This window comes from Nonomuraea sp. NPDC049709, assembly GCF_040674815.1.
Classification (GTDB): domain Bacteria; phylum Actinomycetota; class Actinomycetes; order Streptosporangiales; family Streptosporangiaceae; genus Nonomuraea.
The window spans coordinates 1-111,331 of sequence record NZ_JBFANM010000039.1 but is presented as its reverse complement, the minus strand read 5'-3'; the positions used below and the strand labels follow the sequence as shown (position 1 = coordinate 111,331).

Annotated in this window: 111 protein-coding genes and 1 pseudogene (1 of these 112 cut by a window edge); 57 read left to right on the top strand and 55 right to left on the bottom strand. The window is 69.6% G+C overall.

From position 1 onward, the window contains the following. Together AB0J69_RS34445 and AB0J69_RS34440 are read right to left on the bottom strand one after the other, a co-directional pair. Positions 1 to 714: the 5' portion of an acyl-CoA dehydrogenase family protein gene (locus tag AB0J69_RS34445; RefSeq protein WP_364126024.1), read on the bottom strand. 327 nt of this gene lie to the left of the window's left edge; the window shows 714 of its 1,041 coding nt (coding positions 1-714); its start codon is at positions 712 to 714; its stop codon lies beyond the left edge, outside the window. After that, positions 714 to 2,312 (bottom strand): AMP-binding protein, encoded by a 1,599-nt coding sequence (locus AB0J69_RS34440; RefSeq protein ID WP_364126021.1) that lies wholly within the window; start codon positions 2,310 to 2,312, stop codon positions 714 to 716. Before AB0J69_RS34440 ends, AB0J69_RS34445 begins: the two co-directional genes overlap by 1 nt. 241 nt (positions 2,313 to 2,553) lie before the next feature. On the opposite strand from AB0J69_RS34440, the gene AB0J69_RS34435 reads away from it, so the two are divergent. From AB0J69_RS34435 to AB0J69_RS34405, 7 genes are all read left to right on the top strand, one after another. Next, positions 2,554 to 3,150 carry a TetR family transcriptional regulator gene (locus tag AB0J69_RS34435; RefSeq protein ID WP_364126050.1) on the top strand — a complete coding sequence of 199 codons (597 nt, stop codon included), beginning with the start codon at positions 2,554 to 2,556 and terminating at the stop codon, positions 3,148 to 3,150. A 78-nt stretch (positions 3,151 to 3,228) separates the two neighbouring features. Next, positions 3,229 to 4,170, top strand: a complete 942-nt coding sequence (locus tag AB0J69_RS34430) for an NADP-dependent oxidoreductase (protein ID WP_364126048.1) — start codon at positions 3,229 to 3,231, stop codon at positions 4,168 to 4,170. Between the two features lie 101 nt (positions 4,171 to 4,271). After that, on the top strand, positions 4,272 to 5,261 hold the full coding sequence (locus AB0J69_RS34425; RefSeq protein ID WP_364126019.1) for a sigma-70 family RNA polymerase sigma factor: 990 nt from the start codon (positions 4,272 to 4,274) through the stop codon (positions 5,259 to 5,261). A gap of 42 nt (positions 5,262 to 5,303) precedes the next feature. Then, positions 5,304 to 6,419: a steroid 3-ketoacyl-CoA thiolase gene (locus tag AB0J69_RS34420; protein ID WP_364126017.1), complete on the top strand. Its 1,116-nt coding sequence runs from the start codon at positions 5,304 to 5,306 to the stop codon at positions 6,417 to 6,419. 43 nt (positions 6,420 to 6,462) lie between these two features. Further along, positions 6,463 to 7,485 (top strand): MBL fold metallo-hydrolase, encoded by a 1,023-nt coding sequence (locus AB0J69_RS34415; RefSeq protein ID WP_364126014.1) that lies wholly within the window; start codon positions 6,463 to 6,465, stop codon positions 7,483 to 7,485. A gap of 25 nt (positions 7,486 to 7,510) precedes the next feature. Further along, positions 7,511 to 8,191 (top strand): FadR/GntR family transcriptional regulator, encoded by a 681-nt coding sequence (locus AB0J69_RS34410; protein ID WP_364126012.1) that lies wholly within the window; start codon positions 7,511 to 7,513, stop codon positions 8,189 to 8,191. Positions 8,192 to 8,309: 118 nt separating this feature from the next. Continuing rightward, positions 8,310 to 9,257, top strand: a complete 948-nt coding sequence (locus AB0J69_RS34405) for a DNA polymerase ligase N-terminal domain-containing protein (protein ID WP_364126009.1) — start codon at positions 8,310 to 8,312, stop codon at positions 9,255 to 9,257. A 319-nt stretch (positions 9,258 to 9,576) separates the two neighbouring features. Here AB0J69_RS34405 and AB0J69_RS34400 read toward each other — a convergent pair whose 3' ends face one another. The 8 genes from AB0J69_RS34400 to AB0J69_RS34365 form a co-directional block, all read right to left on the bottom strand. Further along, positions 9,577 to 10,692 (bottom strand): aldo/keto reductase, encoded by a 1,116-nt coding sequence (locus tag AB0J69_RS34400; protein WP_364126007.1) that lies wholly within the window; start codon positions 10,690 to 10,692, stop codon positions 9,577 to 9,579. Beyond that, positions 10,692 to 11,681: an ABC transporter permease gene (locus AB0J69_RS34395; RefSeq protein WP_364126004.1), complete on the bottom strand. Its 990-nt coding sequence runs from the start codon at positions 11,679 to 11,681 to the stop codon at positions 10,692 to 10,694. The genes AB0J69_RS34400 and AB0J69_RS34395 overlap by 1 nt, the downstream gene beginning before the upstream one ends. Continuing rightward, complete coding sequence (locus AB0J69_RS34390) at positions 11,678 to 13,156, bottom strand: sugar ABC transporter ATP-binding protein (RefSeq protein ID WP_364126001.1); 1,479 nt, start codon at positions 13,154 to 13,156, stop codon at positions 11,678 to 11,680. Before AB0J69_RS34390 ends, AB0J69_RS34395 begins: the two co-directional genes overlap by 4 nt. Continuing rightward, entirely contained in the window at positions 13,156 to 14,178 is a 1,023-nt protein-coding gene (locus tag AB0J69_RS34385; protein WP_364125998.1) for a sugar ABC transporter substrate-binding protein, read from the bottom strand. The genes AB0J69_RS34390 and AB0J69_RS34385 overlap by 1 nt, the downstream gene beginning before the upstream one ends. Before the next feature lie 7 nt (positions 14,179 to 14,185). After that, positions 14,186 to 14,929, bottom strand: coding sequence for an SDR family oxidoreductase (locus AB0J69_RS34380; protein WP_364125995.1), 744 nt, complete (start codon positions 14,927 to 14,929; stop codon positions 14,186 to 14,188). Between the two features lie 160 nt (positions 14,930 to 15,089). Then, positions 15,090 to 15,365 carry a hypothetical protein gene (locus AB0J69_RS34375; protein WP_364125992.1) on the bottom strand — a complete coding sequence of 92 codons (276 nt, stop codon included), beginning with the start codon at positions 15,363 to 15,365 and terminating at the stop codon, positions 15,090 to 15,092. 15 nt (positions 15,366 to 15,380) lie between these two features. After that, positions 15,381 to 16,682 (bottom strand): L-fuconate dehydratase, encoded by a 1,302-nt coding sequence (locus tag AB0J69_RS34370; protein ID WP_364125989.1) that lies wholly within the window; start codon positions 16,680 to 16,682, stop codon positions 15,381 to 15,383. Beyond that, a complete protein-coding gene (locus AB0J69_RS34365) occupies positions 16,679 to 17,524 on the bottom strand; it encodes a fumarylacetoacetate hydrolase family protein (protein WP_364125986.1) in 846 nt (281 codons plus the stop codon). Before AB0J69_RS34365 ends, AB0J69_RS34370 begins: the two co-directional genes overlap by 4 nt. 389 nt (positions 17,525 to 17,913) lie before the next feature. On the opposite strand from AB0J69_RS34365, the gene AB0J69_RS34360 reads away from it, so the two are divergent. Further along, positions 17,914 to 19,098 (top strand): cytochrome P450, encoded by a 1,185-nt coding sequence (locus AB0J69_RS34360; RefSeq protein ID WP_364125983.1) that lies wholly within the window; start codon positions 17,914 to 17,916, stop codon positions 19,096 to 19,098. A 274-nt stretch (positions 19,099 to 19,372) separates the two neighbouring features. Next, entirely contained in the window at positions 19,373 to 19,585 is a 213-nt protein-coding gene (locus AB0J69_RS34355; RefSeq protein ID WP_364125981.1) for a hypothetical protein, read from the top strand. On the opposite strand, the gene AB0J69_RS34350 is transcribed toward AB0J69_RS34355, so the two are convergent. The 4 genes from AB0J69_RS34350 to AB0J69_RS34335 all read right to left on the bottom strand — a co-directional run bounded on the left by AB0J69_RS34350 (position 19,510) and on the right by AB0J69_RS34335 (position 22,715). Then, positions 19,510 to 20,358, bottom strand: a complete 849-nt coding sequence (locus AB0J69_RS34350) for a DUF559 domain-containing protein (protein WP_364125979.1) — start codon at positions 20,356 to 20,358, stop codon at positions 19,510 to 19,512. The genes AB0J69_RS34355 and AB0J69_RS34350 overlap by 76 nt on opposite strands. 367 nt (positions 20,359 to 20,725) lie before the next feature. Next, positions 20,726 to 21,136, bottom strand: a complete 411-nt coding sequence (locus AB0J69_RS34345) for a DUF2000 domain-containing protein (protein WP_364125977.1) — start codon at positions 21,134 to 21,136, stop codon at positions 20,726 to 20,728. Positions 21,137 to 21,313: 177 nt separating this feature from the next. Continuing rightward, positions 21,314 to 22,150 (bottom strand): SRPBCC family protein, encoded by an 837-nt coding sequence (locus AB0J69_RS34340; RefSeq protein WP_364125975.1) that lies wholly within the window; start codon positions 22,148 to 22,150, stop codon positions 21,314 to 21,316. Continuing rightward, positions 22,143 to 22,715, bottom strand: coding sequence for a helix-turn-helix domain-containing protein (locus AB0J69_RS34335; protein ID WP_364125972.1), 573 nt, complete (start codon positions 22,713 to 22,715; stop codon positions 22,143 to 22,145). The genes AB0J69_RS34340 and AB0J69_RS34335 overlap by 8 nt, the downstream gene beginning before the upstream one ends. Before the next feature lie 59 nt (positions 22,716 to 22,774). Here AB0J69_RS34335 and AB0J69_RS34330 point away from each other — a divergent pair, with 59 nt between their 5' ends. Next, positions 22,775 to 23,590 (top strand): AraC family transcriptional regulator, encoded by an 816-nt coding sequence (locus AB0J69_RS34330; protein WP_364125969.1) that lies wholly within the window; start codon positions 22,775 to 22,777, stop codon positions 23,588 to 23,590. A 24-nt stretch (positions 23,591 to 23,614) separates the two neighbouring features. On the opposite strand, the gene AB0J69_RS34325 is transcribed toward AB0J69_RS34330, so the two are convergent. After that, complete coding sequence (locus tag AB0J69_RS34325) at positions 23,615 to 24,640, bottom strand: GDP-mannose 4,6-dehydratase (protein WP_364125965.1); 1,026 nt, start codon at positions 24,638 to 24,640, stop codon at positions 23,615 to 23,617. A 268-nt stretch (positions 24,641 to 24,908) separates the two neighbouring features. Between AB0J69_RS34325 and AB0J69_RS34320 the strand changes: the two genes are divergently transcribed. The 4 genes from AB0J69_RS34320 to AB0J69_RS34305 all read left to right on the top strand — a co-directional run bounded on the left by AB0J69_RS34320 (position 24,909) and on the right by AB0J69_RS34305 (position 29,069). Further along, positions 24,909 to 26,153: a glycosyltransferase family 4 protein gene (locus AB0J69_RS34320; protein ID WP_364125962.1), complete on the top strand. Its 1,245-nt coding sequence runs from the start codon at positions 24,909 to 24,911 to the stop codon at positions 26,151 to 26,153. Positions 26,154 to 26,172: 19 nt separating this feature from the next. Continuing rightward, the gene (locus AB0J69_RS34315; RefSeq protein WP_364125960.1) at positions 26,173 to 26,883 is read left to right on the top strand and encodes a class I SAM-dependent methyltransferase; all 711 of its coding nucleotides are present in this window, start codon (positions 26,173 to 26,175) and stop codon (positions 26,881 to 26,883) included. Next, positions 26,880 to 27,941: a prenyltransferase gene (locus AB0J69_RS34310; RefSeq protein WP_364125958.1), complete on the top strand. Its 1,062-nt coding sequence runs from the start codon at positions 26,880 to 26,882 to the stop codon at positions 27,939 to 27,941. The genes AB0J69_RS34315 and AB0J69_RS34310 overlap by 4 nt, the downstream gene beginning before the upstream one ends. A gap of 147 nt (positions 27,942 to 28,088) precedes the next feature. Then, on the top strand, positions 28,089 to 29,069 hold the full coding sequence (locus tag AB0J69_RS34305) for a DUF1702 family protein (protein ID WP_364125955.1): 981 nt from the start codon (positions 28,089 to 28,091) through the stop codon (positions 29,067 to 29,069). Positions 29,070 to 29,091: 22 nt separating this feature from the next. On the opposite strand, the gene AB0J69_RS34300 is transcribed toward AB0J69_RS34305, so the two are convergent. After that, positions 29,092 to 29,721, bottom strand: coding sequence for a class I SAM-dependent methyltransferase (locus tag AB0J69_RS34300; protein ID WP_364126046.1), 630 nt, complete (start codon positions 29,719 to 29,721; stop codon positions 29,092 to 29,094). An 86-nt stretch (positions 29,722 to 29,807) separates the two neighbouring features. On the opposite strand from AB0J69_RS34300, the gene AB0J69_RS34295 reads away from it, so the two are divergent. From AB0J69_RS34295 to AB0J69_RS34285, 3 genes are read left to right on the top strand one after another with little or no spacing between them, the layout of a single operon-like run. Then, positions 29,808 to 30,260: a pyridoxamine 5'-phosphate oxidase family protein gene (locus AB0J69_RS34295; protein ID WP_364125952.1), complete on the top strand. Its 453-nt coding sequence runs from the start codon at positions 29,808 to 29,810 to the stop codon at positions 30,258 to 30,260. Next, positions 30,257 to 30,448 (top strand): ferredoxin, encoded by a 192-nt coding sequence (locus AB0J69_RS34290; protein WP_364125950.1) that lies wholly within the window; start codon positions 30,257 to 30,259, stop codon positions 30,446 to 30,448. The genes AB0J69_RS34295 and AB0J69_RS34290 overlap by 4 nt, the downstream gene beginning before the upstream one ends. A gap of 24 nt (positions 30,449 to 30,472) precedes the next feature. Beyond that, the gene (locus AB0J69_RS34285) at positions 30,473 to 31,561 is read left to right on the top strand and encodes a Zn-dependent alcohol dehydrogenase (protein ID WP_364125947.1); all 1,089 of its coding nucleotides are present in this window, start codon (positions 30,473 to 30,475) and stop codon (positions 31,559 to 31,561) included. A 46-nt stretch (positions 31,562 to 31,607) separates the two neighbouring features. Here the strand turns inward: AB0J69_RS34285 and AB0J69_RS34280 are convergent, their stop codons facing one another. From AB0J69_RS34280 to AB0J69_RS34240, 9 genes are all read right to left on the bottom strand, one after another. Further along, positions 31,608 to 31,826, bottom strand: a complete 219-nt coding sequence (locus tag AB0J69_RS34280; RefSeq protein WP_364125944.1) for a hypothetical protein — start codon at positions 31,824 to 31,826, stop codon at positions 31,608 to 31,610. A gap of 301 nt (positions 31,827 to 32,127) precedes the next feature. Continuing rightward, positions 32,128 to 33,135, bottom strand: a complete 1,008-nt coding sequence (locus AB0J69_RS34275; protein ID WP_364126044.1) for a sugar phosphate isomerase/epimerase family protein — start codon at positions 33,133 to 33,135, stop codon at positions 32,128 to 32,130. Then, the gene (locus AB0J69_RS34270) at positions 33,132 to 34,283 is read right to left on the bottom strand and encodes a Gfo/Idh/MocA family oxidoreductase (RefSeq protein WP_364125941.1); all 1,152 of its coding nucleotides are present in this window, start codon (positions 34,281 to 34,283) and stop codon (positions 33,132 to 33,134) included. The genes AB0J69_RS34275 and AB0J69_RS34270 overlap by 4 nt, the downstream gene beginning before the upstream one ends. A 17-nt stretch (positions 34,284 to 34,300) precedes the next feature. Beyond that, entirely contained in the window at positions 34,301 to 35,347 is a 1,047-nt protein-coding gene (locus AB0J69_RS34265; protein ID WP_364125938.1) for an ABC transporter substrate-binding protein, read from the bottom strand. Beyond that, a complete protein-coding gene (locus AB0J69_RS34260) occupies positions 35,344 to 36,351 on the bottom strand; it encodes an ABC transporter permease (protein WP_364125935.1) in 1,008 nt (335 codons plus the stop codon). The genes AB0J69_RS34265 and AB0J69_RS34260 overlap by 4 nt, the downstream gene beginning before the upstream one ends. Further along, on the bottom strand, positions 36,351 to 37,835 hold the full coding sequence (locus AB0J69_RS34255; protein WP_364125933.1) for a sugar ABC transporter ATP-binding protein: 1,485 nt from the start codon (positions 37,833 to 37,835) through the stop codon (positions 36,351 to 36,353). Before AB0J69_RS34255 ends, AB0J69_RS34260 begins: the two co-directional genes overlap by 1 nt. A gap of 24 nt (positions 37,836 to 37,859) precedes the next feature. Then, positions 37,860 to 39,017: an ROK family transcriptional regulator gene (locus AB0J69_RS34250; RefSeq protein ID WP_364125930.1), complete on the bottom strand. Its 1,158-nt coding sequence runs from the start codon at positions 39,015 to 39,017 to the stop codon at positions 37,860 to 37,862. A gap of 187 nt (positions 39,018 to 39,204) precedes the next feature. After that, the gene (locus AB0J69_RS34245; RefSeq protein WP_364125928.1) at positions 39,205 to 40,077 is read right to left on the bottom strand and encodes an SDR family oxidoreductase; all 873 of its coding nucleotides are present in this window, start codon (positions 40,075 to 40,077) and stop codon (positions 39,205 to 39,207) included. Between the two features lie 51 nt (positions 40,078 to 40,128). Continuing rightward, a complete protein-coding gene (locus tag AB0J69_RS34240) occupies positions 40,129 to 41,187 on the bottom strand; it encodes an MBL fold metallo-hydrolase (RefSeq protein WP_364125925.1) in 1,059 nt (352 codons plus the stop codon). Between the two features lie 46 nt (positions 41,188 to 41,233). On the opposite strand from AB0J69_RS34240, the gene AB0J69_RS34235 reads away from it, so the two are divergent. Continuing rightward, positions 41,234 to 42,079 (top strand): glutathione S-transferase C-terminal domain-containing protein, encoded by an 846-nt coding sequence (locus tag AB0J69_RS34235; RefSeq protein WP_364125922.1) that lies wholly within the window; start codon positions 41,234 to 41,236, stop codon positions 42,077 to 42,079. Here the strand turns inward: AB0J69_RS34235 and AB0J69_RS34230 are convergent. Together AB0J69_RS34230 and AB0J69_RS34225 are read right to left on the bottom strand one after the other, a co-directional pair. Further along, positions 42,027 to 43,310: an MFS transporter gene (locus AB0J69_RS34230; RefSeq protein ID WP_364125919.1), complete on the bottom strand. Its 1,284-nt coding sequence runs from the start codon at positions 43,308 to 43,310 to the stop codon at positions 42,027 to 42,029. The two genes, AB0J69_RS34235 and AB0J69_RS34230, sit on opposite strands and share 53 nt — an antisense overlap. After that, the gene (locus AB0J69_RS34225; RefSeq protein WP_364125916.1) at positions 43,307 to 43,873 is read right to left on the bottom strand and encodes a winged helix-turn-helix domain-containing protein; all 567 of its coding nucleotides are present in this window, start codon (positions 43,871 to 43,873) and stop codon (positions 43,307 to 43,309) included. Before AB0J69_RS34225 ends, AB0J69_RS34230 begins: the two co-directional genes overlap by 4 nt. Before the next feature lie 74 nt (positions 43,874 to 43,947). On the opposite strand from AB0J69_RS34225, the gene AB0J69_RS34220 reads away from it, so the two are divergent. The 5 genes from AB0J69_RS34220 (at position 43,948) to AB0J69_RS34200 (ending at position 50,483) form a co-directional block, all read left to right on the top strand. Further along, positions 43,948 to 44,592 (top strand): phenylalanine--tRNA ligase beta subunit-related protein, encoded by a 645-nt coding sequence (locus tag AB0J69_RS34220; RefSeq protein WP_364125913.1) that lies wholly within the window; start codon positions 43,948 to 43,950, stop codon positions 44,590 to 44,592. Positions 44,593 to 44,796: 204 nt separating this feature from the next. Continuing rightward, positions 44,797 to 48,444, top strand: coding sequence for a multifunctional oxoglutarate decarboxylase/oxoglutarate dehydrogenase thiamine pyrophosphate-binding subunit/dihydrolipoyllysine-residue succinyltransferase subunit (locus AB0J69_RS34215; RefSeq protein WP_364125910.1), 3,648 nt, complete (start codon positions 44,797 to 44,799; stop codon positions 48,442 to 48,444). A gap of 105 nt (positions 48,445 to 48,549) precedes the next feature. Further along, positions 48,550 to 48,726: a DUF6104 family protein gene (locus AB0J69_RS34210; RefSeq protein ID WP_181308704.1), complete on the top strand. Its 177-nt coding sequence runs from the start codon at positions 48,550 to 48,552 to the stop codon at positions 48,724 to 48,726. Between the two features lie 204 nt (positions 48,727 to 48,930). Then, positions 48,931 to 49,734, top strand: coding sequence for a DUF4097 family beta strand repeat-containing protein (locus AB0J69_RS34205; protein ID WP_364125908.1), 804 nt, complete (start codon positions 48,931 to 48,933; stop codon positions 49,732 to 49,734). Continuing rightward, positions 49,731 to 50,483, top strand: coding sequence for a PadR family transcriptional regulator (locus AB0J69_RS34200; protein ID WP_364125905.1), 753 nt, complete (start codon positions 49,731 to 49,733; stop codon positions 50,481 to 50,483). Before AB0J69_RS34205 ends, AB0J69_RS34200 begins: the two co-directional genes overlap by 4 nt. Positions 50,484 to 50,982: 499 nt before the next feature. On the opposite strand, the gene AB0J69_RS34195 is transcribed toward AB0J69_RS34200, so the two are convergent. The 5 genes from AB0J69_RS34195 to AB0J69_RS34175 form a co-directional block, all read right to left on the bottom strand. Beyond that, positions 50,983 to 51,849 (bottom strand): oxygenase MpaB family protein, encoded by an 867-nt coding sequence (locus AB0J69_RS34195; protein ID WP_364125903.1) that lies wholly within the window; start codon positions 51,847 to 51,849, stop codon positions 50,983 to 50,985. A gap of 76 nt (positions 51,850 to 51,925) precedes the next feature. After that, positions 51,926 to 52,882 (bottom strand): zinc-binding dehydrogenase, encoded by a 957-nt coding sequence (locus AB0J69_RS34190; protein ID WP_364125901.1) that lies wholly within the window; start codon positions 52,880 to 52,882, stop codon positions 51,926 to 51,928. A 229-nt stretch (positions 52,883 to 53,111) separates the two neighbouring features. Further along, positions 53,112 to 53,993: a hypothetical protein gene (locus tag AB0J69_RS34185; protein ID WP_364125899.1), complete on the bottom strand. Its 882-nt coding sequence runs from the start codon at positions 53,991 to 53,993 to the stop codon at positions 53,112 to 53,114. A gap of 45 nt (positions 53,994 to 54,038) precedes the next feature. Beyond that, on the bottom strand, positions 54,039 to 54,152 hold the full coding sequence (locus AB0J69_RS34180) for a PIN domain-containing protein (protein ID WP_364126041.1): 114 nt from the start codon (positions 54,150 to 54,152) through the stop codon (positions 54,039 to 54,041). Beyond that, on the bottom strand, positions 54,098 to 54,382 hold the full coding sequence (locus tag AB0J69_RS34175) for a hypothetical protein (RefSeq protein WP_364125897.1): 285 nt from the start codon (positions 54,380 to 54,382) through the stop codon (positions 54,098 to 54,100). The genes AB0J69_RS34180 and AB0J69_RS34175 overlap by 55 nt, the downstream gene beginning before the upstream one ends. 413 nt (positions 54,383 to 54,795) lie before the next feature. Between AB0J69_RS34175 and AB0J69_RS34170 the strand changes: the two genes are divergently transcribed. The 7 genes from AB0J69_RS34170 (at position 54,796) to AB0J69_RS34140 (ending at position 64,942) form a co-directional block, all read left to right on the top strand. After that, positions 54,796 to 55,914, top strand: coding sequence for a serine protease (locus tag AB0J69_RS34170; RefSeq protein WP_364125894.1), 1,119 nt, complete (start codon positions 54,796 to 54,798; stop codon positions 55,912 to 55,914). 333 nt (positions 55,915 to 56,247) lie between these two features. Next, a complete protein-coding gene (locus AB0J69_RS34165) occupies positions 56,248 to 57,342 on the top strand; it encodes a trypsin-like serine protease (RefSeq protein WP_364125891.1) in 1,095 nt (364 codons plus the stop codon). Positions 57,343 to 57,539: 197 nt separating this feature from the next. Continuing rightward, positions 57,540 to 58,703: a hypothetical protein gene (locus AB0J69_RS34160; protein ID WP_364125888.1), complete on the top strand. Its 1,164-nt coding sequence runs from the start codon at positions 57,540 to 57,542 to the stop codon at positions 58,701 to 58,703. 143 nt (positions 58,704 to 58,846) lie between these two features. Further along, a complete protein-coding gene (locus tag AB0J69_RS34155; protein WP_364125885.1) occupies positions 58,847 to 59,275 on the top strand; it encodes a transposase in 429 nt (142 codons plus the stop codon). Positions 59,276 to 59,779: 504 nt separating this feature from the next. Then, positions 59,780 to 61,309 (top strand): hypothetical protein, encoded by a 1,530-nt coding sequence (locus AB0J69_RS34150; RefSeq protein ID WP_364125883.1) that lies wholly within the window; start codon positions 59,780 to 59,782, stop codon positions 61,307 to 61,309. Between the two features lie 434 nt (positions 61,310 to 61,743). Continuing rightward, positions 61,744 to 63,276 (top strand): hypothetical protein, encoded by a 1,533-nt coding sequence (locus AB0J69_RS34145; protein WP_364125881.1) that lies wholly within the window; start codon positions 61,744 to 61,746, stop codon positions 63,274 to 63,276. Between the two features lie 172 nt (positions 63,277 to 63,448). After that, positions 63,449 to 64,942 carry a hypothetical protein gene (locus tag AB0J69_RS34140; RefSeq protein WP_364125878.1) on the top strand — a complete coding sequence of 498 codons (1,494 nt, stop codon included), beginning with the start codon at positions 63,449 to 63,451 and terminating at the stop codon, positions 64,940 to 64,942. Positions 64,943 to 64,988: 46 nt separating this feature from the next. Here the strand turns inward: AB0J69_RS34140 and AB0J69_RS34135 are convergent, their stop codons facing one another. Both AB0J69_RS34135 and AB0J69_RS34130 read right to left on the bottom strand, forming a co-directional pair. Continuing rightward, positions 64,989 to 66,173, bottom strand: coding sequence for a hypothetical protein (locus AB0J69_RS34135; RefSeq protein ID WP_364125876.1), 1,185 nt, complete (start codon positions 66,171 to 66,173; stop codon positions 64,989 to 64,991). Between the two features lie 459 nt (positions 66,174 to 66,632). Further along, positions 66,633 to 67,841, bottom strand: coding sequence for an NADP-dependent malic enzyme (locus AB0J69_RS34130; RefSeq protein ID WP_364125873.1), 1,209 nt, complete (start codon positions 67,839 to 67,841; stop codon positions 66,633 to 66,635). Between the two features lie 263 nt (positions 67,842 to 68,104). Between AB0J69_RS34130 and AB0J69_RS34125 the strand changes: the two genes are divergently transcribed. The 4 genes from AB0J69_RS34125 to AB0J69_RS34110 are packed head-to-tail and all read left to right on the top strand — an operon-like array spanning position 68,105 to position 71,017. Further along, a complete protein-coding gene (locus AB0J69_RS34125; protein WP_364125871.1) occupies positions 68,105 to 68,962 on the top strand; it encodes an ABC transporter substrate-binding protein in 858 nt (285 codons plus the stop codon). Positions 68,963 to 68,965: 3 nt separating this feature from the next. After that, positions 68,966 to 69,793 (top strand): amino acid ABC transporter permease, encoded by an 828-nt coding sequence (locus AB0J69_RS34120; RefSeq protein ID WP_364125869.1) that lies wholly within the window; start codon positions 68,966 to 68,968, stop codon positions 69,791 to 69,793. After that, complete coding sequence (locus tag AB0J69_RS34115; protein WP_364125866.1) at positions 69,790 to 70,533, top strand: amino acid ABC transporter ATP-binding protein; 744 nt, start codon at positions 69,790 to 69,792, stop codon at positions 70,531 to 70,533. The genes AB0J69_RS34120 and AB0J69_RS34115 overlap by 4 nt, the downstream gene beginning before the upstream one ends. A 58-nt stretch (positions 70,534 to 70,591) precedes the next feature. Further along, positions 70,592 to 71,017: a CGNR zinc finger domain-containing protein gene (locus AB0J69_RS34110; protein ID WP_364125864.1), complete on the top strand. Its 426-nt coding sequence runs from the start codon at positions 70,592 to 70,594 to the stop codon at positions 71,015 to 71,017. Positions 71,018 to 71,118: 101 nt separating this feature from the next. Here AB0J69_RS34110 and AB0J69_RS34105 read toward each other — a convergent pair whose 3' ends face one another. Then, complete coding sequence (locus AB0J69_RS34105) at positions 71,119 to 71,487, bottom strand: S24 family peptidase (protein WP_364125862.1); 369 nt, start codon at positions 71,485 to 71,487, stop codon at positions 71,119 to 71,121. A gap of 17 nt (positions 71,488 to 71,504) precedes the next feature. On the opposite strand from AB0J69_RS34105, the gene sodN reads away from it, so the two are divergent. The 3 genes from sodN to AB0J69_RS34090 all read left to right on the top strand — a co-directional run bounded on the left by sodN (position 71,505) and on the right by AB0J69_RS34090 (position 73,269). After that, on the top strand, positions 71,505 to 71,906 hold the full coding sequence (gene sodN / locus AB0J69_RS34100) for a superoxide dismutase, Ni (protein WP_148442130.1): 402 nt from the start codon (positions 71,505 to 71,507) through the stop codon (positions 71,904 to 71,906). 128 nt (positions 71,907 to 72,034) lie between these two features. After that, positions 72,035 to 72,472, top strand: a complete 438-nt coding sequence (locus AB0J69_RS34095) for an anti-sigma factor (RefSeq protein WP_364125859.1) — start codon at positions 72,035 to 72,037, stop codon at positions 72,470 to 72,472. A 17-nt stretch (positions 72,473 to 72,489) separates the two neighbouring features. Then, the gene (locus AB0J69_RS34090) at positions 72,490 to 73,269 is read left to right on the top strand and encodes an RNA polymerase sigma factor SigF (protein WP_171074665.1); all 780 of its coding nucleotides are present in this window, start codon (positions 72,490 to 72,492) and stop codon (positions 73,267 to 73,269) included. Positions 73,270 to 73,302: 33 nt separating this feature from the next. On the opposite strand, the gene AB0J69_RS34085 is transcribed toward AB0J69_RS34090, so the two are convergent. Then, positions 73,303 to 73,686, bottom strand: coding sequence for a hypothetical protein (locus tag AB0J69_RS34085; protein ID WP_364125855.1), 384 nt, complete (start codon positions 73,684 to 73,686; stop codon positions 73,303 to 73,305). Positions 73,687 to 73,776: 90 nt separating this feature from the next. Between AB0J69_RS34085 and AB0J69_RS34080 the strand changes: the two genes are divergently transcribed. After that, complete coding sequence (locus AB0J69_RS34080) at positions 73,777 to 74,742, top strand: diacylglycerol kinase family protein (protein ID WP_364125853.1); 966 nt, start codon at positions 73,777 to 73,779, stop codon at positions 74,740 to 74,742. Positions 74,743 to 75,008: 266 nt separating this feature from the next. Then, positions 75,009 to 75,263 carry a WhiB family transcriptional regulator gene (locus tag AB0J69_RS34075; RefSeq protein ID WP_364125850.1) on the top strand — a complete coding sequence of 85 codons (255 nt, stop codon included), beginning with the start codon at positions 75,009 to 75,011 and terminating at the stop codon, positions 75,261 to 75,263. 55 nt (positions 75,264 to 75,318) lie between these two features. Here the strand turns inward: AB0J69_RS34075 and AB0J69_RS34070 are convergent, their stop codons facing one another. Further along, positions 75,319 to 76,788, bottom strand: coding sequence for a histidine kinase N-terminal domain-containing protein (locus tag AB0J69_RS34070; RefSeq protein ID WP_364125847.1), 1,470 nt, complete (start codon positions 76,786 to 76,788; stop codon positions 75,319 to 75,321). 506 nt (positions 76,789 to 77,294) lie between these two features. Between AB0J69_RS34070 and AB0J69_RS34065 the strand changes: the two genes are divergently transcribed. The 6 genes from AB0J69_RS34065 (at position 77,295) to AB0J69_RS34040 (ending at position 83,136) form a co-directional block, all read left to right on the top strand. Further along, a complete protein-coding gene (locus tag AB0J69_RS34065) occupies positions 77,295 to 78,014 on the top strand; it encodes a GntR family transcriptional regulator (RefSeq protein ID WP_080045341.1) in 720 nt (239 codons plus the stop codon). 30 nt (positions 78,015 to 78,044) lie between these two features. After that, entirely contained in the window at positions 78,045 to 78,758 is a 714-nt protein-coding gene (gene bioD, locus AB0J69_RS34060; protein ID WP_364125844.1) for a dethiobiotin synthase, read from the top strand. Between the two features lie 80 nt (positions 78,759 to 78,838). Continuing rightward, positions 78,839 to 79,999, top strand: coding sequence for a sensor histidine kinase (locus AB0J69_RS34055; RefSeq protein ID WP_364125842.1), 1,161 nt, complete (start codon positions 78,839 to 78,841; stop codon positions 79,997 to 79,999). Continuing rightward, positions 79,990 to 80,646 (top strand): response regulator transcription factor, encoded by a 657-nt coding sequence (locus AB0J69_RS34050; protein ID WP_364125839.1) that lies wholly within the window; start codon positions 79,990 to 79,992, stop codon positions 80,644 to 80,646. Before AB0J69_RS34055 ends, AB0J69_RS34050 begins: the two co-directional genes overlap by 10 nt. Continuing rightward, positions 80,643 to 81,431, top strand: a complete 789-nt coding sequence (locus tag AB0J69_RS34045; protein ID WP_364125837.1) for a DUF4097 family beta strand repeat-containing protein — start codon at positions 80,643 to 80,645, stop codon at positions 81,429 to 81,431. Before AB0J69_RS34050 ends, AB0J69_RS34045 begins: the two co-directional genes overlap by 4 nt. Positions 81,432 to 81,489: 58 nt before the next feature. Further along, complete coding sequence (locus AB0J69_RS34040) at positions 81,490 to 83,136, top strand: acetolactate synthase (RefSeq protein ID WP_364125834.1); 1,647 nt, start codon at positions 81,490 to 81,492, stop codon at positions 83,134 to 83,136. Between the two features lie 6 nt (positions 83,137 to 83,142). Here AB0J69_RS34040 and AB0J69_RS34035 read toward each other — a convergent pair whose 3' ends face one another. Beyond that, on the bottom strand, positions 83,143 to 84,783 hold the full coding sequence (locus AB0J69_RS34035) for a protein kinase (protein ID WP_364125831.1): 1,641 nt from the start codon (positions 84,781 to 84,783) through the stop codon (positions 83,143 to 83,145). 256 nt (positions 84,784 to 85,039) lie between these two features. Here AB0J69_RS34035 and AB0J69_RS34030 point away from each other — a divergent pair, with 256 nt between their 5' ends. Further along, a complete protein-coding gene (locus AB0J69_RS34030) occupies positions 85,040 to 85,420 on the top strand; it encodes a hotdog domain-containing protein (protein ID WP_364125828.1) in 381 nt (126 codons plus the stop codon). On the opposite strand, the gene AB0J69_RS34025 is transcribed toward AB0J69_RS34030, so the two are convergent. The 7 genes from AB0J69_RS34025 to AB0J69_RS33995 form a co-directional block, all read right to left on the bottom strand. Beyond that, complete coding sequence (locus AB0J69_RS34025) at positions 85,410 to 85,622, bottom strand: biotin/lipoyl-binding carrier protein (protein ID WP_364125825.1); 213 nt, start codon at positions 85,620 to 85,622, stop codon at positions 85,410 to 85,412. The genes AB0J69_RS34030 and AB0J69_RS34025 overlap by 11 nt on opposite strands. 41 nt (positions 85,623 to 85,663) lie before the next feature. After that, the gene (locus tag AB0J69_RS34020; RefSeq protein ID WP_364125822.1) at positions 85,664 to 87,019 is read right to left on the bottom strand and encodes a biotin carboxylase N-terminal domain-containing protein; all 1,356 of its coding nucleotides are present in this window, start codon (positions 87,017 to 87,019) and stop codon (positions 85,664 to 85,666) included. A 121-nt stretch (positions 87,020 to 87,140) separates the two neighbouring features. Further along, the gene (locus AB0J69_RS34015) at positions 87,141 to 88,433 is read right to left on the bottom strand and encodes an HD domain-containing phosphohydrolase (protein WP_364125820.1); all 1,293 of its coding nucleotides are present in this window, start codon (positions 88,431 to 88,433) and stop codon (positions 87,141 to 87,143) included. Next, positions 88,430 to 89,785 carry an HD-GYP domain-containing protein gene (locus AB0J69_RS34010; RefSeq protein WP_364125818.1) on the bottom strand — a complete coding sequence of 452 codons (1,356 nt, stop codon included), beginning with the start codon at positions 89,783 to 89,785 and terminating at the stop codon, positions 88,430 to 88,432. The genes AB0J69_RS34015 and AB0J69_RS34010 overlap by 4 nt, the downstream gene beginning before the upstream one ends. 222 nt (positions 89,786 to 90,007) lie before the next feature. Further along, positions 90,008 to 90,949, bottom strand: a complete 942-nt coding sequence (locus AB0J69_RS34005) for an NAD-dependent epimerase/dehydratase family protein (protein ID WP_364125815.1) — start codon at positions 90,947 to 90,949, stop codon at positions 90,008 to 90,010. 10 nt (positions 90,950 to 90,959) lie between these two features. Beyond that, the gene (gene rsrA / locus AB0J69_RS34000; RefSeq protein ID WP_364125813.1) at positions 90,960 to 91,226 is read right to left on the bottom strand and encodes a mycothiol system anti-sigma-R factor; all 267 of its coding nucleotides are present in this window, start codon (positions 91,224 to 91,226) and stop codon (positions 90,960 to 90,962) included. Continuing rightward, positions 91,223 to 91,828 carry a sigma-70 family RNA polymerase sigma factor gene (locus AB0J69_RS33995; RefSeq protein WP_043624264.1) on the bottom strand — a complete coding sequence of 202 codons (606 nt, stop codon included), beginning with the start codon at positions 91,826 to 91,828 and terminating at the stop codon, positions 91,223 to 91,225. The genes rsrA and AB0J69_RS33995 overlap by 4 nt, the downstream gene beginning before the upstream one ends. Before the next feature lie 233 nt (positions 91,829 to 92,061). On the opposite strand from AB0J69_RS33995, the gene AB0J69_RS33990 reads away from it, so the two are divergent. After that, on the top strand, positions 92,062 to 92,802 hold the full coding sequence (locus AB0J69_RS33990; protein WP_364125810.1) for a methyltransferase domain-containing protein: 741 nt from the start codon (positions 92,062 to 92,064) through the stop codon (positions 92,800 to 92,802). Between the two features lie 54 nt (positions 92,803 to 92,856). Here AB0J69_RS33990 and AB0J69_RS33985 read toward each other — a convergent pair whose 3' ends face one another. Next, the gene (locus AB0J69_RS33985) at positions 92,857 to 93,189 is read right to left on the bottom strand and encodes a TraR/DksA family transcriptional regulator (RefSeq protein WP_364125807.1); all 333 of its coding nucleotides are present in this window, start codon (positions 93,187 to 93,189) and stop codon (positions 92,857 to 92,859) included. 154 nt (positions 93,190 to 93,343) lie between these two features. Then, entirely contained in the window at positions 93,344 to 94,090 is a 747-nt protein-coding gene (locus AB0J69_RS33980; protein ID WP_364125805.1) for an SOS response-associated peptidase, read from the bottom strand. A 454-nt stretch (positions 94,091 to 94,544) separates the two neighbouring features. Here AB0J69_RS33980 and aroA point away from each other — a divergent pair, with 454 nt between their 5' ends. Beyond that, a complete protein-coding gene (gene aroA / locus AB0J69_RS33975) occupies positions 94,545 to 95,915 on the top strand; it encodes a 3-phosphoshikimate 1-carboxyvinyltransferase (RefSeq protein ID WP_364125803.1) in 1,371 nt (456 codons plus the stop codon). A gap of 684 nt (positions 95,916 to 96,599) precedes the next feature. Beyond that, positions 96,600 to 97,643, top strand: a pseudogene (gene rsgA / locus AB0J69_RS33970) (ribosome small subunit-dependent GTPase A); the annotation flags it as partial. A gap of 575 nt (positions 97,644 to 98,218) precedes the next feature. Here rsgA and AB0J69_RS33965 read toward each other — a convergent pair. After that, positions 98,219 to 99,094: a hypothetical protein gene (locus AB0J69_RS33965; protein ID WP_364125801.1), complete on the bottom strand. Its 876-nt coding sequence runs from the start codon at positions 99,092 to 99,094 to the stop codon at positions 98,219 to 98,221. 32 nt (positions 99,095 to 99,126) lie between these two features. Then, positions 99,127 to 99,582 carry a DUF4442 domain-containing protein gene (locus AB0J69_RS33960; protein ID WP_364125798.1) on the bottom strand — a complete coding sequence of 152 codons (456 nt, stop codon included), beginning with the start codon at positions 99,580 to 99,582 and terminating at the stop codon, positions 99,127 to 99,129. A 90-nt stretch (positions 99,583 to 99,672) separates the two neighbouring features. Here AB0J69_RS33960 and hisN point away from each other — a divergent pair, with 90 nt between their 5' ends. Continuing rightward, complete coding sequence (gene hisN / locus AB0J69_RS33955; RefSeq protein WP_364125795.1) at positions 99,673 to 100,470, top strand: histidinol-phosphatase; 798 nt, start codon at positions 99,673 to 99,675, stop codon at positions 100,468 to 100,470. Here the strand turns inward: hisN and AB0J69_RS33950 are convergent. Beyond that, complete coding sequence (locus AB0J69_RS33950) at positions 100,467 to 101,012, bottom strand: right-handed parallel beta-helix repeat-containing protein (RefSeq protein WP_364125793.1); 546 nt, start codon at positions 101,010 to 101,012, stop codon at positions 100,467 to 100,469. The genes hisN and AB0J69_RS33950 overlap by 4 nt on opposite strands. Continuing rightward, positions 100,924 to 101,982, bottom strand: a complete 1,059-nt coding sequence (locus AB0J69_RS33945; RefSeq protein WP_364125791.1) for a hypothetical protein — start codon at positions 101,980 to 101,982, stop codon at positions 100,924 to 100,926. The genes AB0J69_RS33950 and AB0J69_RS33945 overlap by 89 nt, the downstream gene beginning before the upstream one ends. A 57-nt stretch (positions 101,983 to 102,039) precedes the next feature. Here AB0J69_RS33945 and AB0J69_RS33940 point away from each other — a divergent pair, with 57 nt between their 5' ends. Next, positions 102,040 to 102,903, top strand: a complete 864-nt coding sequence (locus AB0J69_RS33940) for a TetR/AcrR family transcriptional regulator (RefSeq protein ID WP_364125789.1) — start codon at positions 102,040 to 102,042, stop codon at positions 102,901 to 102,903. A gap of 15 nt (positions 102,904 to 102,918) precedes the next feature. Here the strand turns inward: AB0J69_RS33940 and AB0J69_RS33935 are convergent, their stop codons facing one another. Continuing rightward, positions 102,919 to 103,704: a fructosamine kinase family protein gene (locus AB0J69_RS33935; protein ID WP_364125786.1), complete on the bottom strand. Its 786-nt coding sequence runs from the start codon at positions 103,702 to 103,704 to the stop codon at positions 102,919 to 102,921. Continuing rightward, positions 103,701 to 104,177: a low molecular weight protein-tyrosine-phosphatase gene (locus AB0J69_RS33930; protein WP_364125783.1), complete on the bottom strand. Its 477-nt coding sequence runs from the start codon at positions 104,175 to 104,177 to the stop codon at positions 103,701 to 103,703. The genes AB0J69_RS33935 and AB0J69_RS33930 overlap by 4 nt, the downstream gene beginning before the upstream one ends. A 121-nt stretch (positions 104,178 to 104,298) precedes the next feature. Here AB0J69_RS33930 and pstS point away from each other — a divergent pair, with 121 nt between their 5' ends. Genes pstS through AB0J69_RS33905 form a run of 5 tightly spaced genes read left to right on the top strand, consistent with a single transcriptional unit; the run spans position 104,299 to position 108,784 of the window. Continuing rightward, entirely contained in the window at positions 104,299 to 105,408 is a 1,110-nt protein-coding gene (pstS, locus tag AB0J69_RS33925; RefSeq protein WP_364125781.1) for a phosphate ABC transporter substrate-binding protein PstS, read from the top strand. 6 nt (positions 105,409 to 105,414) lie between these two features. Beyond that, a complete protein-coding gene (gene pstC / locus AB0J69_RS33920; RefSeq protein WP_364125778.1) occupies positions 105,415 to 106,395 on the top strand; it encodes a phosphate ABC transporter permease subunit PstC in 981 nt (326 codons plus the stop codon). Beyond that, positions 106,392 to 107,267: a phosphate ABC transporter permease PstA gene (pstA, locus tag AB0J69_RS33915; RefSeq protein WP_364125775.1), complete on the top strand. Its 876-nt coding sequence runs from the start codon at positions 106,392 to 106,394 to the stop codon at positions 107,265 to 107,267. The genes pstC and pstA overlap by 4 nt, the downstream gene beginning before the upstream one ends. Before the next feature lie 15 nt (positions 107,268 to 107,282). After that, entirely contained in the window at positions 107,283 to 108,059 is a 777-nt protein-coding gene (pstB, locus tag AB0J69_RS33910; RefSeq protein WP_364125773.1) for a phosphate ABC transporter ATP-binding protein PstB, read from the top strand. Further along, positions 108,059 to 108,784, top strand: coding sequence for a response regulator transcription factor (locus AB0J69_RS33905; protein ID WP_364125770.1), 726 nt, complete (start codon positions 108,059 to 108,061; stop codon positions 108,782 to 108,784). The genes pstB and AB0J69_RS33905 overlap by 1 nt, the downstream gene beginning before the upstream one ends. On the opposite strand, the gene AB0J69_RS33900 is transcribed toward AB0J69_RS33905, so the two are convergent. Both AB0J69_RS33900 and AB0J69_RS33895 read right to left on the bottom strand, forming a co-directional pair. Further along, complete coding sequence (locus AB0J69_RS33900; protein WP_364125768.1) at positions 108,753 to 109,709, bottom strand: serine hydrolase; 957 nt, start codon at positions 109,707 to 109,709, stop codon at positions 108,753 to 108,755. The two genes, AB0J69_RS33905 and AB0J69_RS33900, sit on opposite strands and share 32 nt — an antisense overlap. Positions 109,710 to 109,742: 33 nt before the next feature. Beyond that, the gene (locus AB0J69_RS33895; RefSeq protein WP_364125766.1) at positions 109,743 to 110,630 is read right to left on the bottom strand and encodes a phenylalanine 4-monooxygenase; all 888 of its coding nucleotides are present in this window, start codon (positions 110,628 to 110,630) and stop codon (positions 109,743 to 109,745) included. A 126-nt stretch (positions 110,631 to 110,756) separates the two neighbouring features. On the opposite strand from AB0J69_RS33895, the gene AB0J69_RS33890 reads away from it, so the two are divergent. Then, entirely contained in the window at positions 110,757 to 111,224 is a 468-nt protein-coding gene (locus tag AB0J69_RS33890) for an Lrp/AsnC family transcriptional regulator (RefSeq protein ID WP_364125764.1), read from the top strand. The last annotated feature ends 107 nt before the right edge of the window (positions 111,225 to 111,331 follow it).

The window sequence follows — 111,331 nt, the reverse complement described above, 5'->3', positions numbered from 1 at the left end:
GCGCTGCCTTATGTAGCCGGTGGTCAGCTCCAGCGCCCCCGCCAGGACGCCGCTGGCCTGGGCGGCGACGGCGGCGGTGAAGATCCGCCGCGCGTCCTCGACCGCCTCGGGCCCCGCCACGTGCTCGGCCGGGGTGTCGTCGAGCACGATCGTGGCGGCGGGCTCCCCCGTGGACGCGAACTCGGCCGTCGTGGCCGGCGACGCCACCAGGAACAGGCCCTCGTCGGCGGTGACCAGCGCCACCGCCCCGGGATGCGGCACCGACACCTTCCGCCCGTTCAGCACCCACCCACCCCCGGCAGAGTCGGGGCGGTCGGCCGTCGCGGGCGGTCCTGCCAGGCGGGCGGCGGTCGCGGGCGCGTCGGCCAGGCGGGCGGTGGTGGTAGGCGGGTCGGCGAGGTCGTGGCCGGGCTCGCGGAGGGCGAGGGTCACCCGTCCCGTGGTGCGCCGCTGCTGGTCGGGGCTGCCGTGCCGGGCCAGGGCGAGCGTGCCCGCCAGCGTCGGCAGCGCCGGCACCGGCGCCGCCCGGGCGCCGACCTCCCGCAGCACCACGGCCATCTCCACCGGCCCGAGCCCGGCGCCGCCCGCGTCCTCCGGAACGCAGACGCCCATCAGCCCGGCCTGCCACAGCCGCTCCTCGTCCCCTTCTCTGGCCAGGACCTCGGCCGCGAGCTTCTTCAGATCCTGCTGGGTTTCGTCCAGGTTGAAATCCACTACGTCTCCAAGAGGTGTTGCCTGCCGTGCCGTACGAACTCCTCCTCGATGCCCTTGACGTCCGCCTCGGTCAGCGGCCGGAGCCCGCCGGGGGCGCGCCACCAGACCGGGTCGGCGGCGCGCCACGCCTCGCGGGCGAGGTGCCGCTTGATGACCTTGTGCGAAGGCGTCAGGGGTAACTCCCGACAAATGCGGATATAGCGGGGTAACGACTTGGCACCCAGATCGCGCCGGCCGGCCAGGAACCCGTCGAACGCCGCCGCGTCGAAGGCCCCCTCCAGCACGAGCGCCGCCATGACCTGGTCACCGGCCGCCGGATCCGGCACCGGGTACACCGCCGCCTCCACCACCCCGCCGAACTCCCGCAGCGCGGCCTCGATGGGCGCGACCGCCAGGTTCTCACCGTCCACCCGCAGCCGCTCGGTCCCCCGCCCGGCGAAGAACACGTAGCCGGCCGGGTCGGCGTAGGCCAGGTCGCCCGACCAGAACGCGCCCTGCCTGATCCGCTCGGCGTCCGCCTCCGGGTCGTTGTAGTAGCCCTCGAACAGCCCGAGCCCGGCCGTGTTGACCAGCTCGCCGACGGCCTCCTCCGGGTTGAGCAGCCGGCCGTCCTCGATCACGCCCGGCGGGCAGGACAGGCCGGTGAAGGGGTCGAGGATCCGTACGCCGTCGGGCAGGCGGCCGAGGCACCCGGGGGGACCCGAGGGGTCGGGCGTGAGCGAGATGGCCGTCTCGGTGGACCCGAAGGCGTCGATGACCAGGCACCCGAACCGCTCCCCGAACCTTCTGACGGCCACCGCGCTCCCCTCGTTCCCGAACGCGATCTTGAGCGGGTTGGCGGCGTCGTCGGGACGTTCCGGGGTGGCCAGGACGTAGGAGAGGGCCTTGCCGACGTAGTGGAGGTACGTGCAGCCGTATCGCCTGATGTCGGGCAGCAGCCCCGAGGCCGAGAACCGCCGCCGCAACACCAGCGCGGCTCCCGACGCCACGGCCGGGGCGTAGGCGGCCATCAGGGCGCCGGAGTGGAACAGCGGCATCGAGCAGTAGACGACGTCGTCCGGGGCCAGCATCGCCGCCAGGCTCACGCCGGGGACGGCGAGCTTGCGCTGCGTGACGCGTACGGCGCGGGGGCGGCCGGAGGTGCCCGAGGTGAAGATCAGCATCACCAGGTCACCGGGATCGGCGGCACCATACACGGGAGCGTCGGATGCCGGCTCGACGGCGAGCGGCAGCGCCGGCACCCCGAGGTCCTCCGACACCTGCCGGGCCACCTCGGCGAGGCCATCACCTGCCAGGAGGAGATCCACGTCCGTCGCGCGGGCGTCGCGGGCCAGCTCCTCGACCCCCCGCGTGGGGTTCAGCGCGACGACCACGTGCCCGGCCAGCGCCGCCCCGCCGACCAGGAAGACCAGCTCGGGAACGTTCTCGCAGAGCACCCCGACGTGCAGGCCGGTCCCGCGCGCGGACAGCCACGCCCCGGCGGCCCGGCAGGCGGCCACGTGCTCCCGCCACGACCACACCCTGTCCTCGAACACCAGTCCGGGCCGGTCGTCCTCGGCCCGGGCGAGCAACAGGGAGCCGAGCGTGTCCGCGGTCATCGCTCCTCCAGCAAGCGCTAGGTAAGCCGAATCGCAAACTAGAACAGATTCTAATATCTGTCCAGAACCCGGCCCGGTCAACAAGTCGCGACATGTGCCCGTAACGCCAAAGACATGGGCCTATACGGCTTGTTTGTGACCCGCGAGTAACAAGCCGCGTAATCGAGAAATCAGATAACGTGTTCTTATGCGTACCACGGACGCGTCGACCGCAGCACCCTCCAGCGACACCGAGGGGACCATGGAGAGCCACCCCACCACGGGCGGGCACAGCGTCCGAACTCGCAGCCAGCACCAACGCCGCAAGCGCATCGTCCAGGCCGCCGCCGCGCTGGCCTCGCGCGGCGGGGTCGAGGCCATGCAGATGCGCACGGTGGCCGAGCGCGCGGGCGTGGCGCTTGGCACGCTCTATCGATACTTTCCCTCCAAGATGGACCTCGTCGTGGCCGTGGTCGGCGAGGAGATCGACCTGCTGGAGAGCAGCATCGAGCGCCGGCCGCCCGGGGCCTCCACCCCGTCGAGCCGCGCGGTCGACGTGCTGATGCGGGCCACCCGGGGGCTGATGCGCGAGCCGGAGCTGGCCGACGCGCTCATCCGGTCGCTGATCATGGCCGAGGTCCAGACCCCGTTCGGCGACCGTATGACGGGGCTGCTGCTGCGCGTCTCGGCCAGCGGGCTGACGCTGGAGCAGGCCAGCGAGGAGCAGATCGACCTCGCGGGGTCGCTGGCGAGCGTGTGGGTCCAGGAGTTGCTGGAGATGTTGCGCGGGCGGCGTACGTACGACCAGATCCAGCGGCGCATCGAGACCGCCGCCGCGCGGCTGCTCGCCGACATCTGACGGCCTGATCTTTACGCCTCTTGGCCGTCGGCCCACTCGCGGGCCGGGCCCCGGGCGAGCAGGCTGGACCACATGAAGATGAGAGCGATCAGCCAGGACGCCCTGGGCGGCCCGGACGTGCTGAAGACGGTCGAGGTGGACAAGCCGGTGCCCGGCCCGACCGAGGTGCTGGTGCGGGTGGAGGCCGCCGGGCTCAACCCCACTGACTGGAAGACCCGCGCGACCGGCGGCCTCCTGCGCATGGCGCCGCCGTTCGTGCTGGGCTACGACGTCTCGGGCGTGGTCGAGGGCTCCGGCGTCGGGCAGGCGCTCTACAAGCCGGGCGACGAGGTGTTCGGCATGCTGCGCTACCCGCAGGGCCACGGCGCCTTCGCCGAATACGTGACCGCCCCCTCGCGGCACTTCGTCCGCAAGCCCGAGAGCGTCGACCACGTCCAGGCGGCCGCGCTCCCGCTCGCCGCGCTGACCGCCTGGCAGGCGCTCGTGGACGTCGCCGGCCTGAGAGCGGGCCGGCGGGTGCTGATCCACGCCGCCGCCGGCGGGGTCGGCCACCTGGCGGTGCAGATCGCCAAGGCGCGGGGCGCCTACGTGATCGGCACCGCCAGCGCCGCCAAGCACGACTTCCTGCGCGGGCTGGGCGCCGACGAGCTGGTCGACTACCGCACGGCGGACTTCGCCGAGGTCGTACGGGACGTGGACGTGGTGCTGGAGACCATCGGCGGCGACTACGGGACACGCTCGCTGCGCACCATGCGCGAGGGCGGCACGATCGTCTCGCTCGCCCTGAGCCTGCTCGACCCCGGCCTGCACGCGCGGGCGGCCGAGCTGGGCATCCGGTCGGAGGCCATCCTGGTCGAGCCGGACCAGGCCGCGATGCGGGCGCTGGCGGCCCTGGTCGAGGCGGGCCGGCTGCGGGCGGAGATCGCCGCCGCCCTGCCGCTGGCGGAGGCGGCCAAGGCGCACGAGCTGGGCGAGACCAACCGGACCACGGGCAAGATCGTCCTCACCGTCCCGCACTGAGCAGGCGTTTCATGAATGGGGAGTCAAGGGAAACGCACTAATTGCCGGGGCCGGGGGAAAAACTCGTCGATCTGTCGGTGGCGGCGTCTATACAGGGAGGTATGACCGACAAGCCGATTAATGAGGACTTCCTCCGGCTGGCTGATCCGATGCGGCGGGAGCTGCTGGCGCACTGCTACCGCATGATGGGTTCGGTGCACGATGCCGAGGACCTCGTGCAGGAGACCTATCTGCGCGCGTGGCGGGCGTACGACAACTTCGAGGGGCGTTCGTCCCTGCGTACGTGGCTCTACCGCATCGCCACCACCACGTGCCTGACCGCGCTCGACAACCGCTCCCGGCGGCCGCTGCCGACGGGGCTCGGCGCGCCGAGCATCGAGGCGAGCGCACCCCTGGTGCAGGACCACGAGGTGCCCTGGCTGGAGCCGATGCCCGACGCCATGGCGGGTGCGGGCGGCGACGACCCGGCCACGATCGTGACCTCGCGTGAGAGCATCAGGCTCGCGCTGATCGCCGCGCTGCAGCACCTGCCGCCCCGGCAGCGCGCGGTGCTGATCCTGCGCGACGTGCTCAAGTGGAAGGCCGCCGAGGTGGCCGAGGCGGTCGGCACCTCCACGGCGGCGGTCAACAGCATCCTCCAGCGGGCCCGGGCCCAGCTCAACGAGGTCTCGCCGAGCCTGGACGACCCGGTGGAGCCGCTGACCCAGGAGCAGCGGGCCCAGCTCGACCGATACGTCGCGGCGTTCGAGAACTACGATATCGACAGCCTGGTCGACCTGTTCACCAAGGACGCGGTCTGGGAGATGCCGCCGTTCGTCGGGTGGTACCAGGGGCCGGAGACGATCGCCGAGCTCGTCCGTACGCAGTGCCCCGCCAAGGCGGCCGGCGACCTCAAGCTGGTGCCGATCGCGGCCAACGGCCAGCCGGCCTACGCCCTCTATCACCGCCAGGACGGCGTGTACGGGCAGTTCGCGATCATGGTGGTGACGTTCTCCGGCGATCGGCTCGGCCACGTCGGCATGTTCTTCGAGGAGTCGCTGTTCGAGACGTTCGGGCTGCCCGCGAAGTGGGAGGGTTCCGAAACAAAGTAGAACGCGTTACAGTCGCGCCAGAGTATCGTTCTGGAGGCGGCAATGGACACCCCTGTGATCGTCGAGGCCGTTCGCACGCCCATCGGCAAGCGGGCGGGATGGCTGTCAGAGCTGAAACCGCAACAGGTTCTGGCCGGCGCGCTGAACGGGCTCGTCGAGCGGTCGGGCATCGATCCGGCGATCGTGGAGCAGGTGTTCGCCGGGTGCGTGACCCAGGCCGGGGAGCAGGGCGGGCACGTCGGGCGCCACTCGTGGCTGTACGCCGGGCTGCCGTACCGGACGGGCGTCACCACCGTGGACGCCCAGTGCGGCTCCTCGCAGCAGGCGGTGCACCTGGCGGCCGCGATGATCGGCGCGGGCGCGATCGAGGTCGGCATCGGGTGCGGCGTCGAGGTCATGAGCCGCGCGCCGCTGGGCAGCAACGTGCTGCCCGCCCGGCCCAGGCCGGACGACTGGAGCATCGACCTGCCCGACCAGTTCACCGCCGCCGAGCGGATCGCGCGGCGGCGCGGGCTCACCCGCGAGCGGCTCGACTGGTTCGGGGCGCGCTCGCAGCGGCTGGCGGCCAAGGCGTGGGCGGACGGGCGGTTCGAGCGGGAGATCGTGCCCGTCGGGGACGTACGCAGGGACCAGGGGTTGCGCGAGACCACCGTCGAGGGCCTGGCCAAGCTCAAGCCGGTGCTGGAGGACGGGCTGCACACCGCCGGCACCTCCTCCCAGATCTCCGACGGCGCCGCCGCCGTGCTGGTCATGAGCGAGCGGGCGGCGCGGCGGCACGGGCTGCGGCCCCGGGCCCGGATCCTGGCGCAGGCGCTGGTCGGGGCGGAGCCGTACTACCACCTGGACGGGCCCGTGGAGGCCACGGCCAAGGTGCTGGCGACGTCCGGGATGACGATGGGCGACCTCGACCGGTTCGAGGTGAACGAGGCGTTCGCCTCGGTCGTCCTGTCGTGGGCGAGCGTGCACGAGCCCGACCTCGACCGGGTCAACGTCAACGGCGGCGCGATCGCGCTCGGCCATCCCGTCGGCGCCACGGGCGCGCGGCTGATCACCACGGCGTTGCACGAGCTGGAGCGGTCGGACTCGGCGACCGCGCTGGTCACGATGTGCGCGGGCGGGGCGCTGTCGACGGCGACGATCCTGGAGCGGATCGGCTGACCGCGGCCTGTCCAGCAAGATCGAACACGCGAATCGGGGGAACATGAAGACCAGGCGCAGGCCGTATGCCGAACAGCGGCCGCAGGATCTCGGCGGCGGGGTGTGGAGCGTGCCGGTGCCGATCCCCGGCAACCCGCTCGGTTACACCCTCGTCTACGCCGTCGAGTCGCCCAAGGGCCACGTGCTGGTCGACGCCGGGTGGAACCACCCCGACGCATGGGACGCGCTCAGCGGCGGCCTGGCGGCGCTCGGGATCGACGTGACCACGGTGAGCGGGGTGGTCGTCACCCATTTCCATCCCGACCACGCCGGGCTCGCCGGTCAGGTCAGGGAGGCCTCCGGCGGCTGGATCGCCATGCACGAGAACGACGCGGCCCTAGTCAGGCTCATGACCGAGTTCGCGGCCGGCGAGCACGACGCCTTCCAGACCGACATGCTCAGGCGGGCGGGAGCCGACCCCGGCGAGGCCAGGCAGGCGATGGGCGGCCGTCCCACCCCGCCCGCGCTGCCCGACCGCGAGCTGCGCGACGGCGACCTGGTGGACCTGCCGGGCCGCAAGCTGCGCGCCGTGCACACCCCCGGTCACACGCCGGGGCACATCTGCCTGCACCTGGAGGACGCCGACCGGCTGTTCACCGGCGACCACGTCCTGCCCGACATCACCCCGCACATCGGGATCTACCCCTATGACCGGGACGACGTCGATCCCCTGAGCGACTTCCTGGAGTCGCTGGACCGCGTCAGCGACCTCGGCTCCCTCGACGCCCTGCCCGCCCATGAATGGATATTTCCCGATGTAGCCGCGCGAGCCGCCCAGATCCGACACCATCACGAGGAGAAGCTCGAACGGCTGCGCGCCCTCCTGGCCGAGCGGCCGCAACCGCTGACCATCTGGGAGGCCGCCGCGATGATGACCTGGAACAAGCCGTGGGACGAGCTGGCCCCCATGCTGAGAGGCATGGCGGCCGGTGAGGCCGCCGCCCATTTGCGCACGTTGGAGGCCAGAGGGCAGATCCGCCGCCTGGCCGGTGTCGAACCGGTCCGCTTCCACGCCCTAGACTCCTAGACATCCGATGTCTAGGGAGAAAAGTGTGGCGGTCACCGACGCGGCCATCGACAAGATCAAGCAGATGATCGTCTCGGGCGAGCTGGCCCCCGGCGACCGGCTGCCGAAGGAGGCCGACCTCGCCGAGCGGCTCGGCCTGTCCCGCAACTCGCTGCGCGAGGCCGTGCGCGCGCTGTCGCTGATCAACGTGCTCGACGTGCGGCAGGGCGACGGCACCTACGTCACCAGCCTGGAGCCCCGCCTGCTGCTGGACACCATGTCGTTCGTGCTCGACCTGCACCGCGACGACACGGTGCTGCAGTTCTTCGAGGTCCGGCGGATCCTCGAGCCGGCCGCCACGGCGATGGCGACCGAGCAGATGAGCGAGGCCGACATCGAGGAGCTGCGGGTGATCCTGGAGTCGCTGCCGGCCCGGCCCACGGTCGAGGAGCTGGTGGCCAACGACCTGCAGTTCCACCACCGGATCGCGCAGGGCTCCGGCAACAGCGTGCTGTGCTCGTTCATCGAGAGCCTGTCGGGCCCCACCACCCGGGCCCGGATCTGGCGGGGGCTCACGCAGGAGGGCGCGATGGAGAAGACGCGGGAGCAGCACACCGCGATCTACGAGGCCATCGCCGCCCGCCAGGCCGAGGTCGCCCGCTCCTGGGCCACCGTGCACGTGGCGGGCGTGGAGTCGTGGCTGCGCAAGGCGCTGGAGCTGGACTGATCACCGGGGCGGCGCGCACGTCGGAGGACTCTGGCGCTTCCGGCGCCGGCGCTTCCGGCGCTTCCGGCGCTTCCGGCGCTGATGATCGGGGAGAGCCCGGAAGGGTAGTACCGGTCTTGTGTCCGACAAACTGAAGAAGTATCGGAGCAAGCGCGACCCGGACCGTACCCCCGAGCCCGTCCCCGACGCCTCCCCCACCCCCTCCGACGGCCGGGCGTTCGTCATCCAGGAGCACCACGCGCGGTCCCTGCACTGGGACCTGCGCCTCGAACGCGACGGCGTCCTGGTGTCCTGGGCCGTCCCCAAGGGCCTGCCCGCCGACCCCGGCACCAACCACCTGGCGGTGCACACCGAGGACCACCCGATGGAGTACCTCACCTTCCACGGCGAGATCCCGAAGGGCGAGTACGGCGGCGGCACCATGACCGTCTGGGACACCGGCACGTACGACACGGAGAAGTGGTCGGATCGCGAGGTCAAGTTCGTCCTGCACGGGGAGCGGGCCTCGGGCCGGTTCGTGCTGTTCCGGACGCGGGACAAGAACTGGATGATCCACCGCATGGACCCCCCGGTCCGCGACCCGTTCCCGGCTCTGGAGCCCATGCTGCCCACCTCGCGTGCCAGACCCCCGAAGGACACCTCCTCCTACGCCTTCGAGTTCGCCTGGGGCGGCCGCCGCCTCGTCGTGCCCATCGACGGGGGCCGCACGGACGCCGCCCGGGAGCATCCGTGGCTGCGGGGGCTGGCGGAGTCGTTCGGCAGCCGCACGGCGGTGCTGGACGGGGAACTGGCCACGCTCGGGGGCGCGGAGATCCTCGTCTTCTACGACCTCCTGTACGACGACGGGCACTCGCTGGTCGGGGAGCCGTACACGGCCCGGCGGGCGGCGCTGGAGGCGCTGGAGCTGACCGGCGCCCACTGGCAGACGGCGCCGTCCTGGCCGGGGGAGGCGGGGCCGGTGCGGCAGGCGGCGCGGGAGCAGGGGCTGCCGGGGGTGGTCGCCAAGCGGCTGGACTCGACGTACGAACCGGGACCGTCCAAGTCCTGGCTCCTCATCCCGCCCTGACCGGCCCACCTGATTACGGCGACCAGATCACCAGGATCATCGCGGCCGATCCACCAGACAGATGGCGACCATCGCGTCACCGATGCGCGCCATGCCGGGAAACGGCCGACACTCCGATGGGCACCATGCCGGGGAATGGCCGACACTCCGATGGGCACCCTCCTCCGACACGCCGAACGGACCGTGGCCGTTGTACACCGGCACACAGACCCTGACCTTCGGCGACCGGATGCGCGCCATGCCGGTCAGCGCACTCCGGGAGGTCGGCTGAACCGCTGGCCCGCCGGGCTCGTCGGAGGCGGCGGGCCGTGCGGATCCGCTACTCCTTGCCCGGCAGCAACCCTTCCGCCACCAACTCCTCCCACAACGCTTCCGGAACCGGCCGCGACCACAGGGCGGCGTTCTCCACGACCTCCTGTGGCGCACGCGCGCCCAGGACGATCGTGGCGATCGCCGGGTGGCGCAGGGGGAAGGCCATGGCCGCCTGGGGCAGCGTGACCCCGTGGCGCTCGCACACCGCCGCGATCCTGCGTGCCTTCTCCACCAGGTCGGCCGGCGCCGGCTGGTAGTTGTAGGTGCCCGACGGCTCGTGCGTGGCCAGGATGCCGCTGTTGAACACCCCGGCGGCCAGCACCTTGACGCCCCGCTCGGCGCACTCCTCCAGGAGCGGCAGGCCCGACTGGTCGAGCAGGGTGTAGCGGCCCGCGAGCATGACCACGTCGATGTCGGTCTCCCGGACGAAGCGCAGCGGCGCCTGCCACTGGTTCATCCCGACGCCGATCGCCTGGATCCGCCCTTCGGCCCGCAGCTCGGCCAGCGCCGGGTACGCCTCCCCGATCGCCTGCTCCACGTGGTCGTCGGGGTCGTGGATGAGGGCGAGGTCCACCGCCGGGAGCCCGAGGCGGGCCAGGGACTCCTCCAGCGAGGTCCGTACGCCGTCGCGGCTGAAGTCCCACACCCGCTCCAGCTCGGCGGGCACGTCGAAGCCCTCGTCATCACGGCCCGCACCGGACGCGCCGTCACGGCCCACACCGGACGCACCCCCGCCGTCACGGCCCACACCGGACGCACCCCCGCCGTCACGGCCCACACCGGACGCACCCGCGCCGTCACGGCCCACACCGGACGTGCCCGTGTCGCCGTGGCCCCCACCGGACGGGCCCGTGTCCCCGGGGTCGGGTCTGGTCGGCTTCGGTCTGAGCAGGCGGCCGACCTTCGTGGACAGGAGGTAGCCGGAGCGGCCGGCCAGGGCCGCGCCCAGGCGGCGCTCCGACAGGCCCAGGCCGTAGTGGGGCGCGGTGTCGTACAGACGTACCCCGCTCTCCCAGGCGGCGTCCACCGTGGCGCGGGCCTGCTCCTCGGCTACCTCGTCGTACAGGTTGCCGATGGGGGCGCCGCCGAAGCCGTACCGTGGCAGGTCGATCCCGCGTCGCATCAATCTTGTGCCTTTCCGCCCGCTATCCGGCTGATCATCAGGGCGATGAGGATGATCGCACCGTAGATGACCGGCTGCCAGAAGCCCGAGACGCCGATGAGGGTGAGGATGTTCTGGACCAGGCCGATCACCAGCACGCCGGTGAGCGCGCCGAGGATCGTGCCCTTGCCGCCGTCCATGCTGACGCCGCCGATGACGGCCGCCGCGAACACCATGAAGATCCAGCCGACGCCCTGGTTGTTGCCGATCGCCCCGAGGCGTCCGGTCTCCAGGATGCCGGCCAGCGCCGCCAGCGTGCCGCCCAGGATGAACACGCCGTACAGCACCCGATCCACCCGGATGCCGGCGGCGCGGGCCGCGTCGGTGTTGCCGCCGATCGCGTACAGCGACCGGCCCAGCCTGAGATAGCCGAGCCCGAAGATGCCCGCCGCGAACAGCACGCCGGCGATCCAGATGGCCGCCGGCAGGCCGAGCCACATGGCGCTGCCCAGGTAGAGGATCGAGCTGGGGAGCTCGAACAGCGTCTTGCCCTCCGTCGGCCCCTGCAGGAAGCCGTGCACGATGATCAGCATGGCCAGCGTGACGATGAACGCCGACAGCTGGAACCTGATGATCAGGAAGCCGTTGAACGCCCCGATCGCCGCCCCGATGAGCAGGGCCAGCGGGATCACCAGCATCCCGGGCAACCCGATGCCGAACCCGCCCGCCGACGCCGGGATCACCAGCATCACCGCGATGGCCGGCGCGGTGCCGACCGTGGACTCCAGCGAGAGATCGAACTTGCCGGCGATCAGGATCATCGCCTCGGCCAGCACGAGCAGCGAGATCGCCGCCTGCTGCTGGAGCACGTTCGTCAGGTTGCCCGCCGTCAGGAAGGTCGGGTCCAGGAACGCGCCCACCACGAGCAGGAGCACGATCACCGGAACGAGCGTCAGGTCGCGGAACCTGGTCAGCCGCAGCCGGGGGGCCGGCGCAGTCAAAGTGGTCACTCCTCTATGCCTTCCATCACGGCCACGAGCTCGTGGTCGGTCCAGCCACGTGGCACGTCCTTGACGACCCTGCCGTGGAACATCACCAGCACCCGGTCGCAGATCCGCAGGTCGTCGAGCTCGTCGGAGACCACGACGGCCCCCGCTCCCCGCTCGACCGCGTCCTCGACGGCGCCGAGCAAGGCCTGCTTGGCCTTGACGTCGACGCCGGCGGTCGGGTTGATCACGACCAGGACGTTCGGGTCGTCCACGAGCGCCCGGGCGAACACCACCTTCTGCGCGTTCCCTCCGGAAAGGTCACCGACGGGCTGGTCGGGCCCTTCCGTCTTGATGTCCAGAATGCCGATCATCTGCTCCGCCTTGTCGCGGCGCCTCGCCGGGGAGACCACGCCGTAGCGGCCCAGCTTGCGGGCGATCGGGAACGTCGCGTTCTCCCCCACCGACAGCAGCGGGACGAAGCCCTCGTGGTGGCGGTCCTCCGGGACGAACCCGAGGCCGGCCTTCATGGCGGCGGGCACGTCGCCGGGCCTGACGCGGGTGCCGTTGACCGTGACGGTGCCGGAGTCCGGCTTCCGCAGCCCGACCAGGGTCTCGGCCAGGCCGACCTTGCCGCTGCTCGCGGAGCCGGCCAGGCCGACGACCTCACCCGACCTGACGGAGAGGTCGATGTCCGTGTAGCGGCCGGCCAGCGTGAGGCTCTCGCCCGACAGCACCACGGCGTCGCCGGGGGTGCGGGAGCGGGACTCGTACGCCGCCGTGGCCTCCCCCGTCATCGCGGCGACCAGCTCGTCGTGCGGCAGGTCGGCCACCGGCCTGGTCGCGACGTGCCGGGCGTCGCGGAAGACCGTGACGCTCTGGCAGATCTCGTAGACCTCGTCGAGGTGGTGGGAGATGTACATCATGGTGACGCCCTGCTCGCGCAGCGACCGCATGCGCGCGAACAGCCGCTCGATCGCCGGCCCGTCGAGCCGGGCGGTGGGCTCGTCGAGGATGATGAACCTGGCCCCGAACGACAGCGCGCGGGCGATCTCCACGAGCTGGCGCTGCTCCACGCTCAGGTCTCCGGCCAGCGCCTGCGCGTCCACGTCCACCTCGTACGTGTCCAGCAACTCGCGTGCCCTGACCCGCAGCGCCCGCCAGTTGATCGTGCCCCTGGCCGACTGGCGGTTGAGGAACAGGTTCTCGGCGACCGTCAGCGCCGGGATGATCGTGGACTTCTGGTAGACACACGCGACGCGCTGCCGCCAGGCGTCGCGGTCGGCGAGGGCGGGCGCCGCCTCTCCCGAGAACCGCACCTCGCCCTCGTCCGGCCGCTGGAGCCCGGTGAGGATCGACACCAGGGTGGACTTCCCCGCGCCGTTCCTGCCGACGAGCGCGTGGGTCTCACCCTCCGCGATCGCGATCTCCGCGCCGTTCAGCGCGGTGGTCGGGCCGAAGCGCTTGACGACGTTTCGGGCTTCAACGTGAATGCTCATTACTTGACCTGGTTGCCCCAAAGGGCCTTGTCGTCCACGTTCTCCTTGGTCACGAGGGGCGCGGGGAGCTGGTCCTCCAGGCCGTTCGGCAGCTGGATGATCGTGCTGTCGTGGTCGGTCGGGCCCGGCTTGAACGTCTTGCCCTCGGCTGCGGCCTTCGCGTAGTAGAGCGCGTACTTGGCGTACAGGTCGGCCGGCTGGGACACCGTCGCGTCGATGTCACCCTTCCGGATCGACTCGAACTCCTGCGGGATCCCGTCGTTCGAGATCACGAAGATGTGCTTGGGGTCGCTCGGCGGGACCAGCAGGCCCTTCTGCTTGAGCACCTGCAGCGTCGGGGCCAGGTGTACGCCGCCCGCGTGCAGGTAGATGCCCTTGATGTCCGGGTTCTGCTCCAGGCGGGTCTGCAGCATGGACGCCGCCTTGCTGCCCTCCCACTCGGTCGGCTCGCTGAACACCGTGATCCCGGGGAACTTCGCCTTCATGCACTCCAGGAACGCCTCCGACCTGTCACGGCCGTTGATCGAGCTGAGCGCGCCCTGGAGTTGCACGACCTTGCCCTTGCCGCCGAGCTTCTCGCCGAGGAACTCGCACGCCTTGGTGCCGTACGCGCGGTTGTCGGCGCGTACGACCATGTAGACCTTGCCCTTGTCCGGCCGGGTGTCGACGGTCACGACGGGGATCTTCTTGTTCTCCAGTTGCTGGAGCGTGTTGGCGATCGCGCCGGTGTCCTGCGGGGCCATGACGATGACCTTGGCGCCCTGGCCGGTCAGCGCCTGCACGTTGTTGACCAGCTTGGCCACGTCGTTCTGCGAGTTCGTGGCGGGCATGAGGTCCACCTTGAGCTCGCCGGCCATCTGCGGGACGTATTTGATGTAGGAGTTCCAGAAGTCGGAGTCGGCCCGGGGGTGATCGATGCCGACCTTCCCGCCGCCGCTCCCTCCTTCCGTCGTGGTGCCTGAGCCACACGCGGTGACGACCGTCAACAGGGCCGCGACCGCGGCCACCCGTCCGAACTTCATGGGGGGATTACCTTCCTTGGTTGCCTGGCCGGAGCCGCAGCCCCTGCATGCCGCCGTCCACCGCGAGCGCGGTCCCGGTGGTCGAGCCGGCCTCGGGGCTGGCGAGGTAGACGATCGCGGCGGCGACCTCCTCCGCGCTGACCAGGCGGCCCATCGGCTGCCTGGCGTTGAGCGCCGCGCGTTCCGCCTCGGGGTCGTCGGCCGCGTCCAGCAGCCGGGCGACCCACGGGGTGTCGGCCGTGCCCGGGTTGACGCAGTTGACCCGGATGCCCTCACGGATGTGGTCCGCCGCCATGGCGAGCGTCAGCGACAGCACCGCACCCTTGGTGGCGCTGTAGAGCGCCCGCTGCGGCAGCCCGGCGGTGGCGGCGATCGAGCAGGTGTTGACGATCGCGGCGTGCTCGGACCTTCTCAGGTACGGCAGCGCCGCCCGCGCCACCCGGACCATGCCGAGCACGTTGACGTCGAACACCTTGTGCCACTCGCTGTCCGAGTTGTCCTCGATCGTTCCTTGTGCGCCGATGCCCGCGTTGTTGACGAGCACGTCGATGCCGCCCAGCCGCTCGGCGGCCTCGGCCACCGCCGCCCGCACCCCGGCGTCGTCCGTCACGTCGGCCTTGATCCCGATGAACGGCTCGCCGGGCGGGTTGAGGTCGAGGCACGCGACCTTCATGCCACGCCCGGCCAGCGCGGTGGCCGCGGCCAGCCCGATCCCGGACCCGCCGCCGGTCACGACCGCTTTCAAACTCACACGCCCCTCCAACCCTCGATCGCCTTGCCCTTTACGGGCCCGTCTGTCCCTCGCCGACCGGCGACCCGCTCGCCACGCACCCATTCGGGCCGCTCGCCACGCACCCGTTCGGGCCGCTCGCCACGCACCCGTTCGGGCCGCTCTCCCGCCGGCGGGCCCGTCACGCGTCCCACCAGCTCACGCACCGCCGTCCGAGCCCGCTCACCACGAGCCCGATCGGCACGTCGGCCCAGCTCCCGACCCGGACGCCCGCCCCGACCCCGGTCCGGACGCCCGCCTTGACTCCGGTCCGGACGCCCTCCCAGGCCGCGGCCTGGACGCCTTCCCAGACCTGGGCCCGGGTGTTCTCCCGGACCCCCGCCCGAATCCTGGCCTGGACGCCTTCCCAGACTTGGCCCCGGGTGCCCTCCCGAGCCCTGAACCGGGCGTCGGTCACCGCACGCCGGCCTGGTCATGTGCCGTCCCTCCAGACCTCACCGTCGGGGAAGGTGTGGGCGGCGATCGACTCCGCGTGCATCTCCGCGCTGAAGCCGGGCCTGGACGGCGCCACGTACCGGCCGCCGCGGATGACGACCGGGTCCACGAAGTGCTCGTGGAGGTGGTCGACGTACTCGATCACACGGCCGTCCATGGTCCCGGTGACCGCCACGAAGTCGAACATCGACAGGTGCTGCACCAGCTCGCACAGCCCGACACCGCCCGCGTGCGGGCACACCGGCACGCCGAACTTGGCGGCCAGCAGCAGGATCGCCAGGTTCTCGTTGACCCCGCCGACCCGGGCGGAGTCGATCTGCACGTAGGAGATGGCCTCGGCCTGCAGGAGCTGCTTGAACACGATGCGGTTCTGCACGTGCTCGCCGGTGGCCACCGCAACGGGCGCGATGCCCCGGGCGATGGCGGCGTGCCCGAGCACGTCGTCCGGGCTCGTCGGCTCCTCGACCCAATGCGGGTTGAACTCGCGCAGCGCGTTGACCCACTCGATGGCCGAGCCGACGTCCCAGCGCTGGTTGGCGTCGATCGCGATCGGGAAATCGGCCCCGCACACCTCCCGGGCCACCCTGAACCGCCGCCGGTCGTCGTCCAGATCGGCACCGACCTTGAGCTTGATCTGCCCGAACCCCTGGTCGAGCGCCTCCTTGCAGAGCCGCCGCAGCTTCTCGTCGTCGTATCCCAGCCACCCCGGGGAGGTCGTGTACGCGGGATAGCCCGTTTCCACCAGCTGCTCGATGCGTGCCTGCTTCCCCCCTTCCTGGCTCTTCAGGATCTGGAGGGCCTCGTCCTTGGTCAACGCGTCGCTCAGGTAGCGGAAGTCGATGAGCTCGACGATCTCTTCGGGCGACATCTCGGACAACAACCGCCACAGCGGCTTGCCCGCCCGCTTGGCCTTGAGGTCCCAAAGGGCGTTGACCACGGCGGAGATCGCCATGTGCATGACGCCCTTCTCCGGCCCCAGCCAGCGCAGCTGCGAGTCGTTGACCATGTCCTTGTACAGAGCGCCGAGGTTCTCGACGTCCTTGCCGAGCACGTACGGCTCCAGCGCGCTGATGGCCGTGGTCTGGATGTCGTTCCCGCGCCCGATCGTGAAGGCGAACCCGTGCCCCTCGTACCCGTCGTCCGTCCTGAGCACCACGTAGGCGGCGGAGTAGTCGGGATCGGGGTTCATCGCGTCGGAGCCGTCGAGCTCCCGGGAGGTCGGGAAGCGCACGTCGTGCGTCTCCACCCCCACGATCCGGTACGTGCCCGCGGCCGTCATGCCTGTCCCACCGTCTGGCGCTGCCGCCCCAGCCCGCCGATCTCCAGCTCCATCACGTCACCGGCCCGCAGGTAAGGCTGCCCCGCCATCCCCATCGCGACGCCGGCCGGCGTGCCGGTGTTGATCACGTCGCCCGGCTCCAGCACCATGAACTGGCTCAGGTAGCGCACGATCTCGGCCACATCGAAGATCATGTTCTTGGTGTCGCCGTCCTGGCGCAGCTCGCCGTTCACCCACAGGCGCATGGGCAGGCTCTGCGGGTCGCCCACCTCGTCGGCCGGCACCAGCCACGGGCCGAGCGGGTTGAACGTCTCGCAGGACTTGCCCTTGTCCCACTGCCCGCCGCGCTCGAGCTGGAACTCACGCTCGGAGACGTCGTTGGAGATCGCGTACCCGGCGATCACGCCGAGCGCCTCCTCCTTGCTGCCGAGGTAGCGGGCCTGCCGTCCGATGACCACGGCGAGCTCCACCTCCCAGTCGGTCTTCACGCTGCCCCGAGGCACGAGCACCTCGTCGTACGGGCCGACCATGGTGTTGCTCGCCTTCATGAACACCACCGGCTCGGCCGGCACCTCGGCCCCGGACTCGGCGGCGTGGTCGCTGTAGTTCAGCCCGATGCAGACGATCTTCCCCGGACGCGCGATGGGGGCGCCGATTCGCAGCCCTTCGGCCTCGACGACGGGCAGGGCACCGCGCTCCAGCGCGTCGCGGACGCGCGCCACTCCCCCAGAGGCGAGGAAAGCACCGTCGATGTCGGGCTCTCCGATGTCGCGCAGGTTGCCGGCGTCGTCCATGACCACCGGTCGCTCCTGGCCGACAGGTCCTACTCGCAGCAGCTTCACACCGCACCCTTCAGCTATACATCCGATGTCTCGTGCCTCGATGCTGGTGCGACGAGACGGAGTGTGTCAAGGGCGCCGAGATGGATACATCCGATCCGTGACCTCGGAATACACCCTTTGGAGCACCTTGTCTGCTGTGAACCGAGTTAACCGCTCCGACCGCCGATTCACCCGGCCGAAATCTTCTCCAGCAAAACATCGGACGACAAACAGACCCCATTCGAACCGGCGTATGGTCACCGCGAGGCGGCTTCGACCCCTGCCGGACCCATTTCCGGGCCCCGATGGAGGAGGAACGATCCACCGCCGTCCTTGACGACCGTACAGACACGTAATAGAACACGTTTCAGTACAGCGTAACCAAGCGCTTGATCAAGAGGTGAAACCGCGTGCACATCGACCTTGTCGACAGGGACCTTTACGCGACAGCCGGCCCACCCCACGACCAACTCGCCTGGCTGCGCGCGAACTCCCCCGTCCACTGGCACGAGGGCGAGCCCGGGTTCTGGGCCGTGACCCGTTACGAGGATGTCGTGCACATCTCGCGGCACTCCGACCTCTTCTCCTCCCACCGTAAGCTCGCACTCTTCGACGACCTGCCCGAGGACCAGATCGCGTTGCAGCGCCTCATGATGCTCAACCAGGACCCGCCGGAGCACACGAGGCGGCGCTCCCTGGTCAACCGGGGCTTCACCCCGCGCACGATCGGAGCCCTCGAACAACACATCCGCGACATCTGCGACGACCTCCTCGACAAGCTGACCGGCGAGATCGACTTCGTCACCGAAGTCGCCGCGCCCCTGCCCCTCTACGTGATCTGCGAGCTCCTCGGGGCCCCGGTGACGGACCGCGACAAGGTGTTCAACTGGTCGAACCGCATGATCGGCGCCCAGGACCCCGACTACTCCTCCTCCCCCGAGGAGGGCTCGGCGGCCGCCATGGAGGTCTACGCCTACGCCAACCAGCTCGCCGCCCAGCGCAAGGTCAACCCCAGGAACGACATCGTCACCAAGCTCCTCCAGCCGGATGAGAACGGCGAAACCCTCGGTGAGGACGAGTTCGACCTTTTCGTCCTCCTTCTGGTGGTGGCCGGCAACGAGACCACCCGCAACGCGGCCTCCGGCGGCATGCTCGCCCTCTTCGAGCACCCCGACCAGTGGGACCGCCTGGTCGCCGACCCGGCCCTGGCGAAGACGGCCGCCGACGAGATCGTCCGCTGGGTCTCCCCGGTCAACCTCTTCCGCCGTACGTCGACGACGGACCAGGTGCTGGGCGGGCAGGAGATCAAGGCTGACGACAAGGTCGTGGTCTTCTACGCCTCGGCCAACCGCGACACCTCCGTCTTCCCCGACGCCGACACCTTCGACATCGGCCGCGACCCCAACCCGCACATCGGCTTCGGCGGCGGGGGCGCCCACTTCTGCCTGGGCAACCATCTGGCCAAGCTGGAGCTCCGGATCCTCTTCGAACAACTGGCCCGCCGCCACCCCCGCCTGCACCAGTCCGGCGAGGCCCGGCGACTGCGCTCGAACTTCATCAACGGCATCAAGGAACTGCCGGTGACCATCGGCTGATCCCCCGCGCCGCCGGGGTCCCAGCGGCGCGTCGGACAGTCGCGTCGCAGCGACGGCAATGACGGCGCAGGCGAACTGGCACCACCAGTGGTGACGCGGCAATGGTGGCCATAGCCGTAACGGTGGCCGTGACGACAGCTGCGGCCGTGAAGTCGGCCGTGGCGGTTGCGGCGGCCGTCGCGCAGCCGTGGCCGCCGTCGTCACCGTCGCGCAGCCGTGGCCGCCGTCGTCACCGCCGCGTAGCCGTGGCCGTCGCGGTGGCGGTGGAGGAGACGTGACCGTGGCGGAGGACGTGGCGGAGGACGTGGCGGAGGACGTGGCGGAGGACGTGGCGGAGGACGTGGCGGAGGACGTGGCCGACGAACGGGGCGGTTGTCGGATGTGGTTGGTCGTGCTGGTGATGGGGGCGCGTCAGCGGCGTGAGCGGGCGGGTCCCGGCCAGGTCCTGACGAAGGTCCTGGCCGGGTCCCGGCTGGGTAACCGGTAGCGGGGTTTGCGGCGGGCTGCGCGGATGCGGGCGAGGATGCGGTTGGTGCGCTCAGGGCCCGGCTGCCAGCCGCTTTCGATCAATGCGTCGGCCACGTGGTGAAGGAGGTCGGCGATCTGGCCGGGGATGACGTCCCTCCGGACGGCGATCACCCGCCAGCCCCGCCGCCGTAGCTCCTCCCGCCGGTCCGTGTCGTGCTGCTGGTCGGCGATCGAGGTGTGATGCTCCTGCCCGTCGTACTCGACCGCGACCCTGAACTCCTCCCAGCCCAGGTCGAGGTAGGCGAATCGATCCTCTCCCAACTCCACCCTGATCTGGGTGGTGGGTCTGGGGAGGCCGCCGTCCACCAGGATGACTCTGAGCCAGCTCTCCCTTGGTGAGGCGGCTCCCCGGTCGGCGAGGCTGAGCGTGTCGCGCAGGCGCCACGTGTTGAGCGGGCGATGCCACAGGGCCTCCAGGTCGACTCCCCGACGGGCGAACTGGTCGAGGGCGGCCACGGCTTCCATGCGCGGCAGCCAGCGGGCGCAGTCGATGGCCGTGCGCTCCATCGTGGTGATCCGGATGCCCTTGTGCTCGGTGACGTCCTCGCTGAGGAGAGGGGCCACGTACGTCACGCAGCCCGGGATGGCGAGGTGGTCGGGGGCGGTCAGCTCGACGGGCCAGTCGGCTTCCGGGACGGGGAGGACCTGGAGGCCCCAGAGGTGCGCCGCCGTCTGGCGGCAGGCGACGACCTGTGGGACCACGCAGGTGATGCGGCCGGCGCGTGCGATCAAGGCTCCGGTGTCTGAGGTCGGGGGCTGTTGCGCGCCGGCCCACGAATGACTTGCCGAAGTGTCCGATGGCGCTGTGGGAGCGCCGGGATGGTGTGTTGGGGTGGGAGGACTATGGGTTGTGGTGGCGGGCTTGTGGGTTGGGCTGAGGGGATTGCGGGTTGCGCTGGCGGGATTGTGAGTTGGGGTGGGTGGTTTGTGGAGTGGGGAGAGGTGGTCTGGTGGTGAAGAGGACGGGGCGGGGAGCGGGTGGTTCATGGCCGTAAGGATGGTCCGGCGGGGCGGGGCGAAGGGCGGCCGAACGTGGTTCTGTGGAGGACGGGGCGATATCCACAGCCCAACACCCAATGCCGAACGTCCGACCGCAACCTCAGGGATGCAGGCGCAGGCCCTTCAGGACCTTGTCCACCCCGTTCTTCGCCCCATGTACGGCCACCCCCACCAGCTCCAGTTCCCCAGCCACAACCCCCCGCACAACCGCCCGGTTGTCCGTGTCGTTGCCGGTCTTGAACATCTCCTCGATGTACACGGCCACGTCCATCCCCCGCCCCACGGCCCTCTCCCGGACGCTCCGGAGCGACGCCAGGTCCGCCTCGTAGACGAGCACGGGCTGCCGGAACGTCGGCAGGTACGAGTTCCCCGACGCGTCCGAGTAGGGCTCCCCCACCATCCCGGGCACCCCGCCGGCCACGGCGCCGGCGAGGAAGGCGGTGACGTTGAGGCGCTGCCAGGTGGCCAGGTCCGACCGGACGACAATGCCGATCTTGGTGTCGAAACGCATGGCCGCCAGTCTCGCCGCCCCGCCCACTTCCGGTCTTGAACGCTCGTGCGCCCACGTCATCGTGAGCGCACGAGCGCCCCATCCAGCCTGCAAGCCCAGCAAGCCCGTCCGGCCCGACAGCCCACCCGGCCCAGCGACCCGCCCAGCCCAGCAGCCCAACCCACCCCGTTCGTACGCCTACGCCATGATGACCGGCTGCCAGTCGGGCACCTCCAGGTAGCGCCGCAGCTCGGCGAAGCCCGACAGGAACCCGCCCCAGGCCGCGTACGGCGGCCGCGCCTCGTCGAACCCGCTCTGCACCAGCGTCAGCCGCGTCTTCCCGCCGGACCCCGCCAGCTCCCACGTCCCGACCCCCGCATCGCCCCAGTCGACGGCGAACTTCCGGTCGGGCTCGAGCTCCAGCACCTTCGCCGGGTCGGGGTTGTTGTCGAAGCCGCCCATCGCGAGCCGCCCGCCCACGCGCGGCTCGATCTCGACGAGATAGCCGAACCACTTCGTCACCGCCTCGGACGAGGTGATCGACTCGAACACCTCCGAAGGCGACGCCCCGACCTCCATCTCGACCCGCATCTCCGTCGAGGTGTAGTCCTGCATCGGCGTCAGGGGCCGCCCCTCGAAGTGCTCGGCGAGGTTGGTCAGCACCTGGCACCAGTACGTCTGCAGCACCCCCCGGATGCTCTTGCCCGTGATGACGTCCTCGAAGTCGAAGTGCGTCTGCGACAGGGTCAGGATCGTCCGATCCGCCCCGTCCGCCTCCACCGTCAGCTCGGTGGTCGTCTCCTCGCCGTCGAGCAGCCACGCGAACCGCACCGTACGCTCGTCCGCGTGCAGCAGCCGCTGGTGCGGCGCGTCCCCCTCCGGCGTCGTACGCCCCCAGAACCCGAACCGTTCCGGCAGCTCCACCTCGACGTGCTCGGCCAGCCAGATCCGCATGGCGGCCGGGTCGGTCAGCGCGCGGCGCACCTGATCGGCCGGTGCCGGGATGCGGGCGCGAAGGATCATGGGCTCAGTCATCGTCTCTTTCTCCTCTGGGCTCTGTCTTGGGGTAGCAGGCCAGGGCCAGCTTGAAGGCGTCGCCCTCCGACCCGCCGTACCGGGTGAACAGGTCCTGCAGCAGGCCTTGCAGCTCGGTCAGGAACTCCTGCCGGTTCTCGGGCCGCACGTGGATCTCCCCGGACAGTCCGATCGACGGCAGCTCGGGGGCGGCCCGGTCGAGCGCCGCGATGTCGGCCTGGACCTCCTCCATCAGGTCGAGCAGGTAGCCGAGGCTCAGCTCGTCGCGGGCCTTGCGCAGCCCGATCCGCCCGACCAGGCGCGGCGACAGCCAGTAGGACCGCGCGCCTGCCTGGTAGATGCCCTCGTGGACCCCGCGCACCTTGCGCTCGGACACCAGCTCGACCAGCCCCGCCTCGACCAGCCGCTTGACGTGGTAGTAGACCCGCTGCGGCGTCTGCCCGAGCCGTTCGGCGACCTCCGAGCAGGTGCGGGGCTCGGCCAGCTGCCGCAGCACCTCCACGCGCTGCGGCTTGAGCAGTGCCTCGGCCTGCTCGATCTCTTCCAGATACAGGACGTCTCTCATCGCAAAAACAATCCTTTACGTAAAAATCCTCTTTGTCAATGCGGCGGCACAATGGAGGGGTGGCGCATGACTGGTCCCGATACTGGCGGTCACCCGACCGGCCGCTGGAGGCCATGCACGCCCACTTCGAGCGGCACGTCTACCACCGGCACAGCCACGAGACCTACTCCTTCGGGGTCACGGAGGCCGGCGCGCAGTCGTTCTCGTGCCGGGGTTCGGCGCACACGAGCGCGGCGGGCATGGTCATGGCCTTCAACCCGGAGGACTCGCACGACGGCCACGCCACGGACGCGCTCGGCTTCACCTACCGCATCGTCCACATCGGTCCGGAATTGGTGGCCGGTGCCCTGGCGGACGTGTCGGGCCGCCGTACGGGCCTGCCCCTCTTCGCCGCCCCGGTGGTGGCCGACCCCGCACTCGCGGGCGCGCTGCGCGCCCTGCACGCGGCCCTCCTCGACGGCGGCACGCCCGCCCTGCGCCGCGACGAGCTGCTCACGGCCACGATCGCGGCCATCGTACGGAGAGCCGCCGCCTCCCCCGTCCGGGAAAGGCGAGAGAGATCAGCCTCGGCAAGGGCGGCCAGGCAGCTCCTGCACGACCGCATGACGGACGACCTCACCATCGACGACCTGGCCAGGGAGACCGGCACCAGCCGGTACGCCGTCTACCGCGCCTTCCACGCCGAGTACGGCCTCCCGCCCAGCGACTACCAGCGCCAGCTCCGCCTCAGAAGGGCCCGCGCGCTGATCGCCGCCGGCACCCCCATCAGCGAGACGGCCGCGGCGACGGGCTTCGCCGACCAGAGCCACCTGACCCGCTGGTTCACCCGCTACTTCGGCCTCACCCCCGGCGCCTACCGCCGGGCCGTCAGCTGACGGGACAGGCCCGGGCCAGGCGCATCACGGCCAGGAGCTGTCCTCGTGGGGGTCGCCACCGTCGGTGAGCAGCCGCAGGTCCGACTCGACCATCATCGCCACCAGCTCGTCGAACGCCACCCGCGGCTCCCACCCGAGCTGCGTCCGCGCCTTCTTCGGCTCCGCGCACAGCAGGTCCACCTCGGCCGGCCTGTGCAGCGTCTGGTCGGTCACCACGTACCGCTCCCAGTCCAGCCCCACCGCGTTGAAGGCCGCCTCCACCAGCTCCCTGACGGACTTCATCCGCCCGGTGCCGATCACGTAGTCCTCGGGGTTGCCGGCCTGCAACATCAGGTGCATGGCCTTGACGTAGTCCCCGGCGAAGCCCCAGTCGCGGCGCGCCTCCAGGTTCCCCAGCCGCAGCTCGGTGGCCAGTCCCAGCTTGATCCGGGCCGCCCCGAGCGACACCTTCCTGGTGACGAACTCGGCCCCGCGGCGCGGCGACTCGTGGTTGAACAGGATCCCGGACACGGCGAACATCCCGTACGACTCGCGGTAGTTCTGCGTGAGGAAGTGCCCGTACGCCTTGGCCACCCCGTACGGGGAGCGCGGGTGGAAGGCGGTGCGCTCGTTCTGGGGCGTCTCGCTGACCTGACCGAACATCTCTGACGACGAAGCCTGATAAAAGCGGATCTGCCCCGCCGCGCCCGTCCCGCCCCGCGACACGCCCGAACACACGCGAATCGCCTCAAGCATCCGCAGGACGCCCATCCCGGTCACCTCAGCCGTGAGCTCCGCCTGCTCCCACGACATGGGCACGAACGAGATCGCCCCCAGGTTGTACACCTCGTCCGGCTGAACGCGTTCCACCGCCGAGATCAGCGATCCCTGGTCCAGCAGGTCACCACGCACGACCTGGACGTCCGCCAGCAGCCTGCGCATCCGCGACACGCGCGGGTTCGCCTGACCCCGGGCCAGGCCCCACACCTCGTATCCCTGCTCCAGCAGGTGCTCCGCCAAGTAGGAACCGTCCTGGCCGGTGATGCCGGTGATCAGAGCGCGCCTGGCCAAGGGGTCCTCCAACTATCACTGCTGGACACGGCCACCGACGCCGTGCCCTTTGGGACGGGAATGTACAGCCAAGCACCCCAATAGGGCATCAAGCCACCTAGAACACGTTCCACCGAACCACGCTCGGTTACGGTAACGTCGCAGTTCGCACGACCTGCGACGGCCATTGTGAACAATTCCAGCCGACCTACCGAATGGTAGCCTTCTCGGACTAAGGTCATCTTTCACGGTACACGCCCGACTTCGGGCCCTACCGGCGGAGAAAGGGGTGTCCGTGCGGGAACGAACCCTGCGGATCGCGCTTCTGTCCTACCGCAGCAAACCCACCTGCGGCGGCCAGGGCGTCTATCTCCGTCACCTGAGCAGGGAACTGGTCGCGCTCGGGCACCACGTCGAGGTGTTCTCCGGCCAGCCCTACCCCGAGCTGGACGAGGGCGTCATCCTGCGGAAGGTGCCCAGCCTCGACCTCTACCGCGACGAGGACCCGTTCAGAACGCCCAAGCTGCACGAATACCGCGACTGGATCGACTGGCTCGAGGTCGGCACCATGTGGACCGCCGGCTTCCCCGAGCCGCTGACGTTCACGCTGCGGGCCTACCGCGAGCTGAAGAAGCGGGTCGGCGACTTCGACGTCGTGCAGGACAACCAGACCCTCGGCTACGGCCTGCTCGGGATCCAGAAGCTGTTCCCCGTGGTCGGGACCATCCACCACCCGATCAGCGTGGACCGGCGCATCGAGCTCGAGGCCGCCAAGGGCGCGAAGAAGCTGACCATGCGCCGCTGGTACGGCTTCGTGAAGATGCAGTCCCGCGTCGCGCCCCGGCTGAGCCCGATCCTGACCGTCAGCGAGTCCTCGCTGGCCGACATCCACCGCGACTTCAACGTCCCCCAGGCCAACATGCGCCTGATCCCGCTGGGCGTCGACACCCGCTACTTCCACCCGCGCCCGGACAAGCCCCGGCGCAAGGGCTCGATCGTGGCCGTGGCCAGCGCCGACTCCCCCATGAAGGGCGTCTCGACGCTGCTGCGGGCCGTGGCGAAGCTGGCCACCGAACGCGACGTGAACCTCACCGTCGTGAGCAAGCCCACCCCGGGCGGCCCGACCGAGCAGCTCGTCCAGGAGCTCTCGCTCCAGGACCGGGTGCGCTTCGTGCACGGCATCTCGGACGACGAGCTGGGCGAGCTGATCGCCACCTCGGAGATCTCGGTCGTGCCCTCGCTGTACGAGGGCTTCTCGCTGCCCGCCGTCGAGCACATGGCCTGCGCCACGCCCCTGGTCGCCAGCCGTACGGGCGCGCTGCCCGAGGTCGTCGGCGACGCGGCCGTACAGGTGCCGCCGGGCGACGCCGAGGAGCTGGCCTCGGTGCTGCGCCGCCTGCACGACTCGCCGGAGGAGCGCGAGCGGGTGGGCAAGGCCGGATACGACCGCGTCATGGAGCGTTACACCTGGCGCGTCGTGGCCAAGAGGACCGTCGAGGCCTACCACGAGGCCATCTCGGCCCACCGGAAATGATCACAAGGAGAAGCGACAAGTGCTGACCGTGGACTTCGCCCGGCTTCCCGTGGGCCCCGGCGTGCGCGTGCTCGACCTGGGCTGCGGCGGCGGCAGGCACGCCTTCGAGGTGCTGCGCAGGGGCGCGGACGTGATCGCGTTCGACATGGACCAGTCGGAGCTGGACGGCGTGGCGGCCATGTTCGTGGCGATGGACAAGGCGGGCGAGGTGCCCGACGGCGCCACCGGCGAGATCGTCCAGGGCACGGCGCTGGACATGCCGTTCGAGGACGGCAGCTTCGACCGGGTCATCGCGGCCGAGGTGCTGGAGCACATCCCCGACGACATGGCCGCCATGAGCGAGATCTTCCGCGTGCTCAAGCCGGGCGGCACGGCGGCCATCACCGTCCCCAGCTTCCTGCCCGAGCGCATCTGCTGGGCGCTGGACGAGGACTACCACACCGCTCCCGGCGGGCACGTACGCATCTACACGCTCGCCGAGCTGTCGGCCAAGCTCAAGTCCACCGGGTTCGAGATCGGCCCGCACCACCACGCCCACGGCCTGCACGCCCCCTACTGGTGGATCAAGTGCGCGGTGGGCGTCAACAACGACGATCACCCGCTCGCGAAGGCGTACCACGAGCTGCTGGTGTGGGACATCATGAAGCGCCCGGCGGCGACCAGGCTCGCCGAGACCCTGCTCAACCCGATCATCGGCAAGAGCGTGGTCCTCTACGTCAGGAAGCCATGATCTCCCGCGGGGAGGTCGTCAGGACGGCCGAGAGCATCGCGGCGATCCAGCGGGACGACGGGGGCGTGCCGTGGCCGGAGGGCCACGTCGACGCCTGGAACCACATCGAGTGCCTGATGGCGATGTCCGTGGCGGGGCTGTCCGAGCCGGTGCGCCGGGGTTACGCCTGGCTGGCCCGCCACCAGCGCCCCGACGGCTCCTGGCCGATGAAGCTGGTCGACGGCGTGCCCACCGAGCTGGGCGGCGAGACCAACCACGCCGCCTACATCGCCGTCGGCGTCTGGCACCACCATCTCGTCACCGGCGACCGGCGCTTCACCGAGCAGAGCTGGCCGATGGTCAAGGCGGCGCTCGACTACGTGGCGGGGCTCCAGACCGAGCGCGGCGAGATCGTCTGGGAGCGCGACGCGCGGGGCCGAGCCTCGACGTACGCGCTGCTCACCGGCTGCTCCTCCATCCACCAGGGGCTGCGCTGCGGCGTGCTGCTCGCGGACGACCTGGGGGACCCGCAGCCGCACTGGGAGCTGGCCGCCGACCGGCTGGCGCACGTGCTGTCGGCCCACCCCGAGGCGTTCGCGGACAAGAGCCGCTTCTCCATGGACTGGTACTACCCGGTGCTGGGCGGCGCGGTGCGCGGGCGGGAGGCGTTCGAGCTGCTGGAGCGGGAGTGGGCCACGTTCGTGGTGCCGGGGCTCGGCATCCGCTGCGTCTCCGACCAGCCGTGGGTCACGGGGGCCGAGACGTGCGAGCTGGTGCTGGCGCTGGACGCGCTGGGCGACAGGGAGCGGGCGCTCGCGCTGTTCGCCGACATGCAGCACCTGCGGCACGAGGACGGCTCGTACTGGACCGGGTGGCAGTTCGCCAACCGCAAGCACTTCCCGCACGAGCGCTCCGGCTACACCGCCGCCGCGACCGTCCTGGCGGCCGACGCGCTGTTCGGTTTCTCGCCGGGGGCCGGGCTGTTCCGTGACATCGACGGGACGGCCGTGTCCGATCCCGAGGTGTGCGGGTGCGCCGCCGTACGGGTGCCTCCGCAGGGGGCCGACGAGGGTCGCTGACCCCGGGGCACAAGGGCTTTTGCGGGTTCTTTGCCGGGGAAATCCGGTGTGCCGCCGATGAAAGGCGCAATGCGCTTACTAGCTTCGTGTCTGGCCGTACGAGGCGTCTTCGGGGGAAGCGTGGGCGACACGGGCACAACATCGTTCTTGGACCAGGTCAGGACCGAGCCGACAACCGGGCCGACGCTGTCGCGGGCCAGAGGGTTGCGGAGGTTCCTGGCGAAAGATCCGCTGGAGTCTGATCTGAGCCGGCGCAGGTTCCGGCTCAGGGGCGGAGCACCGCGGACGGTCTTCACGAAGGCCGAGAAGTCCTACGTCTTCGGTTACAACGCGGTGATGTCGCGAGAAGTGGAGAAGGTCGAGGAGATTCCGGATGAGCAGCGGCCCTTCGGCTACGAGGGGGCGGCCGCTGCCTGCACCGTACTCGACCTGCTCACCCTGACTCGGGGCCGGCGCCTTCACGAGCTACTGGCCGGCCCCGCCCAACATCACCGCCACGCCGCCTACCTCGGGGCCGGGCGCGGGTACGCGTTGCTGCGGCTGCGCCCGGTCTGGGGTGCGCGGCGGGCCCATCCGCTGCTGCGGTGGCTGGCGGTGGACGGGTTCGGCTTCCAGTGGGGCCTGTCCAGGACCGATCGCATGGTGGGCGAGCGCACGATGCCCGACCTGCTCACGAGGGCGCACTGCGCGGTGTTCGACCAGGGGCTGGGGCGGCTGCTCTGGTACCACGACTGCGCCTCGCCCGACGACGTCGGCGCCCGGATCAGCGGGTATCCGCCGGCGCGGCGGGCCGACCTGTGGAGCGGGGTCGGGTTCGCGGCCACGTACACGGGCGGGGCCGAGGCCGACGAGCTCTGGTGGCTGACCGAGCACGCGGGGGCCGACGGGTTCCGCGCGTACCTGGCCCAGGGGTGCGCCTTCGCCGTGACCGCGCGGCTGCGGTCCGGGGAGCTGCCCGACCACGTGGCGCAGGCCGTACCGATCCTGGCGGACGCCGAGCCCGAGGAGGCGGCCTCGTGGACCGACCGGGCGCTCATCGCGCTCGGGCACGAGGCGCACACGCACGAGGACTTCCAGAGCTGGCAGTCGCAGACCCGCCGCTCCTGGACCCGCCGCCACCGCTACTGAGGGCCGCGCTGAGGCCCTCCCGCTAGATCCCCGGACCGACGCGTTCGAGGACGCGCAGCGAGCCCGTCACGGCCACCTCGTCGAACGCGCCCGACTCCAGCGCCCGCTGGTAGACCCGGTACGGGGCCTGCCCCCCGTCTGCCGGGTTCGGATAGACGTCGTGGAAGACCAGCGCCCCGCCCGCCAGGACGTGCGGCGCCCAGCCCTCGTAGTCGCGGGTCACCGGCTCCTCGGAGTGACCCCCGTCGATGAACAGCATGCCCAGCGGCGTGTTCCAGAGGCCCGCGACCCGCTCCGACCTCCCGACGATGGCGATCACCTCCTCCTCCAGCCCGGCCGCCGCGATCGTGGACCTGAACGTCGGCAGCGAGTCCATCTTCCCGAACCTGGGGTCCACCAGGGTCGGATCGTGGTGCGCCCAGCCGGGCTGGATCTCCTCGGAGCCGCGGTGGTGGTCCACGGTGACGACCACCGACCCGGCCTGCCGGGCGGCCGCACCGAGATAGATGGCCGACTTGCCGCAGTAGGTGCCGATCTCGCAGATGGGACCGACCTTCCCGTAGCGGCAGGCGGTCTCGAACAGGGCCAGACCCTCGTCGGGCGGCATGAATCCCTTGGCATGTTTCGCCGCGTACAGCAGCTCTGACGGCATCGTCATGAAGATGCACCCTAGCCGAACCGAATAACATTCCAGCGGACTCTTGCCGGGCCGTTCTGCAACCTGTTCTACTTGGCAGCGTGAATCAGCGCGCTCGCATCGCCATGTCGGACGACGACGTCACCTCGTTCCTGGAGAACTCGCGCAAGCTGCAGCTGGCCACCATCAACCCGGACGGCACCCCGCATCTGGTGACCATGTTCTACGGCCTCGACGAGGGCCGGATCGCCTTCTGGACCTACGGCAAGGCGCAGAAGGCCCGGAACCTGGCCCGCGACCCCCGGGTGAGCTGCCTCATCGAGACCGGCGACGACTACGACGAGCTCCGCGGCGTCCTGCTGTACGGCGAGGCCCGGCAGGTGGACGACCGCGACCGCGTCATGGCCATCGGCCTGTTGATCGCCCGCAGGATGACTCCTGGTGTGCCGGACGAGCTGCTCCGTCCGTACGTGGAGAAAACCGGCCTCAAGCGGGTCGCGTACGTCGTCGAGCGCACCAGAGTGGTCTCATGGGACCACAGGAGGCTGCGATGAAGGTCAAGGTGGACGAGCTGGTCTGCGAGGCCAACGCCGTGTGCATGGGGCTCGCGCCCGAGGTGTTCGACGTGGACGACGACGACCAGTTGCACATCCTTCTTCCCGAACCACCCCCCGAGTTGCAGGACCGCGTCCGCCACGCGGTCAGGTCCTGCCCGAAAGCCGCTCTGTCCTTCGAGGAATAGCCCCAGGCACGAGGAGGAACCCCCATGCGCGCCGCGATCCTGCACGCCGTAGGCAACGACAAGCTCGACATCCGGGACGACGTCACCCTGGCCCCGGTCGGGCCGACGGACGTACGCGTTCGGATCAGAGCCACGGGCGTCTGCCACTCGGACCTGTCGGCCATGTCCGGCGTGCTGCCGCAACCCGTGCCGCTCGTCCCCGGCCACGAGGGCGCGGGCGAGGTGGTCGAAGTGGGTGAGCACGTCTCCTCGGTCAAGCCGGGCGACCACGTGGTCATCAGCTGGCGCCCGGCCTGCCAGGAGTGCGACCCGTGCGTGGGCGGCCAGCCGTACCTGTGCATGAAGTACGTCATCGAGTCCTTCAGCAAGGGCAACTTCCGGCTCGGCGGCGACGACGCGACGGTGTTCGGGATGGCCGGGTGCGGCACCTGGGCGGAGGAGATCATCGTGCCCTGGCAGGGCGCGATCAAGATCGACGATGACGTGCCGTGGGAGGCGGCGGCCCTGATCGGCTGCGGCATCACGACCGGGGTGGGCGCCGCGATCAACACGGCGAAGGTACGCCCGGGCTCCACGGTCGCGGTGATCGGCTGCGGCGGCGTCGGCCTGTCCGTCATCCAGGGCGCCCGCGTCTCCGGCGCCAGGACGATCCTGGCGGTGGACCCGCTGGAGTCCAAGCACGAGCTGGCCAGGAAGGTCGGGGCCACGCACGCGGTGACGCCCGAGCAGGTCCCCGAGGCGCTGAACGAGCTCACCGGCGGCGGCGGCTTCGACTACGGCTTCGAGGTCGTCGGCAAGTCGGCCACGATCCAGAGCGCCTGGCAGATCACCCGGGCCGGCGGCGACGTCATCGTCGTCGGGGCGGGCGCGATGGACGACATGGTGTCGATCTCGGCGTTCAGCCTGCTGTTCGAGGGCAAGAACCTGCTCTCCAGCCTGTACGGCGAGGCGGACGTCCGGCACGACTTCCCCTACTTCGCCAAGCTCCACAAGACCGGCCTGCTGGACCTCGAGTCGATGATCAGCTCCCGCATCCGCCTCGGCGACCTGAACGACGCGGTGGCGGCCCTGCGAGGCGGCGAGGTCCTGCGCCAGATCGTCCTGATGGACTGACCCTACGGCCGATCCTCTCCTCGGGGAGGATCGGCCCTCGCCCCGCTCAGCGGCAGGATTCGATCCACCGCCGCACGTAGGCGTCGGCCTCGTCACGCGTGGCGACACGCCGCACCGGCGCCGCGTCGAGACTGCCCATGACCCGGCGCGGCGGCCGCACCGGACGTCCCATCCGGACGAGATAGCAGGACAGCCCGTCGCTCATCTGCCGCGCCATGCCGGAGACGAAGGCGTCCTTGCGATACCGGTTGATGGACAGCAGCATACGAGGACGCTTCCGCCCGTCAGCCTGTCGGGCACATAGGGGCGATAGACGCCCCCACGCCTGTTTCGCCTGCTCGGGGCATCCCACGCCGCAGACCACGACGCCTCGAGGTATTCCGCCACCCCGTTATCCGTTCACCTCTCCCGTCGGCGTGAAAGGATAATCCGTACTCTTTCACGGTCGCGGCGTGGATGAAAGAAAACCAGGCCCGACATGGCTCGCGGGCCGGCTGAGATCCCTACAGGGCTGTCCTACCTGCGGGGCGGAAGGCCAATGGGCTGCCCCCCGCCCCCGCAGGAGCCTAGGTGGTGGAGAAGGCCGCGTCGAAGGCCGTCGTCGGCGGGGTGATGGAGTTGAGCTTGCGGATGTAGCCCAGCGCCTCCTTGGCCCCGTCGAGCCGGTCCATCCCGGCGTCCTCCCACTCGATCGAGATCGGCCCCTCGTACCCGATGGAGTTCAGCGCCCGGAAGCAGTCCTCCCAGGGCACGTCGCCGCGGCCGGTGGAGACGAAGTCCCAGCCCCGGCGCATGTCCGCCCACGGCAGGTGGGACGAGAGGCGGCCCTTGCGACCGTCGCCGACCCGCACCCGCGTGTCCTTGCAGTCCACGTGGTAGATGCGGTCCTTGAAGTCCAGGATGAACGCCACCGGGTCCAGGTCCTGCCAGACCATGTGGGACGGGTCCCAGTTCAGCCCGAACGCCGGCCGGTGGCCGATGGCCTCCAGGGTCCGCACGGTGGTGTGGTAGTCGTAGGCGATCTCGCTCGGGTGGATCTCGTGGGCGAAGCGCACCCCCACCTCGTCGAAGACGTCCAGGATCGGGTTCCAGCGGTCGGCGAAGTCCTGGTAGCCGGCCTCCACCATGGAGGCGGGCACCGGCGGGAACATGGCCACCGTGTGCCAGATCGACGACCCCGTGAAGCCGACCACGGTGTCCACGCCCAGCAGGGCGGCGGCACGCGCGGTGTTCTTCAGGTCCTCGGCCGCAGCCTGGCGTACGGACTCTGGGTCGCCGGTGCCCCAGATGCGGGCCGGGAGGATGGCCTTGTGGCGCTCGTCGATGGGGTGGTCGCAGACGGCCTGGCCGACGAGGTGGTTGGAGATCGTCCACACCTTGAGGCCGTGCTTGTCGAGCTGGGCGCGCTTCTGCTCCACGTACGACGGGTCCGCCACGGCCTGGGCCACGTCGAAGTGGTCGCCCGAGCAGGCGATCTCCAGCCCGTCGTAGCCCCATTCCGCCGCCAGCCGGCAGACCTCCTCGAAAGGCAGGTCCGCCCACTGTCCCGTGAACAGCGTGACCGGTCTCATCAGTCCTCCACGTCCGTGTAGCGGCTACCCTCGGCCGCGCTGCGCTCGACCGCCTCCAGCACCCGCTGCACCCGCAGGCCGTCCGCGAACGACGGCGTCGGGTCGGCTCCGGAGGCGACCGCTTCCAGGAAGTCCTTGATCTCGTGGGTGAAGGTGTGCTCGTAGCCGAGGCCATGGCCGGGCGGCCACCAGGCGCCGACGTACGGGTGGTCGGGCTCGGTGACCAGGATGCGCTCGAAGGGTCCGCTGCCCTCGCTGAACCACAGCTCGTTCATGGCCTCGAAGTCGAAGGCCACGCTGCCGTGCGAGCCGTTGATCTCGATGCGCATCGCGTTCTTGCGCCCGCCGGCGAAGCGGGTCGCCTCGAACGAGGCCAGCCCGCCGCCCGACAGCCGGCCGATGAACAGCGCCGCGTCGTCCACGGTCACCGGTCCCCTGGCGGCGGAGCCGGTGGCGCCCAGCCCCGCCGACTCCGTCGCCAGCGGGCGCTCCTTGATGAACGTCTCGGTCAGCGCCGACACGCCCACCACGCGCTCGCCGGTGATGAACTGCGCGGCGTCGATGATGTGCGAGCCGATGTCGCCGAGCGCGCCCGCCCCGGCCTTGTCCTTCTGCAACCGCCAGACCAGCGGGAACTCGGGATCGATGATCCAGTCCTGCAGGTACGCGGCGCGTACGTGCCTGACCTCGCCGATCCGGCCCTCCTCCACGAACCGGCGGGCGAGCGCCACCGCGGGCACCCTCCGGTAGTTGAAGGCCACCATGCTCTTGCCCGTCGCCGAAGCGGCGGCCGCCACCATGGCCTCGGCCTCGGCGACGGTGTTGGCCAGCGGCTTCTCGCAGAGCACGTGCTTGCCGGCCTCCAGCGCGGCGATCGCGATCTCCGCATGGGAGTCGCCGGGCGTGCAGATGTCCACGATCTGCACGTCGTCGCGCTTGACCAGCTCTCTCCAGTCCGTCTCGATGTCGGCCCAGCCGAGCTGCGCTGCGGCCGCCTCGGTGCGTTCCTTCGACCGGCCGGAGAGCACCGCCATGTGCGGTGCCAGCGGCAGGTCGAAGAACGCGCCGACGCTTCGCCAGGCTTGGGAGTGGACGCGGCCCATGAAGGCGTAGCCGACCATGCCCACGCCGATGGTGGTTCTGTCTGACATGCAACCCCCGATCAGGATCAGGATTCGAAGCCGAGCGCCAGGTACTTCTCGACGTTCTCCTTGGTGATGGTCTCGGACGCGAGTGTGATCGACTGTGGCACCTGGTTCTCCACCAGATCACTCATGCCCTTCCCCTGTGCTATCAGACGCGCGAGCTTGATCGCCGAGGAGGCCATGGTCGGACTGTAGGTGACCGTGGCCTGCAGCACGGAGTTGCCCGACTGGATCTCCTTCATCGCGTTGAGCGAGCCGGCGCCACCGACCATGATGAACTCCTTGCGGCTCGCCTCGTTGATCGCGGCGAGCACGCCGACGCCCTGGTCGTCGTCGTGGTTCCAGAGCGCGTCGATCTTCTTGTGCGCCTGGAGCAGCGACGTGGCCACCTGGTTGCCGGTCTCGACCGTGAACTTGGCGTCCTGCTTGGCCGTGACGCTGAACCCGTACGTCTTCAGCGCGTCGGCGAACCCCTTGCTGCGGTCCTGGGTCAGCGGCAGCGTGGCGATGCCCTGGATCTCGACGATCACGGGGTTCGACACGCCCTTGTCCTTCAGCTGCTTGCCGATGAAGTGCCCGGCGGCCACGCCCATGCCGTAGTTGTCGCCGCCGATCCACGTCCGGTAGGCCAGTTTGTCGGGGAAGATGCGGTCGAGGTTGATGACCGGGATGCCCGCCTCGGTGGCCTGCAGCGCGACCTGGTTCAGCTGCTGGCCGTCGTTGGGCAGGATGACCAGCGCGTTCACCTTGGCCGCGATGAGCGACTCGACCGCGGAGATCTGCTGGTTGATGTCGTTCGTCGGCTCGACGGGCTTGAACTCGATGTCGGAATACTGCTTGGCGGCGCTCTCGGCGTTCTTGGCGATGGCCGCGATCCAGCCGTGGTCCGCGGCGGGGGCCGAGAAGCCGATCACCACCTTCGTCCCGGGCTGATCGTTGCCGCTGGCTGCCGGAGCGGGAGCCGGGGCCGCGCTCGTCGGCGAGGCCGCGGGCTCGTTGCTCGTGCAACCTGCTGCTAAAAGAACGGCTCCGCCGACGAGGAATCCCCGGCGCGCGACGTTGTCACTCATGGTGCTCTCTCCTTCAGGTTCCGCCGCTGGAGAAGGACGGCGACGACAATGATCAGGCCCTTGGCGATCAGCTGGTCGCTGGTGTTGAGCCCGTTGAGAATGAAGAGGTTCGTGATGAGGGTGAAGATCAGCAGGCCCAGGATGGAGCCCATGATCGTCCCTCGCCCTCCGGTGAGCAGGGTGCCGCCGATGATCACGGCGGCGATGGCGTCGAGCTCGTACAGGTCGCCGTGGGTGGACGAGCCCGTCGTGGTGCGCGCCATGATGAGGATGGCGGCGATGCCGCAGCACAGCCCCGACAGCGCGTAGAGCAGCATCGTGTGCTTGCGTACGTCGATCCCGGCCAGGCGGGCCGCCTCGGGGTTGCCGCCGACCGCGTACGTGCGCCGCCCGAAGGTCGTGCGGTTGAGCACGACCCACCCGAGCACCACCACCAGGGCGAAGATGTAGACCAGCAGGGGGATGCCGGCCAGGCGCGTGGTCGACAGGTCCACGAGGGCCGTGTTGTCCGACTGGATGAGCTGGGTCTTGCGGTCGGACATGCGCTGTGCCAGCCCGCGGGCGGCCACCAGCATGGCCAGCGTGGCGATGAACGGCACCAGCCGCCCGTACGCGATCAGCAGTCCGTTGACCAGCCCCGCCCCCGTGCCGACGAGGATGGCGCAGATCGCCATCACCACCGGCCCGTACGACTGCGTGGCCAGCGTCGTCGCCCACACGCTGGCCAGGGCCATCACGGCCCCCACCGACAGGTCGATGCCGCCGCCGATGATCACGAACGTGGCCCCGACCGTGATCACGCCGATCGTGGCGGCCAGGGACAGGATGCTGACCAGGTTCGAGGCGGTGGCGAAGTTGTCGGGCCGGGTGACCAGGCCGACCACGACCAGCAGGGCGATCGCTCCGAAGAGGCCCAGATGCCGCATCTCGCCCAGGCCCCACGTCGATCTCAGTACCGGCGCGACCGCCTTCCCGGCGGGCCGATCCGTCGTGGGCTCGCTCATCACGCCGCCCTCCCATTCATGATCATGTCAAGTACGCGGTGCTCGTCCAGCTCAGCCGCCTCTCCTTCATGGATGACCGACCCCTCGCGCAGCACCAGCACCCGGTCGGCCAGGCCCAGCACCTCCGGCACCTCGCTGGAGACCAGCAGCACGCCGATGCCCTTCGCGGCCAGGTCGTGGATCACGGCGTACAGCTCGGCCCTGGCCCCCACGTCCACGCCGCGGGTCGGCTCGTCGAGCAGGAGCAGCTTGCGGCCGCCGAGCAGCCAGCGGGCGAGCACGGCCTTCTGTTGGTTACCGCCCGACAGGTTCCTGATCGGTCGTTCGGGGTCAGGTGGTCGGATGTCCAGCATTTCCGACAGGCGCTTGGCCTCGCTCCGCTCCCGCTTGCGGTCGATCCAGCCGAACCTGGAGAAGGCCGGCAGGGTGCCCAGCGTGATGTTCGCCGTGACGCTCTGGTCGAGGATCAGGGCCTGGGCCTTGCGTTCCTCGGGGGCCAGGCCCATGCCGTTCCTGACCATGCTGACGACGCCGCGGCGTACCGGGCGGCCTTCGAGCAGGACGCGGCCCGAGGCGGGGCGGGCGCCGTACACGGCCTCCAGGATCTCCGAGCGGCCCGAGCCGACGAGCCCGGCCAGGCCCACGATCTCGCCCGCCCGCACGGAGAACGAGACGTCGGCGAACACTCCGGGCGAGGTCAGGCCCTCGACGCGGAGCACCTCCTCGCCCGGCTCGCGCCCGCCCCTGGGCGGGAAGACGTACTCGACGTTCCTTCCCGTCATGAGGGAGACGATCTGCGTGGTCGGGGTGTCGCGGGCGGGCAGGCCGACGGCGACCGTACGGCCGTCCTTCAGCACCGTGACCCGGTCGCCGATCTCGCGGATCTCCTCCAGGCGGTGGGAGATGTAGACCACGGCCACACCCTGGGCGGTGAGCTCGCGGATGATGCGGAAGAGGTTGGCCACCTCGTCGTGCGCGAGGGCGGCCGACGGCTCGTCCATGATGATCAGGCGGGCGTCGTGGGAGAGCGCGCGGGCCATCGAGACGACCTGCTTGGCCGCCGGCGACAGCCGCCCGACCTCGGCCGACGGCCGGATCTCGGGGTGGCCCAGCCGTTCCAGCACCTCGCGGGCGGCGCGGCGGCCGGCGGCCCGGTTCACGAAGCCCAGGCGGGCGTGCTCGTGGCCGAGGAAGATGTTCTCGGCCACGCTGAGCCCGTCGACCAGGTCGAGTTCCTGGTAGATGGTGGCGAAGCCGAGCTTGATGGCGTCGATGGGGCTGCCGGGGCGCACTTCCGCGCCGTTGAACAGGATCGTGCCCTCGTCCGGCTGATGGACTCCGGCCAGCACCTTGATCAATGTGGATTTGCCGGCGCCGTTCTGGCCGAGCAGGCAGTGCACCTCGCCTGCTCGTACGTCCAGGTCGACCCCGTCCAGCGCGCGCACGCCGGGGAACTGCTTGACGATGCCCTGCATGACCAGCATCGGGAAGTCCCTTCAGGCGTTGTATCAGGCGTTGACGATGCGGTTGATGTTGTCCGGTGACAGGTAGTGCTCGATGGCGAGGATCCCGGCGCCGAGTGTGGCGGCGTTGATCCCCGTACGGCTCGGAGTGATCGACAGGTGGTGCGTGGCCAGCGGGAGCGACCTGCGGTAGACCGTCTCCCTGATCCCGGCCAGGAGGTGCTCGTGCACCCGCGACAGCGCGCCGCCGATGACGATGACCTCGGGGTTGAAGAAGTTGACCAGGCTGGCCAGCACCTCACCGATGAGCCGGCCCGCCTCCCTGACCAGGCGCAGCGCCTGGGTGTTGCCCGACTGCACGAGCGCCACGACGTCGGCGCCCGACTCCGCCGGCAGCCCCAGCTCGGTCAGCCGCCGCGCGATCGCGGCGCCGCCGGCCACGGCCTCCAGGCAGGCGCTGTTGCCGCACCGGCAGCCGGCGTCCTCGTGGCCGCTGACCCGGATGTGCCCGATGTCGCCGGCCGAACCCTGGGCGCCCCTGTGCAGCTTGCCCTCCGCCATGATCCCGCAGCCGATGCCGGTGCCGACCTTGACGAACAGCAGGTGACTGGTGCCGGCGAAGGCGTTGCGGTGCTCGCCCAGCGCCATCACGTTGACGTCGTTGTCCACCAGGACCTCGACGCCCGCGAAGTACTCGGGGACGGGATAGTCGTTCCACCCCGGCATGATCGGCGGGTTGTTCGGCCGTCCCGTCGCGAACTCCACCGGCCCCGGGACCCCGATCCCGACCGCCCGCAGCGCCGCACGGGGGCGTCCCACCCGGCCGAGCAGGTGGTCGAGCCGCTGGTCGACATGGGCGAGCACCTTCTCGGGGCCCTCGCCGATCAGCAGCCCGTCCTCGCACTCGGCCAGCACGTTGCCGGAGATGTCCATCAGCGCGACCCGGCAGTGCGTGGCGCCCAGGTCCACGCCCGCGAAGGCGTGGTCCTCGGTGTGCAGGCGCAACTGGCGCGGTGGGCGGCCGCCGGTGGACTCGCCGCTCTCGGTCTCCTCGACCAGGCCGCGCTCGATCAGCGCGTCCACACGCTGGGAGATCGTGGATCTGGCCAGGCCGGTAAGCCTCGCCAGATCGGAACGGGTCGTTGCGGAGCCCGCGCTGATCAGCGTCAGCACGTCGCCGGCCGAGCCCGGCTGGGGGGTCATGTCGCGACAATAAGATCACCGATGCGGCAAATCAAGAGTGAGAATCGACCAAACTCCCCCAACTTCCGCCGAAGATCGAACAAAGCCCGCTTTCACCGACATTTCGGCACTTGTCGCGGCATGCGAAAGCGCCGGCCCCCTCGTACGAGGAGACCGGCGCCGCATGGGTCCCGTCCAGAGCCCCGTCCTAGAGCATCGCCTTCATGGAGTCGGCCGCCGTCAGCACGTACGGCTGCTCGGCCATCACCGACTCCCAGTTGTCCGCGATCGCCTCGGGCGTGAGGTCGTCGGTCTTCCAGCCCGGCCCCTCCGCCACGAACACCCGCGCCACCCGGCCGCCGCCGACGCTGAACACCTCGCCGCTGGCCTCGCACGACTCGTGCACGAGGTACGCCACCAGCGCGCTCACCCGCTCCGGCGTGAACTTGGCCTCGAACTCGGCAGGCAGCAGGGCCTCCGTCATCCGGGTCCAGGCGATGGGGGCGATCGCGTTGGCCCTGATGCCGCTGCGCGCGCCCTCGATCCCGAGCGTCTTGGTCAGGCCCACCAGGCCCATCTTGGCGGTGGAGTAGTTGGCCTGGCCGAAGTTGCCGAACAGCCCGGCGGGGCTGGAGGTGTTGACGATCCGCCCGTAGCCGGCCTCCTTCATCAGCGGGTAGGCGGCCTGGCTGACCAGGTAGGAGCCGCGTACGTGCACGGCCAGCACCCCGTCGAAGTCCTCGACCGTCATCTTCCCGAACGACTTGTCCCGGAGGATGCCCGCGTTGTTGACGACGATGTCGACCCTGCCGTACGCGTCCACGGCCGCCTGCACGACGGCCCTGGCGCCCTCGGGCGTGGCGATGTTGTCGGCGTTCGCCACGGCCTGGCCGCCGTTCTTCGTGATGAGATCGACGACTTCGGCGGCGGGCCCCGCCGAGGCGCCCGTGCCGTCGAGCGCGCCTCCGAGGTCGTTCACCACGACCTTGGCACCCCTCTCGGCGAGCATGAGCGCGTGCGACTTCCCGAGGCCGTGCCCGGCCCCCGTGATGATCGCGACCCTGTCATCGAACCGAAGCATCGAACCTCCTACGCAGGAGAACAACATTCTAGTACGAGTACGATAACCGCCTCAGGCCGGTCGCCACAGGTCCGGCTCACCAGGTTCCCTGATCACCCGGCCCTTCGCCTCCAGCCAGGCCAGGTGCGCCAGGGTCTCGTTGTTGGCCGAGCGACGCATGAACGGCGGGATCGTCTCCCACGGCCGCGACCAGGTCAACCGCGTGGCCACCTCCCAGCAGGCGACCCCGTCGAGCGCGCCCACGACGCCCTCGATCTCGGCCAGCCGCGCGTCGTGGTGGGCCATCACGGTGTCCACCCGCTCGGCCAGCTCCAGGAACCGGAATTCATGCGCCGGCAGCACCTCCTCCACCTCCAGCTTGCGCACGGCGGCCAGCGAGTCGAGGTAGTCGGCCAGCGGGTTCGGCCCCGACTGGGGGTGCACGGCCACGATGGGCGTGATCTTCGCCAGCACGTGGTCGCCGGAGAACAGCACCCTGCGTTCCGGCGAGACGAAGCACAGGTGCCCCGGCGAGTGGCCGGGCGTCCAGACGGCCCGCAGGTCCCAGCCCGGCAGGCCGAGGTCGTCGCCGTCCTCGACCAGGCGGTCGGGCTTGGCCATCGAGACCATGTGCCGGATCATCATGGAGGCCCCGGCCAGCTCGTCCAGCGTCAGCTCGGGGACGCCGCAGCGCCGCAGCAGCGCCCGTTCCCGCTGGACCAGGGAGTCGATGGCCTCGTCGTCGTACCGCTCGCGGACCAGGCGGGCGTCGGCCGGGTGCAGCGCGATCCAGGCGCCCGACATCTCGCGCACGCGCCCCGCGAGCCCGTAGTGGTCGGGGTGGATATGGGTGACGAGCACACCCTTGACGTCGGTGATCTCGTAACCGGCCACGCCCAGGCCGGCCACGAGCGCGTCGTACGCCTCGTCCGTGTTCCAGCCGGCGTCGATGATCGCCACGCCGTCGGCCAGCTCGAGGACGTAGACCAGCACGTACCGGAGGGGGTTGATGGGGATCGGCACCGGGACCGACCACAGCCCCGGGCGTACCCGCTCGACTTCGGGGATGGCCCCGCCGACCCACGCCTCTCGCTGTGCCGCGTTCGAGGGTGTCACTACGAATTTCGCCACATGCCCGAATATAGTTCTGTATCCGAATCGTGTTCTACTAGGGGTCATGAAGCTGAGCCGCGAGCTTTCCGAAGATGGCCGCTTCGTCCGGCAGCCGAACCGTTTCACGGATCGGCTCGGACCACCCGAGCCCGGCCGCTATCGGGTCTACGCCTCCTACGCCTGCCCCTGGGCACAGCGCGTGCTGATCGTCCGGGCACTCCTCGGCCTGGAGGACCTGCTGGACGTCACCATCGTCGACCCCATCCGCGACGAGAAGGGCTGGCGTGTCCCGGGTGGCGACCCGGAATACCTGTCGGAGCTCTACCACGCCACCGACCCCGGCTACGTGGGCCGCTACACCGTCCCGTGCGTCTGGGACACCAGGGACGAGCGGATCGTCACCAACGACTTCCCCCGGATCACCCTCGATCTGGAGACGTCATGGGGAACCTCGCCCAACCTCTATCCGGAGCGTCTGCGCCCCGACATCGACATCATGAACGACCGCCTCTACCACGGCCTCAACAACGCGGTCTACGAGGCGGGCTTCTCCCGTGACCAGCAGGTGTACGAGGAGGCGGTGGCGCGGGTGTTCACCACCCTCGACTTCCTGGAGGTGCGCCTGGCCGAGTCGGAGTTCCTCTTCGACACGCTCACCGACAGTGACGTGCGCCTCTACACGACCCTGGCCAGGTTCGACGCCGTCTACTACGCGCACTTCAAGTGCTCGGTCAGGCGGCTGGTGGACTATCCGGCGCTGTGGGCGTACGCCCGCAGGTTGTACGCCATCCCAGCTTTCCGGGAAACCACCGACTTCGACCAGATCAAGCGTCATTACTACATCACCCAGACCAACATCAACCCGAGCCGGATCGTGCCGGTAGGGCCTGAGCTGGACTGGAGCTCGTAGCCGCCGGCATCCGCACGAACAGCAGGACCGACGACAGCATCACCACGGCCGCGACGCCCCAGGCGGCGGCCAGGCCCGCCTGGGCGGCCAGGGCGCCGAGCGACAGGTTGGCCAGGATCCCGCCGCCCTGCAGGGAGAGCGAGCTCGTCGAGGTGACCGTGGTGCGCTCGGCGGCGGTGACCGACTTGTGGGTCATCTCCAGGCACAGCAGGCCCGTCACCGAGCCGCCCACGAAGAGCAGGACGTAGGCCAGCCCGGCGCTCAGCAGCCCGGGCAGGCCGCCCAGCCCCGCCGTCACGGCCAGCGCCCCGACGGAGAGCGCGGTCAGCACCGTCCCGCCGATCGCGCCGCCGACCGAGCCGCCGGCCAGGCGGGCCACGCGCGGGACGAGCGCGCTGCCCAGGGCGCTGCCCGCGAACCCGAGCGCCGCGACCACCGCGTAGGCCAGGCTGCCCAGCTCGGCCGTGCCCGCCAGCTCGGCCAGCCGGCCCGGCGTGAGCAGCTCGATGGTCGTCAGCACCACGCCGGACGCCGCGGCGGCGGCCATGAGCCTGCGCAGGGTCACGCCTCCCATGGCCAGCCGGAGCCCGCTCGCCACCGTGGCGGGCACCTCGCGCAGCACGCTCTTGAGGGAGCGGCGCCCGTGGGCCGGCTCGGGCAGGGCGAACACCACCACGACCAGCAGGACCACCGCCGCCACCGCACCCAGCAGGGGCGGCGCCGCCAGCGGGAAGATCAGCGAGGGCGGCACCAGCAGCGGCACGGCGCCGCCCGCCAGCACGCCGACGCACAGGGCCACCGACTCCATCGCGCCGCCCCTGGCCAGGCCGGGCTTGAGGTCGGCGTCGGGGCCCTCGATGCCGTGCAGCGTGTCGACGTACCAGGAGGTGGCCGGGCCGCTGGACAGCGCCCGGGCGACGCCCTTGAACACCCCGCTCACCAGGAACATCCAGAACGCGGTGGACACGCTGATCAGCGCGAGCCCCGCCACCGTGAACGCGGCCGAGGCGGCCAGCACCACGCGCCGCCCCACCACGTCGGCCAGCCCGCCCGTGGGCAGCTCGAGGCTCACGGTCACGATCGAGAACACCGTCACCGTCACCCCGACCTGGACCAGGCTGAGCCCCCGCTCGGTCATGAGCAGGACCATGCTGGCCACCATCAGCCCCACGGGCAGCCAGGTCAGGAAATTGACGAGCATGTAACGCCGTAAGGCCGAACGCGCGGTCACGGCCCCTCCTTTCGCATTCGGGGGAAGCCCCCCACCCAGACGTGCACGTCCCGCGCATCAGGAGCGCCCGCGTCGCGTGCGGCGAGCTCGTTGAGCATCTCCTCGGTACGCGCCATGAACTCGGCCATCGCGGCCGGTGTGAGCGCGAGGAAGTGGTCGCTGAGGCCCGCCACCTCCACCCACTCCGGGGACCAGGCGGACTCGTCGAACTCCCGGATGCCCTCCGCGAGCACCTGGGCCTGCCGCAGCCGGATGACCTCGACCGCCTCGCGCCCTCCCGGGGAGCCGACCAGCTCGCGGCTGTTCCACGAGGTGTAGCGGTGGCGGGCCCGCCAGCGGCGCTCGCGGCCGTCGCTCTGGTCGGGGTCCTCCTCGATGAAGCCGTGCTTGAACAGCTCACGGAGGTGGTAGCTGGTCGAGCCGGAGCTCTCGCCCGTCTTGCGGCCCAGCTCGCTGGCGGTGGCCGGGCCGTCGGTGCGCAGCAGGCCGAGCAGCCGGCTGCGCAGCGGGTGGGCGACCACCTTCAGCACCTGGGGGTCCGTGATCTTGTAGCGCTCCTCCATGTCCTCACCCTAGACCGCAAAATCAATTTTGCAAAATGAATTTTGCGGTTGCCACGCGCTTCTAAACTGGGGGGATGCTCGACGACATCTGGGTGGACGACTCCGTCTTCGCACTGCGACCCGACTTCGCGGTGCTCATCATGACCGCACACGGCCTGGGCAACGGGCCCACCGACGACCGGACCCGCGCCTGGCTGGCGGAGGCGTCGGCGGTGGAGGTGCAGGCGGACAAGATCGACGCCTGGAAGGACGCCTACCGGGCCTTCGGGGCCAAGCCGCAGCGGACCCGGCCGTCGGTCGACGCGCTCACCCGGCGGATGCCGCTGCCGGAGATCAACCGGGCCGTGGACGCGTACAACTCGATCAGCGTCAAGCACGCGCTGCCCATCGGCGGCGAGGACCTCGACCACTACGTCGGCACGGCGCGGCTGGTGCGGGCGACCGGCGACGAGGCGTCGGAGGAGGCGCTCGGGCAGCCGGAGCCCGGCGAGGTGATCTGGCGCGACGACCTCGGCGTCACCTGCCGTCGGTGGAACTGGCGTCAGGTCGTGCGCACCCGTCTCACGGAGGAGACCACCAACGCGATCTTCCTTCTCGAGCGCCTGGAGCCGATGTCGCTGGAGGAGCTCAAGCAGGCGGGCGAGGAGCTGGCGGACCTTCTGTCCGCCTTGTCGCCAGAGGTGCAGATCACAAGCAGACTCGTGTCCAATGGGAAATAAACCTCCTGGAGCGGCGTTGATACCAAAGAGTAATAAAGGCTGCACCACCCGGATTGACTAGGCGGGCGTGACCTCTTTGCGCAGTCCTGAGAGGATCGTTCGAGGCGGCACGGGCTCTTCGGCGCGCGCTGCCGGTCCGGGCGAGTAGCCTTGGACAGGTTCTCTAACATCAACGCCGATCTGCGGAAGAGGGCGATTTCCGCCGTGTCGTCTGAGTCGTCGCGGACAAACCCGCTGGCAAGCTTTGGTCAGAACGAGTGGCTTGTCGACGAGCTGTACCAGAAGTACCTCCAAGATCCCGAGTCTGTCGACAAGGCCTGGTGGAACTTCTTCGCTGACTACAACCCTGATTACGGGCCGGGTCGAACCCCGGTAAGGGAGGCGGCGAACGGCACTGTGACCGCCCCCGCTCCTCCCCAGGCCCCCAAGGCACCTCCCAAGGCGCCACCGGCGGCCGAGAAGCCGAAGCAGCCGGCCACTCCGGTGCCCAAGGGCGCCGAAGAGGTCAAGCTGCGCGGCGCGGCGGCACGCACTGCCGCCAACATGGACCTGTCGCTGTCGGTGCCGACCGCGACCAGCGTCCGGGCCATCCCGGCCAAGCTGCTCATCGACAACCGCATCGTGATCAACAATCACCTCAAGCGGGGTCGCGGCGGCAAGGTCTCCTTCACGCACCTGATCGGCTTCGCGATCGTCAAGGCGCTGCGGGCCATGCCGGAGATGAACTACTCCTACGCGGAGATCGACGGCAAGCCGACGCTCGTCAAGCCCGAGCACGTCGGCCTCGGTCTGGCGATCGACGTACAGAAGAGCAACGGCGAGCGCCAGCTCCTCGTGCCCTCGATCAAGGGCGCCGAGGAGATGGACTTCCGGCAGTTCTGGATGGCCTACGAGGACGTCGTCCGCAAGGCCCGGGCCGGCAAGCTCGGTGTCGACGACTTCGCCGGCACCTCGATCTCGCTGACCAACCCCGGCACGATCGGCACCGTCCACTCCGTTCCGCGCCTGATGCCCGGCCAGGGCACGATCATCGGCGTCGGTGCGATGGAATACCCGGCCGAATACCAGGGGGCCTCCCCCGACACGCTCTCGCGCCTGGCCGTCTCCAAGGTCATGACGCTGACCAGCACCTACGACCACCGGATCATCCAGGGTGCCCAGTCGGGCGACTTCCTGCGGCAGATCCACCGGCTGCTGCTCGGCGAGGACGGCTTCTACGACGAGATCTTCGAGGCGCTGCGGATCCCGTACGAGCCGGTCCGCTGGGTCCAGGACATCTCGGCCTCCCACGACGACGACGTGGCCAAGTCCGCTCGCGTGATCGAGCTGATCCACGCCTACCGCGTACGCGGCCATCTGATGGCCGAGACCGACCCGCTCGAATACAAGCAGCGCAAGCACCCCGACCTCGACATCCAGTCGCACGGCCTGACGCTGTGGGACCTGGAGCGCGAGTTCGCGACCGGCGGTTTCGGCGGCCGCCCGCTGATGAAGCTGCGCGAGATCCTGGGCGTGCTGCGCGACTCCTACTGCCGCACCGTCGGCATCGAGTACATGCACATCCAGAACCCCGAGGAGCGTGCCTGGATCCAGGCACGGGTCGAGAAGCCGCACAAGTCGCCCGAGCGCGACGAGCAGCTCAACATCCTGTCGCGGCTCAACACCGCCGAGGCGTTCGAGACGTTCCTGCAGACGAAGTTCGTCGGCCAGAAGCGCTTCTCCCTGGAGGGCGGCGAGTCCCTGATCCCGCTGCTCGACTCGGTGATCAGCGACGCCGCCGACGAGGACCTCGACGAGGTCGTCATCGGCATGGCCCACCGCGGCCGCCTCAACGTGCTGGCCAACATCGTGGGCAAGTCCTACGCGCAGATCTTCGGCGAGTTCGAGGGCAACATCGACCCGCGCACGGCGCACGGCTCGGGCGACGTGAAATACCACCTCGGCGCGACCGGCACGTTCACCGCGCCGAGCGGCAAGACGATCACTGCCTCCGTGGTCGCCAACCCCTCCCACCTGGAGGCGGTCAACCCGGTCCTGGAGGGTGTCGTCCGCGCCAAGCAGGACCTCCTGGAGCGCGGCGAGGAGGGCTTCACCGTCCTGCCGGTCCTCATCCACGGTGACGCGGCCTTCGCCGGCCAGGGCGTCGTGGCCGAGACGCTCAACCTGTCGCAGCTGCGCGGCTACCGCACCGGCGGCACCGTGCACGTGGTGGTCAACAACCAGGTCGGCTTCACGACCTCGCCCGCCTCGTCCCGCTCCTCGGTCTACGCGACCGACGTGGCGCGGATGATCCAGGCTCCGATCTTCCACGTCAACGGCGACGACCCCGAGGCCGTGGTGCGCGTGGGCGAGCTGGCCTACGAATACCGCCAGGCATTCCGCAAGGACGTCGTCATCGACCTCATCTGCTACCGCCGCCGCGGTCACAACGAGGGCGACAACCCGGCCTTCACCCAGCCGCTGATGTACGACCTGATCGACGCCAAGCGCTCGACCCGCAAGCTCTACACCGAGGCGCTGATCGGCCGGGGCGACATCACGGTCGAGGAGGCGGAGCAGGCGCTGCGCGACTACCAGGTCAAGCTGGAGCAGGCGTTCACCGAGACCCGCGAGGCGGCGAAGAAGCCGCTGGAGGCGGGCGCCATGCGGGTGCCGCCGGCCGAGGTCGTCAAGTGGTCCCACGACGACACCCCGACGGCGATCAGCCACGAGACGCTCAAGCGCATCGTCGACACCCAGCTCAACCTCCCCGACGGCTTCACGCCGCATCCGCGCCTGGCGCCGGTGCTGCAGCGCCGCGGTCAGATGGTCGAGCAGGACGCGATCGACTGGGCGATGGGTGAGACGCTCGCGTTCGGCTCGCTGCTGATGGACGGCCACCCGGTGCGCCTGGTCGGCCAGGACTCGCGCCGCGGCACGTTCACCCAGCGCCACGCCGTCCTGGTGGACCGGATGACCGGCGCCGACCACACGCCGCTCAAGACCTTCAACGAGGGCACCACGAAGTTCTACGTCTACGACTCGCTGCTCAGCGAGTTCGCGGCGCTCGGCTTCGAATACGGCTACAGCGTGGTCCGGCCCGACGCCCTGGTCCTCTGGGAGGCGCAGTTCGGCGACTTCGTCAACGGCGCCCAGACGATCATCGACGAGTTCATCTCGTCGGGCGAGCAGAAGTGGGGCCAGAAGTCCTCCGTCGTGCTGCTGCTGCCGCACGGCTACGAGGGCCAGGGCCCCGACCACTCCTCGGCCCGCATCGAGCGGTTCCTGCAGGTCTGCGCGCTCGACAACATGACGGTCGCGCAGCCCAGCACGCCGGCCAACTACTTCCACCTGCTGCGCTGGCAGGTGGAGTCGGAGCGGCACAAGCCGATGGTGGTCTTCACGCCCAAGTCGCTGCTGCGCCACAAGGCGGCCACGTCGAAGTCGTCCGACTTCACCTCGGGCGCCTTCCAGCCGGTCCTGGGCGACACGACCGTCGACGCCGCCAAGGTCACCAAGGTCGTGCTGACCTCCGGCCGGCTCTACTACGACCTGGCCGCCCACCGCGACAAGGTCGGCGGCGACGACGTGGCGATCGTGCGGCTGGAGCGCCTCTACCCGTTCCCGTCGGAGGAGCTGGCCGCCGAGCTGGCCCGCTACGGGTCGCAGGTGGAGCTGTTCTGGGCCCAGGACGAACCGGCCAACATGGGGCCGTGGCCGTACCTGACGCTCAAGCTGGCCGAGGACCCGCAGACGCTGGGCGGCCGGGCGCTGCGGCGCGTGTCGCGCACGCCCAACAGCTCGCCGGCCACGGGTTCGCACAACTCGCACGACACGGAGCTCGAGGAGATCCTGCACCAGATCTTCGGCTGAGCCACCACCAGTGAGCCCCCGGCCGTGCCACGGCCGGGGGTTCGCTGCTGTTCAGGCAGGTTAAAGTCAGGCGGGGCGCGGTGCCCCGGTGATGAATGGAGAGCGATGTACTTCACCGATCGGGGGATCGAGGAGCTGGTCGAGCGGCGCGGCGAGGAGGAGGTCAGCTTGTTGTGGCTCGGGGAGCGGCTGCGCGAGTTCGTGGACCTCAACCCCGAGTTCGAGACCCCGATCGAGCGCCTGGCCACGTGGCTGGCGCGGTTGGACGACGAGGACGACTGAGCGGGGACGGGCCTCCCCCACGCCCGCCGCCCCCGGTCCTCACCTGGTAAGACGCCGACACTCCCGCTGTGCTCATCACGGTGGGACGGCCCTTCCCTCCGGAAAGCCCTATGCTGGATAACGCGATACATCTTGAGTTTTCACGAAACGCGACATATCGTGATTGATGTAGGGACGTGTCATCAGAGAGGGGCGGGGGAGCCAATGCAGCAGTGGACGATCGACGAGCCCGGGCAACTGACGTTCGGCGATGTGGACTCACTCGACGTACGCATCGTCGCCGGCCGGCTGGACGTGCTGGCCAGTGAGGGCCCGCCCACCCTGGAGATCGCCGAGATGGACTCGGCCTCGCCGCTCCTCGTGACGTACGACGAGGAGGCCAGGGAGCTCACCATCACCTACCGCGAGCTCACCTGGGACGGCCTGCTCGGCTGGCTCAAACCGGACCGGCGCAGGACGGTGCTGTCCATCGCGGTGCCCAAGACCTGCAAGGTCAAGGCGGGCGTGGTGTCCGCATCCGCCGTGCTGGCCGGGTTCGAGCGGGTGACGCACGTCAAGGGCGTCTCCGGGGAGATCGTGCTCGACGCGGTCAGCGGCAACGTGGTCGCCAACACCGTCTCGGGAGCCGTGGAAAGCCGGGCGATGGACGGCGACCTGTCGTTCATCAGCGTCTCGGGCGACCTGACCGTGGCGGGCGGCACGCCGCACCGGCTGAAGGCCAACACCGTCTCCGGCCGCATCACGGCAGATCTCATGCTGCGACCGACGGGTCACGTGACGTTCAACAGCGTTTCCGGTGACATCCTGGTCAGGCTGCCCGAGAACGTCGAGGCGGACATCAGCGCCAGGTCCACCTCCGGCAGGCTGGTCAGCGCGTTCGAGGAACTGTCAGACAAGAGCGGTCCCGGCATGAAAGTGCTGTCGGGACGGCTGGGTGGCGGCATGGCATCTCTGTCGGCGATCACGGTCTCCGGCGAGGTCACGCTGCTCAAGGGAGAGAAGGAATGAGCCCTGTCTTCGGTCACGGCCGGCTTCGGCTGTACCTGCTCAAGCTGCTGGAAGAGAGCCCGCGCCATGGCTACGAGGTCATCCGGCTGCTCCAGGATCGCTTCCTCGGCGTCTACTCGCCCTCTCCCGGCACGATCTATCCGCGCTTGGCCCGCCTGGAGGAGGAGGGCCTGGTGACGCACGAGGTGGTCGAGGGCAAGAAGGTGTTCTCGATCACCGACAAGGGCCGCGAGGAGCTGAACGCCCGGCTCGACGAGCTCGACGACCTGGAGCAGGAGATCTCCGCCTCGGTGCGCGACATCGCCCGCGAGGTCAAGGAGGACGTGCGCGACACGGTCAAGTCGCTGCGCGACGAGCTGACGCGGATGGCCAAGGACGTACGCACGGGGGCCACCGATGACACCCGGCGGTTGCGGGAGAAGCAGAAGGAGGACCTCAGGCGGCTCAGGGACCAGCAGAAGCGCCAGTGGATGGAACACGCCAACCACTGGCAGGACTCGGGCGAGCGGCTGAGCATGGAGTGGCGCCGGATCTGGTCCGAGGTCTGGACCACGCTCGGCGGCGCACCGTCCGACGCGCCCTCCAACCGGGCCGAACTCGACGCGGAGCTGGGCGAACTGCTGGCCGACTTCGTCGCCGAGGCTCGCGAGGAGGCATCGGAGGCGCGGCTGACGCCGGAGAAGCTGGCCGAGCTGCGTACGACGCTGGACGAGGCGAGCCGCCGCATCCGCGACATCCTCGAACGCTGACCGGACCAAGCGCCAACCGCCCTACCACATCACGACGCACCGCACGCGGCCGCCGTGCCCTGCTCCCGGCGTGAGATCGCCCGCCCAGCCCCGCACCTCTCACCACACGGCCCACCACGCGGGCCTCCACCCCTCGCGCGGCGTCGGCCTGACCGCCGCCGCGCGCGTCGTACCTCCCACAGGGCCCGCAACGCAGGGCTGCGCCCCTCACGCCGCACCTTCAGGACGCAGCCCGCCACGCAGCCCTGCGCCCCGCACATCGCACCTTCAGCGCGGGGACGTGCCACTTACCGCGCTGCCCCGCCGGCCACCTCACCGTGCCCGCACGCGCCACACAGCGCAGGGCAAGAGCGGTCGCCGCGCAGTTCCGGCCCGCGCCCCACCGCACAGGCCGACCGGCCGGCAAGGACCCCTCACGCACCCGAAGGACCCCGCCGAAGTACGGTGCGGTGGCGGGAGACGTCTCGGCAAGCGGGCGACGGGCGAAACCTAGACGGGGCTATGCGGAGCGAGCAGCCGACGAAAGCCGCTCCACCCGGCGCGAAGCCCGCGCCGCCTTACGAGCGTGGTACGCGATCGGCATGTACCGCAGCCGCTCCGGCAACCGCGGCGTCAACATCGCCACCGCATGTCCGAGGTGCCGCAACCGCCGCTCCTCCCGAGCCGTCCAGCGCAGCCCCAGCTTCCGGCGTACGGCGGAGGGCAGGGTGCCGACGGTGATGAAGTAGTTGAACTCCCCCGCCCCGACCCCCACCGGCGTCCACAGCCGGCGCAGCGGAGCGGGCAGTCCGGGCGGCGCCGGCGTGCCGCGCATGACCGACAGCACGTCGAGCGCGGTCGGATGCGCCTCCAGCCGCTCGGCCACCATGTCGTCGAAGTAGCGCCAGAACGCCTCCAGGTCGTCCGGCATCTCCCGCTCGGGCACCCGCAGGATGGCCCCGAGCTGCCGCGACTCGGCGTAGAGCCGCTTCTCCTGCTCGCGCGTGAACGGGGTGCCGAAATAGCGGTTGAGCGCGATGAACCGCTCGAACAACGTCAGGTGCACCCACGCCCACGCCTCGCCGTTCAGCGCGTGGTAGTGCCTGCCCTGCTCGTCCACCCCGCTGATCGGCTTGTGCAGCTCCCTGAGCCGCTGTCCCTCGGCGGGGCCGCCGGGTCCGGCGTACACCCATTTCTGCACGGACGCGAGCGTGCGCTCCAGCCGCCCCCACGGATCGTCCTTGTACGTGGAGTGCTCCGCGACGGCCGCGCCGACCGCCGGGTGCATCGTCTGGAGGACCAGCGCGCTGCCGGCCACGAGCAGATTGCGGTATTCGCCAGCCGTGTCCCAGTGCATCGAACCTGGGCCGAAGGGCTCAATGTTCATGATGACTGCCTCCTGGGTGATACAACCCCACATCTCTTGTATCACCCAGGAAGGTCAGAAGTAACCCTTCACTTATTCAGCCGGCAAAGACGATCTTTCCGAAGATCTCCCCGGCGGCCATGGCGGCGAACCCGTCGCGCGCCTCGGCCAGCGGCAGCACCCGGTCGATCTCGGGCCGCAGCCCCGTCTGCTCCAGGAACACCGCCAGCCGCTGCAACTGCTCGCGCGTCCCCATCGTGGACCCGACCACGGACAGTTGCAGGAAGAAGACCCGGTTCAGGTCGGCGGGCGGGACCGCGCCGCTGGTGGCGCCGGAGACGACGATGCGCCCGCCGGGCTTGAGCGACTTGAGCGAGTGGTCCCAGGTGGCCTGCCCGACGGTCTCCATGACCGCGTCCACCCGCTCGGGCAGCCGCGCGCCCGGCTCGAACACCTGGTCGGCGCCGAGCTGCCGGGCCCGCTCCCTCTTGCCCTCGGAGCGGCTGGTGGCCCAGATCCGGTAGCCGGCGGCCCGGCCGAGCGCGATGAGCGCAGTGGCGACGCCACCGCCGGCGCCCTGCACGAGCACGGTGGAGCCGGGCTCGAGCCCAGCCTTGTCGAACAACATCCGGTACGCGGTCAGCCAGGCCGTCGGCAGGCAGGCCGCGTGCTCGAAGCTGAGGGCGGCCGGCTTGGGCACCAGGTTGCGGCGCGGCACGGCCACGCGCTCGGCGAACGTGCCGTCGTACATCTCGGACAGCAGCGTGCGCTTGGGGTCGAGCGTCTCGTCGGCGCCCGTGCCGATCACGGAGTGCACGATGACCTCGTTGCCGTCCTCGTCCACCCCGGCTGCGTCGCAGCCGAGCACGATCGGCAGCCGGTCCTGCCTGATGCCGACGCCCTTGAGCGTCCACAGGTCGTGGTGGTTGAGCGCGGCCGCCCGGACGGAGACGGTCGTCCATCCGTCCGGCACCTTCGGCTCGGGGTGCTCGCCGAGCGTCAGTCCGGCGAGCGGGTTGTCGGGATCGGTCTGTGTGGCGGTTACGGCGAACATGGCCGCACCTTACTTCAGCCCGACGCCCCTCCCCCGAACCCGCACCTTACTTCAGCCCGACGCCCTCCCCCGAACCCCCACCGCCCCAAGACCACCCACCCCCGAACCCCACGCGCCCCAAGACCTCCTACCCCTGCCCCCGTCCACCCCCGATCCCCACCGACGACTCCGAGGACGCCCACCCCTGCCCCGACCCCGCCGGAGCCTGCCCTGAAGCGGAAGCGCACCCTCACTTCATCGTGATCCGGATGCCCGAAATCGCCATCTCCCGGAACCGCGTCGGCCCGGTGACGGCGACCAGCACATCCCCGCGGCACACCATGTCGGTCGGCCGCCCGCGCCCCTCGATCACATCCGGCATCCTGGCCCGCTTCTCGCAACCGGGCGTGGGCACGAGCGCGACCATCTGCCCCGCGCCACCGCCGAACCACAACTGCGGCCCGATCGGCTCGTCTTCCGCGACCTCCCCCGGCTTGGCCAGCCGCAGGTCCCCTTCGGCTGACAGGACCAGATAGCCCTCTTTCGTCACCCTCCCCTTGAGGTTCTGCGCGAGAGCCATCCGCTGCTCGAACGTCAGCCCCTGCCCCCGGTCGTACATCGCCAGCCGCCACGGCCCGAACGCGAACAGCAGCACCTGCCCATAGAACCCGCTCCCGGCCTGGCGCGGCCAGAGGGTCACGTTGTCGGTGTAGTTCCTGATCGGCCGGCCGCCCCGCGTGATCTCGACCTCGCCGCCATAGGGGGCGACGAACTGCCGATATCTCCCCCCGACCCAGCCCCCTTGGAACGGCCGCGACCCCATCTCGTCGAGATCGAGCTCCTTCGGATAGCGCACCTCGGCACGCACACCGTGCGGGAACACGACCGGGAGCACCTCGTCGCCCCCCTTGGCGACGGCGGGCACGTCGATGGTGTTGGGCGCGTTGTCGAGCCTGGTCAGCGACCGGATGGGCTCGGGCGTCGGCCTCGCGGGCAACGCCTCGGGCACCGGGTCGCGGCTGGCGAGCAGGCTGACGACAGGGATCAGCAGGAGCGCCAGAACCACCACCAGCCCGACCCACCGGCGACGGCCGCGCTCGCCTGCCTCGATGACGTCGAACTGGTCAGCCACGACGTTCCTAGCCGAGTAGTGCCGGCTTGCGCCCTTATGCTCAGTTCAATTGAGCGGCGACCGCCGGCGCAAGCCCTGGAACCTGGCGAAATCCTTGTCGCAGGTCACGAATTCACAACCATGCTCGATGGCCAGTGCGGCGAGATAGGCGTCGGGGATGAGGTTGCCGATGGCATCAGCGTGGCGGCAGAGCTTGACGAAGATTTCCCAGTGCCCCGACCGGCGTGCACGACGAGCGCATGCGGCTGGTGCCCGACATTTTCCGCAAACTCACGAGCGACCTCGAACGACGTGTCGGCCGGAATGCGCGGATCGGTCACCACGCGCATGAAGCCGTTGATCGCGAAGTCACTTACGGCATAGGCCTCGTCGCCGTTGAGCAGGTCCACGAGGAGCGCGTGACACTGCTCGTGGTGCTCCATGTCCCGCCGCCCGTGCTTGGCCGCGTACGCCTGTGACATGACGCCCGGGACTGTCCAAGCCGCCACACTCACCTACCCCCGACCGCAAAGAGATTGGCGGGCCCAATGAGCCCAAACATCCAGAACAAACGATGAGTGGCGTCTGATAATAAACGTTACCGATGTTACTGCAGAAGAATTAACAACGCCTCCACCTGCAGAAATGCCAATCAGGAATACATGCGATCTCGCTATTTCCATAACGGAACGGAACCGGCCCATGCTTTTTCACGTCGTTTCCTGGCCGCCGGATCGAGCCATTCATTAACGTTCCCATCGTTTTCCTGGCCCACCGGGGCGCAGTACCCCGCTCTGGGCCGCCGAAAGCTGAGAGGAGCTCCATGTATTCCCGAGCAAGGCGCATCGCGATCCCCCTCGCCGGCCTCGTGGCCATAGGGCTGGCGGCGGGCATGGTCAGCGGCGCCGCGGGCGCGACCGCACCCTCCGATGTCGTGTCCAAGAATGCGGCGACCCCCGCGGAGCAGGCGATTCAGTTCTGGACGCCCGACCGCATCAAGCTGGCCAGTGACTACGACGACGGGCTCGACCTGTCGTCCAAGGGCGTCAAGGGCAGCAACGACACCCCTGACGGACCTCCCGGCTCCGTTCCGCCGATCGGCGCGGAGAAGACGACGAGCAAGAAGAGCAAGCACGTCAACCTGCCGAACACCGTCGGCCGCGTGTTCTTCACGCTGCCGAAGGCCGACCCGCGTGACCCGAAGAACTGGCGTTACTGCTCGGCCAGCTCCGTGCAGAGCAAGTACCGCAACCTGGTGGCGACCTCCGCCCACTGCGTCTACGACACCAAGAAGAACACCTTCTACGACAACTGGATCTTCATCCCGTCGTACTGGGACGGCGACAAGGTCTGGAACGGCAAGGCGCCCTACGGCATCTACGCCGCCAAGACCTTCAACGCGCACGACGACTTCGTGGTGAAGGAGGACTACGACTTCGACTACGCGTTCGTCAACGTCTACAACGGCATCAAGGTCAGCTGGGAGAAGGTCAACGGCCGCTGGAAGTGGACCGTCAAGAACGTCGGACGGCTCGGTGACAACGTCGGCGGCCAGGGCTTCACCTGGAACCGGAGCACGAAGCTGAACGTGTTCTCGTTCGGCTACCCGGCGGGCGAGCACCCTGACGGCGACAAGCCGTTCACCGGCCGGACGATGAAGTACTGCTACGGCAAGACCAAGGCGATGCCCGAGGCCAAGAAGTACAACCTGCAGGAGCACATCGGCTTCAAGTGCTCCTTCACCGCCGGCGCGAGCGGCGGACCGTTCCTCTACAACTACAAGAGCGCGTCGCGCACCGGCTACCTGGTCGGCGTCAACAGCGTCGCGTGGGACACCGACGGCAACGACCGCTACGACCACATCTCGTCGCCGTACTTCAACACCGACACCTACAAGGTCTACAAGGCCGCCGCCAACCGGTGGACCGGCAACATGCCGTGATCAAGTTGGCACCAGGCCCCGGTTCCCTCGGGATCCGGGGCCTTCCCCTGGGATCGGAATGGGATGGCGACGACGTGGCGTGTGCCACTCGACCGGCTCGAAAGAGGCCGGTAATGGGTGCAATTCCATCCGTACGAACGCCACCCGGCATCCGCTCCCACCTGCGGAAACGTCATCAAGTAATGATCGTTTACGCGTATCGGGACCGTTCGGCTGACGGCATCCTTATAGTTCGCGATGCACCCTTGATCAGGTAACGAATCTCTATCCAAGCTGCAATACAGTCTGTACATCTGGAAAAATCCACCCTTACGACCCCAAGAAAGGCATTTCATGATCCCCCGGGCCAGGCACTTCGTTGCCGCTGCCTTGAGCAGCGCGCTGCTGATGCTGCCTGCCTTCACGGGGGTCGCCGATGCCGCGCCCGCCAGCAAGGTGTTCGCCGTCCCGCTGGCCAAGACCCTCTCGGACGTCAAGCGCGTCGCCGGCTACTGGCGGCCCGACCGCCTCAAGCAGGCCGACAACTACAGCCCGGCCACGCCCGCCGCCGCAGCCGCCCCGACGACCTCGTCGGCCGCCGCCGCCTCCGGTCCCGGTGCGCCCGTCGCCGTCGTCAAGCAGGCGACCGCCGCACAGGGCGTGGCACCCGTGCCGCCGCGCAAGGGCACCGCCAGGACGATGGGCAAGGTCTTCTTCCGGTTCGGGGACAAGGAGTACTGGTGCTCCGCCAGCGCGGTCGCGGCCAAGAACCGCAGCGTCGTCGCCACGGCCGGGCACTGCGCGTACGACTCGCGCCAGGCCAAGCCGGCCGACTACTGGATCTTCGTCCCGAACCCCGGCCCCAACGGCGAGACGCCGGACGGTATCTACGTGGGCGCCTCGATCAGCATGCACGAGGACTGGTCGGGCAAGGCCGACTACGACTACGACTACGCGTTCGTGACCGTGCACCGCGGCTTCACCTGGGTCGCCAAGGACGGCGGCTACGTCATGCAGGACGTCGGCCGGCTCCAGGACAACGTGGGCGGGCTGGGCATCGACCTGAACGAGGAGCCCGGTTCGTACACGGTGGCCGCGTTCGGCTACCCGGCGGGAGCGCAGCCCGACGGCTCGACCCCGTTCAACGGCAAGACGCTGCGCAAGTGCCCCGAGCGCGCCACCCGCTTCACCGTGGCCCCCGGCCGCGACCTGCAGAAGGGTGTCGAGCTGCAGCCGTGCGACTTCAGCCCCGGCGCCAGCGGCGGCCCGTGGCTGATCGGCTACGACGACTCGCGCAGGCTCGGCACGCTGAACGGCGTCAACAGCCTGACCTGGAACAGGGACGCCAAGGGCCGCTACGACGCGGTGTCCTCCCCCTACTTCGACACCACCACCGGCGAGGTCTACCGACGCGCCGCGGGGCTGACCACCATCCCAAATGTGACGTAAGTCATAGCAACCATCTGGTCACTACGGGTGATCAGCCAGTTCTTTGTCTCGGCAAGGTCACGACGCCACTTGGGAGCGTTGACATGATCTACCGAAAATTCACATACACATAGTCAAAGCTGTAGGTTCCGGGCTGTCCGTTTGCTGAGTTTTGGGGGTGCACGAGGCGCCTCATGTCAGCGCAACCTGGAGTTACCTTGAAGCGAATCCTTCTTCCCGCCGGCGGAGCCCTCCTGGCTACCGGTCTGCTCGCCTCCGGCCTGTCCGGCACGGCGCAGGCCGACGGCGACGTCGCCCACGACCCGATGGCCCGCAACACCTCCGACGCCGTCTCCGTCGCCTCCTTCTGGCTGGCCTCGAACGGCGCCGCGCTCCGGTCCGCGACCCAGTACCCGTGGGACTCCAAAGAAGTTCGGAAGGTCGTCTCCAAGGGCGGCGCCGACCCCGACGGCCGCCCCGGCACCACGGCGCCGACCGGCGAGTCCAAGTCGACCGGCAGGGCCCAGAACATCAACCTCCCCAAGACCGTGGGCAAGGTCTTCTTCGTCGACGCCGGCGGCAAGTTCCGCTGGTGCTCGGCCTCCTCCATCCAGTCGAACTACCGCAACCTGGTCGCCACGGCCGGCCACTGCGTGTACGACACCGACAGCAACGCCGCCACGATGGACAACTGGGTCTTCGTTCCCGGCTACTACCAGGGCAAGGCTCCGTGGGGCATCTACGTGGGCAAGCAGGCGTTCACGCACTTCGACTTCGACACGTACGAGGACTACGACCGCGACTACGCGTTCGTCACCGTCTACAACGGCATCCACTTCAACGGCGTCAAGCAGGTGGACCGCAAGGACTTCCAGCGCTTCACCGGCCCGAAGCGGTCGTGGGGCGGGCGCTACTACATCCTGCTGTCGAAGGACGCCGGCCGCCTCGGCGACAACGTCGGCGGCCAGGGCTTCGCCTGGAACCAGCCCACCGGCAAGCCCGTACGCGCCTTCGGCTACCCGGCGGCCCCGCACCCGGACGGCAACAAGCCGTACAGCGGCGTGACGCCGAAGCACTGCTACGGCAACACCACCGCCAAGACGGTCGGCGCCTCCTGGCTGAAGATCGAGGAGCACATCGGCCTCAAGTGTGCCGTGACCCCCGGTTACGACGGCGGCCCCTGGCTGCTGAACTACAGCAACGCCAAGCGCCTCGGTTACGTGAACGGTGTCACCAGCACCTTCGCCGACCAGGACGGCAACGACAGGGTCGACTACATCACCTCGCCGTACTTCGACGGGGAGACGGCCTCGGTGTACAACGCGGCCAAGAACGTGTGGTCCGGCAAGATCGTGGGCCCGAACGGCGAGCTGTACAAGTAAGCCCCCGCAGAACCCTTCAGAGCCCTTCAGAACCATCCAGAAGCGAGGGCCTCGGCACACGTCCGAGGTCCTCGCTTCGGCGTTCCACGGAGATCTTTCTTTGAACTACTGACAGACAGTGTTTACGTTGTCACGATGGGCGCATGCGTCGTGATGATCTGACAGACGCCGAGTGGGAACGGGTGGCGCCGCTGCTCTCCACGCACGGCGACCATGGCGACCGGTCGCCCGAGGACCGCATGGTGATCAACGCACTGCTCTATCAGGCCCGCACCGGTGTCCGCTGGCGCTCCCTGCCCGACCGGTACGGCTGCTGGGTCACCGCCTACAAGCGCCACCGACGCTGGACCGCCGACGGCACCTGGCAACGCCTCACCCTCGCCCTGCGGACGAGCGGCGACCGCACGAGCACGGCGACGACCCCACCGGACTTCGCCTCCCCCAGGACGCACCAGCCGCCCCACGACAGCCCCCACACCGCCCCGCCACCCCTCTCCCACCTCAGGGACGCGGCAGTCCTGGCCAGCCTCCAGGCCCTCCTCGGCAGCGTGGTCCAGCCAAGAAGGCAGTGAACCCGGCCGACCGCGGGGCGGCGCGCCTGCGACCACAACGAGCGGAGCCGCCTGCAACCGGGAACTCCGTAACGGGCAACGGAACGCTCGGCTCAGAGCCCCACCACAGCGCCCCGCGCCCCCCCGCCGGCGCCGAAATCCGCATGCCTGAAACGCGAACCTGAAGATCACCTGTGAGAAATGAGCCATCTTAGACGGGGCAGGCGTCAATCTGGTTCCTGTGATCTAAGTCACGTTTCGATGGCTACGTTATGTGGCGAGTCCCTAACGGCACTTTCGTACCGGCAGACACAACCCCTTCATACCCTGCGAAAACGTAACGCAATGATCACAACGCGCAAAGATCTCTGACAGATAACAGGAAGGTCACGGCGGTAACGGCGCCTGCCGAACCGCCCAAAGCGGGTTCCACCTGCGGAGATCACCACGCTATGTTCCTTGCTATCCCTTTACTGACGCATGGGACGCATGTTGCGACCCACGACAGAGCAAGGAGCAGTTCCCTTGAAGCGCATCCTCATCCCCGCCGGTGGCGCCATCCTGGCCACCGGCCTCCTGGCCGCCGGCCTCGCCGGTACGGCCTCCGCCGACAGCGACGTCGCCAAGGACAACCTGGCGACCAGCGCGGCCAACGCGAAGGCCATCGCGAGCTTCTGGGCGGAGAACAACGGTGCCGCCCTCAAGGCCGCTACCGAGTCGAACGTCTGGGACAAGGCGGACGTCGCCAAGCTGCAGAGCAAGGGTGGCTACAGCTCGGACACCAAGCCGGGCTCGACCGCTCCGATCGGCGAGGAGAAGAAGACCTCGACCAAGGTGCAGAACGTCAACATGCCGAAGACCATCGGCAAGGTGTTCTTCATCAACAGCAAGGGCGAGAAGAAGTGGTGCTCCGCCACTTCGATCCAGTCGCAGTACCGCAACCTGGTCGCCACGGCCGGCCACTGCGTCTACGACACCGCCAACAACACGGACGTCATGTCCAAGTGGGTCTTCGTCCCCGGTTACTACCAGGGCAAGTCGCCTTGGGGCATCTACGTGGGCAAGCAGGCCTTCACCCACTACGACTTCGACGTCTACGAGGACTACGACCGCGACTACGCGTTCGTGACCGTGTACAACGGCGTCAAGCTGGACGGCGGCACCGCCAAGCAGGTCTCCAAGGCCGACTTCGAGAAGTACCAGGGCGTCAAGGACGCCAAGGACGTCGAGATCAGCCGGGAAGAGTTCCGCAAGGGCAAGCTCGACCCGACGTCGACCGAGGCCTACTGGGTCAAGAGGGGCACGGCGCCCGAGGCGACCGGTCCCGACTACCCGGGTGCCGAGGTGGGCAAGGTCGAGGTCTCCGAGGCCACCTACAAGGCGGCCAAGGTCGGCAAGGGCAACGGCCGCAAGTTCGGTGAGCCCGTCACCGAGATCGTGACTGACACCCAGGCCGCCGCCTACCTGGAGAACCAGAAGAAGGACGCCGCCAAGTACCCGGCCAAGGTCGTCAAGGACGCCCGTGGCAACTGGACCATCACGCACTTCTACGTGCAGCAGTGGTACAAGCCGGGCTCGGACACCAAGTACTACAAGACCGTCTTCTACATCATCGAGGGCTTCGCCAAGGACGCGGGCCGCCTCGGTGACAACGTGGGCGGTCAGGGCTTCGCCTGGAACCAGCCGACCGGCAAGCCGGTTCGCGTGTTCGGCTACCCGGCGGCTCCTCACCCCGACGGCAACAAGAACTACACGGGCGTCACGCCGAAGTGGTGCTACGGCACCACGACGAAGAAGCTCGTGGGTTCGGCCGCCAAGAAGATCGAGGAGCACGTCGCCCTCAAGTGCGCCATGACCGAGGGCGCCGACGGTGGCCCGTGGCTGTACAAGTACAGCAACAGCAAGCGTCTCGGCTACCTGAACGGTGTCATCAGCACCTTCAACGACCAGGACGGCAACGGCCGCGTGGACTACATCTCGTCGCCGTACTTCGACGGCGAGACCAACGTCGTCTACAAGGCCGCCGCTGTCGCGTGGTCCGGCAAGGTTGTCTAAGTAACGGATAGCGACCGGACTTAGACGGTCCGTGTAACCGTTGCAAGCGAAGGGCCCGGCATCCCGCCGGGCCCTTCTGCGTTCGGCCCGAAAGTGAAGGGCGTTTGGACGCATGGGGCGCTCAGACGGTGCCATGAACTTGGTGTGATCTGCGTCACATAGCAGCTGGGATCCGGATCATGAGGACACCCGCACCCCGCGCGTCACACTGACAACTTCCTTATGTTGATCAGGGCAAACGACGGCAAGACGAGCTTCCCTCGACTCCTGCGCATCAGCCCTTTAAACATCACAGAACGATCACGACCGGCTTGTCGCATCTTTTCCCACCAAAGCGGCTTCCGGTTATCAAGATCGACACTGTATGTTCCTGGCTATCCCTTTACTGACGCATGGGACGCAAGAGGCGTTCCACGACAGCGCAAGGAGTTACCTTGAAGCGCATCCTCCTCCCCGCCGGTGGCGCCATTCTGGCCACTGGTCTGCTGGCTGCTGGTCTGGCCAGCACCGCCCAGGCTGACGACACCGTCGCGACCGACCCGCTGGCTGCTTCCGCGGCGAAGGCGGCGGAAGTCATCGAGTTCTGGACCAAGTCCGACAACGCGGCGCTCAAGGGCGCCATCGCCTTCAACCCCGACGCCCTCGAGGTCTCCAAGATCAAGAGCGGTGGTGGCTATACCTCGGACACCAAGCCGGGTTCCACCGCCCCGATTGGCGAGGAGAAGAAGGCGGCCGTCAAGGTTCAGAACGTGAACCTGCCGAAGACCATCGGTAAGGTCTTCTTCGAGGGCCGCGACGGCAAGCTGTACTGGTGCTCCGGTACCTCGATCCAGGCGCAGTACCGCAACCTGGTCGCCACGGCCGGTCACTGCGTGTACGACATCGCCGGCAACGACGAGGTCGTGTCCCGCTGGGTCTTCGTCCCCGGTTACTACCAGGGCAAGGCTCCTTGGGGCATCTACGTGGGTAAGCAGGCCTTCACCCACTACGACTTCGACGTCTACGAGGACTTCGACCGCGACTACGCCTTCGTCACCGTCTACGACGGCATCGGCGGCGTTGTCAACAAGCCGAAGCAGGTCACCAAGGCCGAGTTCGACGCCTACAAGGGCAACAAGGACGCCAAGGACGTCGAGGTCAGCCGGGAAGAGTACCGCAAGGGCAAGCTCGACCCCAAGACCACCGACTACTACTGGCGCCAGAAGGGCACGGCGGCCGAGGCCACCGGCCCGGACTACCCCGGTGCCGAGGTGACCAAGGTTGAGGTCACCGAGGCTGCCTACAAGGCTGCCGGCGTCGGCAAGGGCAACGGTTTCAAGTTCGGCGAGCCCATCGTCGAGAACGTCACCTACAACCAGGCTCTGGCCTACCTCGAGAGCCAGAAGAAGGAGCCGGCCAAGTTCCCCGGCACCGTCAAGCTGGACGAGCGGACCAACTCCACGATCACGCACTACTACGTGCAGGCGTGGTTCAAGCCGGGTTCGGACACCAAGTACTTCCGCACGGACTTCTTCATCTTCGTTCACGAGGTGAAGAGCGTCGGTCGTCTCGGTGACAACGTGGGTGGCCAGGGCTTCGCCTGGAACCAGCCCTCCGCTGGCAAGTACGTCCGGACCTTCGGTTACCCGTACGGCCCGCACCTGGACGGCAACCGCCCCTACACGGGCGTTACGCCGAAGTGGTGCTACGGCAAGACCGCGAGCAAGGCTCTGCTGATCCCGTCCAAGAAGGTCGAGGAGCAGCAGTCCCTGAAGTGCGCCGTCACCGCCGGTTACGACGGTGGCCCGTGGCTGTACAAGTACAGCAACAGCAAGCGGCTCGGCTACGTCAACGGTGTCACCAGCCTCATCGCTGACACCGACGACAACAAGCGCTACGACACGATCACCTCGGCGTACTTCGACGGTGAGACCAACGTGATCTACAAGGCCGCTGCGGCCGTGTGGTCCGGCAAGCTCATCCCGTAGTTCGCTGCGGATCGGAACGTCGACCTGGTCTTCGTTCGGTAGCAGTACCAAAGGGCTCGGCATCCTGCCGGGCCCTTTGGCCTTTCTGGTGAAAATTGATAATTCCCCTTACCAGAGTGACTAATGGGTCGATAGGGTCTTTACACCCCTTTTGACAACTGTGGAGCCTCTCGTGAAGCGCCTGCTCATCCCCCTAGCCGCCGCCGGCCTGAGCGCCGCCGTCCTCGCCGCGCCCGCCAGCGCGGAGCCGCACTGGGCGACCGACAACCTTCTCCCCAAGCCGGCCGACGCGTACGGTGCCGCCTACTTCTGGCTGGACGCCAACGGCGCCGCCCTCCGCAAGGCGACCCAATATCGTGTCGACGCCAAGGACGTCCCCAAGCTCGTCTCCTCGGGCAGCCAGGGCGCGCCCGACGGCAAGCCCGGCATGACCGGCCCGACGACCGCCGCCAAGCCGGCCGCCAGCAAGAACGTCAACCTCCCCAAGACCATCGGCAAGGTCTTCTTCCTCGACAAGGGAGGCAACTACCGGTGGTGCTCGGCCACCTCCATCCAGTCCAGGCACCGCAACCTGGTCGCCACCGCCGGCCACTGCGTCTACGAGAACGGCAAGGACGACGTCTACGACAAGTGGGTGTTCGTACCGGGCTACTACCAGGGCAAGGCTCCCTGGGGCGTCTACGCGGGCGCCTACGCCTTCACCCACTTCGACCTCGACACCTATGACGACTACGACGGCGACTACGCCTTCGTGGCCGTCCACAACGGCTTCGCGCTGGCCGGCGAGAAGGAAGTGACCCACAACGCGTTCAAGGCGTGGGCGGGTGACAAGTGGGTCAAGCCGCGCGAGATCAGCGCCGCCGAATTCCTCAAGTGCCAGCTGAACCTCGGCGAGTGCTGGTCCGAGGGTGAGGACAAGCCCGCCGACCTGGTCGGGCCCGACTACCCCGGCGCCGTCCTGGAGAAGGTCGAGGTCTCCAAGCAGGCCTATGACGACGCCAAGATCGGCAAGGGACAGGGCTTCAAGTTCGGTGAGCCCGTCGTGGAGCAGGTCACCAAGACCGCATGGGACGCGTACCAGGGTCCCGGTAGCAAGGGTGCCGGCCCCGACAAGGTCGGCAACTACACCATCACCCACTACTACACCCAGAAGTGGGTCAAGCCAGGCACCTCCCGCAAGTACTACGAGGCCCACTACTTCATCGGCATCGCCAAGGACCTCGGCCGTCTCGGTGACGTGGTCGGCGGGCAGGGCTTCGCCTGGAACCAGCCGCTCGGCCAGCCGGTGACCGTCTTCGGTTACCCCAGCGCCCCTCACCCCGACGGCGACCGCCCGTTCTCGGGCGTCACCCCCAAGTGGTGCGCGGGCAAGACCAACACCAAGAGCTATCAGGTCAACACGTTCAAGGTGGAGACCCACCAGGTGCTCAAGTGCTCCATGACCGGTGGCGCCGACGGCGGCCCCTGGCTCATGAAGTACAACAACGGCAAGCGCACCGGCTACGTCAACGGCGTGACCAGCATGTTCCACGACAACGACCGCAACAACCGGATCGACTACATCAGCTCGGCCATCTTCGACGGTGAGACCGCCGCCGTCTACGACAAGGCCAACTACGCGGAGACGAAGTCGATCGTCGGTCCCAACGGCGAACTGCTCAAGTAACCCGCACAACGGCCCGGGCCCATGAGGCCCGGGCCGTCCCGTGTGGTCACACGGCCGTGAGTTCCCGTGTGCGCTCGCGCAGCGCCAGCACCGGCCGCTCGTTCTTGTACGGCTCCAGCCGCCGCCGCAGATCCGCGGCGTAGGAGCGGGACCGGGCCGACTGCAGGTCGCTGGCCAGTGTCAGCGCGCCGGCCGCGGCCGAGCACGCCTCCTCCAGCTCCCCGCACTGCAGCAGCCCGGCGGCCAGCAGTGACAGGTTGAACATGCGGCCCCGTACGTAGCGGGAGTCCATGTCGAGGGAGCGGCGCGCCTGCCGTACGACCCGCTCGCCCTCCCCGAGGTCGCGGAAACAGTGGGCGAATTTGGCGGACAGGTAAGCCTCGTCGAAGTAGCTGAGCCACTTGGGCTCCTCGGCGGGCTTGCGGGCCTCGAAGGCGCACTCGGCCTCGTGCAGGGACATACCGCAGGCACGGGCGTCGCCCAGGCCGGCGTGCGCGTGGGCCTCCAGGACGTGCGCGGAGGCCAGGAGCGTCTGCACCCCGGCCCTGCGGGCCGCGATCTGGGAGGCCCTGGCCAGGTCGAGGGCGTGGGCCGGCTGGCCCATGTAGATGGCCTGGTGGGCCATGCCGGCCAGGATCTCCCCGCCCAGGGTCTGGTCGTCGGCGCCCCTGGCCAGGCGCAGGGCCTGGATCAGGTAACGCTGGGCGAGGCCGTGCTGCTCCATGTCGTAGGCCATCCAGCCTGCCAGCCGGGTGAGCTCGGCCGCGGCGGCGGCCAGCTGCCTGCCGGTGGAGTCGCCGTACGAGCCGTCCTTGAGCAGGGGGGAGACGGCGGTGTCGAGGTATTTGACCACGGACGAGCGGACCCGGCCGCTGCCGAAGCGATTGTCGAGCTCACCGAAGGATCGGGTGACCTCGTGGATGGCGGCGATGTCGGCGCGGCCCACCCGCCGCATGCCCATACCGCTCGGGCGTCCCTCGGAAGGGGACGTCAACCAGCGTACGGCTCCAACGGAGCCGGCTCCTATCGCGAACGTCGAATCGATCAGGAACCTCCGTCTCTCCACGTCGGCCCGCCACAGCGCCGTCACGGTCGCGACCCCCTCCTGCCACGTGTGCGTGAACTCCTGTCCGAGGTCGAGGGGCGTGATGACGGCCGGCATGCCCAGATCCTCCGAGGTGATCTGCCTGCCGAGCCGTAGGGCGAAAATCTCGGTGAGCAAGCACGGCACCGGATCACGCGGCCTCTGACCTCCGATCCAGCGCAGCACTGAACTGTGGTCGTACTTGAGGCCCGGTGTACCGCGTGCGGCTCCCAGATCGTTGAGGCGCCTGGCCAATCCCTTGTGGGAAAAACCCGCCTCTGCGATGAGCTGCTGCAGCAGTCGATTCGGCTCGCGTTCCATCGCTCTCCTCGTCACAGGAGTCGGCGCCCACATCCTTACAGAGAGCTACTGTTATAGCACCTTGCGTTAAGGATTTACGGCAGTTCCCAAAGGTCACCCCAACTCCAACTCCAACCCACACCCTTCGCCGGTTCTGCGCATGGTCAGGCCGACGGCTCTTACTCCTGGACGGGGACCTCACCTACCCATGGCTCGGCCTAGTAACCCGAAAACCCCGACGAGCTGGGCGGAGCCGCAAAAAGGGGGAGCGGGGGCCGAAAGACCCCCGCTCACAGGCTCACAGGCTCAGAGGCGCGCGACGCCGTCCGCGCGGGCCTGGGCGGCCACCGCGGCCGTCACGGCGGGCGCGACGCGCTCGTCGAACGGGCTGGGGATGACGTACGTCGTCGAGAGGTCGTCACCGACCACGCCCGCCAGCGCGTTGGCCGCGGCCACCTTCATGTTCTCGGTGATCGTGGTGGCCCGCACGTCGAGGGCGCCGCGGAACACCCCGGGGAAGGCCAGCACGTTGTTGATCTGGTTCGGGAAGTCGGACCGCCCGGTCGCCACGACGCCGGCGTGCCTGGCGGCCACGTCGGGGTGCACCTCCGGTGTCGGGTTCGACAGGGCGAACACGATGGAGTCGGCCGCCATGGAGGCGATGGCCTGCTCGGACACGGTCGATCCCGACAGCCCGACGAACACGTCGGCGCCGGCCAGCGCCTCCTCCGTGGAGCCGGCGTGGGCGGCCTTGTTGGTGTCGCGGGCCAGCGCCTCCTTGACCGGGTTGAGGCCCTCACGGCCCTCGTAGATCATGCCCTTGGAGTCGGAGACCGCGATGTCGCCGATGCCCGCCTCCAGGAGGATGCGGGTGACGGCCACGCCCGAGGCGCCCGCGCCGGCCACGACGGCCCGCAGGTCGCCCAGCGAGCGGCCGGTCAGACGGGCGGCGTTCTGCAGGGCGGCCAGCACCACGATGGCGGTGCCGTGCTGGTCGTCGTGGAAGACGGGGATGTCGAGCAGGTCCCGCAACCTGGCCTCGATCTCGAAGCACCGGGGCGCGCTGATGTCCTCCAGGTTGATGCCGCCGAACGACGGCGCGAGGCGCACCACGGTCTCGACGAGCGCGTCCACGTCGGTGCAGTCGAGGCAGATGGGGACGGCGTCGACGTTCGCGAACTCCTTGAACAGCAGCGCCTTGCCCTCCATGACCGGCATGGCGGCCGAGGGGCCGATGTCGCCGAGGCCGAGCACGGCCGTGCCGTCGGAGACGACGGCGACCACCCTGGAGACCCAGGTGTAGTCGTCGGACAGAGCAGGCGTCTCGGCGATGGCGGTGCAGACCCGGGCGACCCCGGGCGTGTAGGCGAGGGCCAGGTCGTCCGCGTCGCGGACGGGAACGGTGGAGCGGATCTCGATCTTGCCTCCGCGGTGCAGCGCGAATGCCGGATCGAGGTCGAGTGATTCGACGGAAGCAGAAGCGGGCGTGGCAGCCACAGCGACCCCTGTAGTCATTGGTAGCGGAAGAGACCTTCGGCGGACGAGCGCGAGCGGGCTGGCTTCGGTAGCTGCCAGGATCCCCTCGCCGATCGTCTCGAGAGGGGGTTCGGGGGTCACCCGTCTTCCCATACTGCCACATGGTGAGATGGTGTTCGGTGTCGGAGACGACGCCGTTCTGTTGACGCATCGTTAAACGCCGGATGACGGAGCGCTGGTAAACCCCCCTTAAACTGCACAAAACGCAAGTTTCGTGGTATTTCACATCGAGGAGGCCGTACATGGCCCTCAGACCCAAGGGCCGCCGTGGCTACGCCGCCGGCGCGCTCGCCTTGACAGCTGTTCTCGCGCTGACCGCGTGCGGCAGCGAGACCGGCTCGAGCTCCGGCGGCACCACCAGTGCGAGCGCCTCCGCCGCGGGCGGCGTCAAGCTGGTGCAGCCCGGCAAGCTCACGGTCTGCACGAACATCCCGTACGAGCCGTTCCAGTTCAAGGACTCGAGCGGCAAGATCGTCGGGTTCGACGTGGACATCGTCGACCTCGCCGCGAAGAAGCTGGGCGTGACCCAGAACATCGTGGACATCGACTTCGCCGTGATCAAGAGTGGCGCCGCCATGGCCGCGGGCAAGTGCGACGTGGCCGCCGCCGGCATGACGATCACCGACGAGCGCAAGCAGAACATCGACTTCTCCGAGCCCTACTTCGACGCCACGCAGGCACTGCTGGCCAAGAAGGGAACGGGCGCGACATCGCTGGAGGACGTCAAGGCCAAGGGGCTCAAGCTGGGCGCCCAGGCCAGCACGACCGGCCTCGAGTACGTCAAGAAGAACGGCTTCGACCCCACCGAGTACGCCGACTCGGCCAAGGAACTGCTGGCCCTGCAGGCGGGCCAGGCCGACGTGATCATCCAGGACCTCCCGGTCGTGCTCACCTGGCTGAAGAAGCCCGATGTCGCCGCGAAGTTCGAGCTGATCGGCAGCCTCGACACCGGTGAGCAGTACGGCATCGGCCTGAAGAAGGGCTCCGACCCGACGCTGCTCAAGACGATCAACGACGAGATCGCCAAGGCCAAGCAGGACGGCACCTACGAGCAGATCTACGTGAAGTGGTTCGGCAAGAAGCCTGGCGAGCTGGGCTGATCCATGGCCGACCAGCCGAAGACGGCTGAGCCTGGGCGCGCCAGGCTCAGCCCTCGGAAGAAGCAGCAGGTCAGCCGCGGTATCCAGTACCTCGTCCTGGTCGCCGCGCTCGTCGGCGTCGTCCTGTACGCGGACTGGGGCAGCCTCGCCCAGAACTTCGCCAAGCCCGAGGTGGCGCGTGAGGCGCTGCCCGACCTGTTCACCGTCGCGCTGCGCAACACGATCATCTACGCGGTCGGCGGATTCGTGTGCTCGTTCGTGCTGGGCCTGCTGCTGGCGCTCATGCGTCTCTCGCAGGTCCGGCCGTACCGGTGGATCGCGATCGTCTACATCGAGATCTTCCGCGGCCTGCCCGCGCTGCTGATCTTCCTGATGATCACGTTCCTGCCGCTGGCACTGCCGGGATTCCAGGTGCCCTTCGGCACGTACGGACAGGGCATCCTCGGGCTCGGCCTGGTCGGCGCCGCCTACCAGGCGGAGGTGTTCCGGGCCGGCCTGCAGGCCGTGCCCAAGGGCCAGACGGAGGCCGCCAGGTCGCTGGGCATGTCGGCCACCCGGTCCCAGATCACCGTGGTGATCCCGCAGGCCGTCCGGATGGTCATCCCGCCGACCACCAACCAGTTCGTGGCCCTGCTCAAGGACTCGTCGCTGGTGCTGTTCCTCGGCGTCTCCGGCGAGTACGTCGAGCTGGCCAAGTTCGGCAACGACCTGGCCTCCCAGTACGCCAACGCCACGCCCATCATGGTCGCCGGCGTGACGTACCTGATCGTCACCATCCCGCTGGGATACCTCGCGTCCCGGCTCGAGGGACGTAAGGGGAGCACACGATGACGCACGCCATCGAGCTGAGGGACCTGCACAAATACTTCGGCAAGAACGAGGTGCTCAAGGGCATCGACATGACGGTCGAGCCCGGCCAGGTGGTCTGCGTCATCGGCCCGTCGGGCTCGGGCAAGTCCACCCTGCTGCGCTGCGTGAACCTGCTGGAGACGCCCACCAGGGGCAAGGTGTTCGTGGAGGGCATCGAGGTCACCGACCCCGACGTGGACATCGACGCCGTACGCCGCCGCATCGGCATGGTCTTCCAGCAGTTCAACCTGTTCCCGCACATGACCGCGCTGCAGAACGTCATGATCGCCCAGCAGCGGGTGCTGAAGCGGAGCAGGAAGGAAGCCGAGATCGTCGCCAGGGAGAACCTGGACAAGGTCGGCGTCGGCGCAAAATGCGACTCCCTGCCCGGCCAGCTCTCGGGCGGGCAGCAGCAGCGCGTCGCGATCGCCAGGGCGCTGGCCATGAACCCGGACCTGATGCTCTTCGACGAGCCCACCTCGGCGCTCGACCCCGAGCTGGTCGGCGACGTGCTCACCGTCATGCGCAAGCTGGCGGAGGAGGGGATGACCATGCTCGTGGTGACCCACGAGATGGGATTCGCGCGGGAGGTGGCCGACCGGGTGGTGTTCATGGACGGCGGTGTGATCGTCGAGGACGGCGTGCCCGCCCAGGTGATCGGCGACCCGCAGCATGAGCGCACCCGTGCGTTCCTGCGCCGCGTCCTGCATCCCGAGGAGTAGCCCACCGCGGAGGGCGGGGCGCGCGCGGCCGCCCCGCTCTCTGCTGTAATAGACCGGCATGGACCTCACCTCTTACGCCGAGTGGGCGGTCCGGCTGGCGAACGACCCTGGCCCGCCATCCGAGCTCAGGGGGCTGCGCGACGAGCTGACCGCCGTCTTCGACGCGGCCGGCGACGAGCGGGCCGTGGCCGAGCGGCTCAACGCCCTGCTCGACCGCTATCCCGTACGCCCCCAGCTGTCCGACCACGACGGCCGCGGCTGGCACCTCCACCTCGCCGAGGACCCGGCCGCGACCGCCGTGATGGGCCTGGCCGCGGTCGTCGCCGAGCTGGGCGTGGACCGCCTCGGCCGGTGCCGGGAGCCGCACTGCGGGCTGGCCTTCCTCGACACCTCCTCCAACCGCTCCCGCCGCTACTGCTCGGCCCGCTGCGCCAGCCGCGCGAACGTGGCCGCCTTCCGCGCCCGCCGCAGGGACGGCTCCTGAACGACGGACCCGCCGCAGGGACTGGCGCCTGAACGACGGAGCCGCCCCAGGGACGGCGCCTGAACGACGAGCCCGCCGCACGAGCGACGCCTGAACGGCCGCTAACGGGCCCGCCGCACGAGCGGCCAGTAGCGCAGCACCACGCGGCCCACGATGTCGGTCACGGGGCCGAAGTCCCAGCTGTCACGGCGACCGCTGGCCCGCTGGTTGTCGCTCTCCAGCCACCAGCCGTCCTCTCCGTGCCACTGCGCCCGCTTCACGATGAGCCGGCCGGGATCGTCCGGGAGCCTGGCCACCACGAGGTCACCCGGGTGCACGGTGGCGCCCCGGCGGACCAGGAGCCAGTCACCGGGCACCAGCGCGGGACGCATCGAATCCCCTTCGACACGCACTCTCATGGGCTGTGACCCCCTACTCCACGGGCGTTGGGACACGAGTAAGGTCGGTTGTGGACCAAGCTGATTCAGCATCCAGGAAGGACTTTCTGATGCTCGCACGACTGCTACGACCCAAGCATGTCGCTTCCGCACACTGCGACCTGCCCTGTGGGGTCTACGACCCCGCTCAGGCCCGCATCGAGGCCGAGTCGGTCAAGGCGATCATGGAGAAGTACGCGGCCAACGAGGACCCGGTCTTCCGCGCCCGCGCGATCAAAATCAAGGAGGAGCGCGCCGAGCTGGTCAAGCACCACCTGTGGGTGCTGTGGACCGACTACTTCAAGCCGCCGCACCTCGAGCAGTACCCGCAGCTTCACCAGCTCTTCTGGGACGCCACGAAGCTGGCGGGTGCCGCCGGCGCCAAGGGCACGGTCGAGGTCGCCAAGGCTGAGGACCTCCTGGGCAAGATCGACGAAATCTCCAAGATCTTCTGGGAGACCAAGGCCGCCTAAAACGGCACATAAGGCTCTGTGCGGCGACCTGCCGCGCAGAGCCTTTTCCGTTGATGGCGAGTCTGAATAGTCCAAGCACCGCTCAGGGGCGGTAAGTTGCAGTCAGCGTCGGATTCGCGAGGAGGAACGTGACCGAGGAAACCGAGACGCGCGCGGAGGGCGTGGCCGGCATCCGCGATGTGGTGAGCATCAGGCTCCCCGCCGCGAGTGCCTACCTGTCTGTGCTGCGTACGGCTACCGCCGGCCTGGCGGCCCGGCTTGACTTCACCCTGGACGAGATCGAGGATCTGCGGATCGCGGTCGACGAGGCCTGCGCGATGCTGCTCAGCGAGGCGGTGCCGGGCACCGACCTGACCGCGGAGTTCGAGCTCACCGGGCAGGAGATGCAGGTCAGGGTCGAGGTGGCCACCGTCGGCAGCTCCGCGCCCAAGCGCGACGACTTCGCCTGGATGGTGCTGACCGCCCTGGCCGACGACGTCGACGCGGTGACCGACTCCGCCGATCGGATGGCGATCGTCCTGCGTAAGCGCCGAGGCGCGGCCCAGAGTGCAGCGGGGCCGGCGTGACGGAAAGGACTGGAGCCATGGCCACCAGCGAACACGCCGTGCCCGACAGGGTGCGCGCCCGCATGCTCTTCGCCGAGCTGGCCGAGCTGGGCCCCGAGGAGCCGCGCCGCCAGCGCATCAGGGATGAGCTGGTCGAGCTTCACCTTCCTCTGGTCGAATACCTGGCCCGCCGCTTCCGCAACAGGGGCGAGTGGCTCGACGACCTCACCCAGGTCGCCACCATCGGTCTGATCAAGTCCATCGACCGCTTCGACCTCAATCGCGGCGTGGAGTTCTCCACCTATGCCACGCCCACCATCGTCGGCGAGATCAAGCGTCACTTCCGCGACAAGGGCTGGGCGGTCCGGGTGCCGCGCCGCCTGCAGGAGCTGAAGCTCTCGCTGACGAAGGCGATAAGCGATCTGTCGCAGCGCGAGGGGCGCGCCCCGACCGTGGCCGAGCTGGCCTCCTACCTGAAGATGACCGAGGAGGAGGTGCTGGAGGGGCTCGAGTCGGCCAACGCCTACTCGACCGTGTCCCTCGACGCGCCCGACTCGGGAGACGACGACGCCCCCGCGGTGTCCGACTCGCTCGGCATCGTGGACGAGTCGCTCGAGGGCGTCGAATATCGCGAGTCGCTCAAACCGCTGCTCGAGCGGCTGCCGCCGCGCGAGAAGCGCATCCTGCTGCTGCGCTTCTTCGGCAACATGACGCAGTCGCAGATCGCGACCGAGCTGGGCATCTCGCAGATGCACGTCTCGCGCCTGCTGGCCCGCACGCTCGCCCAGCTGCGCGAGGGCCTGACGGCCGACGACTAGCCGGCTTTCCGCACGTCACGTGCGGAAAGGGCATCAGCCGTCGCCGTAGAGAGCATGGGTGGTGGGAGGCGCCAGCAGGGTCACCAGCCCCGCCAGGGCGACCACGATCAGCGGGATCCCGAGTTGCGGCTGGTCCGACGTGACGAGCGTGCCGCCGACGGGCAGCATGAAGATCTGGGTCAGCACGGCCGGCGCTCTCCCCCACCGCTCCATCCTGAACAGCCCGCCCCAGGCCACCCAGAGCAGGCCGGCGCCGATCAGCAGTCCGAACACCGCCTCGGCCAGCGCGGTGGTCAAGTCGTCGGGCGTCCCGGTCAGGGTCTCCACCACGACGAAGACGCCGAGTCCGAGCGCGATCAGGCCTTCCAGGGCGACGACTGCGGCGGCGACGAGGAGGGTAAGCGGGCGACCGTTCACGGTCCGTACCCTACCTCTCGGGCCGGTCGGGCCGGAAAATAGGACGTTCGGCCGATAAGGCGGACAAGGATCAGCGGTTACGCTGGCGCTATGCGCGCAATGCTGCTGGTCAATCCCAAGGCCACCACCACGAACGCCCGCACGCGGAATGTGTTGATCCGCGCGCTCGGCGCGGCCGTGGAGCTCGCCGTCGAGGAGACCCGTTACCGCGGTCACGCCGCGTCGCTGGCGGCCACCGCGCGCGCCAAGGGCTACGACGTCGTGGCGGTGCTGGGCGGCGACGGGACGATCAACGAGGCCGTCAACGGCCTGCTCAACCCGGTGAACGGCGAGGAGGTCCGGCCCGACGGCGATCCCAGCGCCGGGCGGCCCGGGCTCATCGTCATCCCCGGCGGCAGCGCGAACGTCTTCGCCCGCGCGCTGGGCCTGCCCAACGACCCGGTGGAGTCCACGGGCGTGGTGCTGGAGGCGCTCAGGGAGGGCCGGCGCAGGACGGTGGGTTTGGGCCAAGCCCTTTGGGAGGGCCAGAGCAGATATTTCACCTTCTGTTCGGGAATGGGATACGACGCAGAGGTTGTACGGGCCGTAGAGGGCCTGCGGGGCACCGGCCGTAAAGCTACGCCGACCAGGTATGTGAACACGGCTCTACGGCACTATCTGGCCACGGACAAGCGGCATCCCGCGATGACCGTGACTGGTCCCGGGATCCCGACGGCCAGGGGGGTGTTCATGGCCATCATTTCCAACACCTCACCGTGGACCTACGTGGGCAGCAGGCCCGTCCGGCCCACCCCGTGGGCCGGCTTCGAGACCGGGCTCGACCTCCTGGGGCTACGGCGCATGGGGCTCATGACGCTGGCGCCGGTGATCCGGCACATCCTCACGGAGAGTGACATCCTCCCGTCCGGCCGGCACCTCGTACAGCTCCATGACGAGCCCGAGTTCACCCTCACGGCGGGCCGCCCTGTGGCCTTCCAGCTGGACGGGGACTACCTGGGGGAACGCGAAACCGTAACATTCCGCTCTACACCGAACGCGTTACAAGTTCTGGTCTAGATGGTTACATTCGGTCATTGTGTGACGCATCCGACATCCATAACCGCCAAAACTTCCCGTCAACCCCCTTGCGTGCACTCTCCGTGGCTGAAAAGCTCTGGATGTCGGAACGTAGGACCTTTAACAACCCCAAGGTCCTCCGATGATCAGCGGACGACCCCGGTCCCACACAGGATCCGGGTAATTGTTCGCGCGAGTTAGTGAAACTCTTCACAAAGTAGCCGCACGGAGCCGACCAGAGGTTCCATCTACTAAGGAGTGGACGCATGGACTGGCGCCACCGAGCTGCCTGCCGTGACGTGGACCCCGAGCTGTTCTTCCCGATCGGCAACACCGGCCCGGCACTCATGCAGATCGAGGAGGCCAAGCAGGTCTGTCGTTCCTGCTCGGCCGTCGAGGCCTGCCTGAAGTGGGCACTTGAGTCCGGCCAGGACGCCGGCGTCTGGGGCGGTCTGAGCGAGGACGAGCGCCGCGCGGTCAAGCGCCGCTCCGCTCGTGCCCGCGCCCGCGCCACCGCCTGAACCCCCTCACACACGACGGCACCCGGCGCTGTCAACTGGGCTGTCTACTGGGCCGTCAGCTGGACGGGAGCGGGATCGACAGCACGACCTCGGTGCCGCCTTCCAGGCGCGGCTCGATGGTGAGCCGCCCGGACAGCTCCCCCTCCACCAGCGTACGGACGATCTGCAGCCCCAGGCTGGTCGAGCTGTCGAGATCGAAGCCCCCGGGAAGCCCCCGGCCGTCGTCCCAGACGGTCACGTTCAGCCGCTCGAGGGCAGGCTCGACGACCACTTCCAGCCTCTTGGGGCGCCCGTGTTGCAGCGCGTTCTGCAACAGCTCGGTCAGCGCCATGGCCAGCGGTGTGGCGATGAGCGAGGGCAGGACGCCGAACCCGCCCACCCGGCGCGGCATGACGGCCACCTCGGGCGACGACACCTCCCCGGCCATCGCGATCACCCGGTCGGCGATCTCGTCGAAGTCCACGAACTCCTCGGGGGCATGAGACAGCGTCTCGTGCACGATCGCGATCGACCCGACCCGGCGTACGGCCTCCTCCAGCGCCTCCCGCCCCTCGGGCACCTGGAGCCGCCTGGCCTGGAGCCTGAGCAGGGCGGCCACGGTCTGCAGGTTGTTCTTCACCCGGTGGTGGATCTCGCGGATGGTGGCGTCCTTCGTCATCAGCTCGCGCTCGCGCCGCCGCAGCTCGGTCACGTCCCTGATGAGCACCAGCGCGCCGATGCGGCCGCCGCCGACGATCAGCGGGATGGCCCTGAGCTGCACGATCGTGCCGCCCGACTCGACCTCGGTCTCCTTGGCCGCGCGCCCGCTGGCCACGATCATGAGGTCCTCGTTGATCGGCTCGTCTGAATAGCACAGCGTGGCCGTGACCCGGCCCAGCTCGGCGCCGACCAGGTCCGCGTGCAGGCCGAGCCGGCGGTAGGCGGACAGGGCGTTCGGGGACGCGTACGTGACGCGCCCGGCCCGGTCGAGCCTGAGCAGGCCGTCGCCCACGCGCGGCGAGCGCACGAGGATCGGCTCCTCGCCGGAGAACGGGAAGCGGCCCTCGGCCACCATCTGCGCCAGGTCGGAGGCGCTCTGCAGGTAGGTCAGCTCCAGCCGGGAGGGCGTGCGGGCCGAGGAGAGGTTCGTGGAGCGCTGGATGACCGCCAGGAAGCGCCCCTCGCCGCCCTCGACCGCCCGGCGCACGGGGATGGTCTCCTCCCTGACCGGCACGCCGGTGGACCAGTCGGGATCGCCCTCGCGGCAGATGCGCCGCTCGTTCCAGGCCGTGTCGATGAGCTGGCGCTCGCCCTTGGCGGCCACGCTGCCGACGATGTCGTCGTGATAGACGGTCGGGCCGGTGGTGGGGCGCATCTGGGCGATCGCGATCCAGCCGTTCTCCCCCAGCAGCGGCGCCCACAGGATGAGGTCGGCGAACGACAGGTCGGCCAGCAACTGCCAGTCGGAGACCAGCGAGTGCAGCCAGTCGAGGTCCGCCTCGTCGAGCGCTGTGTGGCGGGCTACGAGGTCGCTGAGAGTCGGCACGAGTGCATCATGCGTGCTTTTCCTCGCAACAACCAAACCGACCCCCGGTGAGACCGGCACGTTTGCGGGCAGACTTCGCCGCTCCCGGGGCATATCACCATAGGGCGTGCGCACGCCCCTTCAGTCGCACAGTGAAGACAGATACGGCATCGTTCACCCAACTGGTCTTATCCCGAAATCTCATATTGTGAGAACCGTCACACTGCGAAGCCGCCCGGATCTCAGGACGAGGCAGGGCACGGTCGGCCGGAGGTGATCCACACGGGCAGGTGCTCCTACCGCGACACGGCGCGTGGACCGGCCTCGGTTGTGATCGCGCACGCTGCTGTGGATATCCTTCACAATCAACCTGAGCTGCCCGGATCCGCGCGTGCCGGCACCCGTACGCGTCCGGCGCCGGTCCACCGCTCCAGCCCGCGGTTGACCACTCGGGCCGAAGTGAGTTCCGATGATCTCGCGGTGATCAGACACGCCCTCACCGCCGTGGCAGAAGTGAAGGTGAGAGCGTGACAGACGACAGCCCCCGCGTTCCCAAGTACTACGACGTGAAACGGGCCCTGCTCGAGCTCACCAAGACCCTCCCCGCCGGTACGGCGCTGCCGCCCGAGCGCACATTGGCCGTCCGGTTCGAGACCTCGCGCACCACCGTCAGGCAGGCGCTGACCGAGCTCGTGGTCGAGGGACGGCTGCTGCGCATCCAGGGCAAGGGCACATTCGTGGCGCAACCGAAGGTCGCGCAGGTGCTGCAGCTGACCTCGTACATCGGAGACCTGCGCACGGCCGGGCTGGAGCCGGACACCAAGATCCTGGAGATCGGCTACATCACCGCCGACGAGGCCCTGGCGCGGCGGCTGGCCATCAACCCCGGCGGTCGCGTGCTGCGCATCCACCGGCTCAGGCTGGCCAACGGCGAGCCGGTCTCGATCGACACCACCCACCTGTCCGCGCGCCGCTTCCCCCGGCTGCGGCGCGAGCTGGAGGTGCACGCCTCGCTGTACGAGACGCTGCACAACGCCTACAACGTGCGGCTGACGGACGCCGAGGAGATCATCGAGACCGTCCTGGCCACCCCCTACGACGCCAAGGCCCTCGGCGTGGACGTCGGCCTGCCGATGCTCCTGCTCACCCGCCACGCCTTCGACGCCGACGGCAACCCCGTCGAGTGGGCCCAGTCGCTCTACCGCGGCGACCGGTACAAGTTCGTCACCCGCCTGCGCCGCCCCTGAGACCGCACGCGGCACTCCTAAGCTGGGCACATGAGCATCCTCGTCGTCACGGGCACCGGCGCCGGCGTGGGCAAGACCGTGGTGGCGGCCGCCCTGGCGGCGCTCGCGCTGGCGCGCGGGTCCACGGCGGCCGTGGTCAAGCCCGCCCAGACCGGCGTCCCGGCCGGCGCGCCCGGCGACGTGGACGAGGTGATCCGGCTGTCCGGCATCACCACCACGTTCGAGCTGGGCCGCTTCCCCGGCCCGCTCTCGCCGGCCGCCGCCGCGAGAGCCGCCGGGATGCCGCCCGTGTCGCTGGCGGGGGCCGCCGAGCTGGTGCGGGAGCTGGCGGACAGCAACCGGCTGGTGGTCGTGGAGGGGACGGGCGGGCTGCTCGACCGCTACGACGAGGACGGCGCCACCGTCGCCGGCCTCGCCCGTACGCTCCAGGCGCAGGTGCTGGTCGTCGTGCGGGCGGGCGGCGACACCGTCAACCACACCGCGCTCACGCTGGAGGCGATGGCCCACCGCGGGCTCGACCTGGCCGGGGTCGTCATCGGGCGCTGGCCCGCCGCGCCGGGGCAGGCCGAGCGGAGTGACGTGGCCGACCTGGAGATGCTGGCCGCCCGCCCCCTGGCCGGGGTGCTGCCCGAGGGCGCGGGCCGCCTCGCTGACAGGCGGGCGTTCGCCGAGGTGGCGCGCAAGGGGCTGGGCGCCCCGCTCGGCGGCGCGTTCGACCCGGCGGGGTTCAGGCAGAGCGTCTGAGGGGGTGGGGCTAGCCCTACCATTCACCGGCACACCAGACCCATTTCGCGACCCCGCCACCGGTCAATACCGTTATGGGCATGAAAGTCCCCCGTCCGTGGTCGGCACGGGCCTGGCTCGACACGGCCCACGTGATGATCGGTGTCCCGGTCGGCGTGCTGCTCGGCGGGCTGACGCTCGTCCTGGCCGTGGCGCCGCCCGTGCTGGTGCGAGCCGTACCGGCGTTCACCTCGGTGCAGCGGTCGCGGTTCGACGCCTTCCTCGGGGCGCACATCCCTCCTGTGCCCTCCCCGAGCAGCTGGCGGCACCCGGCGACCTGGCGGCAGATCGGCTACCACGTGCTGTCGCCGTTCGTGAGCGCGGCCGGGGCGTTCCTGGTGGCGATGGTGTGGGGCGGGGCGGTGGTGGGACTGCTGGCCTTCCTGCCGCCGAAGCTGCAGAAGCCGCCGCTGGAGTTCGTGTTCGACCTCAGGGACGGCCGGGTCCTGGGCGTGTTCATGACGGTGGGGTTCGTCCTGCTGCTCCTCGCGCCGCTCCTGGCCCGCGGCATGGCGGCGCTGGACCTGTCGGTGGCCCGTACGCTGCTCGGGCCCAGCCGCTCGGAGCTGGGGCAGCGGATCGAGACGCTGACCGAGAGCCGGGCCGGCGTGATCGACGCGGCCGACGCGGAGCGGCGTAGGATCGAGCGGGATCTGCACGACGGCGCCCAGCAGCGGCTGGTCTCCCTCGCCATGAACCTCGGCCTGGCCAGGGCCACCCTGACCGATCTGCCCGACTCGGCCCGCGAGGCCATCGAGCAGGCCCATGAGGAGGCCAAACAGGCGCTCAAGGAGCTGCGCGACTTCGTCCGGGGCCTGCATCCGGCCGTGCTCAACGACCAGGGTCTGGACGCGGCGCTGTCCGGTGTCACCGCCCGTGCCCCTTTCCCCGTCAAGCTGCGCGTCGACATCGAGCGGCGTACCTCTCCGACCATCGAGGCGGTGGCCTTCTTCATCGTGTCCGAAGCACTGACCAACATCGCCAAACACGCGGCCGCGACCCGGGCCGAGGTGAACGTGCGGCGCGAGCGGGACCGCCTGCACGTGCTCGTCTACGACGACGGGTGCGGCGGCGCCCGGCTGGACGGCGGGACCGGACTGCGCGGCCTGGCCCAGCGCATCGACGCCGTGGACGGCGCGCTACGGCTGTCCAGCCCGCTGGGCGGACCGACGACGATCGAGGTGGAGCTGCCGTGCGAGTAGTGCTCGCCGAGGATTCGGTGCTGCTGCGGGAGGGGCTGATCCGGCTCCTGGACGCCGCCGGCATGGAGGTGGTGGCGGCCGTGGACGAGGCCGAGGGGCTGCTGCGGGCGGCCGAGGAGCACCGGCCCGAGCTGGTCATCACGGACGTCCGGATGCCGCCCACGCACACCGACGAGGGACTGCGGGCCGCACTCGTGCTGCGCCGCCAGCGGCCGGGGCTGGCCGTGCTCGTGCTCTCCCAGTACGTCGAGGAGCGTTACGCCGCCCAGCTGCTCGCCTCCGCCGCGACCGGGGGCGTCGGTTACCTGCTCAAGGACCGGGTGGCGGACGTGGCAGAGTTCATCGACGCGCTGCGCCGGGTGGCCTCGGGCGGCACCGCGCTCGACCCCGAGGTGGTCGCCCAGCTCCTGCTGCGCGGCAACAGCGACCCGCTCGAACGGCTGACGCCCAGGGAGCACGAGGTGCTCAAGCTGATGGCCGAAGGCCGCTCGAACGCCGGCATCGGGCAGGCCCTAGTGCTCAGCGAGGGCGCCGTGGGCAAGCACATCGGCAACATCTTCAACAAGCTCGACCTGTCGCCCGCCGAGGGCGACCACCGTCGTGTGCTCGCCGTCCTGCAGTTCCTCAAGATCAGGAGCCTGCCATGAGGGCCGCGTGGCTGACGGCGGGCGCCGTGGTGACGGTCGCCGCGCTGGTGCTGTCCAGCGTCGGACTCTGGCGCGGGTTCGCCAGGGCCAGGACGCCGACGGACATCACCATGCGGTCCATCCCGTTCGAGTACCCCGAGGTGCGGATCAAGGCGGGCAAGGGCCAGGTGAACCTCTTCATCCTGTCGGGCCGGGCGGGCGAGCTGCTCATCCACAGGTCGCTGCGGTGGTCGCAGGACCGCCCGACGGTCACCGAGGACTGGGACACCCGCACCAGGACGCTGCGGCTGGACGCGGTCTGCCCCGGCTTCGACCAGCCGACGGGTCCCATCTGCCAGGCGGACTACATGCTGTACGTGCCGCCGGAGACCGACCTCGAGGCCGGCACGGCCGGTGGCGACCTGATGGTCGACGACCTCTTCGGTGACGTGCGGCTGACCTCCGTGTCCGGCGACATCCGCGTCCGCTCGGTCTCCGGCGACCTCTGGGCCAGGACCGGCACCGGCCTGGTCGACGCGAAGGAGCTCAGCGGCGGCGGAAAGGCCGACGTGGAGGTCGGCTCCGGCGACGTGGACCTGTCGTTCTCCGACGTGCCCACGGAGGTCAAGGCGGTGGTGCGGACGTCGGGCGACGTCAGCGTGAACGTGCCGCGCGACGTGTACGACGTGACGACAGTGGCCGCCAACACCACGATCAACGTCGAAAGGAAGCCCGGCACGGCCCGGAAGATCACCGCCAGGGCACCGGGCGGCGCGGTGTCCGTCATCGCCGTGTGTTGCGAATGAAGATCCACGCGATCCCCAAAGACTGTTTACGCGTGTGACTGGTTGGTAAGTTCCCGGCATGGAGTCTGCGAAGCACGCCGGTGACGCTGCCGTCGCCGTGTCCAAGGCCTATGGCGTCGAGACCATGTTCACCCTGTCGGGAGGGCACGTCTTCCCCCTCTACGACGGCGCGGTGCACGAGGGCATGCGCATCCTCGACGTACGCCACGAGCAGAGCGCGGTCTTCGCCGCCGAGGCGACGGCCAGGCTGACCAGGAGCCCCGGCCTGGCGGTGCTGACCGCCGGCCCCGGCATCACCAACGGCGTCAGCGGCGTCGCCACCGCCCACTTCAACGGCTCGCCGGTGGTCGTCATGGGCGGCCGGGCACCCCAGTCGCGCTGGGGCAGCGGCGCCCTGCAGGAGATGGACCATCCACCGCTGCTCGAGCCGATCACCAAGCTCTCCTTCACCGCGGCCGGCGCCGACTCCGTCGGCCAGGACGTCGAGGTGGCCTTCCGCACGGCCGTCGCGCCCCACCGAGGCCCGGTCTTCCTCGACTTCTACATGGACCACCTGTTCTCCCCGTCGCCGGTGCACGAGGTGCACACGCAGACCCCCTCCCCGTACGAGCCCGACCCCGACGACCTGGCGAGCATCGCCAGCCTGCTGGCCGAGGCCGAACGTCCCGTGCTGGTCTACGGGTCCGACGTCTGGATGGACCGCGCCGAGGAGGCCGCCCGCGACTTCGCCGAGACGTGGCGGCTGCCGGTCATCCCCAACGGCCAGGGCCGCGGCATCCTGCCCTCCGGGCACGAGCTGCTCGTCACCCGGGCCCGCGGCCTCGCCTTCGCCCAGGCCGACCTGGTGATCGTGGTCGGCACGCCGCTCGACTTCCGCCTCGGCTACGGCTGGTTCGGCGGCAAGGACGGCGCGCCGCTGGCCAGGGTGGTGCACATCGCCGACGCGCCCTCGCAGCTCGCCACGCACATGCAGCCGGCCGCCTCCGCCGCCGGTGACCTCTCGGTGGTGTTCTGGAGCCTCGGCGCGGCCTGCGGGGAGGCGGGGGTCAAGCCGGACTCGTACTCGCCGTGGGTGTCGAAGCTGTCCGCGGCCGCCGCCGCGGCCATCGCGGGCGACGCCGACCTGCTGGCCGCCGGCTCCGACCCGATCCACCCCATGCGCGTGTACGGCGAGCTGGGCAAGGTCCTGGCCGACGACGCCGTGGTGATCGGCGACGGCGGCGACTTCGTCTCCTACGCCGGCAAATACGTCGAGCCCAAGCAGCCCGGCAACTGGCTCGACCCGGGCCCGTACGGCTGCCTGGGCACCGGCCTGGGCTACTCCATCGCCGCCCGGCTGGCCAGGCCGTCCTCGCAGGTGGTGCTGCTGCTCGGCGACGGCGCCGCCGGGTTCTCGCTGATGGACGTCGACACCCTCGTACGCCACCGGCTCCCGGTCGTCATGATCTGCGGCAACAACGGCATCTGGGGCCTGGAGAAGCACCCCATGCAGATGTTGTACGGCTACGACGTGGCGGCCGAGCTGCAGCCGCAGTGCCGCTACGACCAGGTCGTGACCGCGCTGGGCGGCGGCGGCGAGCTGGTCACGAAGCCGTCGGAGATCGGGCCGGCGCTGCGCAGGGCGTTCGACTCCGGGATCCCGTACATGGTGAACATCGCGACCGACCCGCAGATCGCCTACCCCCGCAACACGACGGGGGTGTGAGCGGCCCTACGGCTTGGGCGTGGGGGTCGGGGTGGGCGTCGGCGAGTTCTCCGGGCAGACGCCGTCCACGACGACGAGCTTGACCGGCTTGCCCTTCTCGAGCGCCACGCCGCCGGCCGGCACGGTCTGCGTGATCCTGCCGCAGCGCAGGCCGTTGGTCGTGCTGGTCTGGTCGTCGACGCGCGCCTGGAAGCCCGCGGCCTCGATCCGTTCCTGCCCCATCAGGAAGTTCATCCCGACCACCTTGGGCACCAGCGCCTTGTTCCCCGTCGGCGTGGGGGTGCCCGACGGCGACTTCGTCGGCGACTTCGTGACGCTGGGCGAGGGGCTGGACGACTCCTCCGGCTCGTCGGTCTTCTCCGGGGTGGGCGTGATCTTCGGCGTCGGCCGGGTGGTGGCCGGCTTCGGCTGCTGCCTCGTCTCCTCCGGCTCCGGCTCCGACGTCTTGACCTGGGGCTTGCTCGTCTTCGGCGTGCTCTTCGTATTGCTCACGGACTCGCCGGTCATGGTCGGCGTCGGCTCGCCGGTGGTCATGCCCGTCAGGGCGACCGCGGTGGCGCCCGCGCCGAGCACCACGGCCGCGGCGATGCCCGCGATCAGCCCGGTCCGGCGCGGCGCCTTGGCCGCGCGCCGGCTCCCCCCACGGCGGTCGCTCACCGCCGTGTCGTCGTGCGCCATCCTGACGCCCGTCTGGTAGGGGTTCGGGTCGTGCTGCTGGCCCGCCTGGTGCAGCCCCTGGTGCTGGGCCTGGTGCGGGGCCGTCTGCGGCTGGTACGCCTCCGGAGGCGGCGCCATGGTGGCGCCGGTGGACAGCTCCGGCACGGCGGGCACCTGGCCGCTGGCGATCGCGCGGGCGGCCTCGCTCATCGCCCGGGCGCTCGGGTAGCGCCTGGCCGGATCCTTGGACAGGGCGATCTCCACCAGCGTGCGCACCGCCTGGGGGATCTCCTGGGGCAGGGGCGGCGGGGCCTCGCGGATGTGCTTGAGCGCGATCGTGACCGCGCTGTCGCCGTCGAACGGCCGCTGGCCCACCAGGCACTCGTACGCGACCACGCCGAGCGCGTAGATGTCCACCGCGGGCGTCACGGGAGCGCCCTCGGCCTGCTCGGGGGCGCAGTAGGCGGCCGTGCCGAGCACCATGCCGGCGTCGGTGAGCCGGTTGGCCATGTCGGAGCGCGCGATGCCGAAGTCGGTGAGCACGAGCGTGCCGTCGCGCTGGACGAGCAGGTTGCCCGGCTTGACGTCGCGGTGCACGATCCCGCGGTCGTGCACCGCCTGCAACGCCGACGCGGCCTGCGCGATCAGCTCCATGGCAGGCTGCGGCGGGATCCGGCCCAGCCGGCCCAGCAGCCGGTCGAGCGGTTCGCCGTCGACGAACTTCATCACGAGGTAGACGGTGTCGCCGCTGACGCCGTAGTCGTAGACGTCGACGACCCCGGAGTGGTTGATCGTGGCCATCGCCCGCGCCTCCCCCTGGAAGCGAGCGACGAAGCCGGGGTCCTCCATGCGCCCGGGGAGCAGCACTTTGACGGCGACGGTGCGTGCGAGCACGACGTCCTCGCCTCGCCACACCTCGCCCATGCCACCGGCGCCGATGCGGGTGTCCAGCCGATACCGCCCCGCCAGCGTCGTCCCTTGGGCCACCATGATTCCCCCGCTACCCCCCTACCTCTGTAACCTCTCCCACCCCGCGGCTCTCCAACAAAGCGAACTTTTGTCGCGGTGAGGTAACACAGTGGTCACGGAACTCAGAGAGTGTACGACTCACCTGTCCCACATGCCACTTAAATGCCTCAAGCCGTACAAAGCCTATCCTGGAGCCTTACGCCCGCACTTGTCCGCGTTTCCGAGAACTCGGCGACCGTTGGTGGCGCACAATATGGCCCGCCATAAGCTTGATCTCATGACGCTCGCTCCCGGTCTCCGCTCGCAGGTCCTCATCATGGTCGAGATGGAGGACACCGCCAAGCGGATCGGCAGCGGCGACGTGCCGGTGCTGGCCACGCCCAGGCTGCTCGCGCTGGCCGAGGCGGCGACCGTACGCGCCGTCGAGCGGCACCTCGCGCCGGGCGAGACGTCCGTCGGCACCCGGGTCGAGCTCGAGCACCTGGCCGCCAGCCCGCTCGGCACCCACGTCCAGGTCAGCGTGGAGCTGACCGAGGTCGACGGCCGGCGCCTGGTCTTCGCCTTCGAGGCCCACGACAAGCACGCCGTCGTGGGCAAGGGCACGATCGAGCGCGTGGTGGTCGATCGCGCCAAGTTCCTGGCCCGCGCTACTCGATGACGGCGATCAGGTCGCCTTCCTGGATCACGTCTCCCTCGGCCACCTTGAGCTGCGACACCACGCCGTCGTCCTCGGCGAGCACGGGGATCTCCATCTTCATCGACTCGAGGATGACGAGCGTGTCGCCGTCGGAGACGCTGTCGCCCTCGTTGACGACGACCTTCCAGACATTCGCCACCATCTCTGCGCGTACCTCAGCCACGGGGACTCCCCTCTTCCAATGATTCAACGATCTCATGCGGTCTAGGAGCGCATCCGCGCGACCAGACCCGTGTCGTAGTCGCCGGTGGCGAACTCCGCGTTCTCCAGCAGCTCTGCACAGAATGGCAGGTTGTTCTTGGGTCCCTCAACGGTGAACGCGGCGACCGCCTTGCGCGCCTTGGCCAACGCGTCCTCCCGGTCGGCGCCGTGAACGCAGAGCTTGGCCATCAGCGGGTCGTAGAACGGCGTGACCGTGTTGCCCGCCTCGTAGCCGGAGTCCACGCGTACGCCGTCGCCGCTCGGCTCGTCCCAGACCGTGATCTGGCCGGGGCCGGGGAGGAACCGCTTGGGGTCCTCCGCGTAGACGCGGAACTCGATCGCGTGCCCCCTGGGCTCGGCCCGCACCTCCGGGCTCTCCCCGGCGGCCACCCGCAGCTGCAGCTCGACCAGGTCGAGCCCGGTGACCAGCTCGGTGACCGGGTGCTCCACCTGCAGCCGGGTGTTCATCTCCAGGAAGACGAAGTCCTGCTCGTCGGCGTCGACCAGGCACTCGACCGTGCCCGCGCCCAGGTAGCCGACGGCCTCGCCGGCCCGCACGGCGGCGGCCAGCATGCGCTCGCGCAGCTCGGGGGTGATGCCCGGCGAGGGGGACTCCTCGACGACCTTCTGGTGGCGGCGCTGCACCGAGCAGTCGCGCTCGCCCAGCGCCACGACCCGTCCGCCGGGCAGGCCGAGGATCTGCACCTCGACGTGGCGGGCCCGCTCGACATAGCGCTCCAGCAGCACGGCGGGGCCGTCCAGGGCGTCGCCGGAGAACCTGGCCGCCGCCCTGGCCGCCTGCTCGTACGCCTTGGCCAGCCCCTCGTCGTCGTGGGCCACGCTCATCCCGATGCCACCGCCGCCGCCCGCGGTCTTCACCATGACCGGGTAGCCGATCGCATCGGCGGCCCTGAGCGCCAGCGACAGATCGGTGACCGGCGCGCGGGTGCCCGCGGCGACCGGTACGCCGGCGGCCTCCATGAGGTTCCTGGCGTTGATCTTGTCGCCCATCCGGTCGATGGCCTCGGGCGACGGCCCGATCCAGACCATCCCGGCGTCGATCACGGCACGGGCGAAAGCGACGTTCTCCGCGAGGAACCCGTAACCGGGGTGGACCGACTTCGCGCCCGTCGCGCGGGCCGCCTCCAGCACCTTCGCGATGTCGAGATAGCTCTGCGCCGGGTGGGCCGGGCCGATCAGCACGGCCTCGTCGGCCTCGCGCACGAACGGCAGGCCGGCGTCGGCCTCGGAGTGGACCGCGATGGCGCGCAGCCCCATCCGCTTGACCGTGCGGATGATCCGCCGCGCGATCTCCCCCCGGTTGGCGATCAGAACGGGTCCGAGCGTCTCGATAAGCACGCCGACCACCCTATGACCGCGACCGGCTTGACCCCTTTCCCCCTTAACCACCGATCCGGTGAGCACGATCTGTAGGAACCCCACAAAGGCTGCCTCCCGGAGGCCGGACAGGCTGTAGGAGTCAGACCCGCCCGCGGTCGATCACCCGGGCGAGCGCCTCGACCGCATGGGAATCGTACGCGCTCCCCGAGGACAGTCGGATGCGCTCCAGCGCGGCACCCCCGCGATCGCGGTCGGTCGACGGCCCCACCAGGTCGTCGTAGGCGTTGGCCACCTTGATGATGCGGCTCGACAGCGGCGGGTCGTCGGTGACCGAATCGCACTGCCGGCTGACCACTTCGGCCACCCGGTCGAGCACGCCCGTCTGCCTGATCACCTCCGCGCCCAGCTCGGCGATGCGGCGCGCCTGCTCCGGCTCGGTCAGCACGGTGGCGCCGCCCGGGATCGGGTCGCGCAGCGAGAGCTGGCCGATGTCGTGCATCAGCGCGGCGTATTCGAGCTCGAGCAGCTCCGGCTCGGCCATGCCCAGCTCTCTGCCGATGGCCACGGCCAGGCGGCTGACCCGGCGCGAGTGACCGGGCTCGACGTAGCCGCCGACCTCGGTGACGCGCGACAGGGCGCGGACGGTCTGCAGGTAGGTGGCGCGGATCCCGGCGTATTTGCGGAAGGCCACCTGCGTCACCAGCAGCGGCGCGGCGAACACCAGCAGCGCCACCAGGTCCATGCTGTGCGTGGCCAGGGCCAGCAGCACGCCCGACGAGGCCACGGCGGCCCCCAGGGGGAAGGCCATGTTGAGCTCGTCGCGCACGGCCACCCTGAACGCCGTACGGACCTGCTCGGCCCGCAGCATGGCGGCGATCAGCACGTCGATCAGCAGGGTGATCGCGATGAGCGTGACCATGACCACGAGCGCCGGCCACCAGGTCCTGGTCGGCTCCTTCGTCAGCTCGTAGAGCGGGCCGGCCAGCGGCCGGAAGGCGAAGGCCAGCAGCGCGCCGGTGAGCAGCCGCCTGGCCATGGCGTCCAGGCGCGGCGGGCGGCCCACCGCCAGGTGCGGCAGCGCTCCCGCGATCATGCCGACCGCGATCACGGCGACGACCTGCAGCGCGGAGTGGCTCAGCGGGTTCTGGCTCAGGTCGAGCAGCAGCGTGTAGCCCAGCGCGGCGGCGGCGCCGATCGGCGCGACCTCCCGGTTGCCCGGCATGGTCAGCCTGGCCAGCTCGCCCACCGCGATCAACGCCCCGAACCCGACCGCGATCTCCGGGCGGTCGAGTCCGACGGCGGCGGTGTGCGCCACGCCCACGAGCGCGACCAGGCCCGCCGCGCAGATGAGCAGCAGCTGCCCGGAGTCGAGCCTGCGCAGGACGGTGTTCATCGACCGATCGGTACGCCTGACGCGCTCTGTGGTGATCATGGCCCCATCACGACCTGGATGGGCATGGTCGGGTCGTCGTGGTCCTTGATCGGGGTCTCGGTGGCCTCGGGCGGCGGCGGGTCCACGCGACGCGGCGGCTGCCACGGCTCGCGGTCCAGGGCCCGGATGAAGGCCGCCACCATCACGGGGTCGAAGTGGGTGCCCGCGCTCTTGCGCAGCTCGTCCACGGCCTCGGGGACCGGCCTGGCGCCCCGGTAGGAGCGGTCGGAGGTCATCGAGTCGAACGCGTCGGCCACCGCGATCACCTTGGCGAACTCGGGGATCTCGTCTCCGGCCAGGCCCATCGGGTAGCCGGTGCCGTCGTGGCGCTCGTGGTGGTGCATGATCCCGGCGTACGCCTCGTCGAGGAAGCCGATCCCGCGCACGATCTCCAGCCCCCGCATCGGGTGGAGCTGGATCGCGGCGAACTCCTCCTCGGTGAGCGGCCCGTCCTTCTGCAGCACCTTGGTCGGCACGCCGAGCTTGCCGACGTCGTGCAGCATGCCCGCGTAGCGGATGGCCCGGACCCGATCCAGCCCCATGCCGATCTCCTGCGCGATCATCGAGGAGGCGTGCGAGACCCGCGTGCAGTGGCCCCTGGTGTAGTAGTCCTTGGTCTCGACCGCCTGGCAGAGCGCGGCGATGGTGGCGTCGTAGGAGCGCTGCTGCGCGTGATACTGGCCGAACGCCCAGCGCGCCACGAACAGCGGCAGCAGCACCAGCACGGCCGAGATCGACGCCACGGTGGCCCACAACCCCGCCACGAGCAGCCCGAACGTGCCGTATCCCAGGTAGGACAGCAGGAACTGCGCCATCCCCCGCAGCGGCACCTCTGTGGCCCGCACGTGGGTGGCCAGCCCGATCATGGTGAGCGTGAGCGCGATGTTGAGCGGCACGAAGACCGCGGTGGCGGCGGCGTAGGGGCCGATGAGGTCGTCGAACGCGTTGACGCCCGGCACTCCCACCTTGCCGTGCAGCGCTTCGTACACCCGCCCGGCCACGTAGCCGCAGATGGCGAACTGGGCGCCGTTGAACAGCCGTTTGACCAGCGGCAGCCCCGGCCGCACGCTGAGGACCGCGGTGAGCCCCACCACCGCCGCGCCCTCCGGGCCGATCAGCACCACGGCCGCCAGCGAGGCGGAGAAGCTGACCGACACCGCGAACTGCTCCACGTTGAGCAGCGTCGGCATCGACTCGCACACCAGGAACAGCAGCGCGAGGACCAGGAGGATGTCCAGGTCCTCCGTGGCCACGGGCGTGCCGGAGACGATCACGTCACGTGCGATGAGAGCGGCCGCCGCGCCGATCACGGCGACCAGATAGACCCTTGCGGGCCACGGCAGATCACGCATTGCGGCCCCCCTACGGTGTTCAGGTCCAGGACACCCCGGGAGGAACCACCCCGCCGATCACCATGACCACCGGAGTGATCAGCACGATGGCCGTGAGCAGCCGGGCGACCGTCACCTTCAACATCCACATGCCTCCACGTCGACTTCTGGGGTTCACGCTACAGAAGACGACGCAACCGTATGGGCGGAGTCGGAAATCGCAAGCAAAGCGTAATCAATCAACTACCTGGTGCGACGCGCGGCAGCCCACTCGACGGTCTTCTTCAACCCGGTGGGCAGGTCGGTGCGCGGCTGCCAGCCGAGCCCGTCGTGGGCGGGCACCGGATCGACCGCCATCGCCGGCAGGTCGCCCGGGCGCGGGGGCGCGAAGCCGGGCTTGTCCTGGGCGCCGGCCGCGTCGGCGATCAGCGAGTGCAGGCGGCGGTCGGTGGTCTGGATGCCGGTGCCGAGGTTGAACCGGCGCCCGTCGCCGTCCTGCCCGCACGCCCGGACGAAGCCGTCGACCACATCGTCGACGTAGATGTAGTCGCGGGTCTGGGTGCCGTCGCCGTAGAGGACCGTGGGCGTGCCCTTGAGCAGGGAGTCGGTGAAGATCGACACGACTCCCGCCTCGCCGTCCGGCGACTGGCGCGGGCCGTAGACGTTGGAGAGCACCAGCGTGGTGTATTCGATGCCGTGCAGCGCTCGGAACGTGGCGAGGTAGATCTCGCCGCTCAGCTTCGAGGCGGCGTACGGCGAGCGCGGGTCGGTCGCCGCGTCACCGGGCACGGGGATCGTCGCCGGGCGGCCGTAGACGGCCACCGACGAGGCGAACACCACCTTGCGCGCGCGCCCCTCCTGGGCCGCGGCGAGCACGGACGCGGTGCCCTCGACGTTGAGCCGGGCGTCGTGCGCCGGGTCGGCCACGCTCTTGCGCACGCTGATCTGCGCGGCCAGATGGCAGACCACCTCCGGCCGCAACTCCGCCATCAGGCCGCTGAGGGCCCGATCGCGGATGTCCATCTCGTGCAACCTGAACCGGTCGCTGGTCGCGGCGCCGGTCAGGTTGTCCCTGCTGCCGGAGGACAGATCGTCCACCACGTCCACCTCGTGGCCGTCGGCCAGCAGGCGATCGACGAGATTCGAACCGATGAACCCGGCACCCCCGGTGACCAACACGCGCATGGGGTGAATCCTAGTCGGACAGCTCCGACCTCACCTGCGCGATGCGGGCCAGCACCTTCGAGCGCAGATCCGCGGGGACCGGGTCACAACCGCAGTGCTTGGCCACGAGCGCCTTGATCGCCTTGTCGAGGTCATATTCCTGCAGGCACGGGCTGCACTCGTCGAGGTGCACGCGGATGCCGGCGACGTCGCCCTCGGTCAGCTCACCGTCGAGGTAGGCGTAGACCTTGTCGAGCACCTCGCGACAGTCGGTGTCGTGCGGGTTGCCACAGCTCATTTCGATCCCTCCGCCGGGACCAGGCCACGCTCGCGAGCATAGTCCTCAAGGAGGCCCCGCAGCTGCCTGCGTCCCCTGTGCAGCCTCGACATCACAGTCCCGATGGGAGTGCCCATGATGTCGGCGATCTCCTTGTAGGGGAAGCCTTCGACGTCGGCCAGGTAGACCGCGATCCTGAACTCCTCGGGCAGGGCCGCGAGGGCCTGCTTGATGTCGCCGTCGGGGAGATGCTCGAGCGCCTCCACCTCGGCCGACTTCAGGCCGCTCGAGGTGTGGGACTCGGCCCGCGCGAGCTGCCAGTCCTCGATCTCCTCGGTGCCCGACTGCTTGGGCTCCCGCTGCTTCTTGCGGTAGCTGTTGATGAAGGTGTTGGTCAGGATCCGGTAGAGCCACGCCTTGAGATTCGTGCCCTGCTGGAACTGATGGAACGACGCGAACGCCTTGGCGAAGGTCTCCTGCAGCAGGTCCTCCGCGTCCGCGGGATTTCGGGTCATCCGGAGCGCGGCGGAGTAGAGCTGCTCGAGATACGGCATGACGTCGCGCTCGAATCGCTCGCTTCGCTGCTCCAGCGTCTCCGCGCCTGTCGCGGGCACCGGACCCACCCCCCTAAGATCACCGGTGGCCGGCTGTGGCGGAACACCGTACTCAGGGGAGGATACCCGCTGGCCCGTGACCAGTCGGTCAGCGGGCTGGGGGTCGACCAATGTGAGCATGCTCGTCGCAACACGCCCGCGCCCTTGTCTGTTCCCGCAAGATAGAAGGTACGAAGGACCCGGTGCGGGGAACGTCATACGTACCGGCTGGTAGCCCTTTTTCCGGAACCCAGGAGTCGCGTGTGCTGCCCATTCCGGCCGAGGAACTGAACGGCTCAGGGACGCTCGGGCCGTACTGGACCTTCTACCGCGCCGTCGCCGCCGAACAACTCAACCGATGGCTCCCCGGCGAACCCTCCGTGATCCTCGACCTCTCCGGCGGCCGCGGGCGATGGTCGGGTCAGGCCGCGAGAGCGGGGCACCGGGTGATCGAGGTGCTCGACTTCCGCCGGACCGTCGACGGGCAGTCCCGATTGCGCGACGCGGACCGCGTCCGCCACGTACGCGCCGACGATCTCGCGTTCCTGCCCGACGCGAGCGTGGACGCGGTGCTCGCCGAAGAGCGGGTGATGTCGATCGAGCTGATGGCCGAGTCGGCGATGAGCGATGTGGCCAGGGTGCTGCGGCCGGGCGGGCGGGCGCTGGTGTGCGTCGACTCGCTGGTGCTCGGCATGGCGATCCTGGCCGAGCAGGAGCAGTGGCAGCACCTGCGGCAGACCGGTGAGGTCATGCTCGTGCCGTGGCCCGACGGCAGCATCACGCGCTGCTTCAGCAGCGGGCAGCTGCGCGAGCTGCTGATGGGCGCCGGGCTCGAGGTGGAGTGGATGCGGCCGCGCACGGTGCTGTCGCCGTCCACGGTGGACCACGTGCTCGGGTCCGACGCGCGGGCGCTCAACTACCTGGTGCGCACGGAGCTCGAGGCACATCCGGACGACGACGACACGGTCGGCATCCACCTGGTGGCCAGCGTCCGCAAGGGGTGACCCGTCCGCTGGGTGCGGCGCCGCCGTTCTTCGTGTCCGGCGGCGTACGCGCTCTCAGCGACGGCGTTCCTTCTTGCCCTGGCACTGCACGCAGCGCGCGGCCTCAGGGCGGGCCTCCAGGCGACCTTCCGGCACCGGCGTGCCGCAGTCGACGCACCTGCCGTACACGCCTTCCTCAAGGCGTTTGATCGCCTCGATGACGGCGCGGCGCTGCGCGGTGGCCACGGTCAGCATGGCTTGGGCGCGGTCGTTGTCGGTCAGGTCCGAGCCGGCGTCCGCCGCCGAGTGCTCACGCACGGCGACAGGGTCGCCCTGCAGGACCCCGATCGAGCGGTCCAGCTCCGCGAGCATTTCTTCCAGCCGCTCACGAGCGGTCGTGACGTCCACGAATCCGCACCTCCGGGTGAGTGAGGGCAACCCGCGGCTAGGACTCCCCGGATGTCCCGCCCGGTGCAATTGGGGGCATTTTTGGCGGTGACATCGAGTAAACGGATGCATCGCTTTCCTCACCGGATGCCCACTTACCGTGCTTCTTACACCTTTAGAAAAGCGCGGTTTCCTCCTCTTCGGGGAGAGGTTTGATGAGGTCTGAACCATTGTTCCGTACGTTGTTGACATCCGTGGAGACCGCGTACGCGGTGAGCCGCCCCGACTCGGCGGGCACCAGCAGCTCCGCGGCCTGGGCGGTGTCGGTCAGCTTGGGGTCGAGCCACTCCGCCCAACGCTCCCGCTCGATCATCATGGGCATCCTGTCGTGGATGCGGCCGAGCTGGTCCTCGGCGTTCGTGGTGATGACGGTGCAGGTCACCAGCCACTTGAGCGGGTCGTCGTCGTCGCGCGACGGGTCCTTCCAGAACTCGTACAGGCCCGCCATGGCCAGCACCCCGCCGTCGGCCGGGTGGATGAAGTACGGCTGCTTCTTCTTCTTTTCGCCTTCGACCGGCATCCACTCGAAGTAGCCGTCGGCCGGCAGCAGGCACCTGCGCTTCGCGAACGCCTGCCGGAACGACGGCTTCTCGGCCAGCGTCTCCGCCCTGGCGTTGATCAGCCGCGAGCCGATCGACGGGTCCTTGGCCCAGGCCGGCACCAGGCCCCACTTCACGATCCTGAGCTGTCGTACCGCCCGCTCGGCCTCCTTGGGCACGCGGCTCAGCACGGCGTAGACGTTCTTGGTGGGCGCGACGTTGTAATCGGCGCCGAGCTCCTTTTCGGGGTCACCGTCCTGCTCGACCTGGAACTCCTCGAGCAGCTCGTGCTTCTTGCGCGCCGAGGCGTATCTACCGCACATGACCCCACACTGCCACGTCCGGCTTTCGCTCGCATGTCCGCCCAACCCGGGCCTCTGCCCGCACCCCCTGCCCGCCACCCGCCACCTCCACCCACTGCCGTCCGCCCGCCCTACCCTCCCCTGTCCTCGCCTGCTGTCCCCACCCGCTGTCCCCACCCGCTGTCCCCACCCGCTGTCCCCACCCGCTGCCCGCCGCCGCTGCCCGCTCCGCGACACGCCCGCTCGCCGGACCGCCGACACCCATGCCCCCACCCGCCTGACCGCCGCTCCCATCGTCGTCTCGTCACGCCCGCCGTCCCCGCCGTCCCCGTCGTACCCGCCGTCCCCTTCATGCCCGCCGTCCCCGTCGTGCCCGCTGTCCCCATCACCCACCTCATCCACAGGACACAACAGTGCGCCAGTCGTTATCCACAGGCTGTGACCCCCGCCCCGCCACGGCCAGTACTCTTTGACCATGCCCGCTCCGCACTGGCCCGCCCCGGCGGCGACCGGCCCGGTCGACGCCACCGTCCTGCTGCCCGGCTCCAAGTCGGTGACCAATCGTGCCCTCCTCCTCGCCGCGCTCGCCGACGGCCCGGGGGTCGTGCGGCAGGCGCTGCGCAGCCGAGACGCCGATCTGATGGTGGCGGCGCTGCGAGCCATGGGCACGACTCTGGAGTCCACCCGGGAGAGCGCCACGGGGGTCGACTGGCAGGTGACGCCCGGCCCGATCCGCGGCGGCGCGCACATCGACGCCGGCCTGGCGGGCACGGTGATGCGGTTCGTGCCGCCGGTGGCCGCGCTCGCCGACGGTCCCGTCTCCTTCGACGGCGACCCGCACGCGCGCAAGCGCCCGATGGGCCCCATCCTCGACGCCCTGCGCTCGCTCGGGGCGCGGATCGACAACGACGCCCTGCCGTTCACGATCAGCGGGCCGCTGACGGGCGGCGAGGTCACGCTGGACGCGTCGGGTTCGTCGCAGTTCGTCTCGGGCCTGCTGCTGGCGGCGGCGCGGTTCGAGAAGGGCATCACGATCCGCCACGTGGGCCCGCCGGTGCCCTCGCAGCCGCACATCGAGATGACGGTGGAGATGCTCCGGGCGGCCGGCGTCACGGTGGACGACGGCGAGCGCGACGTGTGGCGGGTGGAGCCCGGTCCGATCGCGGCCAGGGACATGACGGTGGAGCCCGACCTGTCCAACGCGGCCCCGTTCCTGGCGGCGGCGCTGGTGACCGGCGGCACGGTGACGATCCCCGGCTGGCCGGTGCACACCACGCAAGCGGGCGACGCCCTGCGCGACCTGCTCACCACCATGGGCGCGACGGTCACCCGCTCCTCCCCCGCCTCCGAAACCGGCGCCCCATCAGGCTCCGAATCAAGCTCTGAGTCAGGCTCGTCCGCGGGCGCAGGCGATCAGCGTCCCGCCTCCCGGACGACCGACCTCGTGGTCACGGGGACAGGCGAGATCACCGGCATCGACACCGACCTCCATGACGTGGGCGAGCTGACCCCGACGGTCGCCGCCCTGGCGGCACTGGCCTCCATGCCGAGCCGCATCCGGGGAGTGAGCCACCTGCGCGGCCACGAGACCGACCGGCTGGCCGCGCTCGCCACCGAGATCAACCGCCTCGGGGGCGACGCCGAGGAGACCGAGGACGGCCTGATCATCCGCCCCCGGCCGCTGCACGGCGGCACCTTCCACAGCTACGACGACCACCGCATGGCCACCGCCGGAGCCGTGATCGGCCTCGCGGTGCCCGGCGTCGAGGTGGAGAACATCGCGACGACCGCCAAGACCCTGCCGGAGTTCGTCCAGATGTGGACGGCGATGCTGGAAGCCCGATGACAGACGTCCTTCCAGGCGTGAGCAGGGCCGACGCACACCGGCCCGCGGGCGCTGGTTTCACCGCGAAAGCGCCGGGCACTTCGGAAAAGGGCGGCACGTGACGGCGCGCTGCCCGCATGGCGATGAAAAGATCCACCAGCACGACGCCGCCACCTGTCCAGGCCCAGGTGGCACCCGCACCACCAACACGGACTTCCCATATCGACAGACCAGCACCGCAGGTCGAGGCACCACCAGCACCGACCACACGAGACGGCGCGCCCCGGGCACCGGCCACACGTGCCGGTTCACGAAGAGCTCCGGCCACGTGTGGCGGCACACCAGCAGCACCGACCTCACGAGCCAGGGCACCACGGCCACCGGCCACGGGGGCCGGCGCACGAGAAACGCCGGCACCACGGGCCGGAGCACCCGGCACGTGGAACGACGCACCACGGACACCGGCGACGCGTGCCGGGGCCGGCGGATCATCGGCACCACGGCCCGGTGCTTCGCCACCGCAAGTCGAGGCACCGGCACCACGGGCCGGGGCACCGGCTACAACACGGAGCACTTCGGCGTGAGTGAGCCGGGTCCCAAGGGCCTGGCGCGTCACGGGTTCCGTCCGGCGGGCGGGGCCGCGGCCAGATGCCGCGGCGACCTCGTCCCGCAGCAAGGAATCATGCACAGAGCACAACAGAGGGGATGCGAGCGCATGGGAGCAGACCGCTGAGAAAGCGGGAGTACGACGAGGACGACGTACGGGTCAGGCCGGGCAAGGGCTCCCGGCCCCGGACCCGGATTCGTCCTGCGCATGAAGACGCCGTCGAAGGGTTCGTGGTGGCCGTGGACCGGGGCCGCTACACGACGCTGGTCGAGCCGGAGCGCCCGAAGGGGTCGGCCCAGAAGCGCAAGCAGCCCCAGCGCCGCCTCGTGGTGGCCATGAAGGCGCGCGAGCTGGGTCGCAAGGGCATCGTCGTGGGCGACCGGGTGGCCCTGGTCGGAGACGTCTCGGGCCGTCCCGACACGCTGGCCCGGGTCGTACGCGTGGAGCCGCGCACGTCGATGTTGCGCCGCTCGGCCGACGACACCGAGGACACTGACGGCATCGAGCGCCCGGTCGTGGCCAACGCCGACCAGCTCGTCATCGTGACCGCGCTGGCCGACCCGCCGCCGCGGCCCCGCATGATCGACCGGATCCTGGTGGCGGCCTTCGACGCCGAGATCGACACCCTGCTCTGCCTCACCAAGTCCGACCTCGCCTCGCCCGACGAGCTGGTGGCCCTCTACGAGCCGCTGGGCGTTTCGCACGTCGTGGTCCACAAGGGCGGTTCCCTGGACGAGCTGCGCGATCACCTGACAGGCCGCATCAGCGTCCTGGTGGGCCATTCGGGCGTGGGCAAGTCCACGCTGGTCAACGCCCTCGTCCCCGACGCCAACCGCGCCGTCTCCCAGGTCAACGCGGTGACCGGCCGCGGCCGTCACACCTCCACCTCCGCCGTGGCCCTGGAGTTGCCGGAGGGGGGCTGGATCATCGACACGCCCGGCGTACGCAGCTTCGGGCTGGCACACGTGTCGGTGGAGACGGTGCTGGCGGCGTTCCCCGACCTGATCGAGGCAACGGTGGACTGCCCGAAGGGCTGCACCCATCTCGGGGAGGGCTGCGCGCTGGACGCGTTGGTCGCGGCGGGCAAAGCCGACCCGGCCCGCCTGGAGTCCCTGCGCCGCCTGCTGTCCAGCCGCGAGGGCACCCCCGACGACCCCACCGCACCCCGCCGCGAACCGACCTCCCCAGACGGCCCAACCGAAACCCGCCGCCAAGCCCCCGCCGCCCTCTCCACCGCAGATGCCCTCGGCTCGGAGGACATCGACCCAGAGGACCCCGACGCAGAAGACCTCGACGCGGAAGACCTCGACGCGGAAGACCTCGACGCGGAAGACCTCGACGCAGAAGACCTCGACGCGGAAGACCTCGACGCAGAAGACCTCGACGCAGAAGACCTCGACGCAGAGAGCCCCGTTGCAGAGGGCACCCCCACTGAGGACCGCGACGCAGAGGACTCCGAAGCAACGAGCCCCGACGCAGAGGGCACTCCCGCAGAGGACCCCGACGCTGAGAGCCCCGACGGAAACCGCGGCCGACTCACCGCACACAACCCTGCCGAACCCAGCCCCACGCCGGACGCACCGAAGAAGACCCGCCGCTAGGGAGCCATGCGGTCACGGTCGGCACCGAGGAGAGCCGCCGCCCCACGGCCGTCACGGACGACGCCGAGAGATATCCCCCCGCAGGACCGTCTCCGGCGACGCCTCCCTGACGGTCGTCACGGTCGCATGGCGGCGGCCAGGTCCCAGGCGTCGACGGGGCGGATGGTCGGCAGCACGGCGAGCAGTTGCGCCTCCGTCGCCCACGCGCTATGGACCTCCACCAGCGCGTCACCCCGCACGGCCAACACCGATGTGCTGCCCACCTCGGTACGGACCCAGCTCCCGCCCCAAACCTCCCGGCAGGTGGCCGGCAGCCCCTCACCCACCCGGGTGCCGTCCAGCCGGGACTGCGACTCGCATGCCTCCCGAGCGGTCTTCTCGTGCACCGATGCGACGAAGACGGACAGATCACCCTGATCGAATCGCCGCTCGTACGAGAGCCCGAGCACGTCCGCCACGGCGCCCTCCTCCAGATCGGCGAAGACCAGTCGGTGCTCCGGCAGGTCGGGCGCGACGACGGGCACCCCCTTCGACGCCATCTGCCACGTCACACCGGCCATCCTGATCACGTCCGCCCCCACCCACGAGGCGGTGCACAGAGCGACGACCACCCCGAGCGTGGTGAGGCGAAGGGCCAGGTGCATCGGCATGACCAGGGCCCCGGCGAAGGTGAAGGCGCCCGCGCCGACGCCCATGAGGATGAGGCGGCCGCCCCATTCACCGATGCCCAAGTCGCCGGCGAGCGAGGCATCGACGCCGACGGCGAGCGTCAACAAGAAGTAGAAGATGACAATCATCGGCCCCAGCACCGACACCAGCCACCAATGCGGCAATTTGCCCCACCAGCACAGCGCCATGCTCACCGGGAAGGGTACGAACACCATCGCCAGGAACGCGAGCAGGACGTTCCGCTCGGACACACAGACCACGAGAACGGACTCACCGAGCCCGATCACCGCACCCACGAGGGCGATCCGGATCAAGGCGTTCATACCCGATCATCGCCCATGATCGCCTTCGGCTGTCAAGGCCGGTTCGGGCGCAGGGTCCACGTAACCGTCAGGGCGGAGACCACCACGCCGTCGGCGTTCGTGACCTCCACGGCGACGTCGAACACCGGCCGCTCCCCCGCGTCCAGCCGGGCCACGACCTCCTCCCGGCTCGCCAGCAGCCTGGCCTCGGCCCGCACCTCTCCCTCGGCGACCTTCCGGAACTCGATGGTGGCGGTGGTCGGCAGCGGCATCGCCCGGCTCAGCTGGTCGCCCAGCGACGACAGCACGGCGGCCCCCGACGCGGACTCCGCGAGCGTGAAGAGCACCCCCGCGTGCGGCCCGCCCACATGGTTGCGGAATTCCGCGCGGTCGGGAACGTGGCAAATCGCCCGCCCGTCCGCCACCGAATCAAAAACGATGCCCAATGTCTGGGCAAAAGGGACCGACTGGAGCATCAGCGCACCGACATCTACCGACATGATGGACATGCTACTGGTCGGTAACTGGAATGCGGGTTACCAGAAAAGGGGCGATGGTGACTGATGTTCGGTATACCCGACACGGTAGCGTGGGCGATCGTGCAGGGTTATTCCGATGATCTTCGCCTCGCGCATGTCATGGCGGACGCCGCCGATGACATGACCATGCGGCGGTTCAAGGCTGTCGACCTCAAGGTCGAGACCAAGCCCGATCTGACGCCGGTCAGCGATGCCGACCGCGCGGTGGAGGAGGCGATCCGCGGCACGCTGCGCCGCGCCAGGCCGCGCGACGCGGTCGTGGGCGAGGAGTTCGGCAAGACCGGGTGGGGCGCCCGGTCGTGGATCATCGACCCCATCGACGGCACCAAGAACTACGTACGCGGCGTGCCCGTGTGGGCGACCCTGATCGCGCTCATGGAGTACGGCAAGGTCGTCGTCGGCCTGGTCTCGGCCCCCGCGCTCGGCCGGCGCTGGTGGGCGGCGACCGAGGGCGGGGCGTGGACCGGCAAGAGCCTGACCAAGGCGTCCCGCATGCAGGTGTCGTCCGTGTCCGTCCTGGAGGACGCCTCGTTCTCGTACTCGAGCTTCGGCGGCTGGGAGAAGACGGGCCGGCTCGACAACTTCCTCGACCTCAGCCGCGCCTGCTGGCGCACGAGGGCGTACGGCGACTTCTGGTCGCACATGATGGTCGCCGAGGGGTCGGTGGACCTGTCGGCCGAGCCCGAGCTGTCGCCGTGGGACATGGCGGCGCTCACCGTGATCGTCGAGGAGGCCGGCGGCGTCTGGACCGACGTGGCCGGGGTGAAGGGCCTTGAGGGCGGCAGCCTCGTCTGCACGAACGGCGTCCTGCACGACGAGGTGCTCAACCGCCTCAACGGCACCACCGTCAAGAGCTAGGTCCGCAGCAGACCGGTCCTGGCCTGGATGCCGGCGGTGGCGGCGTTCAGCTCCCGTTCATCTTTGATGGTCGCGTTCCCCTCGTACGTGACCCCGGCCGGCGGATCGTCGTGCCCCAGCGGGTCGGCGTCCCAGAAGTTGCCCCGGTAGACCACGTTCTCCAGCGGCGGCCCGACGTGCAGCACGGCGGTGTTGTCGGCCCGCATGACGACGTTCTCCTCGACGGTCACCCAGCTGGCCCCGTAGTCGGTGTAGAGCCCGAAGTTGTACGGCGTGCGCGTGTCCTTGATGACGCAGCCCCGCGTGCCGGTCACGGAGATCCCCGGCGACCCGCTGTACTCCAGCCCCACGCGACGCACCCGGTTGTCCTCGATCGTGGTCGCCCGGCTCCCGGACACCACGATCGCCCCGGCGGACAGCGTGTCGAAGTCGCAGCCGCGTACGGTGAGGCCGTCACCCCCGGAGACGCCCAGCCCGGAGGCTCCCAGGCGGGTGAACCGGCAGCCCTCGATCACCACGCCGGACACCTCGGCGAACGTCACGCAGGCAGGGATCGTGACGGAATGAACGGGATACGTCACGGACCCGCCCTCCCCCACGAACGCCGTCTCGACGCCGCCGCCCTCGTGGTAACCGCTGCCGTGATAGTGCGGGAAGCCCTCCGGCCGGCCGGGCCCGCACCCATGTGGCGTCGGCGAACACCAGCCCCTCGAACGAGACGTCCCGCGCCCCGGCGACGCTCAGCAGCGTCTCCAGGACCGGCGCGACCACCCGCGTACGCGCGGGATCCTCGCCGGGAAGGGGCAGGTACAGCAGCACGTGATGCCCCGGCCGGGACCGGTCGAGCACGAAGGTGCCCGGCTCGCGCAGGAAGCTCGCGTCGTTCTCGACGGCGGTGGGCAGGCCGGGACCGGCGGAGATGTTGCCCGCCCAGGTGGAGTTGTAAAGCTCGACGGCCCGCCCGAAGCCGGGCTCCGCCATGGTGATCACCGTCGAGTCACCGTCGGCCGAGATGCGGGCCACCCCGAGGCGGGCCTCCGTCCACGGATAGACGCCCCGGTAGACGAACTCGACGTCCCGCCACTCGCGCGGCGCGGCACTGTCGGTGACGTAGCCGGTGGCGGTCACGACCGCCGTCCCGGGCAGGCCGGGGACGGCGGCGCGGACGGCCCGGCGGCCCTCCACGTACAGCTGGCGGGTCTCGAGGTCGCCGACCTCGGCCCGCCAGACGCCGTCCCGCACCCGCCACCCGGCGATGCGCCGGCCGCCGCTCACGACGGCCTCCTCCCGCGCGGAGGTCCCGTGCCCGTACGCCCGATAGACGGTCCCCGAGTCGGCCTCGGTGAGCTCGAACGGGCGGGTCAGCACGTGCGTCCCGGCCCTGAGGTGCACGACGGCCTCGCCCGGGGCCTCGCGGGCCGCCGACCGGGCACGTTCGCGGGCGGCGAACGGGCGCTCGACGGAGCCGGGCCAGGAGTCGTCCCCGGATGGCGCGACGTGGAAGTGGAACATCCAACCGCCTTTCGATGTTTATGCTGTACACGAATTAGTACACCATAAACTAGGAAGATGCCAATGACGCGGGACCCGGACGACGGCGTCGAGCTGCTGTGGCGGGAGGAGGAGCGCGAGCCGCGCCCCGGCCTCAGCCTGGGCAGGATCGTGCGCACCGCGATCGAGCTGGCCGACGCCGAGGGCCTGGAGGGCCTGTCCATGCGCAAGGTCGCCGACCGGCTCGGCTTCACGACCATGTCGCTCTACCGCCACGTGCCCGGCCGCGACCAGCTCGTCGACCTCATGCGCGACGAGGCCATGGGCGAGCACACGGACGAGCCCCCGAAGAGGGCCACGAAAGAGCCCCCGTCACAGGAGGGCTGGCGGCCGCGGCTGGAGGCGGTCGCCAGGCAGGCGTGGCGGATCCGCGAGCGGCACCCCTGGCTGGCCGAGGTGCGCGGCAGCCGCCACCTGCCCGGCCCCAACGCCGTCGCCCACTACGACTACATGCTGGCCACCCTCACCGGCACCGCGTTGCGGCCGTCGGAGGTGATCGCGGTCATCGGCCTGGTCGGCCGGTTCGTGGACGCCGAGGCCCTGCTCCTGCTGGAGACCCGGCGCGAGGAGCGCCGCAGCGGCGTGTCCGAGGAGGAGTGGTGGGGCGCCCGCGACTCCCTCTTCGAGCGCCTCGACCAATACCCCACGATCTCCGGCCTCTGGGAGAGCGGCGGCTGGGACCACCCGGAGGACTCCTTCGAGTTCGGCCTGCGCCGCCTCCTGGACGGCATCGAGGCCCTCATCCGCGAGCGTGACGAAACACGTGGCGAAAACTGCCTGGAATGCGGCACCCCACTGGAGCCGGCCGAGTCGGGCCGCCCTCGCGTCTACTGCTCCCGCGCCTGCCGGCAACGCGCGTACCGCAAACGCAGGACCGGCTGAGGCGGCGGGATCGGCTCAGAGCGCCAGCACCCGCCGCACCGCGCTCATCAGGCTGTCCCGGTATCCGCCCCCGAACAGCACCACGTGCACGAGCAGCGGATGGAGCTGGTGCAGCGGCACCCGCTCCCGCCACCCCTCGGCCGGCGGCCACTCCTCCCGGTACGCCCCCAGCACCCGATCGAGGTACGGCAGCCCGAACAGGTCCAGCATCGCCAGATCTGTCTCCCGATGCCCGCCGTGGGCCGCCGGATCGATCAGCACCCCGTCGCCGCCGGACCACAACACGTTCCCGCTCCACAGGTCCCCATGGATCCGCGCCACCGGCTCGGCCGGCCCCGCGACCTCGCCGAAGCGCGACACAGCCCGCTCCACCAGCACGACGTCCGACGCGGGCAGCCGCGCCATCCGCAGGAACGGCAGCACCCGCCGCTCCGCGTAGAACGACGGCCAGTCGCCGGCGGGCGAGTTGTCCATCGGCAGCTCGGCGATGAACCCCGGCCACGGCGCGCCGAACCCCGGCGCCCCCGAGCGATGCAGCCGGGCCAGCGACCGCCCGAACCGCTCGGCGGCCGCGGCGGTGGGCCGCTCCTGGCGTACCCAGGAGAGCACCAGCCGGTCGGGCCCCACGTCGATCACCTCGGGCACCGCGGCGGCCTCGCCCAGCCAGCGCAGCCCGGCGGCCTCCGAGGCGAAGATCTCGGAAGCCGCCCCGCTCTTGGCGAACACCTCGCGCCCGTCGTCCAGCACGCCCCGCCGCAGCCGCCAGCCGTGCGATGAGCCCAGATCCTCAGTGAACCTCACTTGGGAATCTCGTCGGCGATGTGCTTGGCCACACCCTCGGAAGCGGCTTCCACCAGCCCGAGCACCTCCTCGAACCCCTCGGGCCCCCCGTAGTACGGATCCGGCACCTCGGCCCCCTCCGGCGCGGCCGGATCGAAGGAGCGGAACAGCCGCACCTCCACCCCGGCCGGGGCGAGCCGCCGGAGGTTGGAGACGTTGTCCCGGTCCATGGCCAGCACGAGGTCGTAGCGGTCGAACCAGTCCTTGGTGAACTGCCGGGCCCGATGCGTCGAGCCGTCGTAGCCGTGCTGGGCCAGGATCTCCAGCGCCCGCTCGTCCATCGGATCCCCGACGTGCCAGCCGCCGGTCCCGGCGCTCTCGACGGTGACGCGGTCGCCCAGTCCGCGGTCGGCGAGGGTCTGACGGAGCACGACCTCGGCCATCGGCGAGCGGCAGATGTTCCCCATGCACACCAGGCATACGCGATAAGTCATAACACCCATCATGAGGGTGACCTGGTGCGTTCACCGAACGTTCACCCTCGTTGGGGGGTCTGAGTCACCTTCGCTGCATAGCTTTCATGGCGACTAAGGACCAAGTGGGAGGAACCCAACCGTGAAGTATGCAGGCCGGCTCGCCGCCGTCGCCGTCGTCGGCGCGCTCTCGCTCGCTGCGTGCGGCACAGACAACAACGCCGGGACCAGCGGCACCAGCTCCGCTTCTGCCAGCGCCCCCGCCGCGGGCAATGACAACGGTCTGAGCGGCGCGATCAACGCCGCGGGCTCCTCGGCCCAGGCCAACGCGATCACCGAGTGGACGAAGAACTTCACGGCCACCAACCCCGGTGTCACCCTGAACTACCAGCCCAGCGGCTCGGGCGCGGGTGTGCAGGCGTTCATTCAGGGCCAGGTCGCCTTCGCCGGTTCCGACTCGGCGCTGAAGGAGGACGAGCCCGCCCAGGCCGACGCCCGGTGCAAGACCGGCAAGGCGATCAACATCCCGATGGTGACCGGCCCGGTCGCGGTCGTCTACAACCTGCCCGGTGTCGAGGGCCTGCAGCTGACGCCCAAGACGCTCGGCGGGATCTTCAGCAGCAAGATCACCAAGTGGGACGACGCCGCCATCAAGGCCGACAACCCCGACGCCACGCTGCCCTCCACCCCGATCCAGGCCTTCCACCGCTCGGACGAGTCGGGCACCAGCGACAACTTCACCAAGTTCCTCAAGGCCACCGCCGAGTGGCCGTACGAGCCCGCCAAGGCCTGGCCGGCCGAGGCCAAGGGCCAGGGCGCCAAGGGCTCCGACGGCATCGCCTCCTCGGTCAAGGACACCGAGGGTGCCATCAGCTACGTCGAGCTCTCCTTCGCCGAGAACTCCTCGCTGCAGAAGGCCAAGGTCGCCAACGGCGCGGGCGAGTTCGTCGAGCTCACCCCGGAGAGCGCGGCCAAGACGGTCGAGACCGCCGAGATCAAGGGCACCGGCAACGACCTGGCCCTGTCGATCGACTACGCCACCAAGACCGCGGGTGCCTACCCGATCGTCCTGGTGACGTACGAGATCACCTGCGAGAAGGGCCTGCCGGCCGACCAGCAGAAGATCGTCAAGAGCTTCCTCACCTACACGGCCAGCGACGAGGGCCAGGCAGCGCTCAAGGAGCTGGGCTACGCCCCGCTGTCGGGAGCTCTGCTCACCAAGGTCCGGACCGCCGTCGAGGCGATCTCCTAACACCCCATGACCACCAACGTACGCACCCGTGATGGCGGGCCGGCCACGAGCCGGTCCGCCTCGCGGCGCAGCCATGGTGAAGGGCCCTTCCGCTTCGTCTCCACCGCGGCGGGCGTCATCCTGCTGGCGATCATGGCGGCCATCGCCGTCTTCCTCATCAGCGAGGCGATCCCCGCCCTGCAGGCGAACAAGGGCAGCTTCTTCCTCGACCTGACCTGGGAGCCCAACAGCAGCGGCGTGTTCGGCATCGGCGCTCTGGCGTTCGGTACCGTGCTCAGCTCCGGCATCGCCCTCGTCATCGCGACCCCCATCGCGGTCGGCGTGGCGCTGTTCATCTCCCACTACGCGCCCCGCAGGCTCGCCGCCCCGCTCGGCTACCTGATCGACCTGCTCGCCGCCGTCCCCAGCGTCGTCTACGGCCTGTGGGGCCTGGCGTTCCTGGTGCCGCTGATCAGGACGCCGTCGCAGTGGCTCAACGAGCACCTCGGCTGGTTCCCGCTGTTCGCCGGCGAGGGCGCCATCGGCGGCAAGACCATGATCGCCGGATCGATCGTGCTGGCCATCATGATCCTGCCGATCATCGCGGCCATCACACGCGAGGTGTTCCTCCAGGCACCGAAGATGAACGAGGAAGCGGCGCTCGCGCTCGGCGCCACCCGCTGGGAAATGATCAGAATGGCCGTGCTGCCGTTCGGCCGTCCCGGTGTCATCAGCGCCGCCATGCTCGGCCTCGGCCGCGCCATGGGCGAGACCATCGCGGTCGCGCTGATCTTCCCCGCCACCTTCGACATCACCTTCGAGATCCTCACCCCGCACGCCAACAGCATCGCCGCCAACATCGCCAACGGCTTCGGCGAGGCCACCGAGATCGGCCGGGGCGCCCTGATCGCGTCCGGTCTGGTGCTGTTCGTCATCACGTTGCTGGTCAACATGGGCGCGCGCCTGATCATCAACCGCCGCAAGGAGTACGCGAGGGCCGGCGCATGACCTCGATCCAACACATCTCGACCAGCCGCCGGATCAAGGACCGGGTCGTCCAGGGCCTGGTCTACCTGGCGTTCGCGCTGGCCGTGGTGCCGCTCATCTCGGTGCTCTGGCTGGTCATCTCCAACGGCCTGGCCCGGTTCGACCTTGAGTTCCTCACGCACTCGATGAACGGCATCGGGGCGAGGGACGCCGGCGGCGGCGCGTACCACGCGATCATCGGAACCCTGGAACAGATCCTGCTCTCCTCGGTCATCTCGGTGCCGATCGGTCTGTTCACCGCGATCTACCTGGTCGAATACGGCAACAACGGCCGGCTGAGCCGCGCCATCAGCTTCTTCGTGGACGTCATGACCGGCGTCCCTTCGGTCGTTGCCGGCCTGTTCATCTTCGCGTTCTGGATCCTCTTCCTCGGCTTCGAGTACTCCGGCTGGGCGGGCGCGCTGGCGCTGTCCATCCTGATGATGCCGACGGTCGTCCGGTCCGCGGAGGAGATGCTCCGGCTGGTGCCCAACGACCTGCGCGAGGCCTCGTACGCGCTGGGCGTGCCCAAGTGGCGCACCATCGTCAAGGTCGTGCTGCCGACCGCGTTCACCGGCATCGTCACCGGCGTCATGCTGGCCGTGGCCCGCGTCGCCGGTGAGACCGCGCCGCTGCTGATGACGGTGTTCTTCACGAACTCCATCAACAACGACCCGTTCTCCGGGCCCCAGATGGGCCTTCCCCTCTTCGTCTTCGACCAGGCGGCCCGTCCCAACGACACCGCCGTCGACCGGGCGTGGACCGGAGCCCTCACGCTCATCCTGATCGTCATGCTGCTCAACCTGGTGGCGCGCCTGATCGCCTGGTGGCGCTCGCCCGCCAGGGGCCGATAGGGGGTAATCACCGCAATGTCCAAGCAGATCCAGGTCTCGGGTCTCGACGCGTACTACGGGTCGCACAAGGCGATCGAGGACGTGTCGATGACCATCGAGCCCCGCTCGATCACCGCGTTCATCGGCCCGTCCGGGTGCGGCAAGTCGACGTTCCTGCGCACGCTCAACCGCATGCACGAGGTGATCCCTGGTGCTCGCGTGGAGGGCAAGGTGCTGCTCGACGGCGACGACCTGTACGCCCCCACCGTCGAGCCCGTCTCGGTCCGCCGGATGATCGGCATGGTCTTCCAGCGCCCGAACCCGTTCCCCACGATGTCGATCTACGAGAACGTGGCCGCCGGCCTCCGCCTCAACGGCCGCGTCAGCAAGTCGCAGATGGACGGCATCGTCGAGGAGTCGCTCAAGGGCGCCAACCTCTGGAACGAGGTCAAGGACCGCCTCAGCAAGCCGGGCGCGGGCCTGTCCGGCGGTCAGCAGCAGCGGCTCTGCATCGCCCGGGCCATCGCGGTCAAGCCGCAGGTCCTGCTGATGGACGAGCCGTGCTCGGCGCTCGACCCGATCTCCACGCTGGCCATCGAGGACCTGATGGCCAAGCTCAAGGACGAGTACACGATCGTCATCGTCACCCACAACATGCAGCAGGCCGCCCGGGTCAGCGACAGGACCGCGTTCTTCAACCTGGCCGAGCAGGGCAAGCCGGGCAAGGTCATCGAGATGGACGAGACCTCCCGCATGTTCACCAACCCGACCGAGAAGGCCACGGAAGACTACATCACGGGGCGCTTCGGCTGATGACCCAACAGCAGGCGGCATCCACGATGAACGGGGACACGAGGACCAAGCCCGTACTGCTCATCGCCGACCCCGACGACTCCGTCGTGGAGGACGTGGCCACGGCCCTCGAACGCGAGGGCGTGGCCGTCACGGGGGCGTCCGACGGTGCTCAAGGGCTGCTGCAGGCGGGGGCCCTGCAGCCGGACGTGGTGCTCGTCTCGGCCACGCTGCCGGTCATCGACGCGGTGGAGTTCGTACGCGCGGTACGCCTGGCGCGGGCCGTGCCCGTGCTGCTCGGCGTCGGCGAGGGGCACGCCGAGCAGGCCGTACGCGCGCTCGCGGCAGGGGCCGCCGCCTGCGTGGCCAGGCCCTACCGGGTGCCGGAACTGCTGCCGTTCATCCAGGCGGCCTCGCCCGAGTCCCGCAAGGTGCTCGCCGTGGGCGGGGTCGAGCTGGACGTACAGGCCTACCAGGTACGCGTGGCCGGGCGAGCCGTGCACCTGCCGTTGCGGGAGTTCGAGCTGCTGCAGTATCTGATGCGCAACGCCGACCGCACGGTGACGCGCGAGCAGATCATGCGCCACGTCTGGCACGCCGCCGCGAACACCTCGACGAACACGATCGCGGTACACGTCAAGCGGCTGCGGGCCCGCCTGGGTGACGAGGACGACCGGCTCATCCAGACCGTACGCGGGGTGGGCTACCGGCTGGTCACCCCGGGCATCGCCGAAAGTCCTGCATGATCCGCTTGGTCACGCCTTCGACCGTCGCTATGCCGTACGCCACCTCTGGGCTCCCCTCGGTGAGTACGGCAACGGCGTAGTCGCGCCCGTCGCCCCTGATCAGCCCTACGCTGATCGTGGCCCAGCGCTTGGTCGAGACGCGCTTGAGCCAGCCGTTCTTCAGCGCCACGCGGTCGCCCTCGCACGCGGCGGCGCTGATGCCCCAGTCCTGGCCGTCGACCACCGCGCCCATGAGCCTGAGCACCTGCTCGCGATCGCCGGCCTTGAGCGGGCTCTTCCCGGACACCAGCGCCGCCATGAGGCGTACCTGGTCATCCACCGACGTCCTGGTGATCCCCCAGCAATACAGGTCAAGGCAGTCACCGGCCACGCCCCGCGTGTGCTTCAGCCCGAGCCTCCTCCCAGCCGCGTCGAACCCGCCCACCCCGCCGATCCGCAGCCACAGGCGGTCCGCGGCATGGTTGTCGCTGTAGCGGATCATCAGCTCGGCATCGCGCCGGACCGCGGCCGGCAGCTTCTTCCACGGCGTACGCAGCAGCAACGCCATGAGGATCTGCACCTTGGCCGTGCTGGCCGCGATCAGCCGCTCGCCCGCGTGATAGCGGTAGACCCGCCCGGTCGCCAGATCCTTCACCATGGCCGTGACCGGCCCCGGCCGCCCGGCCAGATAGCGGTCGAGCCGCTCGGTGATGCGTTTGTCCGGAACCGCCGGCACGGAGGCCGTCCCCAGGCTCTCCACCATCATCCTGGCCTGCTTCGCCCCGGGCAGGACGGTGACCGGACCCGCGAGGTGCACGCTGCCGGGCGAGGGCACGGCGGCGGAGCCCACCTCCGGAGGCGCCGGCCCCTTCACCCATATCAACGGCATGACCAGGGCGAGCGCGATGACCAGTCGTGGTATCGCCTTGGCCCTGGCCGCGATCACCCGAGCATTATCACGAAATTTCGCGACATGCCGCTAGACACCGGCGGCGATCAGTTTCGCGATCGAGTCGTCGTCGCAGGTGGCCCAGAATCCTCCCACGACGTCCTCCAGGTGCTGGACCGACTCGGCCCGGAACAGCACGTCCTGATATTTCGTGATGTCGTACTGCGTGGCGCCCATGAGAGCCAGGTCCAGCGGCCGGATGTCCATCCCCCGGAACTCCTCGATCTCCCCGTACGAGGACAGGATCCCCGCCCCGTACGCCTTGAGCTCGTCCGCCTCCCGCATCACCCCGAACTCCAGCGTGAACCAGAACACCTTGGAGATGAACTCCAGCGCCTCCTCCCCCTCGACCCGCCGCGCGGCCTGCCCCGCCAGCCGGTAGAGAGCGGCGTACCGAGGGTGCGCCAGGGCGTTGGCGTGCCCGATCACCTCATGGATGACATCGGGCTCAGGAGTGTAGAAGGGCACGGAATGATGCCGGATGTACTGCGTGGAGTGGAAGAACCCGTCCGCCAGCACCCCGTAGAACTCCCGCAGCGGCACCAGCCCGGCCGCGGGCAGATACCGGAACCCGGTCAACGGTTCCAGCAGCTCCGACACCTCTTCGAGCTGCGGGATCCGGTCGCCCGGCAGCCCCAGCCGCGCCGCCCCCGCCAGATACTCGGCCGTGGCGTACCTGGCGTGCTTGACCCCCAGCTCCCTGGTGACCGTCCGCCAGACCTCGTGCTCCTGCTCGGTGTACTCCGCGGCCGGAATGGGCGTGCCCGGCCGGTAGTTCACCGCCAGCCCGGCGATCGCGTTCCGCCGCTCCCGGTACACCGGGTCCGCGAACCCCGGATGCGACGCCGACAGCTCGACCACCACGGACCCATCCTCCTGGGCCGCGACCGGGGCAAAATACTGTGCTTCCTCAAACATGCCCCAAATGACAGCAACTCCAGCTTTTCCTGGCAAGAGCGCCCAATTCTACTGCGCGATACGCTGGATTTCGCACGACAAACGACCCCGATCCTGGTCGAATCGCACAGTGTAGGAGGAGGCGCCATGGACGATCTAGACGCCAGGCTGCTGGTCACCATGCGCGCCAATCCCCGCATCGGCCTGACCGAACTGGCCCGGCTCCTCGGAGTCGCCAGAGGCACCGTCCAGGCCCGGGTGGAGAAGCTCACCGCGAGGGGTGTCATCGAGGATTTCGGCCCCACCGTGTCGCCGGCCAGGTCCGGGTATCCGATCCTGGCGTTCGTGTGGCTGCAGATAGCTCAGGGGCGCCTGGACGAGGCCGTGGCGGCGCTGCGGGCCGTGCCCGAGATCCTGGAGGTCCATGGGACGAGCGGCCAGCACGACCTGCTGTGCCGCGTGGTGGCCCGCACGACCGACCACCTCCAGCAGATCATCGCCCACGTGCTGGCGTCCCCGGCCATCCAGCGCACGGACACCACGATCGCGCTCTCCACCCAGATCCCCCACCGGATAGAGCCACTCCTCCAGGCCGCCGTCACCGACCACCCCTGACCGCAAACGCAGAAAGGGCCCCGACGCGTTGGCGTCGGGGCCCTCCCATAAAGATTGTCCGGCGGTGACCTACTCTCCCACACCCTCCCGAGTGCAGTACCATCGGC

What these genes read in the sequence shown, in the direction of transcription:
- AB0J69_RS34155 (WP_364125885.1), top strand. Translation starts at nt 58,847, where the DNA reads ATGCGTCGTGATGATCTGACAGACGCCGAGTGGGAACGGGTGGCGCCG.
- AB0J69_RS34090 (WP_171074665.1), top strand. Translation starts at nt 72,490, where the DNA reads ATGGCCACCAGCGAACACGCCGTGCCCGACAGGGTGCGCGCCCGCATG.
- AB0J69_RS34210 (WP_181308704.1), top strand. Translation starts at nt 48,550, where the DNA reads ATGTACTTCACCGATCGGGGGATCGAGGAGCTGGTCGAGCGGCGCGGC.
- AB0J69_RS33960 (WP_364125798.1), bottom strand. Translation starts at nt 99,582, where the DNA reads ATGTCCATCATGTCGGTAGATGTCGGTGCGCTGATGCTCCAGTCGGTC.
- AB0J69_RS34425 (WP_364126019.1), top strand. Translation starts at nt 4,272, where the DNA reads ATGACCGACAAGCCGATTAATGAGGACTTCCTCCGGCTGGCTGATCCG.
- AB0J69_RS34220 (WP_364125913.1), top strand. Translation starts at nt 43,948, where the DNA reads ATGCTCGACGACATCTGGGTGGACGACTCCGTCTTCGCACTGCGACCC.
- AB0J69_RS34115 (WP_364125866.1), top strand. Translation starts at nt 69,790, where the DNA reads ATGACGCACGCCATCGAGCTGAGGGACCTGCACAAATACTTCGGCAAG.
- AB0J69_RS34075 (WP_364125850.1), top strand. Translation starts at nt 75,009, where the DNA reads ATGGACTGGCGCCACCGAGCTGCCTGCCGTGACGTGGACCCCGAGCTG.
- AB0J69_RS34015 (WP_364125820.1), bottom strand. Translation starts at nt 88,433, where the DNA reads ATGATCACCACAGAGCGCGTCAGGCGTACCGATCGGTCGATGAACACC.
- AB0J69_RS34415 (WP_364126014.1), top strand. Translation starts at nt 6,463, where the DNA reads ATGAAGACCAGGCGCAGGCCGTATGCCGAACAGCGGCCGCAGGATCTC.
- AB0J69_RS34300 (WP_364126046.1), bottom strand. Translation starts at nt 29,721, where the DNA reads ATGCCGTCAGAGCTGCTGTACGCGGCGAAACATGCCAAGGGATTCATG.
- AB0J69_RS34440 (WP_364126021.1), bottom strand. Translation starts at nt 2,312, where the DNA reads ATGACCGCGGACACGCTCGGCTCCCTGTTGCTCGCCCGGGCCGAGGAC.
- AB0J69_RS34345 (WP_364125977.1), bottom strand. Translation starts at nt 21,136, where the DNA reads ATGCGTTTCGACACCAAGATCGGCATTGTCGTCCGGTCGGACCTGGCC.
- AB0J69_RS34385 (WP_364125998.1), bottom strand. Translation starts at nt 14,178, where the DNA reads ATGAAGTTCGGACGGGTGGCCGCGGTCGCGGCCCTGTTGACGGTCGTC.
- AB0J69_RS34435 (WP_364126050.1), top strand. Translation starts at nt 2,554, where the DNA reads ATGGAGAGCCACCCCACCACGGGCGGGCACAGCGTCCGAACTCGCAGC.
- sodN (WP_148442130.1), top strand. Translation starts at nt 71,505, where the DNA reads ATGCTCGCACGACTGCTACGACCCAAGCATGTCGCTTCCGCACACTGC.
- AB0J69_RS34195 (WP_364125903.1), bottom strand. Translation starts at nt 51,849, where the DNA reads ATGAACATTGAGCCCTTCGGCCCAGGTTCGATGCACTGGGACACGGCT.
- rsrA (WP_364125813.1), bottom strand. Translation starts at nt 91,226, where the DNA reads ATGAGCTGTGGCAACCCGCACGACACCGACTGTCGCGAGGTGCTCGAC.
- AB0J69_RS34205 (WP_364125908.1), top strand. Translation starts at nt 48,931, where the DNA reads ATGCAGCAGTGGACGATCGACGAGCCCGGGCAACTGACGTTCGGCGAT.
- AB0J69_RS34120 (WP_364125869.1), top strand. Translation starts at nt 68,966, where the DNA reads ATGGCCGACCAGCCGAAGACGGCTGAGCCTGGGCGCGCCAGGCTCAGC.
- AB0J69_RS33965 (WP_364125801.1), bottom strand. Translation starts at nt 99,094, where the DNA reads ATGAACGCCTTGATCCGGATCGCCCTCGTGGGTGCGGTGATCGGGCTC.
- AB0J69_RS34430 (WP_364126048.1), top strand. Translation starts at nt 3,229, where the DNA reads ATGAGAGCGATCAGCCAGGACGCCCTGGGCGGCCCGGACGTGCTGAAG.
- AB0J69_RS33940 (WP_364125789.1), top strand. Translation starts at nt 102,040, where the DNA reads ATGCCAATGACGCGGGACCCGGACGACGGCGTCGAGCTGCTGTGGCGG.
- AB0J69_RS34280 (WP_364125944.1), bottom strand. Translation starts at nt 31,826, where the DNA reads ATGCTGCTGTCCATCAACCGGTATCGCAAGGACGCCTTCGTCTCCGGC.
- AB0J69_RS34190 (WP_364125901.1), bottom strand. Translation starts at nt 52,882, where the DNA reads ATGTTCGCCGTAACCGCCACACAGACCGATCCCGACAACCCGCTCGCC.
- AB0J69_RS34040 (WP_364125834.1), top strand. Translation starts at nt 81,490, where the DNA reads ATGGAGTCTGCGAAGCACGCCGGTGACGCTGCCGTCGCCGTGTCCAAG.
- pstB (WP_364125773.1), top strand. Translation starts at nt 107,283, where the DNA reads ATGTCCAAGCAGATCCAGGTCTCGGGTCTCGACGCGTACTACGGGTCG.
- AB0J69_RS34110 (WP_364125864.1), top strand. Translation starts at nt 70,592, where the DNA reads ATGGACCTCACCTCTTACGCCGAGTGGGCGGTCCGGCTGGCGAACGAC.
- bioD (WP_364125844.1), top strand. Translation starts at nt 78,045, where the DNA reads ATGAGCATCCTCGTCGTCACGGGCACCGGCGCCGGCGTGGGCAAGACC.
- AB0J69_RS34340 (WP_364125975.1), bottom strand. Translation starts at nt 22,150, where the DNA reads ATGACTGAGCCCATGATCCTTCGCGCCCGCATCCCGGCACCGGCCGAT.
- AB0J69_RS34035 (WP_364125831.1), bottom strand. Translation starts at nt 84,783, where the DNA reads ATGGTGGCCCAAGGGACGACGCTGGCGGGGCGGTATCGGCTGGACACC.
- AB0J69_RS34170 (WP_364125894.1), top strand. Translation starts at nt 54,796, where the DNA reads ATGTATTCCCGAGCAAGGCGCATCGCGATCCCCCTCGCCGGCCTCGTG.
- AB0J69_RS34200 (WP_364125905.1), top strand. Translation starts at nt 49,731, where the DNA reads ATGAGCCCTGTCTTCGGTCACGGCCGGCTTCGGCTGTACCTGCTCAAG.
- AB0J69_RS34125 (WP_364125871.1), top strand. Translation starts at nt 68,105, where the DNA reads ATGGCCCTCAGACCCAAGGGCCGCCGTGGCTACGCCGCCGGCGCGCTC.
- AB0J69_RS34285 (WP_364125947.1), top strand. Translation starts at nt 30,473, where the DNA reads ATGCGCGCCGCGATCCTGCACGCCGTAGGCAACGACAAGCTCGACATC.
- AB0J69_RS33945 (WP_364125791.1), bottom strand. Translation starts at nt 101,982, where the DNA reads ATGTTCCACTTCCACGTCGCGCCATCCGGGGACGACTCCTGGCCCGGC.
- AB0J69_RS34225 (WP_364125916.1), bottom strand. Translation starts at nt 43,873, where the DNA reads ATGGAGGAGCGCTACAAGATCACGGACCCCCAGGTGCTGAAGGTGGTC.
- AB0J69_RS34005 (WP_364125815.1), bottom strand. Translation starts at nt 90,949, where the DNA reads ATGCGCGTGTTGGTCACCGGGGGTGCCGGGTTCATCGGTTCGAATCTC.
- AB0J69_RS34105 (WP_364125862.1), bottom strand. Translation starts at nt 71,487, where the DNA reads ATGCTGAATCAGCTTGGTCCACAACCGACCTTACTCGTGTCCCAACGC.
- aroA (WP_364125803.1), top strand. Translation starts at nt 94,545, where the DNA reads ATGCCCGCTCCGCACTGGCCCGCCCCGGCGGCGACCGGCCCGGTCGAC.
- AB0J69_RS34420 (WP_364126017.1), top strand. Translation starts at nt 5,304, where the DNA reads ATGGACACCCCTGTGATCGTCGAGGCCGTTCGCACGCCCATCGGCAAG.
- pstA (WP_364125775.1), top strand. Translation starts at nt 106,392, where the DNA reads ATGACCTCGATCCAACACATCTCGACCAGCCGCCGGATCAAGGACCGG.
- AB0J69_RS33895 (WP_364125766.1), bottom strand. Translation starts at nt 110,630, where the DNA reads ATGTTTGAGGAAGCACAGTATTTTGCCCCGGTCGCGGCCCAGGAGGAT.
- AB0J69_RS34235 (WP_364125922.1), top strand. Translation starts at nt 41,234, where the DNA reads ATGAAGCTGAGCCGCGAGCTTTCCGAAGATGGCCGCTTCGTCCGGCAG.
- AB0J69_RS34130 (WP_364125873.1), bottom strand. Translation starts at nt 67,841, where the DNA reads ATGACTACAGGGGTCGCTGTGGCTGCCACGCCCGCTTCTGCTTCCGTC.
- AB0J69_RS34260 (WP_364125935.1), bottom strand. Translation starts at nt 36,351, where the DNA reads ATGAGCGAGCCCACGACGGATCGGCCCGCCGGGAAGGCGGTCGCGCCG.
- AB0J69_RS34390 (WP_364126001.1), bottom strand. Translation starts at nt 13,156, where the DNA reads ATGAGCATTCACGTTGAAGCCCGAAACGTCGTCAAGCGCTTCGGCCCG.
- AB0J69_RS34400 (WP_364126007.1), bottom strand. Translation starts at nt 10,692, where the DNA reads ATGCGACGCGGGATCGACCTGCCACGGTACGGCTTCGGCGGCGCCCCC.
- AB0J69_RS34245 (WP_364125928.1), bottom strand. Translation starts at nt 40,077, where the DNA reads ATGCTTCGGTTCGATGACAGGGTCGCGATCATCACGGGGGCCGGGCAC.
- AB0J69_RS34010 (WP_364125818.1), bottom strand. Translation starts at nt 89,785, where the DNA reads ATGCGTGATCTGCCGTGGCCCGCAAGGGTCTATCTGGTCGCCGTGATC.
- AB0J69_RS34265 (WP_364125938.1), bottom strand. Translation starts at nt 35,347, where the DNA reads ATGAGTGACAACGTCGCGCGCCGGGGATTCCTCGTCGGCGGAGCCGTT.
- AB0J69_RS34255 (WP_364125933.1), bottom strand. Translation starts at nt 37,835, where the DNA reads ATGCTGGTCATGCAGGGCATCGTCAAGCAGTTCCCCGGCGTGCGCGCG.
- AB0J69_RS33890 (WP_364125764.1), top strand. Translation starts at nt 110,757, where the DNA reads ATGGACGATCTAGACGCCAGGCTGCTGGTCACCATGCGCGCCAATCCC.
- pstC (WP_364125778.1), top strand. Translation starts at nt 105,415, where the DNA reads ATGACCACCAACGTACGCACCCGTGATGGCGGGCCGGCCACGAGCCGG.
- AB0J69_RS34250 (WP_364125930.1), bottom strand. Translation starts at nt 39,017, where the DNA reads ATGACCCCCCAGCCGGGCTCGGCCGGCGACGTGCTGACGCTGATCAGC.
- AB0J69_RS34290 (WP_364125950.1), top strand. Translation starts at nt 30,257, where the DNA reads ATGAAGGTCAAGGTGGACGAGCTGGTCTGCGAGGCCAACGCCGTGTGC.
- AB0J69_RS34165 (WP_364125891.1), top strand. Translation starts at nt 56,248, where the DNA reads ATGATCCCCCGGGCCAGGCACTTCGTTGCCGCTGCCTTGAGCAGCGCG.
- AB0J69_RS33930 (WP_364125783.1), bottom strand. Translation starts at nt 104,177, where the DNA reads ATGACTTATCGCGTATGCCTGGTGTGCATGGGGAACATCTGCCGCTCG.
- AB0J69_RS34370 (WP_364125989.1), bottom strand. Translation starts at nt 16,682, where the DNA reads ATGACGGCCGCGGGCACGTACCGGATCGTGGGGGTGGAGACGCACGAC.
- AB0J69_RS33980 (WP_364125805.1), bottom strand. Translation starts at nt 94,090, where the DNA reads ATGTGCGGTAGATACGCCTCGGCGCGCAAGAAGCACGAGCTGCTCGAG.
- AB0J69_RS34030 (WP_364125828.1), top strand. Translation starts at nt 85,040, where the DNA reads ATGACGCTCGCTCCCGGTCTCCGCTCGCAGGTCCTCATCATGGTCGAG.
- AB0J69_RS34045 (WP_364125837.1), top strand. Translation starts at nt 80,643, where the DNA reads ATGAGGGCCGCGTGGCTGACGGCGGGCGCCGTGGTGACGGTCGCCGCG.
- AB0J69_RS34270 (WP_364125941.1), bottom strand. Translation starts at nt 34,283, where the DNA reads ATGTCAGACAGAACCACCATCGGCGTGGGCATGGTCGGCTACGCCTTC.
- AB0J69_RS34080 (WP_364125853.1), top strand. Translation starts at nt 73,777, where the DNA reads ATGCGCGCAATGCTGCTGGTCAATCCCAAGGCCACCACCACGAACGCC.
- AB0J69_RS34335 (WP_364125972.1), bottom strand. Translation starts at nt 22,715, where the DNA reads ATGAGAGACGTCCTGTATCTGGAAGAGATCGAGCAGGCCGAGGCACTG.
- AB0J69_RS34310 (WP_364125958.1), top strand. Translation starts at nt 26,880, where the DNA reads ATGATCTCCCGCGGGGAGGTCGTCAGGACGGCCGAGAGCATCGCGGCG.
- AB0J69_RS33905 (WP_364125770.1), top strand. Translation starts at nt 108,059, where the DNA reads ATGACCCAACAGCAGGCGGCATCCACGATGAACGGGGACACGAGGACC.
- AB0J69_RS34055 (WP_364125842.1), top strand. Translation starts at nt 78,839, where the DNA reads ATGAAAGTCCCCCGTCCGTGGTCGGCACGGGCCTGGCTCGACACGGCC.